Annotated in this window: 93 protein-coding genes, 1 tRNA gene, 1 other RNA gene and 1 riboswitch (2 of these 96 only partly in view); of the genes, 46 read left to right on the top strand and 49 right to left on the bottom strand. The window is 58.6% G+C overall.

The features are described from left to right. The 5 genes in view from ENTCL_RS01295 to acpT are tightly spaced (at most 2 nt apart) and all read left to right on the top strand, a layout consistent with a single transcriptional unit that may run on beyond the window. A protein-coding gene (locus ENTCL_RS01295) for a beta-ketoacyl-[acyl-carrier-protein] synthase family protein (RefSeq protein ID WP_013364315.1) crosses the window boundary here: on the top strand, positions 1 to 133 show its 3' portion. 1,037 nt of this gene lie to the left of the window's left edge; only the last 133 of its 1,170 coding nucleotides appear in the window; the start codon falls outside the window, past its left edge; the stop codon is at positions 131 to 133. After that, positions 130 to 606, top strand: coding sequence for a hotdog family protein (locus ENTCL_RS01290; protein ID WP_013364314.1), 477 nt, complete (start codon positions 130 to 132; stop codon positions 604 to 606). The genes ENTCL_RS01295 and ENTCL_RS01290 overlap by 4 nt, the downstream gene beginning before the upstream one ends. Further along, a complete protein-coding gene (locus tag ENTCL_RS01285) occupies positions 603 to 1,334 on the top strand; it encodes a 3-ketoacyl-ACP reductase FabG2 (RefSeq protein WP_013364313.1) in 732 nt (243 codons plus the stop codon). Before ENTCL_RS01290 ends, ENTCL_RS01285 begins: the two co-directional genes overlap by 4 nt. After that, positions 1,331 to 2,560: a beta-ketoacyl-ACP synthase gene (locus ENTCL_RS01280; protein WP_013364312.1), complete on the top strand. Its 1,230-nt coding sequence runs from the start codon at positions 1,331 to 1,333 to the stop codon at positions 2,558 to 2,560. Before ENTCL_RS01285 ends, ENTCL_RS01280 begins: the two co-directional genes overlap by 4 nt. 2 nt (positions 2,561 to 2,562) lie before the next feature. Next, the gene (gene acpT / locus ENTCL_RS01275; RefSeq protein ID WP_013364311.1) at positions 2,563 to 3,153 is read left to right on the top strand and encodes a 4'-phosphopantetheinyl transferase AcpT; all 591 of its coding nucleotides are present in this window, start codon (positions 2,563 to 2,565) and stop codon (positions 3,151 to 3,153) included. Here the strand turns inward: acpT and arnF are convergent. The 7 genes from arnF to arnB are packed head-to-tail and all read right to left on the bottom strand — an operon-like array spanning position 3,104 to position 10,497. Continuing rightward, positions 3,104 to 3,505, bottom strand: a complete 402-nt coding sequence (gene arnF / locus ENTCL_RS01270; RefSeq protein WP_013364310.1) for a 4-amino-4-deoxy-L-arabinose-phosphoundecaprenol flippase subunit ArnF — start codon at positions 3,503 to 3,505, stop codon at positions 3,104 to 3,106. The genes acpT and arnF overlap by 50 nt on opposite strands. Beyond that, complete coding sequence (arnE, locus tag ENTCL_RS01265; protein ID WP_013364309.1) at positions 3,505 to 3,843, bottom strand: 4-amino-4-deoxy-L-arabinose-phosphoundecaprenol flippase subunit ArnE; 339 nt, start codon at positions 3,841 to 3,843, stop codon at positions 3,505 to 3,507. The genes arnF and arnE overlap by 1 nt, the downstream gene beginning before the upstream one ends. Continuing rightward, positions 3,840 to 5,495, bottom strand: a complete 1,656-nt coding sequence (gene arnT, locus ENTCL_RS01260) for a lipid IV(A) 4-amino-4-deoxy-L-arabinosyltransferase (protein WP_013364308.1) — start codon at positions 5,493 to 5,495, stop codon at positions 3,840 to 3,842. The genes arnE and arnT overlap by 4 nt, the downstream gene beginning before the upstream one ends. Before the next feature lie 5 nt (positions 5,496 to 5,500). Beyond that, positions 5,501 to 6,394, bottom strand: a complete 894-nt coding sequence (gene arnD / locus ENTCL_RS01255) for a 4-deoxy-4-formamido-L-arabinose-phosphoundecaprenol deformylase (protein ID WP_044612049.1) — start codon at positions 6,392 to 6,394, stop codon at positions 5,501 to 5,503. Next, complete coding sequence (gene arnA / locus ENTCL_RS01250; RefSeq protein ID WP_013364306.1) at positions 6,394 to 8,376, bottom strand: bifunctional UDP-4-amino-4-deoxy-L-arabinose formyltransferase/UDP-glucuronic acid oxidase ArnA; 1,983 nt, start codon at positions 8,374 to 8,376, stop codon at positions 6,394 to 6,396. Before arnA ends, arnD begins: the two co-directional genes overlap by 1 nt. Then, positions 8,373 to 9,356: an undecaprenyl-phosphate 4-deoxy-4-formamido-L-arabinose transferase gene (arnC, locus tag ENTCL_RS01245; RefSeq protein WP_013364305.1), complete on the bottom strand. Its 984-nt coding sequence runs from the start codon at positions 9,354 to 9,356 to the stop codon at positions 8,373 to 8,375. Before arnC ends, arnA begins: the two co-directional genes overlap by 4 nt. Position 9,357: 1 nt before the next feature. Continuing rightward, positions 9,358 to 10,497, bottom strand: a complete 1,140-nt coding sequence (arnB, locus tag ENTCL_RS01240) for a UDP-4-amino-4-deoxy-L-arabinose aminotransferase (RefSeq protein WP_013364304.1) — start codon at positions 10,495 to 10,497, stop codon at positions 9,358 to 9,360. A gap of 565 nt (positions 10,498 to 11,062) precedes the next feature. Further along, a riboswitch (M-box (ykoK) riboswitch) is annotated at positions 11,063 to 11,246 on the top strand. 56 nt (positions 11,247 to 11,302) lie between these two features. Between arnB and ENTCL_RS01235 the strand changes: the two genes are divergently transcribed. Next, on the top strand, positions 11,303 to 12,316 hold the full coding sequence (locus tag ENTCL_RS01235) for a magnesium transporter (protein WP_013364303.1): 1,014 nt from the start codon (positions 11,303 to 11,305) through the stop codon (positions 12,314 to 12,316). Positions 12,317 to 12,367: 51 nt separating this feature from the next. Here ENTCL_RS01235 and ENTCL_RS01230 read toward each other — a convergent pair whose 3' ends face one another. Beyond that, positions 12,368 to 13,804 (bottom strand): glycosyltransferase family 39 protein, encoded by a 1,437-nt coding sequence (locus tag ENTCL_RS01230; protein ID WP_013364302.1) that lies wholly within the window; start codon positions 13,802 to 13,804, stop codon positions 12,368 to 12,370. Between the two features lie 121 nt (positions 13,805 to 13,925). Next, on the bottom strand, positions 13,926 to 15,287 hold the full coding sequence (gene lysC, locus ENTCL_RS01225; protein ID WP_013364301.1) for a lysine-sensitive aspartokinase 3: 1,362 nt from the start codon (positions 15,285 to 15,287) through the stop codon (positions 13,926 to 13,928). Between the two features lie 636 nt (positions 15,288 to 15,923). Here lysC and ENTCL_RS01220 point away from each other — a divergent pair. Continuing rightward, positions 15,924 to 17,309, top strand: coding sequence for a diaminobutyrate--2-oxoglutarate transaminase (locus ENTCL_RS01220; protein WP_044611865.1), 1,386 nt, complete (start codon positions 15,924 to 15,926; stop codon positions 17,307 to 17,309). A gap of 17 nt (positions 17,310 to 17,326) precedes the next feature. After that, entirely contained in the window at positions 17,327 to 18,790 is a 1,464-nt protein-coding gene (locus tag ENTCL_RS01215) for a pyridoxal phosphate-dependent decarboxylase family protein (RefSeq protein ID WP_013364299.1), read from the top strand. A 57-nt stretch (positions 18,791 to 18,847) separates the two neighbouring features. Here the strand turns inward: ENTCL_RS01215 and ENTCL_RS01210 are convergent, their stop codons facing one another. Next, on the bottom strand, positions 18,848 to 20,044 hold the full coding sequence (locus tag ENTCL_RS01210) for a BaiN/RdsA family NAD(P)/FAD-dependent oxidoreductase (RefSeq protein ID WP_013364298.1): 1,197 nt from the start codon (positions 20,042 to 20,044) through the stop codon (positions 18,848 to 18,850). Positions 20,045 to 20,273: 229 nt separating this feature from the next. On the opposite strand from ENTCL_RS01210, the gene pitA reads away from it, so the two are divergent. Further along, positions 20,274 to 21,770 (top strand): inorganic phosphate transporter PitA, encoded by a 1,497-nt coding sequence (gene pitA / locus ENTCL_RS01205; protein WP_013364297.1) that lies wholly within the window; start codon positions 20,274 to 20,276, stop codon positions 21,768 to 21,770. A 51-nt stretch (positions 21,771 to 21,821) separates the two neighbouring features. Here the strand turns inward: pitA and uspB are convergent, their stop codons facing one another. Next, entirely contained in the window at positions 21,822 to 22,157 is a 336-nt protein-coding gene (uspB, locus tag ENTCL_RS01200) for a universal stress protein UspB (protein ID WP_013364296.1), read from the bottom strand. A gap of 375 nt (positions 22,158 to 22,532) precedes the next feature. Between uspB and uspA the strand changes: the two genes are divergently transcribed. Further along, positions 22,533 to 22,970 (top strand): universal stress protein UspA, encoded by a 438-nt coding sequence (uspA, locus tag ENTCL_RS01195; protein ID WP_013364295.1) that lies wholly within the window; start codon positions 22,533 to 22,535, stop codon positions 22,968 to 22,970. Between the two features lie 252 nt (positions 22,971 to 23,222). After that, positions 23,223 to 24,695: a dipeptide/tripeptide permease DtpB gene (gene dtpB, locus ENTCL_RS01190; protein ID WP_013364294.1), complete on the top strand. Its 1,473-nt coding sequence runs from the start codon at positions 23,223 to 23,225 to the stop codon at positions 24,693 to 24,695. 41 nt (positions 24,696 to 24,736) lie between these two features. Here dtpB and rsmJ read toward each other — a convergent pair whose 3' ends face one another. The 3 genes from rsmJ to ENTCL_RS01175 form a co-directional block, all read right to left on the bottom strand. Then, entirely contained in the window at positions 24,737 to 25,489 is a 753-nt protein-coding gene (rsmJ, locus tag ENTCL_RS01185) for a 16S rRNA (guanine(1516)-N(2))-methyltransferase RsmJ (protein WP_013364293.1), read from the bottom strand. An 8-nt stretch (positions 25,490 to 25,497) separates the two neighbouring features. Beyond that, positions 25,498 to 27,540, bottom strand: coding sequence for an oligopeptidase A (gene prlC / locus ENTCL_RS01180; protein ID WP_013364292.1), 2,043 nt, complete (start codon positions 27,538 to 27,540; stop codon positions 25,498 to 25,500). Between the two features lie 87 nt (positions 27,541 to 27,627). Further along, a complete protein-coding gene (locus ENTCL_RS01175) occupies positions 27,628 to 28,899 on the bottom strand; it encodes an acid phosphatase (protein ID WP_013364291.1) in 1,272 nt (423 codons plus the stop codon). A 187-nt stretch (positions 28,900 to 29,086) separates the two neighbouring features. On the opposite strand from ENTCL_RS01175, the gene ENTCL_RS01170 reads away from it, so the two are divergent. From ENTCL_RS01170 to ENTCL_RS01160, 3 genes are all read left to right on the top strand, one after another. Continuing rightward, entirely contained in the window at positions 29,087 to 29,929 is an 843-nt protein-coding gene (locus ENTCL_RS01170) for a 23S rRNA (adenine(2030)-N(6))-methyltransferase RlmJ (protein WP_013364290.1), read from the top strand. A 71-nt stretch (positions 29,930 to 30,000) separates the two neighbouring features. Beyond that, the gene (gene gorA, locus ENTCL_RS01165) at positions 30,001 to 31,353 is read left to right on the top strand and encodes a glutathione-disulfide reductase (protein WP_013364289.1); all 1,353 of its coding nucleotides are present in this window, start codon (positions 30,001 to 30,003) and stop codon (positions 31,351 to 31,353) included. Between the two features lie 192 nt (positions 31,354 to 31,545). Then, complete coding sequence (locus tag ENTCL_RS01160; protein ID WP_013364288.1) at positions 31,546 to 31,791, top strand: hypothetical protein; 246 nt, start codon at positions 31,546 to 31,548, stop codon at positions 31,789 to 31,791. Positions 31,792 to 31,847: 56 nt separating this feature from the next. On the opposite strand, the gene ENTCL_RS01155 is transcribed toward ENTCL_RS01160, so the two are convergent. Then, a complete protein-coding gene (locus ENTCL_RS01155; RefSeq protein ID WP_013364287.1) occupies positions 31,848 to 32,480 on the bottom strand; it encodes a hypothetical protein in 633 nt (210 codons plus the stop codon). Between the two features lie 685 nt (positions 32,481 to 33,165). Here ENTCL_RS01155 and ENTCL_RS01150 point away from each other — a divergent pair. From ENTCL_RS01150 to ENTCL_RS01130, 5 genes are all read left to right on the top strand, one after another. Next, entirely contained in the window at positions 33,166 to 33,723 is a 558-nt protein-coding gene (locus ENTCL_RS01150; protein ID WP_013364286.1) for a fimbrial protein, read from the top strand. Between the two features lie 78 nt (positions 33,724 to 33,801). Next, a complete protein-coding gene (locus ENTCL_RS01145; protein ID WP_013364285.1) occupies positions 33,802 to 34,512 on the top strand; it encodes a fimbrial biogenesis chaperone in 711 nt (236 codons plus the stop codon). A 29-nt stretch (positions 34,513 to 34,541) separates the two neighbouring features. Continuing rightward, on the top strand, positions 34,542 to 37,058 hold the full coding sequence (locus ENTCL_RS01140; protein ID WP_013364284.1) for a fimbria/pilus outer membrane usher protein: 2,517 nt from the start codon (positions 34,542 to 34,544) through the stop codon (positions 37,056 to 37,058). Positions 37,059 to 37,086: 28 nt separating this feature from the next. Continuing rightward, on the top strand, positions 37,087 to 38,424 hold the full coding sequence (locus ENTCL_RS01135; RefSeq protein WP_013364283.1) for a fimbrial protein: 1,338 nt from the start codon (positions 37,087 to 37,089) through the stop codon (positions 38,422 to 38,424). Next, entirely contained in the window at positions 38,421 to 39,149 is a 729-nt protein-coding gene (locus ENTCL_RS01130) for a fimbrial biogenesis chaperone (protein ID WP_013364282.1), read from the top strand. Before ENTCL_RS01135 ends, ENTCL_RS01130 begins: the two co-directional genes overlap by 4 nt. 20 nt (positions 39,150 to 39,169) lie before the next feature. Here ENTCL_RS01130 and ENTCL_RS01125 read toward each other — a convergent pair whose 3' ends face one another. The 3 genes from ENTCL_RS01125 to ENTCL_RS01115 all read right to left on the bottom strand — a co-directional run bounded on the left by ENTCL_RS01125 (position 39,170) and on the right by ENTCL_RS01115 (position 43,032). After that, positions 39,170 to 40,255, bottom strand: a complete 1,086-nt coding sequence (locus tag ENTCL_RS01125; RefSeq protein ID WP_044612047.1) for a serine hydrolase domain-containing protein — start codon at positions 40,253 to 40,255, stop codon at positions 39,170 to 39,172. A 221-nt stretch (positions 40,256 to 40,476) separates the two neighbouring features. Beyond that, complete coding sequence (locus tag ENTCL_RS01120; RefSeq protein WP_013364280.1) at positions 40,477 to 42,063, bottom strand: STY4199 family HEPN domain-containing protein; 1,587 nt, start codon at positions 42,061 to 42,063, stop codon at positions 40,477 to 40,479. Between the two features lie 210 nt (positions 42,064 to 42,273). After that, complete coding sequence (locus tag ENTCL_RS01115; protein ID WP_013364279.1) at positions 42,274 to 43,032, bottom strand: SDR family NAD(P)-dependent oxidoreductase; 759 nt, start codon at positions 43,030 to 43,032, stop codon at positions 42,274 to 42,276. Positions 43,033 to 43,150: 118 nt separating this feature from the next. On the opposite strand from ENTCL_RS01115, the gene ENTCL_RS01110 reads away from it, so the two are divergent. The 3 genes from ENTCL_RS01110 (at position 43,151) to ENTCL_RS01100 (ending at position 46,656) form a co-directional block, all read left to right on the top strand. Further along, the gene (locus ENTCL_RS01110; protein WP_013364278.1) at positions 43,151 to 44,050 is read left to right on the top strand and encodes a LysR family transcriptional regulator; all 900 of its coding nucleotides are present in this window, start codon (positions 43,151 to 43,153) and stop codon (positions 44,048 to 44,050) included. A gap of 85 nt (positions 44,051 to 44,135) precedes the next feature. Then, entirely contained in the window at positions 44,136 to 45,071 is a 936-nt protein-coding gene (gene yhjD / locus ENTCL_RS01105; protein WP_013364277.1) for an inner membrane protein YhjD, read from the top strand. Positions 45,072 to 45,333: 262 nt separating this feature from the next. Further along, positions 45,334 to 46,656: an MFS transporter gene (locus ENTCL_RS01100; RefSeq protein WP_013364276.1), complete on the top strand. Its 1,323-nt coding sequence runs from the start codon at positions 45,334 to 45,336 to the stop codon at positions 46,654 to 46,656. A gap of 46 nt (positions 46,657 to 46,702) precedes the next feature. On the opposite strand, the gene pdeH is transcribed toward ENTCL_RS01100, so the two are convergent. Further along, positions 46,703 to 47,476, bottom strand: a complete 774-nt coding sequence (pdeH, locus tag ENTCL_RS01095; protein WP_013364275.1) for a cyclic-guanylate-specific phosphodiesterase — start codon at positions 47,474 to 47,476, stop codon at positions 46,703 to 46,705. A 236-nt stretch (positions 47,477 to 47,712) separates the two neighbouring features. On the opposite strand from pdeH, the gene kdgK reads away from it, so the two are divergent. Beyond that, entirely contained in the window at positions 47,713 to 48,642 is a 930-nt protein-coding gene (gene kdgK / locus ENTCL_RS01090; RefSeq protein ID WP_013364274.1) for a 2-dehydro-3-deoxygluconokinase, read from the top strand. 49 nt (positions 48,643 to 48,691) lie between these two features. Here kdgK and ENTCL_RS01085 read toward each other — a convergent pair whose 3' ends face one another. The 9 genes from ENTCL_RS01085 to bcsR all read right to left on the bottom strand — a co-directional run bounded on the left by ENTCL_RS01085 (position 48,692) and on the right by bcsR (position 64,438). Beyond that, positions 48,692 to 50,182, bottom strand: a complete 1,491-nt coding sequence (locus ENTCL_RS01085) for a M16 family metallopeptidase (protein WP_013364273.1) — start codon at positions 50,180 to 50,182, stop codon at positions 48,692 to 48,694. 186 nt (positions 50,183 to 50,368) lie between these two features. After that, positions 50,369 to 51,655 carry a dicarboxylate/amino acid:cation symporter gene (locus tag ENTCL_RS01080; protein WP_013364272.1) on the bottom strand — a complete coding sequence of 429 codons (1,287 nt, stop codon included), beginning with the start codon at positions 51,653 to 51,655 and terminating at the stop codon, positions 50,369 to 50,371. A 142-nt stretch (positions 51,656 to 51,797) separates the two neighbouring features. Further along, positions 51,798 to 53,804, bottom strand: a complete 2,007-nt coding sequence (gene hmsP / locus ENTCL_RS01075) for a biofilm formation regulator HmsP (protein ID WP_044611863.1) — start codon at positions 53,802 to 53,804, stop codon at positions 51,798 to 51,800. A 168-nt stretch (positions 53,805 to 53,972) separates the two neighbouring features. Further along, positions 53,973 to 57,467 carry a cellulose synthase complex outer membrane protein BcsC gene (bcsC, locus tag ENTCL_RS01070; protein WP_013364270.1) on the bottom strand — a complete coding sequence of 1,165 codons (3,495 nt, stop codon included), beginning with the start codon at positions 57,465 to 57,467 and terminating at the stop codon, positions 53,973 to 53,975. Next, positions 57,449 to 58,558: a cellulose synthase complex periplasmic endoglucanase BcsZ gene (bcsZ, locus tag ENTCL_RS01065; RefSeq protein ID WP_013364269.1), complete on the bottom strand. Its 1,110-nt coding sequence runs from the start codon at positions 58,556 to 58,558 to the stop codon at positions 57,449 to 57,451. Before bcsZ ends, bcsC begins: the two co-directional genes overlap by 19 nt. Positions 58,559 to 58,561: 3 nt before the next feature. Further along, on the bottom strand, positions 58,562 to 60,868 hold the full coding sequence (gene bcsB / locus ENTCL_RS01060) for a cellulose biosynthesis cyclic di-GMP-binding regulatory protein BcsB (protein WP_013364268.1): 2,307 nt from the start codon (positions 60,866 to 60,868) through the stop codon (positions 58,562 to 58,564). A gap of 10 nt (positions 60,869 to 60,878) precedes the next feature. Next, positions 60,879 to 63,497 (bottom strand): UDP-forming cellulose synthase catalytic subunit, encoded by a 2,619-nt coding sequence (bcsA, locus tag ENTCL_RS01055; protein ID WP_013364267.1) that lies wholly within the window; start codon positions 63,495 to 63,497, stop codon positions 60,879 to 60,881. Then, entirely contained in the window at positions 63,494 to 64,240 is a 747-nt protein-coding gene (bcsQ, locus tag ENTCL_RS01050) for a cellulose biosynthesis protein BcsQ (protein ID WP_013364266.1), read from the bottom strand. Before bcsQ ends, bcsA begins: the two co-directional genes overlap by 4 nt. Beyond that, on the bottom strand, positions 64,241 to 64,438 hold the full coding sequence (gene bcsR, locus ENTCL_RS01045) for a cellulose biosynthesis protein BcsR (protein WP_013364265.1): 198 nt from the start codon (positions 64,436 to 64,438) through the stop codon (positions 64,241 to 64,243). Positions 64,439 to 64,653: 215 nt separating this feature from the next. On the opposite strand from bcsR, the gene bcsE reads away from it, so the two are divergent. Genes bcsE through bcsG form a run of 3 tightly spaced genes read left to right on the top strand, consistent with a single transcriptional unit; the run spans position 64,654 to position 68,079 of the window. Further along, positions 64,654 to 66,213, top strand: coding sequence for a cellulose biosynthesis c-di-GMP-binding protein BcsE (bcsE, locus tag ENTCL_RS01040; RefSeq protein ID WP_071841371.1), 1,560 nt, complete (start codon positions 64,654 to 64,656; stop codon positions 66,211 to 66,213). Then, the gene (bcsF, locus tag ENTCL_RS01035; protein WP_013364263.1) at positions 66,210 to 66,407 is read left to right on the top strand and encodes a cellulose biosynthesis protein BcsF; all 198 of its coding nucleotides are present in this window, start codon (positions 66,210 to 66,212) and stop codon (positions 66,405 to 66,407) included. The genes bcsE and bcsF overlap by 4 nt, the downstream gene beginning before the upstream one ends. After that, positions 66,400 to 68,079, top strand: a complete 1,680-nt coding sequence (gene bcsG / locus ENTCL_RS01030) for a cellulose biosynthesis protein BcsG (RefSeq protein WP_013364262.1) — start codon at positions 66,400 to 66,402, stop codon at positions 68,077 to 68,079. The genes bcsF and bcsG overlap by 8 nt, the downstream gene beginning before the upstream one ends. Before the next feature lie 75 nt (positions 68,080 to 68,154). Here bcsG and dppF read toward each other — a convergent pair whose 3' ends face one another. The 10 genes from dppF to ENTCL_RS00985 form a co-directional block, all read right to left on the bottom strand. Beyond that, on the bottom strand, positions 68,155 to 69,168 hold the full coding sequence (dppF, locus tag ENTCL_RS01025) for a dipeptide ABC transporter ATP-binding subunit DppF (protein ID WP_013364261.1): 1,014 nt from the start codon (positions 69,166 to 69,168) through the stop codon (positions 68,155 to 68,157). Further along, positions 69,165 to 70,148 (bottom strand): dipeptide ABC transporter ATP-binding protein, encoded by a 984-nt coding sequence (dppD, locus tag ENTCL_RS01020; RefSeq protein ID WP_013364260.1) that lies wholly within the window; start codon positions 70,146 to 70,148, stop codon positions 69,165 to 69,167. The genes dppF and dppD overlap by 4 nt, the downstream gene beginning before the upstream one ends. A gap of 10 nt (positions 70,149 to 70,158) precedes the next feature. Next, positions 70,159 to 71,058: a dipeptide ABC transporter permease DppC gene (gene dppC, locus ENTCL_RS01015; protein ID WP_013364259.1), complete on the bottom strand. Its 900-nt coding sequence runs from the start codon at positions 71,056 to 71,058 to the stop codon at positions 70,159 to 70,161. Positions 71,059 to 71,067: 9 nt separating this feature from the next. Further along, on the bottom strand, positions 71,068 to 72,087 hold the full coding sequence (gene dppB / locus ENTCL_RS01010; RefSeq protein ID WP_013364258.1) for a dipeptide ABC transporter permease DppB: 1,020 nt from the start codon (positions 72,085 to 72,087) through the stop codon (positions 71,068 to 71,070). A gap of 105 nt (positions 72,088 to 72,192) precedes the next feature. After that, on the bottom strand, positions 72,193 to 73,800 hold the full coding sequence (dppA, locus tag ENTCL_RS01005) for a dipeptide ABC transporter periplasmic-binding protein DppA (protein WP_013364257.1): 1,608 nt from the start codon (positions 73,798 to 73,800) through the stop codon (positions 72,193 to 72,195). A 646-nt stretch (positions 73,801 to 74,446) separates the two neighbouring features. Continuing rightward, positions 74,447 to 74,579, bottom strand: a non-coding RNA gene (locus ENTCL_RS22510) — RtT sRNA. A 35-nt stretch (positions 74,580 to 74,614) separates the two neighbouring features. Further along, positions 74,615 to 74,691: transfer RNA gene (locus ENTCL_RS01000), tRNA-Pro, on the bottom strand. A gap of 90 nt (positions 74,692 to 74,781) precedes the next feature. Next, positions 74,782 to 76,461: a kdo(2)-lipid A phosphoethanolamine 7''-transferase gene (gene eptB, locus ENTCL_RS00995; RefSeq protein WP_013364255.1), complete on the bottom strand. Its 1,680-nt coding sequence runs from the start codon at positions 76,459 to 76,461 to the stop codon at positions 74,782 to 74,784. Between the two features lie 229 nt (positions 76,462 to 76,690). Next, on the bottom strand, positions 76,691 to 77,893 hold the full coding sequence (locus ENTCL_RS00990) for an L-lactate MFS transporter (RefSeq protein ID WP_013364254.1): 1,203 nt from the start codon (positions 77,891 to 77,893) through the stop codon (positions 76,691 to 76,693). 232 nt (positions 77,894 to 78,125) lie between these two features. Beyond that, positions 78,126 to 78,833: a hypothetical protein gene (locus tag ENTCL_RS00985; RefSeq protein ID WP_013364253.1), complete on the bottom strand. Its 708-nt coding sequence runs from the start codon at positions 78,831 to 78,833 to the stop codon at positions 78,126 to 78,128. Positions 78,834 to 78,980: 147 nt separating this feature from the next. On the opposite strand from ENTCL_RS00985, the gene tag reads away from it, so the two are divergent. Both tag and ENTCL_RS00975 read left to right on the top strand, forming a co-directional pair. Continuing rightward, the gene (gene tag, locus ENTCL_RS00980) at positions 78,981 to 79,562 is read left to right on the top strand and encodes a DNA-3-methyladenine glycosylase I (protein ID WP_013364252.1); all 582 of its coding nucleotides are present in this window, start codon (positions 78,981 to 78,983) and stop codon (positions 79,560 to 79,562) included. Continuing rightward, the gene (locus ENTCL_RS00975) at positions 79,540 to 79,980 is read left to right on the top strand and encodes an N-acetyltransferase (protein WP_013364251.1); all 441 of its coding nucleotides are present in this window, start codon (positions 79,540 to 79,542) and stop codon (positions 79,978 to 79,980) included. Before tag ends, ENTCL_RS00975 begins: the two co-directional genes overlap by 23 nt. Here ENTCL_RS00975 and ENTCL_RS00970 read toward each other — a convergent pair. After that, positions 79,949 to 82,282: a molybdopterin guanine dinucleotide-containing S/N-oxide reductase gene (locus tag ENTCL_RS00970; RefSeq protein WP_013364250.1), complete on the bottom strand. Its 2,334-nt coding sequence runs from the start codon at positions 82,280 to 82,282 to the stop codon at positions 79,949 to 79,951. The genes ENTCL_RS00975 and ENTCL_RS00970 overlap by 32 nt on opposite strands. A 173-nt stretch (positions 82,283 to 82,455) precedes the next feature. Between ENTCL_RS00970 and ENTCL_RS00965 the strand changes: the two genes are divergently transcribed. The 6 genes from ENTCL_RS00965 (at position 82,456) to ghrB (ending at position 88,420) form a co-directional block, all read left to right on the top strand. Further along, positions 82,456 to 83,118 (top strand): OmpA family lipoprotein, encoded by a 663-nt coding sequence (locus ENTCL_RS00965; RefSeq protein WP_013364249.1) that lies wholly within the window; start codon positions 82,456 to 82,458, stop codon positions 83,116 to 83,118. A 97-nt stretch (positions 83,119 to 83,215) separates the two neighbouring features. Beyond that, positions 83,216 to 84,232, top strand: coding sequence for a LacI family DNA-binding transcriptional regulator (locus ENTCL_RS00960; RefSeq protein WP_013364248.1), 1,017 nt, complete (start codon positions 83,216 to 83,218; stop codon positions 84,230 to 84,232). A gap of 110 nt (positions 84,233 to 84,342) precedes the next feature. Beyond that, complete coding sequence (locus tag ENTCL_RS00955; protein WP_013364247.1) at positions 84,343 to 85,089, top strand: sugar phosphate isomerase/epimerase family protein; 747 nt, start codon at positions 84,343 to 84,345, stop codon at positions 85,087 to 85,089. Between the two features lie 3 nt (positions 85,090 to 85,092). Continuing rightward, a complete protein-coding gene (locus ENTCL_RS00950) occupies positions 85,093 to 86,034 on the top strand; it encodes a sugar kinase (RefSeq protein ID WP_013364246.1) in 942 nt (313 codons plus the stop codon). A 109-nt stretch (positions 86,035 to 86,143) separates the two neighbouring features. Beyond that, the gene (locus tag ENTCL_RS00945) at positions 86,144 to 87,424 is read left to right on the top strand and encodes an MFS transporter (RefSeq protein WP_013364245.1); all 1,281 of its coding nucleotides are present in this window, start codon (positions 86,144 to 86,146) and stop codon (positions 87,422 to 87,424) included. 24 nt (positions 87,425 to 87,448) lie between these two features. Beyond that, positions 87,449 to 88,420, top strand: coding sequence for a glyoxylate/hydroxypyruvate reductase GhrB (gene ghrB, locus ENTCL_RS00940; protein WP_013364244.1), 972 nt, complete (start codon positions 87,449 to 87,451; stop codon positions 88,418 to 88,420). 54 nt (positions 88,421 to 88,474) lie between these two features. Here the strand turns inward: ghrB and ENTCL_RS00935 are convergent, their stop codons facing one another. After that, entirely contained in the window at positions 88,475 to 89,185 is a 711-nt protein-coding gene (locus tag ENTCL_RS00935) for a DUF3053 domain-containing protein (protein WP_013364243.1), read from the bottom strand. 347 nt (positions 89,186 to 89,532) lie between these two features. Between ENTCL_RS00935 and ENTCL_RS00930 the strand changes: the two genes are divergently transcribed. Then, the gene (locus tag ENTCL_RS00930) at positions 89,533 to 89,823 is read left to right on the top strand and encodes an HTH-type transcriptional regulator (RefSeq protein WP_013364242.1); all 291 of its coding nucleotides are present in this window, start codon (positions 89,533 to 89,535) and stop codon (positions 89,821 to 89,823) included. A 42-nt stretch (positions 89,824 to 89,865) separates the two neighbouring features. On the opposite strand, the gene ENTCL_RS00925 is transcribed toward ENTCL_RS00930, so the two are convergent. The 4 genes from ENTCL_RS00925 to ENTCL_RS00910 form a co-directional block, all read right to left on the bottom strand. Further along, on the bottom strand, positions 89,866 to 91,485 hold the full coding sequence (locus tag ENTCL_RS00925; protein WP_013364241.1) for an ABC-F family ATP-binding cassette domain-containing protein: 1,620 nt from the start codon (positions 91,483 to 91,485) through the stop codon (positions 89,866 to 89,868). A 280-nt stretch (positions 91,486 to 91,765) separates the two neighbouring features. Next, the gene (glyS, locus tag ENTCL_RS00920) at positions 91,766 to 93,835 is read right to left on the bottom strand and encodes a glycine--tRNA ligase subunit beta (RefSeq protein ID WP_013364240.1); all 2,070 of its coding nucleotides are present in this window, start codon (positions 93,833 to 93,835) and stop codon (positions 91,766 to 91,768) included. A 9-nt stretch (positions 93,836 to 93,844) separates the two neighbouring features. Continuing rightward, entirely contained in the window at positions 93,845 to 94,756 is a 912-nt protein-coding gene (glyQ, locus tag ENTCL_RS00915; protein WP_013364239.1) for a glycine--tRNA ligase subunit alpha, read from the bottom strand. A gap of 137 nt (positions 94,757 to 94,893) precedes the next feature. Next, positions 94,894 to 95,196 (bottom strand): YsaB family lipoprotein, encoded by a 303-nt coding sequence (locus ENTCL_RS00910; RefSeq protein WP_013364238.1) that lies wholly within the window; start codon positions 95,194 to 95,196, stop codon positions 94,894 to 94,896. A gap of 186 nt (positions 95,197 to 95,382) precedes the next feature. Here ENTCL_RS00910 and ENTCL_RS00905 point away from each other — a divergent pair, with 186 nt between their 5' ends. Further along, a complete protein-coding gene (locus ENTCL_RS00905) occupies positions 95,383 to 96,378 on the top strand; it encodes an acyltransferase (protein ID WP_013364237.1) in 996 nt (331 codons plus the stop codon). Positions 96,379 to 96,643: 265 nt separating this feature from the next. Then, positions 96,644 to 96,751, top strand: coding sequence for a type I toxin-antitoxin system toxin Ldr family protein (locus ENTCL_RS23405; RefSeq protein WP_013364236.1), 108 nt, complete (start codon positions 96,644 to 96,646; stop codon positions 96,749 to 96,751). Between the two features lie 84 nt (positions 96,752 to 96,835). Here ENTCL_RS23405 and xylB read toward each other — a convergent pair whose 3' ends face one another. After that, entirely contained in the window at positions 96,836 to 98,290 is a 1,455-nt protein-coding gene (gene xylB, locus ENTCL_RS00895) for a xylulokinase (RefSeq protein WP_013364235.1), read from the bottom strand. A 50-nt stretch (positions 98,291 to 98,340) separates the two neighbouring features. Continuing rightward, complete coding sequence (xylA, locus tag ENTCL_RS00890; protein ID WP_013364234.1) at positions 98,341 to 99,663, bottom strand: xylose isomerase; 1,323 nt, start codon at positions 99,661 to 99,663, stop codon at positions 98,341 to 98,343. 338 nt (positions 99,664 to 100,001) lie between these two features. On the opposite strand from xylA, the gene xylF reads away from it, so the two are divergent. The 4 genes from xylF to xylR are packed head-to-tail and all read left to right on the top strand — an operon-like array spanning position 100,002 to position 104,992. Continuing rightward, complete coding sequence (gene xylF, locus ENTCL_RS00885; protein WP_013364233.1) at positions 100,002 to 100,997, top strand: D-xylose ABC transporter substrate-binding protein; 996 nt, start codon at positions 100,002 to 100,004, stop codon at positions 100,995 to 100,997. Positions 100,998 to 101,052: 55 nt separating this feature from the next. Beyond that, entirely contained in the window at positions 101,053 to 102,594 is a 1,542-nt protein-coding gene (locus ENTCL_RS00880) for a xylose ABC transporter ATP-binding protein (protein WP_013364232.1), read from the top strand. Continuing rightward, positions 102,572 to 103,753 carry a xylose ABC transporter permease XylH gene (xylH, locus tag ENTCL_RS00875; protein ID WP_013364231.1) on the top strand — a complete coding sequence of 394 codons (1,182 nt, stop codon included), beginning with the start codon at positions 102,572 to 102,574 and terminating at the stop codon, positions 103,751 to 103,753. Before ENTCL_RS00880 ends, xylH begins: the two co-directional genes overlap by 23 nt. A 60-nt stretch (positions 103,754 to 103,813) precedes the next feature. After that, entirely contained in the window at positions 103,814 to 104,992 is a 1,179-nt protein-coding gene (gene xylR / locus ENTCL_RS00870) for a D-xylose utilization transcriptional activator XylR (RefSeq protein ID WP_013364230.1), read from the top strand. Positions 104,993 to 105,026: 34 nt separating this feature from the next. Here xylR and ENTCL_RS00865 read toward each other — a convergent pair whose 3' ends face one another. Next, complete coding sequence (locus tag ENTCL_RS00865; RefSeq protein ID WP_013364229.1) at positions 105,027 to 106,361, bottom strand: IS4 family transposase; 1,335 nt, start codon at positions 106,359 to 106,361, stop codon at positions 105,027 to 105,029. A 119-nt stretch (positions 106,362 to 106,480) separates the two neighbouring features. After that, complete coding sequence (locus ENTCL_RS00860) at positions 106,481 to 107,305, bottom strand: protein bax (RefSeq protein ID WP_013364228.1); 825 nt, start codon at positions 107,303 to 107,305, stop codon at positions 106,481 to 106,483. Between the two features lie 314 nt (positions 107,306 to 107,619). Here ENTCL_RS00860 and ENTCL_RS00855 point away from each other — a divergent pair, with 314 nt between their 5' ends. Beyond that, positions 107,620 to 109,656: an alpha-amylase gene (locus ENTCL_RS00855; RefSeq protein ID WP_013364227.1), complete on the top strand. Its 2,037-nt coding sequence runs from the start codon at positions 107,620 to 107,622 to the stop codon at positions 109,654 to 109,656. 151 nt (positions 109,657 to 109,807) lie between these two features. Next, complete coding sequence (avtA, locus tag ENTCL_RS00850; RefSeq protein WP_013364226.1) at positions 109,808 to 111,067, top strand: valine--pyruvate transaminase; 1,260 nt, start codon at positions 109,808 to 109,810, stop codon at positions 111,065 to 111,067. A 24-nt stretch (positions 111,068 to 111,091) separates the two neighbouring features. Here avtA and yiaJ read toward each other — a convergent pair whose 3' ends face one another. Then, on the bottom strand, positions 111,092 to 111,907 hold the full coding sequence (yiaJ, locus tag ENTCL_RS00845; protein ID WP_013364225.1) for an IclR family transcriptional regulator YiaJ: 816 nt from the start codon (positions 111,905 to 111,907) through the stop codon (positions 111,092 to 111,094). 221 nt (positions 111,908 to 112,128) lie between these two features. Here yiaJ and ENTCL_RS00840 point away from each other — a divergent pair, with 221 nt between their 5' ends. The 3 genes in view from ENTCL_RS00840 to ENTCL_RS00830 are tightly spaced (at most 24 nt apart) and all read left to right on the top strand, a layout consistent with a single transcriptional unit that may run on beyond the window. Next, complete coding sequence (locus ENTCL_RS00840; protein WP_013364224.1) at positions 112,129 to 113,649, top strand: sugar ABC transporter ATP-binding protein; 1,521 nt, start codon at positions 112,129 to 112,131, stop codon at positions 113,647 to 113,649. A 13-nt stretch (positions 113,650 to 113,662) separates the two neighbouring features. Then, positions 113,663 to 114,733, top strand: a complete 1,071-nt coding sequence (locus tag ENTCL_RS00835; protein ID WP_013364223.1) for an ABC transporter permease — start codon at positions 113,663 to 113,665, stop codon at positions 114,731 to 114,733. Positions 114,734 to 114,757: 24 nt separating this feature from the next. Next, on the top strand, positions 114,758 to 115,343 hold the 5' portion of the coding sequence (locus tag ENTCL_RS00830; protein WP_013364222.1) for an ABC transporter substrate-binding protein. The gene runs 524 nt beyond the window's last position; only the first 586 of its 1,110 coding nucleotides appear in the window; it begins with the start codon at positions 114,758 to 114,760; the stop codon falls past the right edge of the window.

Genomic DNA, 115,343 nt, shown 5'->3' with positions numbered 1-115,343 from the left:
GCCGTATGACGACACCCTGCCCGCGTGCGGTATTTTGCGCGCCGCGCAGCCGCTGACGCGCCCGACCATCCTCTCCAGCTCGTTCGCCTTCGGCGGCAATAATGCCGCTATCCTGTTAGGGAGAAACACATGACGCCGTTCCTTTCCCCTGACCACTATCTGCCGCACGATGCGCCGATGCTGCTGCTTGAGCAGGTCATTGAGGTCGGCGACGCCTGGGCGCATTGTCGGGTTACCGTCGGTCCCGACGGCGTTCTGGCGCCGTTTCTGGACGGCGAAGGCAACCTGCCGGGCTGGTACGCGCTGGAGCTTATCGCCCAGACCGTTGGCGTGTGGTCCGGCTGGCATCGCCTGCATAATGGCGATTGCGCGTCATCGCTCGGCATGGTGCTGGGCGCAAGGGATTTACGCTGCAGCGCCGGGCATTTTGCCGCAGGCGCCATATTAGATATCACCGTTCAGTGCTTAATACAGGACTCGCGTTTAGCCAGCTTTGACGGCGCGATCGCCTGCGCGGGCGCCACGCTCGCCCACGGACGAGTGACCACTTTCCAGCCCACAGAGGCTGAGCTTACAACGTTGTTTCAACAGGGAATATCAACATGAACCGTTCTGTTCTGGTTACTGGGGCCAGTAAGGGCATTGGGCGCGCCATCGCGCGTCAGCTGGCCGCCGATGGTTTTACCCTCGGCGTGCATTACCATCACGACGAGGCGGGCGCGCGCGAAACGCTGCAGCTCATCGAGCATGCGGGCGGCACCGGGCGCCTGCTGCAGTTCGACGTCGGCAACCGCGAGCAGTGCCGCGCCGTCCTGGAGGCCGACATGGCACAGCACGGCGCCTGGTACGGTATCGTCAGCAACGCGGGGATTACCCGCGACGGCGCCTTTCCGGCGCTCAGCGATGACGACTGGGACCGCGTCATCCATACCAACCTCGACAGCTTCTATAACGTCATCCACCCCTGCATTATGCCGATGATCGGCGCGCGCAAGGGTGGACGCATCGTGACGCTCTCCTCCGTTTCCGGGGTGATGGGCAACCGCGGCCAGGTTAACTACAGCGCCGCCAAAGCGGGGATTATCGGCGCCACCAAAGCGCTGGCGATTGAGCTGGCGAAGCGCAAAATCACCGTCAACTGTATTGCGCCTGGACTGATTGATACCGGGATGATCGCCATGGAAGAGGCCGCGCTGACCGAGGCCATGAGCATGATCCCGATGAAGCGCATGGGCCAGGCGGAAGAGGTCGCCGGGCTTGCCAGCTATCTGATGTCCGACATCGCAGGCTATGTCACCCGCCAGGTTATCTCCATCAACGGGGGGATGCTATGAACCGTCGCGTGGTGATAACCGGCATGGGCGGCGTAACCGCTTTTGGCAATAGCTGGCAGAGCGTCTCGCAGCGGCTTCGCGACTACCGCAATGCGGTGCGTAAAATGCCGGAATGGCAGGAGTACGACGGGCTGCACACGCTGCTCGGCGCGCCGATTGATGATTTCACCCTCCCCGCCCACTACACCCGCAAGCGCATCCGGGCGATGGGCCGCGTTTCGCAGCTCTCCACTCGCGCTACCGAGCTGGCGCTGGAACAGGCGGGGCTTATCGATGACCCGGTGCTGACCAACGGCGAAACGGGGATTGCCTACGGTTCGTCGACCGGCAGCACTGGGCCGGTGAGCGAGTTCGCCACCATGCTGACGGAAAAGCACACCAATAACATCACCGGCACGACCTACGTGCAGATGATGCCGCACACCACGGCGGTCAACACCGGGCTGTTCTTCGGCCTGCGCGGCCGCGTTATCCCGACCTCCAGCGCCTGCACCTCCGGCAGCCAGGCGATCGGTTATGCCTTTGAGGCTATCCGCCACGGCTACCAGACGGTGATGGTCGCCGGCGGCGCAGAGGAGATCTGTCCGTCGGAAGCGGCGGTCTTCGATACGCTGTTCGCCACCAGCCAGCGCAACGACGCCCCCGAGGTGACCCCCTCGCCGTTTGACGCCAGCCGCGACGGTCTGGTGATCGGCGAAGGCGCCGGGACGCTTATCCTTGAAGAGCTTGAGCACGCCAAAGCGCGCGGCGCGACCATCTTCGGGGAGATAATCAGCTTCGCCACCAACTGCGACGCCGCGCATATCACCCAGCCGCAGCGGGAAACCATGCAGGTTTGCATGGAGCAATCGCTGCGCCAGGCCGGGCTTTCGGCGCAGGATATCGGCTATATTTCCGCCCACGGCACCGCCACCGATCGCGGCGATATCGCGGAGAGCCTCGCCACCGCCGCCGTTTTCGGCAACCGGACGCCCGTCTCCTCGCTGAAGAGCTATTTTGGCCACACGCTGGGCGCCTGCGGCGCGCTGGAGGCATGGATGAGCCTGCAGATGATGCGTGAGGGATGGTTCGCGCCGACGATAAACCTGCGCCAGCCTGACGAACAATGTGGCGATTTGGACTACATTATGGGAGAGTTACGCGCAGTTGATTGCGAGTTTTTGCAAAGCAACAATTTTGCCTTTGGCGGGATCAATACCTCGATTGTCATTAAGCGTTGGGAGTAACGATGTATCGGCTGTTTCTCGGGAAAATTTCGACGCTCTGCGTCGCCGATCTGCCCCCGGCGCTGTCCGGGCTGGCGCCGGAAGGCGTGCGCCGTAACGCGTGGCTGGCAGGCCGGGCGCTGCTGTGCCATGCCGTCTCGCCGCTGCCGGAGATTTTTTATAGCGATCAGGGGAAACCTGATTTTGCCGAGGAGATGCCGCTGTGGTTCAACCTCAGCCACAGTGGCGACGATATCGCCCTGCTGCTGAGCGACGAAGGCCCGGTCGGGTGCGATATCGAAGCTATTCGTCCGCGCCCGCACTGGCAGCAGCTGGCCAACGTCGTTTTCACCGCCAACGAGCACGACGAAATTGAGCGCGAGCAGCAGGAGCAACGGCTGGCGGTGTTCTGGCGGATCTGGACAAGAAAAGAGGCCATCGTGAAGCAGCGCGGCGGCAGCGCCTGGCAGATCGTCAGCATCGACAGCACCGCGCCGCTGCATCTGCACGTCAGCGACTACCAGACCGCCGAACTCAGCCTTGCGGTCTGTACGCCGACGCCGTTTAGCGTTTCACATTCGCTGATTGAGGTTGTGCACGGCCTGACGGCATAAAAATCACCATCACGCCGGCCATGATGATAAGCACCCCGGCGAGCCCTCGCCATGAGAAGGCGTCGTTCTGCAGCCACAGCGCCGTGGCCCACACGGTGATATAGCTCAGGCTCAGCAGCGCGTAGGCTTTCGCCAGCGGCAGCCGTTTTAAGGCAAAGAACCAGCAGACCATCGACGCCAGGTAGCCGCACAGCCCGAGAAACAGCGCAAGGGTTCCGGCCTGGCCGTGCAGCAGATGCATCAGCAGCGCCCACAGATCCGCCACCGGCGGCAGCTGCAGCATCGCCGATCGCAGGGTCAACTGCGCGGCGCTGGTTAGCGCAACGCTCAACAGCGCCCAGATAAAGCCCATCAGTAGCTTCCTCCGAGAACCATAATACCGACAATAATCATCCCAACGCCTGCCCAGTGATGGACCGAGACCGGCTCACGCCAGATATAGCGCGCCGCCAGCGTCACCCAGACGAAGTTCAGGCTCAGCATCGGATAGGCAATGCCCACCGGCACGCGCTGTAATACCACCAGCCACAGCGCCATGCCGCTGCCCAGCGCCAGCAGCGCCAGCCCGAGCCACACGGCGATATGCTGACCACGCCGCCCGGATTTCGCCGGGCGGGTGGCCTGCTTCTGGCAGAGCTGCCCAATACAGCTCAGCAGGCTCGCCAGCAGCAGGGAGAGGACCGTTATCATTGCGGCAGATACTGCACAAAGGCCATACGGCTCAGCGTGTAGACGTTGTCAGGCTTCGGTAACCCCAGATCTTCAAGCTTCTGCCCTTTCTTCAGCTGCAGAACCAAAGAGACCGGGCCTTCAGAGCGATGCGCCGCCAGCCAGGTTTCGAAGTCGCCTTTTGGCAGAAAACGATCTTTCGCATCAGGATAGTCCAGACCGTATTCCAGCTCGCCGTGCTCGCTGAACATGATGATATCGCTGCGCTTAAGCTCCCACGCCAGTCCGGCGGCGATGCCCACGCTGTTCGACATCACGTAACGGCTCGGGGCCAGCTGTTCGCTCACAATATCGGTGATGAACTGCGGCTGCTTGCTGTCGATAACCCGATCGGGAATGGCGAAACCGACCAGCAACGCCAGCGCCAGCGGGCAGCAGGCGGCCAGCGTCCAGCGCTTCACGCCGTCGCGGATAGAGAGCCACCCCACCAGCGCCCAGGCGCCAAACGCCACCGCCGCCAGCAGGCACTTATACAGCTCGATGTTGCTCCACACCGGTTTGGACAGGAAGCCCCACGGCGACACCACCAGCACCGCCACCAGGCCAATCAGGCCAAAGCCGATGTTGATATAGCCGTTTACGCGCAGCGCCTTCGCCCCGCGTTCAACCGCCGCCAGCGCGTAGCGCGCCATCAGGATTGCCAGCGGCGCAAAGCACGGCAGGATATAGGTCGGCAGCTTGCCTTTGGCGATGCTGAAGAACAGGAACGGCATCACCACCCACCCGAGCAGGTAAAATGCGCCGTGCTCGGAGCCGCGCCCCTTCCAGCCGGTTTTCAGCGCGCCCGGCAGCAGCGCCAGCCACGGCAGGCTGCCGGCAATCAGGAACGGGATGTAGTACCAGAACGGTGCCTTATGCTGGGCGTCGCTCTGGGCGAAACGCTGGATATGCTCCACCCAGAAGAAGTAGCGCCAGAAATCCGGTTCGCGCTGAGCAATAGCCAGCCCCCACGGCAGCACCGTGAGCACGCAGACCACCACCGCCAGCCAGCCGTACAGCAGCACCTCTTTCCAGCGTTTTTGCATGATGACCCACGGCAGGACGCCGATAACCGGGACTGCCAGCGCGAGGAAGCCTTTGGTCATCACCCCCATGCCGCAGGCGATGCCGAGCAGGACATAGCCGCCAATCTTACCGCTGCGGGTTTGCGCCTGAGACGCGCTCCAGAAGCTGCACATCGCCAGCATCAGCCACATCGCGATCATCGGGTCGAGCACCGCGTAAGAACCGATGCCGTACACCAGGAATGCGGTCAGGAAAATCACCGCGGAGAGCACCGCCGTGCGCTTGTCCTGCCAGATTTTCCAGGCTAACCACGCCACCATCGCGGCGGTGCAGGCGGTGGCGAAGACCACGCCAAAGCGCACGCCGAAGTTGTCATGCCCGAATAGCCACTGCCCGATGCTGTTGATCCAGTATCCGGCAATCGGTTTTTCAAAATAACGCAATCCGAGGAAATGCGGCACAATCCAGTCGCCAGTGGCCAGCATTTCGCGGCTGATTTCCGCGTATCGGGTCTCATCCGGCTGCCATAGCAAGCGAGAATTTAATGGAACCAGGTAATAGAGCGCGTATAAAAACAGCAGAGAAGCGCTAAAACGTAAGGATTTCATAGACCTTAGCCCAACAGTTGTTCCTGTCCAAGCCAGCCTTCACGGCCAGCCAGTTCGCCACGCACCACTTTGCCGACAGGCAGGGTGCTGAAATCTTCAGGGAGCAGCTGACTAAGCGGGCAAAACGTAATGCCTTCGCGAGCCGCCTGGCTCAGCAGGGCATCAAACTGATCCGCGCCGATAATCCCTTCTACTTCCGCATGGATCGTGTAGACCGGCACACCGTTATCTTTATGAATACAATCAATCAGATAATCGTTGAAATCCTCTACACTGACTTTATTGCCTACGACTTCATCCCAGGTTGGTAAGGTCACCGGGATCTGTACGGTGCCCGTCACACCCTCGCCAAGCTTCGGCAGGAATGGACGCGTACCGCGACAGTCGCTGTTGTACAGGAAACCGAAGCGCTCTTTCGCCTTCACGACGCGCTGATCGGCGCGCCAGCCCGCTACCGCCGAGCAGGTAACGCCGCTGCCGGTAATGGTTTCCAGCGCCTGCAAACCGCGCTCAATTTCCTTTTCCAGCTGCGCCTGATCCCACACGCCGCTCCACATCTGCCAGCGGTGATGATCCCAGGCATGCAGACCGACTTCATGCACCTTCGCCGTATTGCGAATAATATCGGCGTTGGCAAAGCCAATGTTTCTGCCGGGCCAAGCGGTGCCGGCCAGCAGAATATCCCAACCGTAGAGCGATGCCGCGCGCGAGCGCAGCATCTTCCACAGGAACTTCGGCTTGATAAGGCGCCAGAGATGGCGCCCCATGTTGTCCGGTCCGACGCTGAAAAAAAAGCTGGCCTGAATGTCGTGCCGGCGAAGGGTCTCCAGCAGGCGCGGAACGCCTTCGCGGGTGCCGCGAAAGGTGTCCACATCAACGCGTAAGCCAACTTTTCTCATCATTTAGCGCTATCCGACAGCTCAACGGTGCGCAGGAAGAAGTCCAGCGTTTCTTCAACGGTCTGCTGCATTTCAACAGTCGGTTCCCAGTCGAGGCAGCGTTTAGCGTTGCGAATGCTCGGCTTACGGTGCTCAACGTCCTGGTAGCCTTTACCGTAGTAGTCGCTGCTTTCCACTTCGCGGAAACCGGCGAACGGCGGGAAGTTGTTGCGCAGCGGATGACGCTCGAAGCATTCCAGCAGCATTTCAGCCAGCTCTTTGATGCTCGCTTCGTTGTCCGGGTTACCGATGTTGATGATCTGCCCGTCGCAGCGGCCGTCTTTGTTCTCGATGATGCGGAACAGCGCTTCGATACCGTCAGAGATATCGGTGAAGCAGCGCTTCTGCTTGCCGCCTTCGATGAGCTTGATCGGCGAACCTTCAACCAGGTTGAGGATAAGCTGGGTGATCGCACGGGAGCTGCCGATACGCGCGGCGTTGAGGTTGTCCAGACGCGGCCCCATCCAGTTAAACGGACGGAACAGGGTGAACTTCAGGTCCGCTTTGTCGCCATAGGCCCAAATTACGCGGTCCATCAGCTGTTTGGACACCGAGTAGATCCAGCGCTGCTTGTTGATCGGCCCAACGACCAGGTTCGAGGTGTCTTCATCGAAGCTGTTGTCGGTGCACATGCCGTACACTTCAGAGGTGGACGGGAAAATGATGCGCTTGTTGTACTTCACGCAGTCGCGGATGATTTTCAGGTTTTCTTCGAAATCCAGCTCAAACACGCGCAGCGGGTTGCGGGTATATTCGATTGGGGTCGCGATCGCCACCAGCGGCAGAACGACGTCACATTTCTTGATGTGATACTCGATCCACTCGGAGTGAATGCTGATATCCCCTTCCACGAAATGGAAGCGCGGGCTGTTGAGGAAACGGCTGATGGCGTCAGAGCCGATATCCAGACCGTAGATTTCGTAGTTGTCGTCGGCCAGCAGGCGTTCGGTCAGGTGGTTGCCGATAAAGCCGTTTACGCCGAGAATCAGCACGCGGGTGCGACGCTTAACCGCCACGAACGGGCGGCTGCTCAGCAGCGCGCCGCCAACCAGGCCCAGCGCCTGCGCCAGCTGAGCGCCCTGCATGTAGACGCCGTTTTCGCTCTGGCCGGTCACGATTTCCAGCGCGCCTTTGCCGCAGGCAATCGTCAGCGGCGCAACGGACAGCACGGTCCCCGGTTTCGCCGCGGCCAGGTCATGGCGCACGCGGGATTTCCAGACGATAAACTTGTTGGTGCCTACGAAACCAAACGCGCCCGGCCACGGATCGCTCACCGCGCGAACCAGGTTGTGCAGCTGCTCGGCGGATTTTTCCCACTCCAGACGACCGTCTTCCGGCGTGCGGCGGCCGACGTAAGTGGCCTGGCTGTCGTCCTGAGCGGTTTCTTTGGTCTTACCGTCGCGGATCGCCGGCAGCGCGTCGCGCAGCACGGTCTGCGCCGCGGCGCACAGCTTACGATGCAGGGTCATCGCCACATCGTTATCGTCGATAGCGACCACTTCCTGCGCCACGATGTTGCCCGCGTCGGCGCGGTTCACCATCCGGTGCAGCGTAACGCCGGTCTCTTTTTCACCGTTCACCAGCACCCAGTTCAGCGGCGCGCGGCCGCGGTATTTCGGCAGCAGGGAGCCGTGCAGGTTGAACGCGCCGTGGCGCGCGGTGCTGAGAACGTCGTCGCTCAGCAGATTACGGTAGTAGAAAGAGAAAATGACGTCCGGCGCCATAGCGCGAATACGATCGACCCACAGCGGGTGGTTAACATCTTCCGGGGCATAAACGGTAATTCCTTGCTCGGCCGCCAGACGCGCTACGGAACCAAAGAAATGGTTCTCGCCGCTGTTGTCCGGGTGAGTAAAGATCGCCGCGATGTCATATCCAGCGTCCAGCAGGGCCTGTATACCTGTGCAGCCCATGTCGTGATAGGCGAATACAACAGCTTTCATGAACGATTTTCCTCTTCAGAAGCCAGGGATTCCTGGCGAACAACACGTTGAATAAAGTAGCGGGGACGGGCACGTACGTCGTTGTAAATACGACCAATATATTCGCCCAGAAGCCCCATACCGACGAACTGCGCGCCGATAAACATAAACAGAATGGCAAACAGCATAAAGACGCCGTCGCCCGCCCACTGGGGGCCGAACGCCAGTCGCAGTACGACCAGCATGATTGAGAAGGCAAAGCCCAGCACGGCGATAACGCTGCCCACAACGCTCAGCAGGCGCAGCGGCGTGGTCGTCAGGCAGGTCACCAGGTCGTACATCAGGTTGATAAGACGCATGAAGCTGTATTTGGAGTCGCCAAACTCACGCTCGGCGTGCATCACCGGGATCTCTACCGCGCGGCGGGCGAAGGTATTCGCCAGAATCGGGATAAAGGTGCTGCGCTCGTGGCAGTTCAGCATCGCTTCCACGATGTGGCGGCGGTAAGCGCGCAGCATGCAGCCGTAGTCGCCCATCGCTTTACCGGTGGTGCGCTGAATCAGGCGGTTGATCATCTTCGACGCGGTTTTACGGAACACACTGTCCTGACGGTTCTGACGCACGGTGCCGACGACGTCGTAGCCTTCATCGGCTTTTTCCACCAGGCGGGGGATCTCTTCCGGCGGGTTTTGCAAGTCGGCGTCGAGGGTAATGATCAGGTCGCCGGTAACGTGGCTGAACCCGGCCATGATCGCCGAATGCTGGCCGTAGTTACGGTTGAGCAGTACGGCCACCACGTGGCTGCCCGGCTCCTCTGCGGCATCGCAGAGCATGCGCGCGGATTCGTCGCTGCTGCCGTCGTCCACCAGCAGGATTTCGTAATCCCGGTTCAGAGTGGCGCACGCGGCGTCGGTGCGGCGAATAAGCTCAGGCAGGCTGTCCTGTTCGTTAAACACCGGAATAACAATCGATACTTTCTCGATCTTAGGAGATTCAAACATATCAACGACCTGCAAGCTTATGGAGTGCGGAAACAACGCGAGTCACATCGTCATCGGTCATGTCCGGGAAAAGCGGTAATGAGCAAATGCGGGCGCTGTTCCACTCAGTGTTGGGCAGATCCAGGTCCGGATAGCGTTCGCGGTAATACTTTTGCGTATGGGCGGCGCGGAAGTGCAGACCGGTGCCAATCCCCTGGGCTTTCAGCTGCTCCATCAGCGCATCGCGGCTGATGCCGCAGCGTTCTTCATCCACGCGGATGATAAACAGATGCCAGGCATGCTGATGCGGCCAGGCCGGCAGCGACAGTGGCTGAAACGGCGTATCCGCCAGCTCTTTCAGGTAGCGCTGCGCGATTTCGCCGCGGCGCTGGTTGGCCTGCGGCAGCTTCTTCAGCTGCACCAGCGCCAGCGCGGCGTTGATGTCTGCGAGGTTGTATTTAAAGCCCGGGGAAATCACCTCCGCCTGCGGCGCGCGGCCGTGCGTCTGGCGATCGTAGGCATCGACGCCCAGACCGTGGAACTTCAGGCTGCGGATGCGGTTCGCCAGCTCGTCGTTATCGGTGACGATAAGCCCGCCTTCGGCGCAGGTCATGTTTTTAATGGCGTGGAACGAGAAAATCGCCGTCCCCTGCCCGCCGACGTGATGGCCTTTGTAGTAAGTGCCCGCCGCATGCGCAGCGTCTTCGATAACCGGAATGCCGTGACGCTCGCCAATGGCGCGGATCGCGTCGATCTGCGCAGGCGCGCCGGCATAGTGCACGGGAATAATCGCTTTCGTGCGCGGGGTGATAGCGGCTTCGATAGCCTCCGGGGTGACCATCAGCGTGTCGCGGTCGATATCGATCATCACCGGTCGGGCGCCCAGCAGCTCGATCATATTGAGGGTGGAAACCCAGGTCAGCGACGGCGAGATAACCTCATCGCCCGGCCCAATATTCAGCGCCATCAGGGTGACATGCATCCCGCCGGTGGCTGAGCTGACTGCTATCGCGTGGCGGTTGCCGGTCAGGGCGCAGAACGCCTCTTCCAGCTGCTGGTTCTTCGGACCGGTGGTAATCCACCCGGACTGCAGCACCTCTTTCAGCGCAGCGAATTCTTCCTCACCCATCGAAGGGCGGGAGAAGGGCAAAAATTCACTCATATTTTTCCTTACCCTGTTTTTTTAGGATCTTATTCCGCAACTATCCTGCGCCCACAGAGTTAAACGAAGTAAAAATAAAATGTCTGGAGGACCTTACTTTTCAAACGAGCTTAACGCAACGCAAATTATCGCAACTAGCTTAGGATAGTCTTAAGAATAAAGAAATACGATGGACCAAAAACACATTTTAGCCCCATTTCAACAAGTTAGCACGCTTAGCTATTCGAGGTACAACCCGGCATACGACGGAAAAACCGCATCTGAAATGCGCCATATGAAAAACCGGCTAATAACCTTAACAAAAGGTCAACGGGAGACAATAAAGCAGTTTTTTATGATGCCATTACTAATATGTCAGTATTTAATTTTGTTTTCATGTTACGAATATCCCTCTTTCACCAGGGATGACAAACGCTGCGCGCTAAAATATGTGACTTAGCTCAACAAAAGAGTCGGTTTCTCCTTATTTTTCCCCGATTTGCCGTGCAGTTTATCAACGATTGATAAACCAACGACCCGGGACGCTCGCCGAAAGCGTCTATCACCCTATACTGGCGGCTCATGTTAACGATCTCGTTATGGCGAGGCTCCTGTACAAATATAAGTTACCGCCCTGATGGTATCGAGAGAGACCACACAGGGAAATACAGGCATCCATCGAATCAAGGTGTTGCCAAGGTAACTTCTGACGGCGTAACCCGCCGTGAGATACGTTGTACAGTGCTAAAACCAGGACGTAGGGATCCGCTTTCGCTATTCCTGTCTTGTTCGCCCCTATGAGATATTTCTATAGGGAAATATATCTATGTCACAGCTCCAGCTATGCGCCGCCCACCAGGCGAACGCCGCGTTTGATGGCGACGCCATCGCCCAGTACATGCGTACCGACTTCATCACCCTGGCCGACCATCTGAGCGTACATGAGGCGCGAGAGACCTTTATCTCTCAGCTACGCACCGACGACATCCCCGGCCACGTATTTGTCGTCGCCGGGGAGAAGCTGCGCGGTATTTTATCAATAAAAAAATTGCTCCAGGAAAGCGACCCGGGGCAGCCCATCCGCTATCTGATGGACGGCAGCCTCTTTCGCGTCAAGCCGGACGACGAGCGCCAGCAGGTCGTCTTACAGCTGGCGGAGCGCGAGCTTGACCTCGTGCCCGTTGTCGAACGCGACGTGCTGGTCGGCTGCCTGATGGAAAAAGAGATAGCCCACCTGCTGGAGGACGACGTTACCGAAGACGTGCAGCGCCAGGGCGCTACGCTGCCGCTGGAAAAGCCCTACCTGGAAACCAGCCCGCTGACGCTGTGGAAAAAGCGTTCGGTCTGGCTGCTGCTGCTGTTTGTGGCGGAAGCCTACACCAGCAGCGTAATTCAGCATTTTGAGGCGTCGCTGGAATCGGCCATCGCGCTGGCCTTCTTCATCCCGCTGCTGATCGGCACCGGCGGCAACAGCGGCACGCAGATAACCTCAACGCTGGTGCGCGCAATGGCGCTGGGAGAAGTGCGGCTGCGCGATATGGGGCGGGTTATCCGCAAAGAGGTGTCGACGTCGCTGCTTATCGCGCTGACGCTCGGTCTTGCGGGCTGCGTACGCGCCTGGATGATGGGTATCGGCGCCGACATTACGCTTATCGTCAGCCTGACGCTGGTGTGCATTACGCTGTGGAGCGCGGTGGTATCGTCGGTCATCCCGATGGTGCTAAAACGCGTGGGGATCGATCCGGCGGTCGTCTCGGCGCCGTTTATCGCCACGCTTATCGACGGCACCGGGCTGATTATCTACTTCAAAATCGCCCAGTACTTCCTCGGGCTGAACTGACCGCCGTCGGTCTGGCCGCTGCGGCGGTCAGACCGACGCGCTGTGCGCCGGCTACGCCTCTGCCGGTTTCACAAAGGCGATACACAGCGGACGAAGCGGCTTCACGCTGTCTTCCTGGAACATCATCTGGCGAACATCGTCGATCCGTAGATCCGGCCAGGGCGTTAACGCTGCGCGAAATGTCTCCTGCTCGCAGGCTGTCCCCAACCGCCCGACCAGCAGCGCCCCCTGCTGCTGAATTTGCGCCTGCGTAATATGCACGTTGTAAACGTTAGGCCGCGCGTCGTTATCCCATGGCGTTATCGTCAGCGGGCGAGACGGCGCATAAAAGGTCAGCCACTGCGACCAGTATTCCCCACCGACGTAGCGCAACGGCGTACCGTAGCGCGCCTGCCACTGCTGGTCCAACAGCTGGCTGAACGGAATGATATTGCTTTTATCCTGGCCCGCGTTCGCCACGTTCCCCCACAGCACGCCGATATACCCCGCCAGCACCAGTCCCGCCGCGCCGAACAGCGAAGCACAGACGCCGCGCGAAAGCTGTTCAGGATGGCGGCTGGCGCAGCTGACCAGCAGCGCGGGCGTCAGGATAAAGAACGGCTGCAGCCACTCCGTGAGGCGGCCGCCCTGATGAAATAAAAACCAGGCGAAAATTATCATCAGGGGCAGCAGATAGACCGCCAGCATGACCCGCAGCGCCCACGACTGCGGGAGCACGAGGCGAATGCCCTGCCGATGCAGGATCCACCACAGAATCAGCAGGGGGTAAAAGACGGTGAAGGCCTTACTGAACAGTTCCGGGTTAAAGCGGTTTTTGATCTGCGAGTCGACCCAGCTAAAGGCGGCGAAATCGTGCTGCCACAGCCAGATAAGGTTGGGCAGAATCAGCAGCAGCCCCAGCAGCAGAGCGGCATAAAACGCGGGCTGTCGGTAGCACGAGCGGATACGCGGCACCGCCAGCGTCGACAAAAAGACAAAGCCGACAAACGCCAGCGTAGAATACTTCGCCATGGCCGCCAGCCCGGCAACGGCGGCGAACGCCAGCCACCAGTTAGCATGACGCGTAATGGCGAGATAAAAGCACAGCATCATCCACGGCCACAGCATCACCAGCAGGTAATTATCGTTGTAGCTGATAATATCGAAGTTGATGAGGCCGGAAAGGTTGAGCGTCAGCAGCGCAAGCCAGGCCAGCCGGTCGCTGCCGCTCAGGGTTCGGGCGAGGACCCAGACGCCCGCCATCCCGACGGCTATCGCCAGAAAATGGCTGGCGTACCAGTACACGCTCAGCGACACGGGCAGCCACAGCGCAGGCCGCATCGCCATCCCTACCAGCCAGGGGTTTTTCGGGGAGCCCCAGTCCGCATTCTGCGCCCAGTTCAGGGCCTCAACGGCATCATAAGGCACCGTCGGATCAAGCAACACGGTGGCAAATGTCCACAACAGCGCATATCCCAGCACCCAGACCGCCACAAAACGACTACTCATTCCATTATCTCTACATTAATCACCACAACACATGTCATTAATATAGGCGGCTACAGGTAAATGCAGGGCAAACCAACCAACGTTGGCACGCCCTGAGCGTTCGCGCTCAGGGCAATCGCCGTTATTCTAACAGGCGGCGGTGTAGCGCTTTGACCGCGCTGTCAGCGGATTCCGCCGGAAGCAGGAAGCAGAGATTGTGGCTGGATGCGCCGTGGCAAATCATACGCACAGCGTGTTGCTCCAGCTCGGCAAAGACCTCCTGGCACACCGCCGTCGCCTGAGCAAGCGCGTTGCCAATCAGCGAAACCAGCGCCAGACCGGTCTCGACCTCAACATGGCAGTGCGACGACAGCTCGGTGAGCAGCGCGGTGGTCAGCGTATCGGCCTCGCCTGAGGTAGAGCTGGTCGAGTCAAGAATCAGCGCAATGCTGGTTTCCGACGTGGTGACCAGATCGAGCGCCATATCGTGGCGTGACAAAATCCCAAAGGTGTCAGCCAGAAAGCGGTGCGCGGGCTGCGCTTTGACGCTGGATAATTTTAACAGCGTCTGCCGACGGCGCACGGCCAGCGCGCGATAGCGCGACGGCTCCAGCACGTCGCGGCAAACCAGCGTTCCGCCCGCTGACGGATTGCCGCTGGCGCCGACAAACACCGGAATATTTTTGCGCATCGCAGGCAGCAGCGTGGCCGGATGGAGCACTTTGGCGCCAAAGGTCGCCATTTCCCGGGCTTCGGAAAACGAGAGGTTATCAATCCGTTTCGCCTGGGCGACGATCCGCGGGTCGGTGGTATAAATCCCGGCGACATCGGTCCAGATATCCACACGTGAGGCGTGCAGCGCCTCCGCCAGCAGGGAGGCGGTGTAATCACTGCCGCCGCGGCCAAGCGTCGTGGTTTGCCCGGTCGCGTCGCTGCCGATGAAGCCCTGCGTCACCACCAGCGCCTGTTCAATGCGCGGGCGTAAACGTTTTTCCGCCAGCTCTGCAATGGCGCTTGTCGCCGGTACCGCGCAGCCAAACGTATCATTGGTGCGAATGACTTTACGGGCATCAAACCACTGCGTTTCTACGTCTTGCTCGCGCAATACTTCGACAAACAGCAGGGAAGACATCAGCTCGCCGTGGCTCACTAACTCATCGCACAGCGCGGCTGAGCAGGAATCAGCCGCCATTTCGGCCAGACGGCTAATGTTGTCGAGCAGACGATCGATCTCCTGACCAATGGCGTCGGGCTGCTTCAGACGTGAAATGATGTTGTATTGCAGGGTACGCAGGGTTTCAATTTTGTCCAGCCGGACAGGGCCTTCCAGACCGGAAGCGAGTTCGACTAACAGATTAGTGACGCCAGCGGAGGCAGACAGTACCACCAGGCGAACGTTTTTATCAGCAAGGACGAGGGTGGCGCTACGGCTCATCGCGTCAAAATCAGCGACGCTGGTGCCGCCAAATTTGGCAACGATGATGTGTGGATAAATGCGAGTCATAACAATCTCATATCAGGGCGCCATACTCATATGGCATGAAAATTTTCATTTCGGCATAAGGGAAGTGCTCTTCACCTTACGAAACGTCCGCCCGCGAACATTTCTGCTTAAAACCCAGGATTCAGCTCCCGTTGTCGATAACCTGTGTTGCCGCTCACGGGTTACCGGGTGTGATGCGCATGAATAGCTAAATAGTGACTTCCTTTTTTCGTTTTGGGATTTTTAAGGCGGGCATAGTAAGTGATTTAATCCGCAGGATCGATATTTTCCTCAACATTTACGATAAGCCAATGGAAAATCTCATTATTTAATGACAAGCTGCTGGCGAAGTTTGCTTTAAATAACCTTCTAATAACATAAGAAAACCGTAAATATTAAAAACTGAGTCTTATCATGACGTTGTACACATTTCAGCCAGCACTCGCCCTGTAACAGTAATTGGTTACAATTCATACGGTTATCTCACCGCACGCAAACATCACTTTGTCATTGATTTTTAAAGAAAATGACATAAAAGCCCACACAAAATAAAAGATTGAGTCCGCTGCTGAAAACGCATATATTAGCCGCGTTTTTTTACCCCCCTTAACCCTTATTCAACCCGGAGTTAAAAGGATTCCAGGTTGTAGGAGAGATATGATGACGGATAAAGTCCGTATTGATTCTTTGACTGCTAATTCATTACCGCAAAGCAATGAGACCTTTTTAGCCAGACAAGCTGAGTTTGAGTCCAACGTCAGAAGCTACCCGCGTAAATTGCCGCTGGCGATCGCTAAAGCGATGGGCGTCTGGATAACCGATGTCGAAGGTAAACAATATCTTGACTGTCTTGCGGGCGCCGGCACCCTGGCGCTGGGCCATAATCATCCTGATGTGATTCAAAGCATCCAAAGCGTCATTACCAGTGGCTTACCGTTACATACGCTTGACCTGACCACGCCGTTAAAAGATGAGTTTTCCGCTTATCTGCTCTCTCTGCTGCCGGGTCAGGGCAAAGAATATTGCCTGCAGTTCACCGGGCCTTCCGGCGCGGACGCCGTTGAAGCGGCGCTGAAGCTGGCGAAAAAAGTGACCGGCCGTTCCGGCGTGATCAGCTTCTCCGGCGGCTATCACGGGATGACGCATGGCGCGCTCTCCGTGACCGGCAACCTGTCGCCGAAAGAAGCGGTTAACGGCATGATGCCGGAAGTGCAGTTTATGCCTTACCCGCACCAGTACCGCTGCCCGCTGGGCATCGGCGGCGAAGCCGGCGTAAAAGCGCTGACCTACTACTTCGAAAACCTGATCAACGACGTGGAAAGCGGCGTGCGTAAACCGGCTGCCGTTATTCTGGAAGCCGTACAGGGCGAAGGCGGCGTGAACCCGGCGCCGGTCGAGTGGCTGCAGCGCATCCGTAAAGTGACCCAAGAACACGGCATTCTGCTGATTCTTGACGAAGTTCAGGCAGGCTTCGCCCGTACCGGCAAGCTGTTCGCCTTCGAACACGCCGGGATCGAGCCGGACATCATCGTGATGTCCAAAGCGGTCGGCGGCGGTTTACCGCTGGCGGTACTGGGCATTAAAAAACAGTTCGACGCCTGGGCGCCGGGTCATCACACCGGTACGTTCCGCGGCAACCAGCTGGCGATGGCGACTGGCCTCACCACGCTTAAGATCCTCAAAGAGGACCGCATTGCCGATAAAGTCGCCGCACAGGGCGAATGGCTGAAAGGCAAACTGGCTGAAATGCAAAAACGTTTCCCGGTGATTGGCCACGTACGCGGCCTGGGCTTAATGATCGGTATTGAAATCGTTAAGCCGCAGGAAGCGCAGGATCACATGGGCTGCTACCCGGCGGACGGCGAGCTGTCCGCGCTGCTGCAGAAAAAATGCTTCGAAGCAGGCCTGATCCTCGAGCGCGGCGGCCGTGGCGGCTGCGTGCTGCGTCTGCTGCCGTCGCTGCTTATCAGCAACGACGAGCTGGAGATTTTCCTCGATAAGTTTGAAAACGCGCTGCTGAGCGCTGGCGTGCAGCCTGTTTAATCGGAGCCAATGAGCGAATGTCTGATTTAAATCCGATCCTGTCCGGCTCCGCGCAGAGTATTGCCGCCTATCAGGAAGCCATTGAACAGAGCACGCAAGCGGTGGTGCAGTGGCTTAAGCAGCCTGAGATGTACCAGGGCAAAACCGTTGCGGAACTGCGCGATCGCATCCAGTTAGCGTTTACCGCAGAGGGCCTGGGCAACCAGGCCGCGATTGAGCGCGCCGTTGAGTATTTCCTCAAAGACAGCCTGTCCGTGCACCATCCGCAGTGCGTGGCGCATCTGCATTGCCCGAGCCTGGTCATTAGCCAGGCCGCGGAAGTGCTGATCAACGCCACCAACCAGAGCATGGATTCCTGGGACCAGAGCCCGTCGGCGACCATCATCGAGATGAAGCTGATTGCGTGGCTGCGCGAGCAGGTAGGCTACCCGGCGGGCGACGCCGGGGTCTTCACCAGCGGCGGTACGCAAAGCAACCTGATGGGCCTGATGCTGGCGCGCGACGCCTTTTTCGCCCGCCAGGGCCACTCCGTTCAGCAGCATGGTCTGACCGGCAACCTCAGCAAAATTAAGGTGTTCTGTTCCGAACACGCGCACTTCTCCGTGCAGAAGAACATGGCGCTGATGGGACTGGGCTATCAGTCCGTCACGCTGGTGAAAACCGATAAATTCTCGCGGATGGATCTTCACGATCTGACGGAGAAGCTGGCGCAGGCGAAAGCCAACGGCGAGCAGGTGATGGCGATTGTCGCCACCGCCGGCACTACCGACGCGGGCGCTATCGATCCGTTAGCCGACATCGCCGCGCTGGCGGCAGAACAGCAGATTTGGGTGCATGTGGATGCGGCCTGGGGCGGCGCATTGCTGCTTTCCGAGAAGTATCGCCACTTCCTGAACGGCCTGGAGCTCGCGGACTCGGTCACCCTCGACTTCCACAAGCAGTTCTTCCAGACCATCAGCTGCGGCGCGTTCCTGCTGAAAGATGCGCGTCACTATCAGCTGATGCGCTATCAGGCGGCGTACCTGAACTCTGATTTCGACGAAGAGCACGGCGTACCGAACCTGGTCTCGAAGTCGCTGCAGACCACCCGCCGTTTCGATGCGCTGAAACTGTGGATGGGCCTCGAAGCGCTGGGTAAAAAGCAGTATGCCGAGATCATTGATAATGGCGTAACGCTGGCGCAGCAGGTGGCGCAGTTTGTGGCTGAACAGCCGCAGCTGGAGCTGGTCATGCAGCCGCAGCTGGCCAGCGTGCTGTTCCGTTTCCGCCCGGAAAACGGCGACAGCGCCGGGATTGCGTTGCTGAACCAGCGTATCGGCGATGCGCTGCTGGCCTCCGGCAGCGCCAACGTTGGCGTAACGGAAGCTGACGGCGTCACCTGCCTGAAGCTGACGCTGCTCAACCCAACGGTCTGCCTGGAAGACGTGAAAGTTCTGCTGGCGAGCGTGACCGCCTGTGGGCAGCAGCTGCAGCGCGCCTGATTGCGACTGGAATGAAAAAAGCCGACAACAGCGATGTTGTCGGCTTTTTTATCTTTGTCATTCCACCTCGGCGATCGCCTGCGCGCACGCCCAGGCGCTCGACCACGCCCACTGGAAGTTATAGCCGCCAAGCCAGCCGGTCACGTCCATCACCTCGCCAATAAAGTACAGCCCCGGCGCCTTACGGGCCTCCATGGTACGCGAGGACAGCTCATTCGTATCCACGCCGCCAAGGGTCACCTCGGCGGTGCGGTAGCCCTCGGTGCCGTTCGGCTGTACGCGCCAGCAGGTTAAAGTCTCGCACAGCTGCTGCTGCGCTTTGCTGTTCAGCTGTTTGAGCTGCACGTCCGGGATCTGCCCAAGCTGCTGCAGGCACTCCACCAGCCGCTTCGGCAGCTGCATCGACAGGGTGTTTTTCAGGCTCTGGTTCGGGTGCGCCGCGCGCTGCTCGTCAAGGAAGGCGTCCAGACTGCAGTCCGGCAGCAGATTAATGGTGACGAACTCGCCGGGCTGCCAGTAGCTGGAGATTTGCAGTACCGCCGGACCGGAAAGCCCGCGGTGGGTAAAGAGCAGGTTTTCACGAAATACGGTATCGTCCTGCGCGGTAATGACCGACGGCACGGAGACGCCGGAGAGCACCTGGAGCTGCTCTAGCAGCGGTTTATGCAGGGTAAACGGCACCAGCCCCGCGCGGGTCGGCAGCACCTTCAGCCCAAACTGTTCAGCTACCTTATAACCAAACGGCGATGCGCCCAGGCCAGGCATCGACAGCCCGCCGCTGGCGATAACCAGCCGTTTTGCCGCCACGGTCTCGCCGTTCAGCTGCAGCGTATAGCCGTCGTCGTCACGCGCCACGCTGAGGATCTCCGTGCGCAGTCGGGTGATGACGCCGCCTTTTTCACATTCGGCCGTCAGCATCGCCACAATTTGCTCGGCGGAATCATCGCAAAAAAGCTGACCGAGGGTTTTCTCATGCCAGGCGATTCCGTACTTACCGACCAGGTCGATAAAGTCCCACTGGGTGTAACGCGCCAGCGCCGACTTACAAAAATGCGGGTTCTGACTGAGATATGCGGCGGGTTCGACATAAAGGTTAGTGAAGTTACAGCGGCCGCCCCCGGACATCAGAATTTTACGCCCCGGTTTTTTGCCGTTATCCAGCAACAATACCCGCGCCCCGGCCTGCCCCGCCTGCGCTGCACAAAACATTCCCGCCGCGCCCGCGCCGACCACAATGGCATCAAACCTTTCCACACACTGTTCCTCTCGTCTTGAATGTCGGGAATTGTAAATTTTCCCCAACGGTACGACCACTGAGAATTTTCCTTTCTCAGGCATTCTATTGAAAGATATAGGATAATTCTTGACGTCCGTTTTCAGAGTCTGAACAAAAATCAATAAAAGTCTATATTTCTCTTTGCCCGCGCTGCATTTGTCCTGGATAATGCGCCGCGTTCATGTCCCCCAAATGGCGTAACGTCCTATGCTACATTTGTTTACTGGTCTGGATTTACATACCGGGCTTTTGTTATTGCTTGCTCTGGGTTTTGTTCTGTTTTATGAGGCCATCAACGGCTTTCATGATACTGCAAACGCAGTCGCAACCGTCATCTACACCCGCGCGATGCGTTCGCAAGTGGCGGTGGTTATGGCGGCGCTGTTCAACTTCTTTGGCGTGCTGTTAGGCGGCCTGAGCGTGGCCTATGCCATTGTGCATATGCTGCCGACGGACCTTCTACTGAACATGGGCTCTGCGCATGGTCTCGCCATGGTCTTTTCGATGCTGCTGGCAGCGATTATCTGGAACCTCGGAACCTGGTACTTCGGCCTTCCGGCATCCAGCTCGCACACCCTGATCGGCGCCATCATCGGTATTGGTTTAACCAATGCGCTGATGACCGGCACCTCCGTGGTTGATGCGCTGAATATCCCGAAGGTTCTCGGTATATTCGCCTCGCTCATCGTCTCGCCAATCGTCGGCCTGGTGATTGCGGGCGGTCTGATTTTCCTTCTGCGTCGTTACTGGAACGGGACCAAAAAACGTGCCCGCATTCACCTGACGCCTGCAGAACGTGAAAAGCAGGACGGCAAGAGAAAGCCCCCGTTCTGGACGCGTATCGCCCTGATTCTGTCCGCTATCGGCGTGTCATTCTCTCACGGCGCTAACGATGGGCAGAAAGGTATCGGCCTGGTCATGCTGGTGCTCATCGGCGTGGCGCCGGCAGGCTTCGTGGTCAATATGAACGCGACCGGTTACGAAATCACCCGTACCCGTGATGCCGTGAACAATGTCGAAACGTACTTCCAGCAGCACCCGGACCTGCTCAAGCTGGCCACCGGCGTCGAGCAGATCCAGCCGTCCGCCACGCCGGGCGTTGCGACGCAGACCGAGTTCCATTGCCACCCGTCCAACACCATCAACGCGCTTGATCGCGCGAAAGGGATGCTGGCGAACGTCGAGAGCTACGATAAGCTGTCCGTCGAACAGCGCGGCCAGCTGCGCCGCATCATGCTGTGCATCTCCGACACCACCGATAAAGTGGCGAAGCTGCCGGGCGTAAGCGGCGACGATCAGCGCCTGCTGAAGAAGTTTAAAACCGACATGCTGAGCACCATCGAGTATGCGCCAATCTGGATTATCATGGCCGTCGCGCTGGCGCTGGGTATTGGTACGATGATCGGCTGGCGCCGCGTGGCGACCACCATCGGTGAGAAAATCGGTAAAAAAGGCATGACCTACGCGCAGGGGATGTCCGCACAGATGACCGCTGCGGTATCTATCGGCCTGGCAAGCTACACCGGTATGCCGGTCTCCACCACCCACGTTCTCTCCTCCTCGGTCGCGGGGACGATGATCGTCGACGGTGGCGGTCTGCAGCGCAGAACCGTGACCAACATTCTGATGGCCTGGGTCTTTACCCTGCCCGCCGCGATTGTGCTTTCAGGCCTCCTGTACTGGATTGCGCTGAAAATCATCTAAGCGAGCAAAGCGAAAAACGACGGGTCAGGAAACTGGCCCGTTTTTTTTTGCTTAATGCCAAATCATTAAGCCTATCAGGCTGACAACCACCAGCCCGCACAATGCGCTGGTCAGAATAAACTGGCGGCGCACACGCTCGCAGCGGCGAATAAACTCATCGTCATGATGATCGCGATAACGCTGCGCGTAGATGTACCATACCAGGCGCATCTGTTTACCGGGTTGACCATGGGAAGTAAAAAAACCTCCGCCATCTACGTACTGATAGAGCAAGGGATCGCAACCACGCAGCACGACTAACAGGGCACGCAATGATGAGAAGTAGCGCGCCATATTCACTACACACACGACACATAAGGCCCAAAACAGCGCGACAGTGCTTACCATACCTCCTCCCCGGCGACCCACCCACGGAGACACCTCCGGGGCTACCGCTCCCCCGATAACCAACAGACAGTTCAGTCAAAGAGTGAGAACCCGATCACAATAACGCTTTCGATCGGTTCATTAAATAGTGTAGGAGATCCGTTAATTTTTTTGCCACAAGGTTAACCGTTATCAATAGCCGAAACGAAAAAATTTGTTTAACTAATTGGTGATCAAGGTACATTGACGTAACTTGTGGGTCGTTTTAAGGTTGAATTGTCTACAATGATACCTTAACGCATTTGAGTTGCATGAAGGCGACGAGCGCAGCCAACGCCCATGCAGCTCGAAGTATGACGGGTATAGTCATTAACCACTTAAGGAAGGAGTAACACTATGGCTTACAAACACATTCTTATCGCGGTAGACCTCTCACCAGAAAGCAAAGTGCTGGTGGACAAAGCCGTTTCTATGGCTCGCCCCTATAACGCGAAAGTTTCCCTGATTCATGTCGATGTGAACTACTCCGATCTCTACACCGGTTTAATTGACGTAAATCTGGGCGACATGCAAAAACGCATTTCCGAAGAAACCCACCACGCGCTGACCGAGCTGTCTACCAACGCGGGCTATCCCATCACCGAAACCCTGAGCGGCAGCGGCGATTTGGGTCAGGTGCTGGTTGACGCAATTAAAAAATATGACATGGACCTGGTCGTCTGCGGCCATCATCAGGATTTCTGGAGCAAGCTGATGTCTTCCGCGCGCCAGCTTATCAACACCGTTCACGTCGACATGCTGATCGTTCCGCTGCGCGACGAAGAAGAAGATTAATCCTCCTCCCTGTCGGTACCGCTTAACGCCCGCATTTGCGGGCGTTTTCGTTTTTATGGCCTGCTCACAGATACAATATTTTGATGGTTTGAAAACAATTAGTGTGATCAGCCAGTTGTTTCGCCACCAACCAATCGAATAATCTACACTCGAAATTTATAACAGCATTGTATTTCAATAATGACACCTTCTTCGCACATTTTTACGCGAGTGCGCATACTTTTTTGGGCTGGCTAATAAGGACGATAAAACATGAACACATCTCCCTCCGCGGGTTTACTGCAGCAGCCGCGGCCGTTCTTTATGATTTTCTTTGTCGAGCTATGGGAACGGTTCGGCTATTACGGCGTTCAGGGCATCCTGGCGGTCTTTTTCGTCAAGCAGCTGGGCTTCTCCCAGGAGCAGGCGTTTATCACCTTCGGCGCCTTCGCCGCGCTGGTCTATGGCCTGATCTCCCTCGGGGGCTTCGTCGGCGACCATCTGCTCGGCACTAAAAGAACGCTGGTGCTCGGCGCCATTGTGCTCGCGTTCGGCTATTTCATGACCGGTCTTTCGCTGCTCAAGCCCGATCTGATTTTCCTGGCGCTCGGCACCATTGCGGTGGGCAACGGGCTGTTTAAGGCCAACCCGGCAAGCCTGCTCTCCAAATGCTACCCGCCGAAAGACCCGCGTCTCGACGGCGCGTTTACCCTGTTTTATATGTCCATCAATATCGGTTCGCTGCTGTCGCTGTCGCTGGCGCCGGTGATTGCCGATAAGTTTGGCTATGCGGTGACCTATAACCTGTGCGGCGCCGGGCTTATCGTCGCCCTGCTGGTCTATTTTGCCTGCCGCGGCATGGTGAAGGACATTGGTTCCGACCCGGACCACCGGCCGCTGAACGTCAAAAACCTGCTGATGGTGCTGGCCGGTACGGTGGTGGCGGTATTTATCTGCGCCTGGCTGATGCACAACGTCAAAGTGGCCAACCTGGTGCTGATCGTCCTCTCCATCGTGGTGACGATTTTCTTCTTCCGCGAAGCGTTCCGCCTCGATAACACCGGGCGCAACAAGATGATCGTCGCGTTTATTCTGATGATCGAAGCGGTGCTGTTTTACATCCTGTACGCGCAGATGCCCACCTCGCTGAACTTCTTCGCCATCAACAACGTGCACCACGACATTCTCGGTATCACCATTAACCCGGTCAGCTTCCAGGCCCTGAACCCGTTCTGGGTGGTGGTCGCAAGCCCGGTGCTGGCGGCTATCTACACGCGTCTTGGCAACCGCGGCAAAGACCTGTCGATGCCGATGAAATTCACCCTCGGCATGTTTTTATGCTCGCTCGGCTTTCTGACCGCCGCCGCGGCAGGGCTGTGGTTTGCCGACCCGCAGGGGCTGACGTCGCCATGGTTTATCGTGCTGGTGTACCTGTTCCAGAGTCTGGGCGAGCTGCTGATTAGCGCCCTGGGGCTGGCGATGGTCGCCGCGCTGGTGCCGCAGCGCCTGATGGGCTTTATTCTCGGGATGTGGTTCCTGACCCAGGCCGCCGCATTCCTGCTCGGCGGCTATGTCGCCACCTTCACGGCGGTGCCGGAAAACGTTACCGACCCGCTGCAGACGCTGCCGATTTATACCAACGTGTTCAGCAAAATCGGCCTGGTGACGCTTGCCGTCACGGTGGTGATGGCGATTCTGGTGCCGTGGCTCAACCGGATGATTAATACTCCGGCGACCAACCGGTAGCGAATCCTCCAAGATCTCCTCTCCCGGCCGGGAGAGGAGCGTTACTCCGCCGTCCCCGCATAAATATCAAACCGATGCCCTTTGGTCACTACCGCGTTTACCGTCGCGACGTCCGCCAGCGGCGGCGCATAGTCCGGCCGTTTCACCACCACGCGCTTAACGGCCAGCTTACGGGCGGGCTCCAGCAGGCCATCCGCGTCGAGGTCCGGCCCCACCAGCGACTGAAACACCCGCATCTCTTTTTTCACCAGCGCGCTTTTCTGCTTATGGGGAAACATCGGGTCGAGGTACACCACCTGCGGGCGCGGGGTAATGTCGGTGAGCGCGGTCAGGCTGGAGGCATGGATCAGCTGCAGGCGCTCCCGCAGCCATGCGCCGATTTCCGGGTCGGCATAGCCGCGACGCAGCCCGTCGTCGAGCAGCGCCGCGACGACCGGATTTCGCTCCAGCATGCGCACGCAACAGCCGACGGACGCCAGCACAAACGCATCGCGTCCAAGCCCGGCGGTGGCGTCCACCACGTCGGGCAGATAGCTGCCCTTAATGCCGACCGCCTTCGCCACCGCTTCGCCGCGGCCGCCGCCGAATTTACGTCGGTGCGCCATTGCGCCGCCGACGAAATCGACAAAGATGCCGCCAAGCTTTGGTTCATCGCGCTTACGCAGCTCAAGGTGCTCTGGCGTCATCACCAGCGCCATCGGATTGTCATCGTCCTGGATAAGGCCCCAGCGGGCGGCAAGAACAGATAAGGCGCCGTCTCCGGCGCCTGTTTCATCAACTAAGCAAATCTTCACGCAGGATCTCAGCCTTTAATTCCGTAGTGCTCAAGCATCGCATCCAGCTGCGGCTCGCGGCCGCGGAAGCGCTTGAACAGCGTCATCGGCTCTTCGGAACCGCCGCGGCTCAGAATGTTGTCGAGGAACGACTGCCCGGTCGTGCGGTTGAAGATCCCCTCCTCTTCAAAGCGGGAGAAGGCGTCCGCCGCCAGCACGTCGGCCCACAGGTAGCTGTAGTAACCCGCCGCATAGCCGCCGGCGAAGATGTGGCTGAAGGCGTGCGGGAAACGGCCCCAGGACGGCCCCGGCACCACGGCGACCTGCTTTTTAATCTCGGCCAGCGTATCGAGGATTTTCGCGCCCTGCGCCGGGTTGTACTGCGCATGCAGACGGAAGTCGAACAGGCCGAACTCCAGCTGGCGCAGGATAAACATCGCCGCCTGGTAGTTCTTCGCCGCCAGCATTTTATCCAGCAGCGCTTTCGGCAGCGGCTCGCCGGTTTCATAGTGGCCGGAGATAAACGCCAGCGCGTCCGGCTCCCAGCACCAGTTTTCCATAAACTGGCTCGGCAGCTCGACGGCATCCCACGGCACCCCGCTGATACCGGAAACGCCGGCGGTCTCCACGCGGGTCAGCATATGGTGCAAACCGTGGCCGAACTCGTGGAACAGGGTGATCACTTCATCATGAGTAAACAGCGCCGGTTTGCCGTTGACCGGGCGGTTGAAGTTACAGGTCAGATAGGCGACCGGCTTTTGCAGCGTGCCGTTGGCTTTACGCATCTGGCCGACGCAGTCGTCCATCCACGCGCCGCCGCGCTTGTTTTCACGCGCGTAGAGATCCAGATAGAAGCTGCCGCGCAGCGCGTTGCTTTCGTCGTACAGCTCGAAGAAGCGGACCTCCGGGTGCCAGACGTCAACGTCGGTGCGCTCTTTAGCCGTAATGCCATAAATGCGCTTAACGACCTCGAACAGGCCGTTAACGGCTTTGTTCTCCGGGAAATAGGGGCGCAGCTGTTCGTCGCTGATGCTGTACAGATGCTGTTTCTGCTTTTCGCTGTACCAGGCGATATCCCACGGCTGCAGCTCGTCAACGCCAAACTCGGCTTTCGCATAAGCGCGCAGTTGGGCCAGCTCTTTTTCGCCCTGCGGACGGGCGCGTTTCGCCAGGTCGGTCAGGAAGTCCAGCACCTGCTGCGGGTTTTCCGCCATTTTGGTCGCCAGCGATTTAAACGCGTAGCTTTCAAAGCCCAGCAGCTGCGCCAGCTCGTGGCGCAGCGCGAGGATCTCTTCCATCACCGGACTGTTGTCCCACTTCCCGGCGTTCGGCCCCTGGTCGGACGCGCGGGTGGTATAGGCGCGGTACATCTCTTCCCGCAGTTGCCCATTCTCGCAGTAGGTCATGACCGGCAGATAGCTTGGTATATCGAGCGTCAGCAGCCAGCCTTCCTGCTCTTTCGCCTCGGCCTGCGCTTTGGCGGCCGCCAGCGCGCTTTCCGGCATCCCGGCCAGCGCAGATTCGTCGGTAATCAGCTTCGTCCAGCCCATGGTGGCGTCGAGAACGTTATTGCTGTACTGGTTGCCAAGCTCGGACAGGCGCGCGGCGATTTCGCCATAGCGCTTCTGCTTCTCTTTCGGCAGGCCAATACCGGACAGCTCAAAATCGCGCAGCGCATTATCTACGGCTTTCTTCTGCGCCAGGTTCAGCGCGGCATAGTTGTCGCCGTCGCGCAGGTCGCGGTAAGCGTTGTACAGGCCTTCGTGTTGCCCAACCCAGGTGCTGTATTCGGACAGCAGCGGCAGCGTCTGCTCATAGGCTTCGCGCAGCTCAGGGCTGTTTTTTACCGAGTTGAGGTGGCTTACCGGAGAAAAAATTCGCCCCAGGACATCGTCAACTTCCGCCAGCGGCTGGCACAGCGTCTCCCAGCTGTACGGCGCCCCCTGCTCCACGACCTGCTCCACCACGGTGCGGCAGTCGTCCAGCGCTTTGGTCACGGCAGGCACGACATGCTCCGGCTTGATGGCGGAGAAAGGCGGCAACTCAAAAGGCGTCAGTAATGGATTGGTCATAAGCGCGTCCTGTTGAAAAGAATGAATCAGGCGCGTATTCCAGCGCCTGTCAGATGAGATGTAGCATGGGGGTAAGTGTAGAGGATTTCAATGGGCTTGCTTTGCCGCCGCATACGCCGCAGCAAGATCCAGACGCTGCCAGAACTGCTGTTCCGGCGTCGTTCCGGAGAGCGGATACCCCGCCGGAATCGCGGTTTTCACCATCAGCGCGCGGCGCTGGGCGGCGGAAAGCTGCGGCAGGGCGCTCTCCAGCAGCGCCTCGGCGCCTGCCGGCACGACAAGCGTCGCGCGCTCCCCTTTCTGCTGCGGCAGGCCGTAGGTCATGGTGAAGCGGTATAGCGTCTGCATCGCCGGGTCGCGGTACGGATCGTTTTTCCCGTCGGTTTTCGCACACTGGGCCAGCGCCATGCCGCACTCTTTTTCCAGCGCGCTGCGCAGCTGATCGCGGGCTTCGTTAAACAGCGCGCGGTATTTCGCATCGTTCAGATAGTGCGCCACGTTGCTCTGCGCCACCATCCGCGACCCCATCACGTCCAGCGGGTAATGTACGCCGAGCACAAGCCGCGAATAGCCGTAGCGCGCCCCGCGCGTCACCAGCGCCTCATAGCGCTCCGGCAGCATCTGGGCCATCAGCAGCGCGTCGGTGTAGCCGGTATTAGCGTGTCCGCTCGGGAACGAACCGCCGTCGGCGGTGTACGGCGTCTGGTCTTTCGCTACCGTGTCGTCAGGCACCAGGTGGATGGTATTGCCGCTGACGAGGAACGGGCGGGGGTTGTTGAAATGCTTCTTCGCCGCCCCCGTACTGACCTCGCTGGCTTTAATCAGCGCCGCCGCTTTGCCGATTTCGCCCTTGTCATAGGCGGTGATAAACGCCTTGCCAAGGCGCGGCCCCAGCGCGTCGCTGAGGAAATAGAGGTAGCTTATCCCTTCGGCATCCGCCAGCGCCTGCTGGCGCGTTGCCGCCGTCGCGTCGCGGTTGATGGCGGTGACGGTCGCCAGGTTCGCCGCCAGCACCGGCGACGGCTGCGCGGTGAACGCCGAGAGGAGCGAGATCCCCGCCTGCTGTCGGGCTTTGCTCTGGAAATCATACCCTCGCGCCTTCAGCCACGCGGTATCCGCAAGCGTCGCGGACTGCGTCGAATGCCCCAGCTGCTCGCGGCTCAGCGTCGGCGAATCGCCTTTCAGCGCATTGCGCAGCGCCGCCAGCGACTGGCTTTCCAGCGCATCATACGACGCGCTGGGGGAGGCGGGCGTCACGCTGGCGGCAATGGCCGCCGCGGCGTTCAGCGACACCTCTTTTGCCAGCGACGGGAACGCAAAAACGAACGATACCGCTAACAACGTAAGACGTTTTTTCATTTTTTATTCCTTTTATTCAATTGATTACCTTGCTTTTTACCGACGCTAGCGCGGGTAATTGACCGTTTTATGACACCGTTATGTTTAGCAACGCTTTTCCTTCATCACGACGGGCGCCGCGCATCAGCGGTAATCCATCGCAATCTGCGGTAAACTGTCGGCATCGTTTTTAATTTCGGAACTCCTGATGCTCAGTTATCGCCACAGCTTTCACGCCGGCAACCATGCCGACGTCCTCAAACACACCGTCCAGAGCCTGATCATTGAAGCGCTGAAAGAGAAAGATAAGCCATTTCTCTATCTCGACACCCATGCGGGCGCCGGACGCTATCAGCTGAGCGGTGAGCACGCGGAGCGTACCGGCGAATATCTGGAAGGTATCGCCCGCGTCTGGCAGCAGGACGACCTGCCCGCCGAGCTTGAGCCTTACATCAGCGTAGTCCAGCATTTCAACCGCAGCGGCCAGCTGCGCTATTACCCGGGTTCGCCGCTGATTGCCCGTCAGCTGCTGCGCGAGCAGGACAGCCTGCAGCTGACCGAGCTGCACCCGAGCGACTTCCCGCTGCTGAAATCCGAGTTTCAGAAGGATGCGCGCGCCCGCGTGGAAAAAGCGGACGGCTACCAGCAGCTGAAAGCTAAACTGCCGCCGGTTTCGCGACGCGGGCTGATCCTTATCGATCCGCCCTACGAGATCAAAACCGACTACCAGGCGGTAGTCTCCGGCATCAATGAAGGCTATAAGCGCTTTGCGACCGGCACCTATGCGCTGTGGTACCCGGTGGTGCTGCGCGCGCAGATCAAGCGCATGATCAAAGATCTTGAGGCTACCGGTATTCGTAAAATCCTGCAGATTGAGCTGGCGGTGCGTCCGGACAGCGATCAGCGCGGTATGACCGCATCGGGCATGATCGTCATTAACCCGCCCTGGAAGCTGGAAGCGCAGATGAACAGCGTGCTGCCGTGGCTGCATAAAACGCTGGTCCCGTCCGGCATCGGCCACACTTCCGTTAGCTGGATAGTGCCTGAGTAATCGCAGCCATCGGTGGAACCTTTTAATACCCGGTATACAATCGCGGCAATCAACGATCAAGGATACAAGCTATGACTAAGCATTATGACTACATCGCTATCGGCGGCGGCAGCGGCGGTATCGCCTCCATCAACCGCGCGGCTATGTACGGCCAGAAGTGTGCGCTGATTGAAGCGAAGGAACTGGGCGGCACCTGCGTTAACGTCGGCTGCGTGCCGAAAAAAGTGATGTGGCACGCGGCGCAAATCCGCGAAGCGATTCATCTGTACGGCCCGGACTATGGCTTTGACACCACCATCAATCACTTTGACTGGGAGCGTCTGATTGCCAGCCGTAGCGCCTACATCGACCGTATCCATACCTCGTATGACAACGTGCTGGGTAAAAATAAGGTGGATGTCATCCACGGTTTCGCCCGTTTCGTCGATGCGAAAACCGTCGAAGTGAACGGCGAAATCATTACCGCCGACCACATCCTGATCGCCACCGGCGGCCGTCCGAGCCACCCGAACATTCCGGGTGCGGAATACGGTATTGATTCCGATGGCTTCTTCGCGCTGCCGGCGCTGCCGAAGCGCGTGGCGATCGTCGGCGCAGGCTACATCGCGGTTGAGCTGGCGGGCGTGATTAACGGCCTGGGCGCGCAGGCGCATCTGTTCGTGCGTAAACACGCGCCGCTGCGCAGCTTTGACCCGCTCATTATCGAAACGCTGGTTGAAGTGATGAACGCTGAAGGCCCGCAGCTGCACACGCACGCCGTGCCGAAAGCGGTAGTGAAGAACGCCGACGGCAGCCTGACCCTTGAGCTGGAAGATGGCCGCAGCCAGACCGTTGACTGCCTGATCTGGGCGATTGGCCGCGAACCAGCCAACGACAACGTCAACCTGGCGGTAACCGGCGTTAAAACCAACGACAAAGGCTATATCGTCGTCGACAAATTCCAGAACACCAGCGTTCCGGGGATCTACGCGGTGGGCGATAACACCGGCGCCGTTGAGCTGACCCCGGTCGCCGTGGCGGCGGGCCGCCGTCTGTCCGAGCGCCTGTTTAACAATAAGCCGGAAGAGCACCTGGACTACAGCAACATCCCGACCGTAGTCTTCAGTCACCCGCCTATCGGCACCGTGGGCTTAACCGAACCACAGGCGCGCGAGCAGTACGGCGACGAGGCGGTAAAAGTCTATAAATCCGCGTTTACCGCCATGTATACCGCCGTAACCTCTCACCGCCAGCCGTGCCGCATGAAGCTGGTCTGCGTGGGTCCGGAAGAGAAAATTGTCGGCATCCACGGCATCGGCTTCGGCATGGATGAAATGCTGCAGGGCTTCGCGGTCGCGCTGAAGATGGGTGCCACCAAGAAGGACTTCGACAACACCGTTGCGATTCACCCGACGGCGGCGGAAGAGTTCGTGACCATGCGCTAAGGCATTAGCCTGCACTTCCCTGAAGCCCCGCGCCTGCGCGGGGCTTTTTTTATCCGCTATATTTAAAAGTAAACAAAATAGCCGGGTCATACACACCAATTGCACCGACGTGCCTTCCAGCGACACGTAACAATATCGTCGGAGCCTGACAGGTTCTTACATTATGTCTTTATCTTTATCAGGTTGTTTACTATGAACAAAATTATTTTTTCTCTGGTCACCGCCGCGCTGCTGATGCCGGCCCTATCCGCCCATGCGACCTATCAGGGCGAACAGCGCCAGGATGCGCGTAACGTCCGTCAGGAAACCCGTACGCAGGGACGTGAAGAAAAACGTGATTGCGTGGCCAGCAATAACAAGAGCAACGCGCAGTGCCGCCACGACAAACGTCAAAACCGCCAGACCGGTCGGCAGAATGCCCGTGATGTGAAGTGGTAGCGGAGGTTATTCGGGCGCCTGATGCTGCAAGACTCTCGCGCCCGGAATGTTACTTGTCAGATAAACAGGCTATGCAGCCTTGCGCCCATCTTTGATTCGCCCCTGAGCTTGGTAACATAGACCGACTTAACGTTCGCCCCTATTTTCGTCGCGACTTTTTTGGGGGTTTCGCCGTGGTACAGATGGGATAAAAGCGCATACTCTTTATCCGTCAGTTTCTTTATTCCTTTTGCTGGTCTCAGCACTCGCCCCATAAATGCGGCTCTCGATTTACTGGAGACCACCTGATGATCATCATTATAAAAAATAATTGCACTAATAACCGTATCGGCACGATCATGATAAAACCAGTAGTGCGCAATAGGCTCCATAACCTTATCTGTAAGTAAAATCAGGCGTGCGCCTTTAAAAGTATCCAGCCAACTATCGGTGAGAAACAAACCCAAGTTATGATAGTTAAAATCAATAAAAACAACGGGTTGCTTTATTAACCTCTCTTTGCTATCAAATAATATCTCCTGCATTCCATCAATAAGATATTGATTCTCCTGTGGCCAAATATAATATTCAACTCCGATGCAGTCATCGACTTTCTTATCTTTAAACAGGCATGCATTTTTACAACCTAAACACTTAGCATTAAGAATGCTATCACAAGAGCTGCGTTCATACGGCTTCTCTTTACACATACCCACCCCTGAAACTTAACTTTTCACAAATATAACAGATTTATTTAATATATTTATACAGATGACTTAACATATACATAGGATTATGCTACCAACTGTGCAGAGCCAGGCATAAAATGTATGAGATGTAATCCGGACCAGGTATTTCTCAGCACCAGCAGATGTTAAAACAAGGAGGGAACTCAACGCAGAAAAATACCACTTAGTGAAAAATATAAATTTATTCCATCGCCTGCTTATTAGAAAGACTATAGAAGTACCACCTGCAACTTTTGATTATAGATGCTAGTCATTCACTTGCAATCTAAAATCAGCGAGCCAGAACACATTATGGATAAAAATATAATTACACAAGTTATTTATTAGCTTCATGAATGATTCCTCTTGCTCATGCCATCCATTCGCTATCATCGCTTGTTTCACTCAGCATCATAAAATTATATTGGCCGGTGGATAAAACCCCACCATAATTCCGTTTTTACTCTATCCTTCCTATTCATTTGTTATATATTCCTGGCGCCATGAATTATGTTCTTCGTTGCGATCCGACTTCGCCAGTGCTAGTTTTATTTCAGAAGCGAATCATTATGTAACTATCCATTAATTACTAATTATCACGAGATAATATGATTCACCTCTGAATAGAAAACAATGCCATGCGTCTTATTCAAAAAGGATACAACAGATGACTAGCTCTATGAGAAATATATGCCTTCTCATCGCCGCGGGTGTAATTTCATCTTCAGCTTTTGCAGCGCCAACCGTTACCTTTCAGGGGGAGGTTACCGACCAGACATGCTCTGTCACGATTAACGGACAATCAAACTCCATTGTGATGCTGCCAACCGTAGCAATGACCGACTTCGGCGCCACGCTGGCGAATGGGCAAGTCGCCGGATTGACGCCATTTACCGTTTCTCTCACCGGCTGTACCGCCAGCGGCTCTCCACAAAATATTAGTACAAAATTCCTGGGCTATAACGTTGATGCTACCTCTGGCGTGATGGGGAACCGCGCGGCCACCAACGCGGCGAGCGGCTTCGGTATCCAGCTGACCGACAGTGGCACTGGGGGAAGCCCAGTGATGCTCAATGGGCCAACGAATGTCGCGGGTCTGGTGCTGCCTGCCGGAGCGACGTCCACCAGCTATGACTTCGGCGCCCAGTACTACGTTATCGATTCCAGTACGGCAGCGCCAGGCGCGGTAACCGCAGTCGCCGAGTATACCGTCAGTTATTTCTAATGCCCGATATTAAGGCTGTAGCGTCTACAGCCTTATATCTGTACCAGCCATTCCTGGAATATAAAAAGAGGACGTAATATGCGTGTTTTTCCTCTACTTGCGCTACTCCTGTCACTCCTTACTGGCAATATCGCTTATGCCAGCGTAGTGATGACTGGCACACGTGTTATATTCCCGGAAAACACCAGGGAAAAAACTGTCCAATTAAAGAATATGGACAGCACACCATATATCGTACAACTACAACTTGAGGGCGGCGAGTCTGCCACAGGCGATTTATCGCAATTTGTTATTACGCCGCAGATTTTCAGAATGGAACCTAATGCAGGTCAATCAATACGCATCATCAATTCGGGCGGTATCCATCTTCCTCAAGACCGTGAATCACTTTTTTATCTTAGTTTCACCCAATTACCGGCAATGAATAAAAACGACGCCAGCACGAATAAGTTAGTTATTGCGATTACTAACAAAGTGAAGGTGTTCTATCGACCGAAATCAATAGCTGGCGATCTGGACGTCACGCTTATCGCTAATGGGCTAAAACTGCAATCCACCAGCAACGGCATTCAAATAACCAACCCTGACAGTCATTATTTATCCGTTCGCCATGCCAGCTTAATCATCAATAACAAAGAGATGATGCTGGCGACTAATACCATGATCGCGCCAGGAGCCACCACATCCTGGACGGCCGCAGCCCTTCCCGGCAGCCTGAAAGGCGCTCGCCTGCGTCTGGTGCTGGTCAATGATTTCGGCGTTGATGTGAGAGTAGAACGCAGGTTCTGAAAAGCGTCAAATAAAATGGAATTAGCGGTATGTATAATAATAAGAATGTTGTTTTATTTTCTTTTGTCATCATAAACCTGATGTCTTTGCCTGCGATCGCTGGCGAAAGCGATGCGCCGCAGGCCTCTTCTTCTGAAACCTATTATTTCGATCCTGCTCTGTTCCGCGGCGGACGTTTTAGCCAGGCTACCTTGTCCCGGCTGGCTCAAGCCGATGCCATTGCACCTGGCAGATACAAAGTCGATATCTATATTAACGGTCGCTTTATTGCCAGCGACGATATTACCTTTATCGCCGATACCCGCAATACGGTGCAACCCTGCCTGACGCATGAGCAACTGAACAAAAGCGGCATCAGCGAGCCAGAATCCGCAAAAACATCCGATTGCGTACCGTTTAACGCCATATTCAAAGGCGCCAGCAGCCGTTTCGATCTTTCGCAATTACGCTTAAATCTCAGCATTCCGCAAAACATGATGCAGAACCTTCCCCGCGGCTATGTTCCTCCGGATACTTTAGACACGGGCAGCACGCTCGGTTTTATAAACTATATCAGCAATATATATCATGTCTCCTACTCAGGCGGGAGTAGCAACCAGGACTCTGCCTGGCTCTCGCTGAACGGGGGGCTCAATATCGGCTCGTGGCAATATCGGGAACTGTCGACGCTGAGCTGGTCCCATGAAAACGGCAGCAGCTGGAACAATATTCGCAGCTATCTCCAGCGCCCGCTGCCGTCAATACAAAGTCAACTGGCCATGGGCCAACTGATCACCACCGGGCGATTTTTCTCGGGGCTGAACTACAACGGCGTGGCGCTAGCGACCGATGACCGTATGTTACCCGACTCCATGCGCGGCTATGCCCCTATCATTCGCGGGCTGGCGACCAGCAACTCCGTTGTTTCCGTCACCCAAAACGGCAACGAAATTTACCAGACCACCGTCGCCCCAGGCACATTTGAAATAAAGGACCTCTACCCCACCAGTTACAGCGGCGATTTACAGGTAAAAGTCACTGGCGCCGACGGCTCCGTCAATACCTTCAGCGTCCCCTTCTCGGCGGTTCCTGACTCTATCCGGCCGGGACTTTCTCGCTACCAGGTCGCACTCGGGCGCACGCGCGATAGCGGCGATAATTCACTCTTCGGCGATATCACCTGGCAACATGGCGTGACCAACGCTATCACCGCCAACAGCGGTTTACGCATGGCGGACGGCTATCAGGCGCTAATGTTCGGCGGCGTATATGGCAGCTTTTTAGGCGCGCTGGGTCTGGATTTAACCTGGTCGCAGGCGAAAATGCCGGAGGGGCAGGATACCAGCGGCTGGATGGCGCACCTGTCCTACAGTAAAACGTTCCAGCCCACCAATACAACGGTCTCACTTGCCAACTACCGTTATTCCGCCAGCGGTTATCGGGATCTCAGCGACGTGCTAGGGATGCGGGAAGCAGCGCGCAGCGGCGACAGCTGGCAATCGTCAACGTGGATGCAGAGTTCGCGCTTTGACCTTTCGCTCAACCAAAGCATTCAGGAGTATGGCAACTTATTCATCACCGGCTCCCTGCAAAATTACCGGGATAGCCGCGGCCATGATACCCAACTGCAGTTTGGCTACAGCAACAGCTTCCGTAACGGCATCAGCGTTAACCTGACTATCGCTAAACAGCGTACCGCCGGTGAGTATGGTTCCGAAGGAGCGAAAGAGACCATAACGTCGGTCTCTTTCTCCATTCCGTTCGGCGGCGGAACTTACCACGCCTCGACCATCAGCGCCGCCTGGACGCATACCACCTCGTCCGGCGATCAGTACCAGACGACCGCCTCAGGGATTGCCGACAAGGATCAAACGCTCAGCTATAACCTGAGCGCGCTGCGCGACCAGACCGGGCACCAGAATACCTTCAGCGCCGGCGTGCAACAACGTCTGCCGGATATGAACCTCGGCCTGAACGCTTCCAGCGGCAACGGTTACTGGCAGGCTTCAGCCAACGCGCAGGGCGCACTGGCGGTACATTCCGGCGGCGTGACGTTCGGACCTTACCTTGGGGATACCTTTGCGCTGGTCGAGGCAAAAGGCGCGGAAGGGGCGAAAGTGTATAACTCACAGCAAACTACCATCGACAGCCGCGGCTATGCGCTGATCCCGGCGGTAACCCCCTACCGCTTCAATCGCATCATCCTTGATCCTCAGGGCATGGATGAAAGCGCTGAGCTGATTGATAGCGAAAAAGAAGTCGCGCCGGTGGCCGGTGCGGCCGTCAAAGTCGTCTTTACGACCCGCAGCGGCATGCCTTTGCTCATTACAGCCCGACAGGCAGACAGCAGCAGCGTCCCGCTTGGCGCAGAGGTGCTCGACGAAAGCGGTTCGGTCATTGGCATGGCCGGACAAGGGGGACAAATCTACGTTCGCGCAGAACGTGCGAAAGGGGCGCTGACCGTACGATGGGGGGATGCTTCAGGCGATCGCTGCACGCTCCGCTACAACGTGGAAAACCAGTCGCAGCACCAGCCGCTTATCAAGCTGGCCGCCGTCTGCCGGTAACGATACCTGAAGAAATAAGAGGTAGATTATGAAAAAGCGCGTTCCGATATTCAGGATTTTAGTGCTGTGGGCGGCAATATTGTTTCTCCCTTCCGCCGCCCGGGCAAGCTGTACGCTTTCCGGCATCACCAACGCCGGTGACGCCCAGACGGCACTGATTCCGTTTGGGAAAATCAACCTGACGGATACCTATCTGCAGCCGGTCGGCACGCTGTTGGCAAGCATCGTGGTACCGCCGACCAACTACACGACGAACAGCGCCACGGCCTCATCCGTGCTCTGGACGTGCGATGCCACCGATTTACCCAACATCTATTTTTTGGTCGCGACCAACGGTGACGATCGCGTAGGCGGCTATTATGATTTAGGCGCTACGGACGGAATCACCGGCGCGTATGCGACCTGGTTCGGCTATACCGGGCTGAAGTTGACCATGTCGGGCGTCACCCTCACCCGCTACTGGCAAAAAGTGCCCGTCACGACCTACGCCACGTCGGGGAGTAAAATCCAGATTCGCCTGCAGGACGTGCCGCCGCTGCTGGCGGAGCTTTATCGCGTCAGTACCTTACCCGGCACCTCGGCGGGCTCATCTTACTGCGGCAACAATAATACCAACGGCAACGGTATCGGGCTTGCCAGCACGACAGGGCGGAACTACACCTGCACCCAACCCAACGCCTACATCCAGCTTTCTGGCAGCAGCAGCGTCTCCTTTTCTTTCGGCCATGACGCTATCGGCGCAGACTCGAACACATCGTATAATTTTTGGGGCGCCAACAACGGCTTCGGCTATGGTATGCGTACAGCAAATACGCTGTATCAAACCGCGACCTGCGTGGCCAGAAACGCCACCCCGGTTGTCATGTTTCCCACCGCATCCGCCCCGCAACTGATGGCGGGAGGAAGCGTGAATGCCTCTTTCTCCGTCCAGGTGGAATGCAGCAATACCGCCGTTTCCGGAACCTCAACGAACCAGACAGCGATTGGTTTCCAGGTCTCCAGCGGCGCTTTTTCGGCCGCACAAACGCTGGGGCTGGTGAATGCCAGCGGCGGGGTCACTATGCTGGTTTCCGATAACTATGGCACAACCAACATGGCCGCAGGCGTCGGCATCACGCTGCAAAACAGCCTGGGTACGTCGATGATATTTGTCGGCCAGCCCGGCACCGTCTCGCTCACAACGGCGGGAGGTAACGCCGCCGGATGGTATCCCGTGCTGGATGGCGCCTCGCCCACAGGCAGCGTTACCTCTGGCTACACGCAGTATCAGCAGCTGTACACCGCCACACTCAAACGGATTGCCGGGCAGACCGTCACCCCGGGCAAAGTGTATGCAACCGCGTATGTCCTGGTGAAAATGCAATGAAAATACGACAACTGATGGTGCTGGCGCTCTCTTGCCTTTGCCAGCCGGGCTGGGCCGGGCTAATGGCGTCCGGCACGCGGGTGATTTACCAGGAAGGTACCCCCGGACAAACCCTGATGCTGGCGAATACCAACGTCTGGCCGGTCATCGTGCAGAGCTGGGTCGACAACGGTGAGGGCGATCCGCAAAACACAACGGCACCTTTCGTCATTGTGCCAGCCGTGTTCCGACTTGATGCCAGCGCCAGACAGGGTATTCGAATTATCTATAACCAGTCGCCGCTACCGAAAGACCGGGAGTCGGTTTTTTGGCTGAATTTATACGAAATCCCGCCGCAATCGGTCACCCAACCAACGTCACCGCGGCTGGCGTTAACCATGAACACACAGATGAAAGTGTTTTATCGCCCTGCTGGCTTACCGGCTTCGCCCGACGCCCTGCTGGGAAAACTGACGTTTCGCCTGATCAACGACGATCGCCAGTGGTTTCTAGAGTGCCGCAACCCTACACCGTTTCATATCTCCTTTACCGCGTTGTCGCTGGAACGCAGTGGCCATACATGGGAGGCGGAGTCGCAGGTGGATATGATGGCCTCTCCTTATGCGACACATCGATTCCGCCTGCAGGGACAAACGCCGCCGGACGCAACGAGCACCGTACATTACCGGTATATTGACGATTATGGTTCGGTAAACAGCCGGGATGCCCGCCTTAGCGCAGATTGACGACAGCGCGCTAGCAAAGACTACTGCTGATGCCGCAGGATCGCGTGCCCGATGTAGTTGCTCCAGTTAAAGCTGTTTTGCAGCACCACCACGGCGTTCTGCTGCGCTTTATCAAAGCCGATATAGCTGGAGTACCCGCCGATGTATCCCACCTGATAAGTAATTTTCTGCGTACCGTAGGTATCGGTAATCCAGGCGATATTCGCCGCCTCTCTCTGGCGGGGATAATAGTTCACATCGACGTCGCTAAACGCCTTATCCAGCGCGGCGCTGCGCGTTGGCGAGAAGTGTGCGCGAGCGTATTCGATCAAATCCCGGGCGTTACCGTACAGATTGGCGGCGCCAGCCATGTTATTGGTGAAGCGCCAGTCCGGCGTCAACGCGCCGCGAGTCTTAAATTTCGGCTGGTCGCCAGCATGCCCCAGCGCACGCCAGGGAAACGCTCGCAGCGTCTGCGGTTCAAAGCTGATATTTTTCAGCGCCAGGGGCTGGAATAACAGGCGCGACGCCAGCGTCTCAACGGACTCGCCGGTCTGGTATTTCAGGATATAGCCGAGAATGGCATAACCGAGGTTAGAGTACTGCGGCTCCCGCCGGGACGGCGCGTTGAAATCCCGGAGATAGTCCAGCACGCTATCGTCATCCAGGTCGTGATAAAAGTTCTCGCCATCGCTCAGATAGGACAACAAATGTTCGAGCGACAGTATGCTCATCGGCTGGCGCGGCAGGCCGGAGGTGTGGGTCACCAGCTGCTGCAGCGTTATCTTTTTCGCATCATCGCTGAGCGGCGTCCCCGGCGGCAGCAGCGTTTGCAGGGTGTCATCCCAGCGCAGCCGCCCGTCATTGACCAGCAGCGTGAACACCTCCGCGGTAACGCCTTTGCTTAGCGACCCCAGCGCAAACAGCGTATCCGGGGTGATGGGATAGCGATTGTTAGCATCGGTCACGCCGTAGCAGTGAAACTCCGCCGGGCCGTTGTGACGAATCACCGCCACGACCATGCCGCTGACCTGCTGGCTTTGCATATAGCGGGTGACAAAGGCATCCACCGAAAACCGTTTGCCGTTCTGCGCCACCTGGCTTATCTCGCCGGAGGGGACGCTCATTTGCGAGAGCGTACCGGAACACCCGGCAGCCAGCATCGACGCCATCAGAACGGGGAATAACGGCCTGTTCACACTATACCTTCCTGCTGCGCGCGACCGCGGATGACGGGATGAAAAAGAGGGCCAAACCATAACGATATTCATACCGCATTGCAAAGTGAAAGATCCGAAATCGCCGTCTTCCCCCCTCCCCTGAGACCCGCGCCGCGAGTCCGCAACCGTTAGCGAATCACCTCGTAAATCGCGGACTGCACGGACAGCGCTTTTTGGTTCTGCGCGTCAGGCTGCGCCTCGGCCCGCCGTTGCGCCTGCGCAACGCTGATACGCTGGCGCTCAACAACCGCAGGGGTCGTACAAAACGCCTTCAGGTACGACCGGCGAACCGCCGTCATCGATTCGCCGTTGTTCATCGAGTGGCTCAGGGTATTGATAAACCGGCGACACGGTTTTGGCTCATCCATTTGCAGCTTGTAGCGCAGCAGCAGCTCCAGCACCTCGTCATATTTTGCCGACTGCGCCTGCTCGGTCCAGGCCAGCTGCCAGGTCATGCCGCCCTGCATAAACAGCGACGTGACGTTGGTATCGTTGCGATCGATTGCGGCGCGCAGGCTATTGACGTCCCAGCTGATACCGAGGTTCGCCAGCTTTTCGCGCGGCGACGGCAGCTCGCGCTCCGGCGCGTCGGGCGACTCGCGAAACCCGACGTTTGCCTGATTCCGCGGCGCCGGATCGCTGAACAGCCAGATCCCGCCAAACGCCATCGCCAGCACAAACACGCCGACAACGCCCCATAGCACGCTGGAAATCAGCTGATCCCTGTCCTCCGGGCTGCGCTTTTCCCGCCGCTGCGGCGGCTCAATGCTCTCGCGCACCGCCAGGCTGTCGCCGCCGAGCGCGCTGTCTTTCGCTCGCGCCGTCTCCCAGAACTGGCCGAGCTCGCTGCTGTCAACCGCCATAAACGACGCCGGATTAACGCTGGTGCGCCCCTGCTCAAACGCCCGCTGGACGGGTCCGGTTATCTGCTGCTGATAGTTACCCAGCAGCGCCATTTCGGCAGCGGTCAGCGGACGTCCGGCGATAATGGCGTTACGCATCGCCCGGCAGTCATCCAGAAAGGCATGCAGCGTCACGCGCTGTTCGGCCAGAAACGTCAGCGATGCCGCAGAGTTGAATATCGATGAGTAGTAGCGGGCAAAGGCTTTTTTATCGACAACCAGCAGCGACAGGTCGCTAAAACGCATGCCGGACAGCACGTCTCCCGCCTCGCTGTTGGCAAGCCAGCGACGCACGCTGCTGGCGCCGAACTGCAGCTTAAGATCGTTATGCAGGCGGGTCGTGTCCGGCTGCGCCTGGCTAATCAGGCCCTTTAGCGTCAGCGAGATAGCGCGCATCTGCCGCTGGGCCTGCTCCTGGCGGTCGCCGCCCTCTTCACCGAGGGTAGAGGAATATTTCAGCAGCGGCTGCCGGTGGCGGACAGACTCAAGCGCCACCACAAAACGCAGAGCGGCAATCCGCTGGTTGTCGCTTATCGGCTGGCCGCGATCGTAAACCGGCACCACCTGCTGAAGGTGGCGAAGCTGAAGGGTAAAATCGCTGAGCTCGGCGTCATTGAGGTTCAGGCGCCGGGCGACGTTCCCCCAGCCGCCCAGGTTCAGGCGCGCCTGCTCAAGCTGTTCGAGAAACCAGCGCGGGTCTTTTGCTTCTGCGCTATGCACGTTCAACAGCAGCAGAATCTCTACCGCTGCCTGGCGAATGATGCCAAGACAGTGTTCAAACTGCTCAATGGGTTGATGCGGCACTGCATGCATCCCGAGGTTCCTTTCATCAGCCAGGCCCATTTTTAGGGCAAATTTATGTTTTTTTTATTCTTTTAGAGGGTTACTCGCTGAGCTTACCGCAGGGAAAGCGCGCGCCATCGGGATAAAAGAGAGGGAAAAGCGGGGGATAACACAGGATAGCGTCCGCACGCCCTCACCCGCTGCGCGAAAACAGAGAGCGAGGGCGGAACGCGGCGTGTTTTACAGGAACATTCCGCCGGAAACCTCGATGCGCTGGGCGTTCATCCAGCCCAGATCGTCGCTGAGCAGCGCGGCGATCGCCCCGCCGATGTCGTCCGGCAGCCCGGCGCGCCCCAGCGCGGTTTGCGAGGCGACATAGCGATTCAGCTCCTCGTTATCGCGCAGGCGCCCGCCGCCAAAATCCGTTTCGATAGCGCCAGGCGCGATAATATTCACCGAAATCCCGCGGGCGCCCAGCTCCTTCGCCTGATAGCGGGTCAGCACCTCCATCGCCCCTTTCATTGAGGCATAAGCGGCATAGCCCGGCAGCGCGAAGCGCGCCAGCCCGCTGGAGACGTTGAGGATGCGGCCGCCGTTTTTCATTAACGGCAGCAGACGCTGGGTCAGGAAAAACGGGCCTTTAAAGTGGATATTCAGCAGCTCATCGAATACCGCCTCGCTGGTGTCGGCAAACGCGCCGTACAGCCCCACGCCGGCATTGTTCACTAAATAATCAAAGGTGTCGCACTGCCAGAGGGAGCGAAGCTGCTGCTGTACCTGAAGCGCAAAGGCGTCAAATTGGGAGATATCAGCAACATTCAGCTGTAATGCCGTCGCTTTCACGCCAAGTTGTTCAATTTCGCGCACCACATTCAGCGCGTCCTGCTGGTTGCTGTTATAGGTCAGAACACTGTGAATTCCTTTCGCCGCCAGCTTCAGCGCCGCATTTTTTCCTAATCCACGGCTGCCGCCGGTAATCAAAGCAATACGTTGTGTCATAACTCACCTCATCTCGGGGATGTGAACGTTGAGAAAGAGCTTATTAGGTGATAAATAATCAATAAAGATGCTGAATTACGCTTCACTGTTTCAATTTGAACAACAACACGAGCTATCTATGGATAAAATTCACGCAATGCAGTTGTTCATTCGCGTGGCGGAGCTGGAGAGTTTTTCACGCGCCGCGGACACGCTGGGACTTCCTAAAGGTAGCGTATCGCGCCAGATTCAGGCGCTGGAAAACCACCTCGGCATCCGCCTGCTCCACCGCACCACGCGCCGCGTCCAGCTCACCCAGGACGGTATGGTGTACTACGAGCGGGCAAAAGATTTGCTCAGCAACCTCGATGAACTGGACGGCATGTTTCAGCACGATCCTTCAAGCATCAGCGGCCGGCTGCGGGTGGACATGCCGGTCGCGGTGGCGAAAAATCTGGTTATCCCTAAGCTACCCGCCTTTTTGCAGCAGTATCCCGGCATTGAGCTGGAGCTGAGCAGCAGCGACCGGCTGGTCGACGTGATCCGCGAGGGGTTTGACTGCGTGGTGCGGGTCGGCGCGCTGAAGGATTCGGGTCTGGTCGCCCGACAGCTGGGCAAGCTGACCATCATCAACTGCGCAAGCCAGGGCTATCTGGCGCGCTTTGGCTACCCCGAGCGCCCGGACGATCTCGCCGGACATGCGCTGATCCACTACTCGGCGAACATCGGCGTGCGCCCGCAGGGGTTCGAAATGAAGGTGGATAACGCCGTCCGGTGGGTTAAAACCGGCGGCGTGCTGACGGTTAACAGCACCGAAACCTATCAGGCCGCATGCCTTGCCGGGCTGGGCATTATTCAGGCGCCGCGCATCGGCGTACGCGACGCGCTGCGCAGCGGCCAGCTGGTCGAAATCCTGCCGCAGTACCGCGCCGAGCCGATGCCGGTATCGCTTATCTATCCGCACCGTCGCAACCTCTCCCGCCGCGTGCACCTGTTTATGGAGTGGCTGACCGGGTTGCTAAAAGGCTATGTGGACTAAGGCATCGCGAGTTTTCGCCGATTATCGACGCCTTTAAGCTATAATTTTGCTTACATCTCGCTGTAAAAGAAGGAAATCGTCGCTGATGACGCCGAAAGTCAACAATGCGCTAAAGAAAGCCGCCGGGACGGCGCAAAAGGCACAGCGCCAGCCCGTCATCGCCCACCTGCTGCGCGCAACGGAGCGTTTTAACGATCGTCTGGGGAATCAGTTTGGCGCTGCCATTACCTATTTCTCGTTTTTGTCCATGATCCCTATCCTGATGGTCTCCTTTGCCGCCGCCGGTTTTGTGCTGGCGTCGCACCCGACCCTGCTGCAGGACATCTTCGATAAAATCCTGATGAACGTCAGCGATCCCACCCTCGCCGCGACGCTCAAAAGCACCATCAACACCGCGGTGCAGCAGCGTACGACGGTCGGCATCGTGGGGCTGCTTATCGCGCTCTACTCCGGCATCAACTGGATGGGCAACCTGCGGGAAGCGATCCGCGCCCAGTCCCGCGACGTCTGGGAACGGACGCCGCAGGACCGGGAGAAAATCTGGGTCCGCTATTTCCGCGATTTTGTCTCGCTTATCGGCCTGCTGCTTGCGCTGATCGTCACGCTGTCGATAACCTCCATCTCCGGCGCCGCGCAGCAGACGATTATCTCCGCCCTCTACCTCGACAGCATCGAATGGCTGAAGCCCGCCTGGCGGCTGATTGGCCTGGCGATTTCGATATTCGCCAACTATCTGCTGTTTTTCTGGATCTTCTGGCGGCTGCCGCGCCAGCGTCCGCGCAAAAAGGCGCTGATCCGCGGCACCTTTATTGCCGCGATCGGCTTTGAGGCGATCAAAATGATCATGACCTGGACGCTGCCGACGCTGGTGAAATCCCCGTCAGGCGCGGCGTTCGGTTCGGTGCTGGGGCTGATGGCGTTCTTCTATTTCTTTGCCCGGCTGACGCTGTTTTGCGCCGCATGGATAGCGACCGCCGACTATAAAGACGACCCGCAAATGCCGGGAAAAACCCAGCCCTGAACGGGCTGGCGGCCTGAAATATCAGTCCGTGCCGAATGATTAGCAGATAAATCCAGTTAGTAACTTTTATTTAACTGAAAACTGGATTTATCTGCTGTTTATAAATTTATGTGAAGCATTTCATAGAAGCGAAATTGCTGGTCTGAAAATTATCCGCTTTTTGGCTGTTTTTTATCCACACCACCCTCTTGTTACACATTGAAATATCACTTTTGCTGTGCGTAATATGACCCTTCGTTCGCCTGAAAAATAAGAAAATAGTATGCAAGCAACCGCCACAACGCTCGATAACGAACCCTCCATCGCCCCGGTAAACTCGCGTAATAAGGTGGTCGTCGCCTCGCTTATCGGTACCGCTATCGAGTTCTTCGACTTCTATATTTACGCAACCGCCGCGGTTATTGTCTTTCCGCATATCTTCTTCCCACAGGGCGACCCGGCGGCGGCGACCCTGCAGTCGCTGGCCACCTTCGCTATCGCCTTTGTCGCCCGCCCGATAGGCTCGGCGCTGTTCGGCCATTTCGGCGACCGCGTCGGACGTAAGGTGACGCTGGTCGCGTCGCTGCTGACGATGGGCATCTCGACGGTGCTTATCGGCCTGCTGCCCGGCTATGAAACCATCGGCATTCTGGCGCCAATGCTGCTGGCGCTAGCGCGCTTTGGTCAAGGTCTGGGCCTTGGCGGCGAATGGGGAGGCGCTGCGCTGCTGGCGACCGAAAACGCCCCTGCGAAGAAGCGCGCGCTGTACGGCTCGTTCCCGCAGCTTGGCGCGCCCATCGGCTTCTTCTTCGCTAACGGCACCTTCCTGCTGCTCTCCTGGCTGCTGACCGACGAGCAGTTTATGAGCTGGGGCTGGCGCGTGCCGTTTATCTTCTCGGCCGTGCTGGTCATTATCGGGCTCTATGTGCGCGTTTCCCTGCACGAAACGCCGGTCTTCGCCAAAGTGGCGGCGGCGAAAAAGCAGGTCAAAATCCCGCTCGGCACCCTGCTGAGCAAGCACCTGCGCGTCACCCTCCTCGGCACCTTCATCATGCTGGCGACCTATACGCTGTTCTACATCATGACCGTCTACTCCATGACCTACAGCACCGCCGCGGTGCCGCACGGCCTGGGGCTGCCGCGAAATGAAGTGCTGTGGATGCTGATGATGGCGGTGATTGGCTTTGGCGTGATGGTGCCGGTTGCTGGCCTGCTGGCCGACCGTTTTGGCCGTCGTAAGAGCATGATCGCTATCACCACGCTCATCATTCTGTTCGGGCTGTTTGTGTTTCAGCCGCTGCTGGGCTCCGGTCATCCGGCGCTTATCATGGCGTATCTGCTGATCGGCCTGAGCCTGATGGGGCTGACGTTCGGCCCGATGGGCGCGCTGCTGCCGGAGCTGTTCCCGACGGAAGTGCGCTATACCGGCGCGTCATTCTCGTACAACGTCTCGTCGATTCTGGGCGCGTCGGTTGCGCCCTATATTGCGGCGTGGCTGCAGGGAAACTGGGGCCTGGCGTATGTCGGCTACTATCTGGCCAGTATGGCGGTGCTGACGCTGATTGCGCTGGTGCTGACCCACGAAACGCGGCATCAGTCGCTGTAATCCGCCTGAGACCCTCACCCTGGCGCAGCGGCGCGGCATGAGGGTTTCAGACCAGCTTCAGCATCACGTTTTCAAGCGTCGCAAGCGGAACCGGGCGCGACAGGAAATAGCCCTGCGCCGCAAAGGCCGGGGACTGCTGAACGTCGCGCCACTCTTCCAGCGTCTCAACGCCTTCGACAATCACGCCCTGGCAATAGCGGTTCATCAGCTGCAGCAGCAGGATAAAGAGATTGCGCCCCTCCGGGGTTTTCCGCAGCATGATGAACAGATCGCGCGCGACTTTGATGTAGTCGTAATGCACCTCGCTCAGGGCGGAAAAGTTCGCCATCCCGGTACCGAAGTCATCCAGCCACAGCGGACCAAACTCGCAGATAGAGGCGATGGTGGAGTCCTGCGGCAGGCGCACATGCTCGACCAGCTCAAAGCGCAGCCAGGGCGTTGCCCTGATTTGCGCCAGCAGCTGCGGCTCCTGGCGCATCGCCATCAGCGTCGGGCCGTCCACGTTCACCGAGGCCAGAACGTCATTGTCTTCGAAGAAGCGCTGCTTTTCATTCAGCGCCGCCAGCTGCTCTTTTATCACATCAATACGCTGGCGAACCGCAACCTCCGAGAAGTAGCGATCGGGAGCGATCCGCTGGCCCGGGCGCTCGGGATGGGTAACCACCGTTAGCACCTCGATGGCCATCAGGCGACCGTCGGTTTTGTAGATCGGCTGGTAAGTATAAGCACGCTCACACTCCAGCCAGTAGCACCGCTCCTGCAGGCTTTCGAGACCTGGGTCGGGAATGCTTAGCTGTTGGATAACCTGCTTTAACTTCATCTCAGCTGTCCTGTTGAAAGGGATAAATCCGTCGAAACTCGTCATTGGGTTATCGGCGGCGGCATTGAGAACTTTATGTTCAACGCGGCCATTTTCCGTATCCGCGGCGGGAGAAAATGGAAGGAATACGCGTTAGCTCAAAAAAAATAATGGAACGCCGTTTTAATATGGTTGACCATAAAATTCTCGCAGCGCACACTAGCGCTACTTTTTGCATCAGAACCGGGTTGAAGACTATGTCCAGGAAAATTGCCGTGATCGGCGAATGCATGATTGAGCTGTCTGAAAAAGGGGCGGCGGTAAACCGTGGGTTCGGCGGAGATACACTCAACACCTCCGTGTACATCGCCCGCCAGGTCGACCCTGCCGCGCTGCACGTGGACTATGTGACCGCACTGGGCACCGACAGCTTCAGCCAGCAGATGCTTGACGCCTGGCAGGGCGAACGCGTCGGCACCGAACTGATTCAGCGTATGGAAAACCGCCTGCCGGGGCTCTACTACATCGAAACTGACGATACCGGCGAGCGCACCTTCTACTACTGGCGCAACGAAGCGGCGGCAAAATTCTGGCTGGAGAGCGAGCAGTCCGCCGCGATTTGCGAAACGCTGGCCACCTTTGACTACCTGTATCTCAGCGGAATAAGCCTCGCGATCCTCAGCCCTACCAGCCGCGACAAGCTGCTGTCCTTGCTGCGCGAATGCCGCGCCAACGGCGGCAAGGTGATTTTCGATAACAACTACCGTCCGCGCCTGTGGGCCAGCCGCGAAGAGACGCAGCAGGTGTACCAGCAGATGCTGCAGTGCACCGATATCGCCTTCCTGACGCTGGATGACGAAGATGCGCTGTGGGGAGAAAAACCGGTCGATGACGTTATTGCCCGCACCCAGGCGGCTGGCGTGACGGAAGTGGTGATTAAGCGCGGCGCCGACGCCTGCCTGGTGGCAATTGCCGGCGAAGCGGTGATTGAGGTGCCCGCAGTGAAGCTGCCGAAAGAGAAAGTGGTGGATACCACGGCGGCAGGCGACTCCTTCAGCGCCGGTTATCTGGCGGTACGCCTGACCGGCGGCGATGCCGCATCCGCCGCGGCGCGCGGCCATCTGACCGCGAGTACGGTGATTCAGTATCGCGGCGCGATTATCCCGCGCGAGGCGATGCCGCGTTAAGCAACGCAGGCCCTCTTCCTTACGGGAGAGGGCCTGGCGCTAAGGGGAGTTACTGCGCTGGCGGCGTATCCGTGACGTTCTGGTGCGCATCATCGCTGACGGCGGGCGCCGCGGCGGCGGATTGCACCATCAGCTTGTCCCAGATTGCCTGCAGATCCTTCATGTTATATTCCGGTTCCCCTTTCGGCTGCTGCAGCACCAGCGCCATTTCCTGCGACAGCTGCTGGCGCAGATCCTGGTTGAGCTGCTCAAGGGTTAACGAACTGAGGAACTCCTGGCGCAGCTTCTGGTACTGCTCCGGCGCGATATCCACCACCTGATTTTGCAGCGCACGAAGACGCTGGCTGATCAGAATATCGGTATTGGTGCGCGCATAGGTGGCAAACAGCTTCTGCAGCTCCCGATCCTTCTGCGCAATCAGCGCATTAAACTCTTCTTCCGGCAGACCCGCACTGCGAACCTTCGCCAGCTCGCGGGTGACCAGCCCCAGGTTGTTTTCCAGCTTCTCGGTTGGAGAATCGACGTTGATGGCGCACTGCGCGCGCAGGTACAGCACGCGGCAGTCAAAGCCGATGCCGATATCCTTCACATTGTTCTTGCTCAGGTTCTGCTGTACGTGCCAGAACAGCGCCTCGCGCGCGAGGTCGGCGCGCCAGTAGCGCTGCAGCGCGGCGGAATCACGGATTGGCGTCCACGGGCCGTCCCACATAATGGAGAGCCGGTCCTGGCGCACCGCATCGGTCATGATGCTGACGGCCTGCGGTGGTAGCGGCGCCAGCGCGGGCACCGCCGCAGGCGTTTCGCGTTTGCCCTTCAGCTCGCCGAAGATTTTATTGATTTGCTCAGCCACGCTGCGGCTGTCGACGTTGCCCACGACGAGAAGCGTCATGGCGTCAGGGGTATACCATTTGTCGTAGAACGCTTTCAGCTGCTCCACATCGACCGGCTGCTTCAGCGGTTCCGCCGGATCGTGCCCCAGCATGGTCGACCCTTTCAGACGATAGCGCCACCAGCCCTCTTTCGGGTCCAGGGGCCAGGTCGCCACCATATCTGCGCCGCCCAGCGCATGCTTAACCGCTTCCGGAGTGATGGTCAGCTTGCCGTTGGCGTCGGCAAGCCAGGTCAGCGCCTCTTTCAGCAGGTCATTGCGGCTGTTCGGCAGGCTGAGGTTAAACTGGGTGAAATCATAGGAGACAACGGCGGGCGGCATCGGGTGCTGAGGGTCGATCCCCTGCTGCCACAGCGATCGCGCCTGCATGGTCGGTAAACTGCCGCTCTGCGTTAACGCAAGGCGGGGAATAAAGTGGCTGTAGCCGCTCTGGCGCGCGCTTTCGCTCAGGGCGCCGATGTTGATTTGAAGGCGGATCTCAACACGATCGCTGGGACGCTGAGGCGTTGTCAGCACCTGCCACTGGAGACCGTTCGCCAGTGTTCCCTGTTGCCATGCCGGGTCTGGCTGGAGCGCTTCTGCCTGCGCGTAGCCAGCCGCCGCCATAATCAGCAAACCGCCAGCAACGAGTCGAATTTTTGTGCCCTGCATGTGAACCCCTGATCAACAATCCTGGTTATAAAAACAACTCACTATCAAAATGATGAGTTAAATACGTCGTTTAGACCGTACAAACGGCAAAAAGTCACACGTTTGTCGAAAAATAACGTCAATTATGCGCAGGAGCCCGCAGTCCATCAAGGGACTGCGGGCAGATTACAGAGGTAAGTGGCGGAATTAAGAGGATAATCCGTGCGGTTTTTCACTCGGAGTACGATTATTCAGCACATCGTCCAGCTTTTTGCTGTCCAGCTCTTTCACCCATTTTGCGACGACCACCGTCGCAACGCCGTTGCCCACCAGGTTGGTCAGCGCGCGCGCTTCCGACATAAAGCGGTCAATACCGAGGATCAGCGCAAGGCCAGCCACCGGCAGATGTCCGACGGCGGAAATGGTCGCCGCCAGCACGATAAAGCCGCTACCGGTCACGCCCGCCGCCCCTTTAGAGGAGAGCAGCAGCACCACCAGCAGGGTTATCTGGTGAAAGATATCCATATGGCTGTTCGTCGCCTGCGCGATAAACACCGCCGCCATAGTCAGGTATATCGACGTCCCGTCAAGGTTGAACGAGTAGCCGGTCGGAATGACCAGGCCGACCACCGACTTGCGGCAGCCCAGCTTTTCCATCTTATCGAGCATGCGCGGCAGCGCGGACTCGGAAGAGGAGGTCCCCAGCACGATCAGCAGCTCTTCTTTGATGTAGCGGATAAATTTGAAAATGCTGAAGCCCGTCACGCGGGCGATTGAGCCCAGCACCAGCACCACAAACAGAATACAGGTGATGTAGAAGCAGATAATCAGCTGCCCCAGCTGCACCAGCGTGCCTACGCCGTATTTGCCGATGGTGAAAGCCATCGCGCCGAACGCGCCGATCGGCGCCAGACGCATCACCATGTTGATGATGCCGAAAATCACCTGCGAGAAGCTTTCGATCACGTTAAAAATCAGCTGCCCTTTACTGCCAAGGCGATGCAGAGCGAAGCCAAACAGTACGGCAAACATCAGCACCTGCAGGATATTGCCGCTGGCAAACGCGCCGATCACGCTTGAAGGGATAATATCCAGCAAGAATGCGACCACGCCCTGGTCTTTCGCCTGCTCGGCATAGACCGCGACGGCGTGCGCATCCAGGGTCGCCGGATCGACGTTCATCCCGGCGCCTGGCTGTACCAGGTTGACGATGATAAGGCCGATAATCAGCGCCAGCGTACTGACCACTTCGAAATACAACAGCGCAACCGCTCCGGTACGCCCCACGGCCTTCATGCTTTCCATACCCGCGATGCCGGTGACGACGGTACAGAAAATGACCGGTGCAATAATCATTTTAATGAGCTTAACGAAGGCATCGCCAAACGGTTTCATTTGCGCGCCCAACTCCGGGTAGAAGTGGCCGAGCAGAATACCGACGGCGATAGCTGTTAAGACCTGGAAATAGAGGCTTTTAAACAGAGAGGTTTTCATAGGATGTCCTTAAGGTAAAACCACAGGCCATGTAGGGTTTTTCAGCCTGCGGCTTTAAAATAACATCCACGAAACACTACAGAAACATTCAATTACAGAAATGTTAAAAAATTTGAGCTGACTCGCACAAGCGCGTAACGAATTACACGTTTTCATCCTCTCCCGCCAGGCTGAGGTACTTTTGCTCAAAGGTTTCCAGCGGCACGGCGCGGGCAAACAGGAACCCCTGGGCGCAGTCGACGCCCGCCGCCTTCAGCCAGTCGTACTGCGACTGCGTCTCCACGCCCTCCGCCACAATGCTGAGGCTGAGGCTGCGCGCCAGCTGGATTATTGCAGCCACCATGCTGGCGTCCTCCGGCAGGGACTCCACAAAGACCCGGTCAATCTTCAGAATATCCACCGGCAGCGATTTCATATGCTGCAGCTGACGCAGCCCGGCATAGCCCATCCCAAAGTCATCCAGCGCTATCTGTACCCCGGCATTGCGCAGCGGGCGCAGAATGGCGACTGCGGCCTTCGGGTCGTCAATACGGCGGCTCTCGGTCACCTCCAGCACCAGCGTGTTCGGGGCGATACGGTAACGGTTCATCAGCTCCAGCATGTCCGACACCATGTTTTCATGCAGCAGCTGCAAAGCGGAAAGGTTGACCGACAGCGGCAGCATTATGCCGCGGCTCTGCCACGCCGCCAGCAGACGGCAGGACTCCTCCAGCACCCAGTAGCCCACGGTCACCATCAGGCCGCAGTTTTCAATCCTGTCGATAAGGTCGCAGGGCAGCGCCCAGCTACCGTCCGGCTGCCGCTGGCGTAACAGCACCTCAGCGCTGCAGACTTCACCGGTGGCGATATTGACCTGCGGCTGCAGCCACAGGGCGAACTGATGGTTATCCAGCGCCAGCAGGATATCGTTCTCTTCCGTCAATCGACGCTGCGCTTTCTCCATCTCTTCCGGGTCAAAAAACTCTATCTGATTCTTACCCTTGCGCCGCGCGGTAAAGGCCGCCGAAAAGGCCCGGCGATACAGCTGTTCGGCGCTGAGTTCGCCGTGGAACATGGCGATACCGACGCTGGCGCTGGGTCGCAGCTGAATGCCCTGGAGCGGCAAACGCTCATTAATGATAGTGAGCACTTGCTTACCTAATGTGATCGCCTGCCAGGACTCGGTGACGCCTTTGGCCAGAATGGCAAAATCGTAGCCGCTGGCCTGCGCCAGCATCATTTGCGGAGAAATCACCCCACGCAGCTTCTCCACCAGGGTCAGCAGCAGCATCTCGCGCTGCGTCTCCTTCAGCACGCCTGCCGTGTCCTGCAGCGTTTCGCAGGCGATAACCATCAGCGCCGTCGACTCCTTACGGGCGACGGCCTGGTCCAGCATCGCCAGCAGGAAGGCCTTGTTCGGTAGCTCAGACACCGGATAACGGGTCGCGTGGCTGCCTGCCTCTTCGTGCTGGCGCAGCAGGTACTGCTGGTTCCGGTTGTAGCTGCGCACCAGCATGCCAATCTCATCGTCATGATGCAGACGCGGCAGCGCCAGCTGATGGCCGACGCGGTCCATCGGCATGACGTCGTTAATCTCGCGGGCAATCGCGCGCAGCGGGCGCACCACGAGCCGGTTGATGCACCAGGTGATCGCCACGGTGAGCATCAGCACCAAAAGTAAGTAAGCAGTCACTAACGTTGCAAGCGCGCTCATCACAAACTGATACATGCGATACGAGTCGGACTGCAGCAGCAGGTAGGCAATAGGCTGCGGGTTGGCCGGACGCTCCAGCGAATAAATCGGCAGCGAAATCTGCACCGGCAGCTCAAAAATGCGGGTCACCATCACCGGAACGGGCCGCTCCGGAATAAAGCGAATACGCAGCGCCTGGAACTGATTCGGCAGCACCACGTCGGCGCGGCTGGCGACGCCGGCAGGCTGAATGCGGCCCAGAATCGCCTCCGCGTCCGGGATATCGCCTTTGAGGATCGCCGCAGACAGCGGCTCGCGCACCGAACGGGCGATGCTTTCCAGCTGCGTCGCGGTGGTAAAGCGGCTCTGCTGCACGAAGTGAAACAGCAGAATGAAGCAAAAAATAAAGGCAAACACCATGGTGACGCCTGCCACCATAGCCATCTGTTTAATTGTGAGTGAGCGGCTTACGCGCAATGTAACTCTCCCCAGAGTAAAACCTCGCCCTGCGGCACATCACGGAACGAGCCCAGGCAGCTTTACGCCGGGTAGCATAGTCAGACCCGGCGTAAAGTGATTAGCGGCACATTATACGTCAAGAGAGCGCATACGGAGACAGGAGATCGCGTATTTAGGGCTATTCTGTTACCAGTCCGCATAAGGGATGAGCGGCCGCGGCGGCATATCCAGATCTCCCTGCCAGCCTGCGGCGGAATAACGGATATAGAGCAGCGCATGGCTCGGGGTATAATCCTTCGCCTGCTGAATGTCGATTGCCGTTCCGATAAACCAGTTTGAGGTCAGACGGCGTTCTATCAGCGCGCGGGCGGTGTAGCCAAACCCGCTGCTGCTGCTGGCATTTTCAAACTCGTTGCTGGCCTCATCGCGATATTGCGCCGGCACCAGATTGAGCAGCGGATATTTCGCCTGCCTGCTGGTGTGCGACTGCGACCACGATACCGACCCGCCAAGCTCCCACGACCAGTTTTCCGTCCGCTGCCGCCAGTAGACCGGCACGGCGAACGACAAATACTGCTGAGGGCTGTAATAGCCGCCCTGACCGAGGGTGTAGCCGCTCAGATCCTTATCGTAGTGCCAGATCATATTATTGAGGCCGACGGTGACGCGGCGGTTATTTTCGTTAATGATCTTGTAGTAATAACCGGCCATCCAGCGCACGCGCCAGTTGTCCTCCACGTTTTGACCGGTCAGCGAGTCCGCGCTCAGGGACGCCCAGACGCCGTTGGCAGCCCCCTTGTCATAGCTCAGGCTGATGCCGCCGCCGTCGGCCCGCACGCCGCCCCAGGTCGTGCCGGAGTGGCCGTCGTTATCGTTGTCCGTCTGCCCGCCAAACGCCAGCAGAGAGCTGGAGATCGGTCGACGGTGGCCCTCGACGGTATAGCCCAACGGTCCGAGGCTGTTGCTGTAGCTCAGGCCGCCCACAACATCCACCACGTTGAAGCCAATCGGCGTGGTGCCGATGTCCATATTCCAGGTATTGTTATACCAGCCCACCGCGACGCTTGCGCCGTTATCGCTCTGGTTTTTACTGCCGCCGAAGCAGGTCGCCAGATCGCAGGTGCCCCAGCTCGGCGAATAGCCGCCATTGCTTTTGGTGGAGAAGCTGCCGGCGTTCATGTTCACATAGTCGGTACGGAAAAACATCCGCCCGTCCGACAGCGGCGCATCCACCTGCAGCATGGTGGTATGCGCTTTCAGATCGGAATAGCCGCCCGTGCCGCTGGAGCCCCAGTAGTCATGCTCAAGCGTGACGTTCACGTCCTGCTGGCGATACAGGTCGGCGGCATCGCTGCGTACGCCGCGTTTAAGCCAGTCATCCTGCTCGTCATTGCGGGTAAGACGCGTAAAGGTGTCGTTATCCTGCGGCCGCGTCGGGGTTATCCTGGTCGCCACCATCGCGTCCTTATAGCTGTCCAGTCCCTGCTGTGGATTACCGTTTTTCGCCTGCAGGCGGGCGCTATCGCGCAGCACCATCGCGCTTTCCATTGACGGCGGCTGCGCTTTCGCCTGCGGCGCGATAGCGCTGAAAATCTGCTCCGCCTGCGCGGTATCGCCAAGCGCCGCATACACCAGCGCGATGCGCCGCTGCATATTGATTGAACGCGGCGCGTCAGGGGTGGGCGCTTTCAGCTTCGCCAGCTGTTCCCGCGCGGTGGTCGAATTGCCGTCTTCGCTGTACACCTCCGCAAGCCCAAGATGCGCATCGTCGTTACCGGCGTCTTTCGCCAGCACGGCGTTATATTCGCTGATGGCGGTTTGCGTATCGCCGCGCTGCTGCGCCCAGTCGGCGAGCGTCAGGTCGTAGCGCGTGGACGGCGGCTGCTGTTTGAGCAGCGCGATAGCCTGCGCCTCGTGGCCGCTGTCGTGCAGCAGGTTCGCCTGCTGTAGTACCTGTCCTGCCTGCAGGCGATCGGCCAGCTCCTGGATATTGCTGTTCCACTGGCTGCGCGGCAGCGCGTTGAGGTGCGACAGCGCCGCCAGATCCTGATTGTTGCCAGACAAATACAGCGCGTAAGCGTAAACCTGGTCCGGATCACCGGATTTCTTGCGCGCCAGAGCAAGCATCAGGTTATCCGCTTCCGTCCGCTGTCCGGCCGCCGACAGATCTTTCGCCAGCCGGTAGGTAACCCAGACGCTGTCCGGATCAAGCGCCAGGCGACGGCGCTGAACGTCAGCCGCCTGCGCCCAGCGCCCCTGGTTCTCCAGCGCTTCCGCCTGCTGAGACAGGCGCTCATTGGTCAGACTGCGCTCAATATCATCGATACTGCGCCGCTGGCTGGCCGACAGGCTGTTGATAAACGCGGTGGCCTTCTCCGGCGACTGCGCCCGATAAACGTTCGCCAGCCCGCGTACGGCGTTGCTATTGCCACGATCCATACGCAGCGCCTGGGTATAGTAGCGCTCGGCGGTCGCGTTATCCTTGCGCGCGGCGGCCACATCGCCCAGCCCCAGCACGGCATAGCTGTCGGTATTGTCCACCCGCTGCGCCTGGCTGTAGTAACGCTGGGCCTGATCCGGGTTGTTGGCCTTCAGGGCCTCGTCGCCCTGCTTTATCAGCAGCCAGTAGCGGTTGGTTTTCAGCAGGCTGTCCCATTTGCTGCGGTTAGGGCTCTGCGGGTCCATGGCGATGGCTTTTTCAAACTGGGCGACGGCGCGGGCGCGATCGCCGCGCTGCGAGTAGGCCTGCCCCAGCGCGCCGACGGCTTCGCTGTCGTTGTGGTTGCTGTTGACCGCCTGCTGCAGTTCCGACACGGCTTTTCCGCCCTGCCCGGCGTCAACGGCGGCCAGCCCTTCGGCCTTAGCCCGAAAGCCCGGGTCGGCCAGCTGTTTTTGCTGGCTCGCCAGCAGCCCGCGCGCCTCATTCGACACCTCGCCCTCGGTAAACACGGTCAAAAAGCGCTGCAGCGACTGCACGCTGGCCTGGCTTACCGGCTGGTTTTTAATTTGATCGTACCAGATGTCCGCCGCCGTGTTGCGCCCGCCGCCAGAGCGCGACATCTGTTCAAGCACCGCAAATCCTTCGTCGCGCCGGTTATCGGCAAACAGCATTTTCGCCAGCGTCGCCTGCAGCTGGGTGTTGCCCGGCATCCGCACGTTAATTTTCTTCAGTTGGTTAATCGCGTCGTTGTGGCGCGCCGGCAGACGGGCGACCGCGCTCCAGTACTCAACGGCCAAATCGCCGTCCGGCGGCTGGCCGGCAAAAATCTTGTCATACAGCGCTACCCCTTCCGGCACATGCCCGGCCGCGACCTGTAGACGCGCCTGCTGCAGCGCCTGGCGGCCGTCTTCTGTCGACAGCTGCATATCGCTTTGCGAGGCGCGATACGCATCGGAATCCGGCGCCAGCTGTTTTAAGCGATCCAGCTGCTTTTGCGCCCCGGCTTTGTCGCCCTGGCGCAGCAGATAACGCAAACGCGCTGCTATCACCTGCGGATCGTTCGGCGCAATAAGCTCCAGGCGATACAGCGACTGACGCACCAGATCGTCACGCTTGCTGGCCTCGCCGAGCCTGACCTGCTCCAGCAGTTGCTGTTGTGCGGAAGGCGTCGCGGCCCAGGCGGCTGGCAACAGCGTCAGGCCGAGCGAGAGGCTGAGTAGACTTACTGTGAACTTGCGCATTCCTGGCCCCAGTCTGGTTGTAATTCACCGCGAGCGGTGAAACGATAACGGCGCTGATCCCATCCTTGCCCGAAAAGGGTCAGAACATAATTGTAATAGGCGTTCGCGCCGGGGAAGTTATCCGCAACGCGCTGACGCTGAACGGCCTGCGCGTCGCGATCCTGCAAAAAGGGCAGCAGCGCGGCGGAAAAGCCGACCGGCCCGTTGCCGGTCGCATTCCCGGTCGCAACGTCCACTTTCTCCGGCGGCAGCCCGTCCCGGACCGTCTGCGCGGACATGGCGTTGAATTTGGCCAGCAGGCGGGATTTTTGCGGGTCGTCGTTATGCAGCATGCCGACCCACAGATACACGCGGATAGCGTCGTAGCTGCCTACCAGCCCTTTATCCTGTTTCAGCTGCCAGCCGCCCTTTTTGTCATAGCGCACCCAGTCCGGCGCAAACCCTTTTGGCGCGGTTTTCAGCAGCAGGCGCAGGTTGGTTTGCTGTATCGCCGGCCACGGCGCGCCGGCGCGCGCGAAGTAGCGGGCGAGCTGCGGCGGCAGGTAGCTGGGGTTCAGACGCCAGCCCTTATCGTCGGCGAAGCCCACCTTGCCCGGCAGCAGCACCGCGCCCAGTTTGGGGATCGTGACGACCTCCTCCGCAGCGATACGCGCCAGCAGCGCTTTGCCGGTATCGCTGTACTGCGGCATCTTCCACAGCCGCCCAGCTTCCATCAGCGACCAGGCAATCCACAAATCCGCATCCGATGCGGAGTTGCTGTCAATAACCGTCCAGCGGTCGGCCTCTTTTTGGCCCCATAGCCATGCGGGAATATGGGCGTGCAAATCGCCTGCCGCGAGGTTGTTTTGCGTCCAGTCAAGCAGAGTAGCGAACGCTGCGCGGTCGTTAGCGACCAGCGCGAAGAACAGCGCATAGCTCTGTCCTTCGGAGGTGGTGATTTTCCGCGGGTCGCTCGGGTCGATAACTCTCCCGCCGTCGCTGATATAGTCGGTTTTAAACTGCTCCCACGCGGGCCAGCTGCAGGCGGCATGCGCCTGCAACGTGACCAGCATCAGTAGCGCCAGTCCTGCCCGGCGTACAACGTTCATCATGATTTACTCGTCATCGGGATCCAGGCGACGACGGCTGATGATGCGCAGCAGACGCCACAGCACCCACGCCAGCAGCACCACGCTGATTGCCGCCAGAATCGCGAGCAGGATCGGGTGATTAGAGAGCGCAAACCAGACGCGTTCGAACCAGGGCAGATGGCCTACGTAGTACACATCGCCCACGCGCAGGCTGTTTACGCCGGACTCACGGATAACCGAAACAGAACCGAACATCACCGCGCGCTTGCCGCTGTCTCTGAGCGCATCATTCAGCAGCTCAGAACCGCGCGAGCTGTCGGCCATCAGCGCAATCACGCTACGCTCATCGTTATACGGCGACTGAAAGCCAATCACCGCCGCCATCGGGCCGGAGGACGACACGGTGGTTTTGGTGTCCGGCTGACGATCGTTCTCATCGACGTTAACCGTCGGCAAATCATTATGGCGCGCCGGAGTTTTCACCCAGCTTTTGGTCGCTTCCACCAGCATATCTATCTTGCTGTCGTCCTTCAGCGCCGGCGGAATGGTGCCGATCATCATGATATCGACATCCTTATTCGCCACCTGGCCGATGTCGTTCACCAGGGTCATATTCACCGCCGGGAAGCCGGTCTGGCCGCCGATGGTGCCGACAGTTTCCAGCAGTGTATTCATCTGATCCTGGGTCGGCGCGCCCGGCATCACAATGGCGGAGTCCGAGAGGTCGGCCATCCGGCTGAACGGGAAGCCCGCGTTGGCGAACGCGCGCAGGTCCGGCATCGCCAGGAAGTGGTAGTAGTTGGAGAAGTCGATCGTCGAGTCGTCGGCAATCACCACATGATTCTGTATCGGCTGGAAGGTGATACAGTTTTCGACGGTTCCGCCCGGCATCGGGTTGGTGTACTGGAAGTCAAAGCGCAGCTGGTTTGCCGCCCCCAGACGCAGCGCCGGAATCGACACATCGGTCTTTCCGTCCAGCAGCCCCTGCACCACCGGCAGACGCAGCAGCAGGCTGTTGATCTCCTGGGTGCTGCTCAGGCTGTAGGACTGCAGGAACTGGTTGTTCAGGTTGATATCCATGCGCGAGCTGTCTTTTAACGGCGGCATGGTGTAACGGTATTTCAGATCCATATCGATACCGTTGCTGCGCAGCAGGTACAGATCCGGCGGTAAATTGATTGTCAGGTTAATCGGATACGGTTCGAGACCGCTCGACTGCAGCTGCTGCTCGTAGGTTTTCAGCTCGCCGAAGGTCACCGGCCTGTCAGTGTGGATCCAGTTCGGCGCATCGTAAGGCTTACGCGCCAGCAGAGGCTTAACCTCATCGACGGTCACGCTGCTGCCGCGGAACAGAATGCTGCCCTGGGCTATCCCCTTCGCCGCCTGCAGCAAATCGTCGTCATTACGGCCAAACACCACCAACAGCTTCACGTACGGCTTGTCCGGATGGTTGATCATGGTGATGGTGGGCGCGTTGACCTGCGGGTAATCGCGCAGGAAGTCCGGGCGCTTATCGTTGGTGGCGAAGACTATCGCATTGCTCTCCGGCAAGGCGTTGTACAGCACCGGGAAAGTCTGGCCGCGCCAGCCCGCCAGGGAGCCAAACCACGAAGCCACAATTGCCGCCGCCTTCTGCTGCGGGAGATCCGGCGTACCGGCAAACACCATCGGCAGCGTCATCGGACGGTTGTCGCGGGAGTCAAAAAACGGCACCGGGAAATAAGACAGATCGTTTTGCACGTTGAGCGTTTGCAGCGTCATCGTGAGCGAGCTGTCGCGCCCGATGTCCATCCACAGGGTGTTGCTGGCCGGGTTTTCGCACACATCTCGATAGTGGCCGACAAACTCCAGCCGCACGTTGTTGAGATCGCTGATGTACAGCGGGTCAATCGGCATCTGGGCAGCGACTTTTTTCCCCAGTTGCTCTTTGGTCACCGGCAGCACGCCCATCAGCTCATCGTTGAGATAGACCTTCAGCTGCGACTGCACAGGAATCAGCGACGGCGACGGGGTGTACACCAGGTTCAGCATCGCTTTCGATGCCACCTCATCGCTGCGCATACCGAACTGCACCCGCCCCGTCGGACTTACCCCGCGCAGCGCCATGCTGCCCGGCGCCGGAGCAATCTGGGCAAAACTCAGCTTAACGTCACGCGACGGGGTATTTTCCACGACGACGGGTGCCGCCATTGCCGCATTGCCGCTTGCCGGATCGGCTGCGACAGGCGTTGCTGGCGCCGAATCAGACGTGGGTTCGGCCCAGGTACTCACCGGGAGTAAACATCCCATTCCTACTGCCGCTGCGCAAATCCAGGAAAGTTTTCTTTTCATCGTGTAATCATCATTGTTGAGCGATAACCGGTTCCGAAAGCGTCTCTTTCACCGTGCGTTCCGGGCGGCGGGGAATAAACGACACCACCCAGCTGATCAGCGCGATAAGCGACCGGAAAATGTATTTCACTGAAGAAGGAGCAAACTCGGCAAGATGACGGTATCCCCGGAACCCCAGTTTCAGAATGTCCAGCAGGCTTTCCAGCGGCTTGTCTTCCGGAAAGCTGTCCTGCCACAGCGCCCAGGTATCGGCGCGGGCGAACGTACACTGCACAAAATTGATATGCTGGCGAGTAGAGAGCGGCAGCAGCTGCAGACCGATCTCACTGCCGGACACGCGCATGACCTTCGTCGGGAACGCATACTCCTGCTGCCCGCGTTTGAGCAACAGCTGTACGTTTTGCCCCTCAAGCACCTGCGCCTGACCGTTAATTCTGACGCCCACGCCGCCGTCGGAGAAATCATGCAGCGTGCAGGAGAACAGATGGCCGTCCTCACGGGCGATCGCCGCCGGCATCGACATTTCGACGCGGTGGGAGCGGCGCACCTGCTTGCTTTCGACCGACACCGCCACCGCCCCGCCGAGGATAATCAGGTTATAGAACACCCACAGCAGGCTGACCCACACCGTCAGAACCTCATTCTCCGGGCCGTAGAAGTGACGCCAGATGCCGACCGCTACCCCCAGCAGGTTGAGCAGCACCAGGTAGAGATAGGGCTTAGAGATAACCCAGTCCACGTACTCTTCCTTGACCAGACCGCCCTTCGCCGTGACGTTAAACTTGCCGATTTTCGGGTTGATCAGCGCCACCATGGTCGGCGGCGCGATATACCAGGCCAGCACGGTTTCGTAGATTTCACTCCAGAAAGAGTGGCGGTATTTCCCCTGAATTCGCGAGTTGGTGAGGCTTGCGTGGATCATATGCGGCAGCACGAACAGCGCAATCATCAGCGCCGGGGCGTAGATGATGTACGCATGAAACAGCAGGAACGCCAGCGGCGCGGTCAGGAAAACCAGCCGCGGCACCCCGGACAAAAAGTGCAGCATGGCGTTGGCGTAGCAGATCCGCTGAGGCAGCTTCAGCCCTTTGCCGAACAGCGGGTTATCGGTACGGAAAATTTGCACCATCCCGCGCGCCCAGCGGATGCGCTGGCCAATGTGCGCCGACAGGCTTTCCGTCGCCAGCCCTGCCGCCTGCGGGATGCGCATATAGGCCGAGGTGTAGCCCAGCCGGTGCAGGCGCAGCGACGTGTGGGCGTCTTCGGTGACCGTTTCTACGGCGATACCGCCAATCCGGTCCAGCGGCTCACGGCGGATAACCGCGCAGGAGCCGCAGAAAAAGGTCGCATCCCACATGTCGTTTCCGTCCTGCACCAGGCCGTAGAACAACGTGCCTTCGTTCGGCGTTTTGCGAAAACGCCCCAGGTTGCGCTCAAACGGGTCCGGCGAGAAGAAGTGGTGCGGCGTCTGCATGACCGCCAGCTTTTCGTCCTTGCGGAACCAGCCCATGGTCATTTGCAGGAAAGAGCGCGTCGGGACGTGGTCGCAGTCGAAAATGGCGACAAACTCGCCTTTCGCCATCTTCAGCGCGTTGTTGATGTTGCCCGCCTTAGCGTGCTCATGCGAGGTACGGGCGATATATTCCACCCCAACGTCTTTGGCGAACTGCCGGAACTCCTCACGACCGCCGTCATCGAGGATCCAGATAGTCAGTTTGTCCTTCGGCCAGTCGATACCAAGAGAGGCGTAAATGGTGTTTTTCACCACGTTCAGATCTTCGTTATAGGTCGGGACGAAGATATCGACGGTCGGCCAGTCGGACATTTTCTCCGGCAGCGGCACCGGATGACGGTTCAGCGGCCAGATAATCTGAAAATAGCCGAACACCAGTACAATCCAGGCATAGGTTTCGGCAAACAGCAGGATAAGCCCGAAAGTGAGGCTCAGCGGATCGTTCCAGTTCAGCGTCGAGGTGTAGCGCCACCAGATATAGCGGCACGAAACCGTCAGCGAGAGCACGATAAGCATCAGCGACGGGAAACGTCCCGGGATACGCCGCACCATCAGCGCAACGCCCCAAAGCAGCAGCAGGAAGACGAACTGCGACAGCGGGTTAAACGGCTGGGTAATGCAGACCAGCGCCAGCACCAGCGAAAAGAACACCACCACGCCGAGGATAATTTTGCGCAGCCTCGGGCTCAGGTGCGCCAGCTCTTTTTTGTGGTCGAGGTGACCGGTTTTATGCGTGAACCTGTCCGGCAGCGTCTCCATCCACTGATGATATCGACCGCGCAGCCCTTCCAGCGCCGCCAGGGCGCGCCAGTCCGTTTTCTGCTTCTCCACCGGCGGACGGCTGGTCAACAGCCACAGGCTCTGCAGCAGATAGCGGATCGGGTCGAGAGGACGAGGACGATGGGGATTGATATGCGGAAAATACGTCGCATGGTGGTCGCGAATGCGCTGCCAGCGCGGATTCTCGAGAGGAAAGACGATCCAGGCAAGCGCCGCCCACAGGCAGCCCAGCGTCGCGCCGAGGCGGGTCGCGCGGTGGCGACGGTAATCCTGATAGCGCCGCCGCAGGCTGGCTGCGGCCTCTGGAGCGAGCAGCAGGGCGCTAAGGCGAATCATGATGGTTTCCCCGCCTGCGCGTAGTGCAGCAGACACCAGTTCGCCAGGGTGACCATTTCCTCTGCGGACAATGCATCGCCGCGGTACTCGCCGACCGGCTGCTTCGCCGCCAGGCACTCCGCCATCGCTTCATCCCGGTGGATCACCAGCGGCAGAATCTGCGTCTGGCTTTCCAGCCAGACGCGGTACAGGTCGTCCTGCACCTGGCTGCCGATGCGCAGATCGTTTATCAGCACGCGTCCGTTCGCGGGCATCACCTGCTGATGCAGGCGGATATGGCAGTTGGCATCGGGCCTGACCACCGTCAGCACGTGGTGACAGGCCGCAATCAGCGACTGCGTCCATGGCGTAAACCCGTGCGGAATGTCGAGCAGGATCCATTGATAGTGGTTCAGATGCTGCAGGGTCGTCACGATTCCGGTGAGCTTGTGGAGTACTGACGCCATCTCGTCAGAATGGACATGTAAACGTTCGGCGGGCGTCAGCTGGCCGAAGGGCAAAAAATCGATCTGCGACGTGTAGCGCATCCCCGCGCTGCGCCAGTCGCCGCCGTCGATAAGCGCCCGCGCCCAGCCGCCGCGATGGTGCAACGCGTCATTAAAAAACAGGCGCAGTAAATTATCCGGACAGGCATCGACGATAATGACCGACTCGCCAAGCGTTTGTAATGCCCAGCCGAGCGCCGCGGCTACCGATGTCGTACCCACTCCCCCACGCAGTCCCTGTAGTCCAAGAATGGTCATTTACGCTCCCTGCTGTTGTTCGGCAAATTCAGCCAACAGGGGCCAGCGTTTTAACGCCGCGGCCAACTGCTCGCGTTGGGAAATATCGGTGTAATCTATTTCAGGCAACAAAAATGCCCGGCTTAGCGCCAAAAAATCATTCTGGAAAGTATAGCCCAGCGCGGAATCTGACGATGTCCGGAGTTCATTCTCAGACATTTTAATTACCCTTCATCGGATATATTCAGGAAGCGAATCATGAAGACTTATTTCGCATCAAAAAATAATACATTTGCTTTTTTCGCTACACTGTCTTCAACACATAAGATTCGTTTACATGCTAAATCTGTTAATCTTTAATTTCAATGTTAGGTTTAATCTGGCGCTTTTGCTAGTAAACTGACAGATAGCCAAATTAGCGCATGAGGGACACAGTGAACCCTGTATTCTCAATTGGAATCCAGTCTTTATGGGACGAGGTGAGCCATATGCCCACAGGCGGCGTATGGTGGATGAACGTTGAACGGCGAGAAGATGCGGAGAGTCTATTAAACCAGACGATCGCCGCACAATCCGCCGATGCCAAAGTCGCGGCGATCACCATGGGAGAAATACCAAATAAAATCATAAGATTACACGAATCCCATGGACCTAAAAAAATACGTCTTTTCGCCATGCCGAAAAGCGAAAATGGTCTATACTCGCTGTACCGTGATTTGCTCTGTTCCATTGAGCCAAGTGATTATTTATTTATCCTGATGTGTGCTGACAACGCCTGGAAAAATATTCCAGGAGATCGTTTGCGCACATGGTTGAATAACGCCAGCCGCTGGACCAATTACTATCACTGCTCGCTGCTCATTCTCAATCCAGGAAACAATACGGATGCTCAGCTGTCGCTGTTACTCGGCGAACATCGCTCGCTCTCTGGTTTAGCAAGCCTGCGTTACCAGGGCGATAATCACCTTTTTGACATTGCCTTCTGGGGCAATGAAAAAGGCCTCAGCGCCCGCCAGCAGCTGCAGGTTAACTACACCGACGGCGTCTGGAAGCTGGCTGAAAAAGAAGAAACCAATATTCAGCCACGCAGCGATGAAAAAGTCGTGCTGAGCAATAAAAACGTGCTGGAGGGCGCGCCGGCGCTCTCTGAATATTGGTCGCTGTTCGACAGCAACGATGCGATTTTTAATGCCTCGCGCACCGCGCAGGCCGCGACGGTTATTTTTGCGGTAGAGCAAACCAGCCAGATTGAACAGCTGGCCCGCTTTATTCACACGCTGCGCCGCCAGCGCGGCACCGCGCTGAAGATAGTGGTGCGCGAAATGGTGGCCAGCCTGCGCGCAACCGACGAGCGCCTGCTGCTCGGCTGCGGCGCAAACCTGGTGGTGCCCTGGAACGCCCCGCTCTCCCGCTGCCTGACGCTGGTGGAAAGCGTGCAAAAACAGCAGTTCCACCGCCACGTTCCCGATGAAATAAACACCCTTCTGGCGCTGACCCAGCCGCTCAAGCTGCGCGGCTACCAGAAATGGGATGTGTTCTGCGCCGCCGTACACGATATTATGAACAATCCCCTGTTGCCTGCAGACAACAAAGGGGTGATGGTCGCGCTACGGCCGGTGCCCGGGCTGCGGGTTGAGCAGGCGCTTACGCTGTGCCGACCCAACCGCTTCGGCGATATTATGACGATCGGCAACAACCGGCTGGTGCTGTTTTTGACCTTCTGCCGCGTCAATGACCTCGATACCGCACTCAACCATATTTTCCCGCTGCCGACCGGCGATATATTCTCCAATCGAATGATTTGGTTTGAAGATAAGCAGATCACGGCGGAAATTGTCGAAATGCAGGCCGTCACCGCCGAGCGCTGGACAACGCCGCTGCCGTTCACCATTGGCAGAAGCGAGGTCATGAACGCGGCCCATGACGGGCGAAGCTGGCGCCGGATCCCCGAGCCGCATCGTCTTGCCGATACCAAAAGGGGGGAAAAGGCATGATGTCGATTAGCGATATTATTCAGCTGGTTGTGCTGTGCGCCCTGATCTTTTTTCCCCTGGGCTTTATGGCGCGCCACTACTGGCGCCGTATTAAAACCACCATCAGACTGATGTTTTTCAAGCCCCGTTACACCAGGCCAATGGGCACACTGCGTCGGCCAGCTATCGTCAAGGCAAAGCAAAAAGATGACTAATTCTTCTAAAACCACCGCCCCGCCGCCGTCGGGCTGGCAATACTGGCGCGGCCTTTCCGGCTGGAACTTCTATTTTCTGGTGAAGTTCGGCCTGCTGTGGGCGGGATACCTGAATTTTCACGCCATGCAGAACCTGGTCTTTATGGCGTTCCTGCTGCTGCCGCTGCCGAACCGCAGGCTCCATCAGTGGCGCCACTGGATTGCCATTCCCGTTGGTTTTGCGCTGTTCTGGCACGATACCTGGCTGCCCGGTCCGGAAAGCATTATGAGCCAGGGCTCGCAGGTGGCGGGCTTCAGCTTTGATTACGTGGTGGACCTTGTCACCCGCTTCATCAACTGGCAGATGGTCGGCGCTTTCTTTGTGCTGCTGGTCGCCTGGCTGTTCTTGTCGCAGTGGCTGCGCGTTACCGTATTTGTGGTCGGCATTATGATCTGGCTGAACGCGATTACCCTGATCGGCCCCAGCTTTTCGCTCTTCCCTGCCGGGCAAGCGACCGGCACCGTGACCACCACGGGCGGCACCGCTGCCGCTACGGTAGCCACGGCGGATGCCAAACCGGTGGTTGGCGACATGCCGGCGCAGACCGCGCCGCCGACGTCGGCCAACCTGAACGCCTGGCTTTCCAGCTTCTATGCCGCCGAAGAGAAACGCAAAACGACCTTCCCGGGCGCACTACCTGAAGACGCTCAGCCGTTCGAGCTGCTGGTTATCAATATCTGTTCGCTGTCGTGGGATGATATTGAAACCGCGGGCCTGATGCAGCATGCCCTGCTGCAGCATTTTGATATCGTCTTCAAGAATTTCAACTCGGCGACCTCCTACAGCGGCCCGGCGGCCATCCGCCTGCTGCGCGCAAGCTGCGGCCAGCCGTCGCACACCAACCTCTACTCGCCGGCCGGAAAGGACTGCTATCTGTTCGATAACCTGGCGAACCTGGGCTTTAAGTCCCAGCTGATGCTTGGTCATAACGGGCAGTTCGGCGATTTCCTCAAAGAGGTGCGCAACTACGGCGATTTGCAAAGCCCGCTGATGGATCAGACCGGTATCCCGGTCACCCTGCTCGGCTTCGACGGCTCGCCGGTGTATGACGATCTGGCGATGCTGAACCGCTGGCTCGACAACGAGAAGAAAGAGGACGGCGCCCGTACCGCCACCTTCTACAACACGCTGCCGCTGCACGACGGCAACCATTTCCCGGGACAGAGCAAAACCGCCGATTATAAAATGCGGGCACAAAAGATGTTTGACGAGCTGGACCAGTTCTTTACCGAACTGGAAAAATCGGGTCGTAAGGTAATGGTGGTTATTGTGCCGGAACACGGTGGCGCGATTCACGGCGATAAGATGCAGGTATCCGGCCTGCGCGATATCCCAAGCCCGTCGATTACCAACGTACCTGCTGCGATTAAGTTCTTCGGCATGAAGGCGCCGCATCAGGGCGCGGCGGTTGAAATCGCACAGCCGAGCAGCTATCTCGCCATTTCCGAACTGGTCGCGCGCGCGGTCGACGGCAAAATGTTTACCGAAGACAGCGTCAACTGGCAGCAGTACACCAGCGGCCTGCCGCAAACGGCGCCGGTCTCTGAGAACTCCAATGCGGTGGTGATTCAGTACCAGGGCAAACCGTACGTGCGGCTGAACGGCGGCGAATGGGTGCCTTACCCGCAGTAATGCCCGTGCAGCACCCCCGAAAAAAAACCGGAGCCTGAACTCCGGTTTTTGCTTTTTGCTATTCGCTGTTTGCTATCAGGAAAGCGGCTTTTCGCCGTTTTCGTCCTGGTCGACGGCGAAGCATGCCACCAGCTGGCCGCCGTAGTCCTTGAGCTGCGGCTGCAGCTGCGTGCAGGGGCCGAAGCGGCGGCGGCAGCGGGCGTTGAACGCGCAGCCCGGCGGCGGGTTGAGCGGGCTTGGCAGCTCCCCGGTCAGCTTGATGCGCTCGCGGCGGTCGTCCGGGTTCAGGCGCGGCGTCGCCGACAGCAGCGCCTGGGTATACGGATGGCGCGGGTTATTGAAGATCTGATCTTTGGTCCCTTTCTCCACGCAGCGCCCCAGGTACATCACCATCACTTCATCAGCAATGTGCTCTACCACCGACAGGTCATGAGAGATAAAGACATACGACAGGCCCATATCCTGCTGTAAATCCATCATCAGGTTCAGCACCTGCGCACGCACCGAAACGTCAAGCGCCGACACCGGCTCGTCCGCAATGACCACGTCAGGGTCCAGCATCAGGCCGCGGGCAATGGCGATACGCTGGCGCTGGCCGCCGGAGAACATGTGCGGATAGCGGTCGTAATGCTCGGTTTTCAGGCCGACTTTCGCCATCATCGCCAGCGCTTTCTCCCGGCGCTGCTCTTTGTTCAGGCCGGTGTTAATCTGCAGCGGCTCTTCCAGAATTTGTCCCACTTTTTTACGCGGGTTCAGCGAGCCATACGGGTTCTGAAAGACTATCTGAATCTTCTGACGGCGCAGCTTCTGCGCCTGCGGGTCGTGCTTGAGCAGATCCTGCCCCTGCCAGTAAAGCTCGCCGCCGGTCGGTGTTTCAATCATCGTCAGCAGGCGTCCCAGCGTGGATTTCCCGCAGCCGGACTCGCCCACTACCGCCAGCGTTTTACCCCGCTCAAGCGTGAAGGAAACGCCGTCCAGCGCTTTGACCAGGCGCTCCGGGGCGAAGATCCCCTTTTTCACCGGGTAGTATTTTTTCAGGTCGATAGCCTTCAGCAGCGGCTGCTGCGAGGTGGCCTCGTGCGTACTCATAGGGTCGGCCTCCCGGCATCATCAAGGGGGTAATGGCATTTGGACTGACGCTCGCCGTCGATGGCGTTCAGGCCCGGTTCTTCACTGCGGCATTTATCCGTGGCATACGGGCAGCGCGGATTCAGCAGACAGCCGTTCGGGCGGTCATATTTCCCCGGCACGACGCCCGGCAGCGAGGCCAGACGCGCTTTATCCTGCGCAAACTCCGGCAGCGCGCGCAGCAGCGCCTGGGTGTAGGGGTGACGCGGCGCGCGGAAGATATCCTTCGCATCGCCGGTCTCCACCACCTGGCCCGCATACATCACGATGATTTTGTGCGCCGCTTCCGCAACCAGCGCCAGATCGTGGGTGATCAGCACCAGCGCCATGTTTTCTTTCTGCTGAAGCTCCAGCAGCAGCTCGATGATCTGCGCCTGGATGGTAACGTCCAGCGCCGTCGTCGGCTCATCGGCAATCAGCAGCTTCGGACGGCAGGCGATCGCCATGGCGATCATCACGCGCTGGCTCATCCCGCCGGAGAGCTGGTGCGGATAGACGTCCAGACGCGACGCCGGGTCGGGAATCCCCACCTGATTGAGCAGATCGATCGCGCGCTGGCGACGGGTCTTTTTGTTACCGCCCTGATGCACCTTAATCGCTTCCATAATCTGGAAACCGACGGTGTAGCAGGGGTTCAGGCTGGTCATCGGGTCCTGGAAAATCATCGCCACTTCCGCGCCCACCAGCTGGCGACGCTCTTTTTCGGAAATGCGCTTCAGGTCCCGGCCGTTGAACTCCAGTTTTTCCGCCATCACGCGGCCCGGGTAGTCAATCAGCCCCATGATCGCCAGCGAGCTCACGGATTTACCGGAACCAGACTCCCCAACGATGCCCACGACTTCGCCCTGCTTCACGCTGTAGCTGATGCGGTCCACGGCGCGAAACGGTGTGCCTTCGTCGCCGAAGTGCACCGACAATTTATCTACATTTAATAACGCCATCTCGTGCCTCTTACTGCTTCAGTTTGGGATCCAGCGCGTCACGCAGACCGTCGCCCATCAGGTTAAATGCCAGCACCGTCAGCAGGATCGCCAGACCCGGGAAGGTCACGACCCACCAGGCGCTCTGCGCGAACTGCAACACGTCGGAGAGCATAGTGCCCCACTCCGGTGTCGGCGGCTGCGCACCCATGCCAAGGAAGCCAAGAGCGGCCATATCGAGAATGGCGTTAGAGAAACCGAGCGACGCCTGAACAATCAGCGGCGCCAGGCAGTTCGGGAAAATATTGACGAACATCTGGCGTATCGCGCCCGCGCCCGCCACGCGAGAGGCGGTGACGTAATCGCGGTTAACCTCCACCAGCACCGCCGCGCGCGTCAGACGCACATAGTGAGGCAGCGCCACGAAGGTCAGCGCAAGGGCGGCGTTGCCTATCGACGGGCCGAAAATCGCCACCAGCACCAGCGCCAGCAGCAGGCTCGGCAGGGCCAGCATGATATCGACGATACGCATGATAATGTTGTCGACGATGCCGCCGAAGTAGCCCGCCACCAGACCGAGGACAATCCCCAGCACCAGCGACAGCACCACCACCAGGCAGCCCACCAGCAGCGACAGGCGCGCGCCGTACATCAGGCGCGACAGGACATCGCGGCCCACATCGTCGGTCCCCAGCAGATGCGCCAGGCTACCGCCTTGCTGCCAGAATGGCGGAACCAGCAGGGAATCGCGGAACTGATCCGCCGGGTTATAGGGCGCCAGCCAGTTGGCGAAGATGGCGATAATCATTACCACCACCACATACGCCAGGCCGATAACCGCCCCTTTGTTACGCTTAAAATAGTGCCAGAACTCCTGCAGCGGGGTCATGGGCACCGGTGCAGCAACTTTAGTTTCAGTGACTTGTGACATGATGGCCCCTTACTTCTTATGACGAATACGCGGGTTCACCACGCCGTACAGCAGGTCGACCAGCAGGTTAACGAGAATAATCATCGTCGCGACCAGCAGCACCCCGCCCTGCACCACCGGATAATCACGGCGCTGCAGCGCATCAATCAGCCAGCGCCCAAGGCCCGGCCAGGAAAAGATGGTTTCGGTCAGGATCGCGCCCGCCAGCAGCGTGCCCACCTGCAAACCGATGACGGTCACTACGGGCAGCATGGCGTTACGCAGCGCGTGGATAATGATGACGCGCATGCGGGTCAGGCCTTTTGCGCGGGCGGTGCGGATGTAATCTTCCCCCAGCACTTCCAGCATCGCCGAACGGGTCATACGCACGATCACCGCCAGCGGGATCGTACCGAGCACCACGGCAGGCAGCACCATGTGCGCGATCGCATCGATAAAATCACCCGGCTGGCCCCAAATGGCAGTGTCAATCAGCATAAAACCGGTTAACGGCAGGGTATCGTCGAGGAACACCGAATCGCTGATACGTCCGGACACCGGCGCAAGGTTGAGCTGCACCGACACCAGCATAATAAGCATCATGCCCCACCAAAAAATAGGCATCGAGTAACCCGTCAGGGCCAGGCCTACCGCGGTATGATCGAAAACCGAGCCGCGCTTGACCGCAGCCAGCACGCCGACGGGAATCCCCACCGCAACGGCAAAAATCATGGCGCAAACGCCGAGCTCAAGCGTCGCTTTAAAACGCGGTACGAACTCGTCCCACACCGGCAGGCGGCTTTTGAGCGAAATGCCTAAATCGCCATGGAGCACGCCCCAGATATAATGGAGGTACTGCTGCCACAACGGTTTATCCAGGCCTAAGGCGGCCAGGAGCTGCGCGTGGCGCTCAGGGGAGATACCACGCTCACCCGCCATGATCATCACCGGATCGCCGGGGATCATATGAACAAAGGCAAAGGTGAGGAGGGTGATACCGATAAAGGTTGGGATGACTAATCCCAGACGTCGGAGGATGAACTGCAACATAACCCGTATTCTCTCTAATGACGCATAGCCTGGCGACACTGCGTCTGTATTGCTCACAAATGTAAATGCCCTCTCCCCGCGGGGAGAGGGGGAACACATTGGTTATTATTCGACAGACACGTTTTCGAAGTGGTGCTTACCTAACGGGTCAACCACATAGCCTTTGACCTCTTTACGCACCGGCTCGTATACGGTGGAGTGAGCGATGATCAGCGCCGGAGCCTGGTCGTGCATCACTACCTGAGCCTGTTTGTACAGTTCAATACGCTTGTTGTGGTCGTCGGTCGCACGTGCCGGCTGAATCAGGTCTTCAAACGGCTTGTAGCACCAGCGAGAGTAGTTAGAGCCGTCTTTCGCCGCCGCGCAGCTGAACAGGGTCGCGAAGAAGTTATCCGGATCCCCGTTGTCGCCGGTCCAGCCCATCATCACGCTCTGGTGCTCGCCCGCTTTCGCACGCTTGAGGTACTCGCCCCACTCGTAGGTCACGATGTTGGCCTTCACGCCCACTTTCGCCCAGTCGGCCTGAATCATCTCAGCCATACGGCGAGCGTTCGGGTTGTATGGACGCTGTACCGGCATCGCCCACAGGTCGATGGTGAAGCCGTCCGCATGGCCCGCTTCTTTCAGCAGCGCTTTGGCTTTTTCCGGATCGTAGGTGTAGTCCTTAACGTCGTCGTTATAGCCCCACATGGTTGGCGGGATCAGGTTCTTCGCGGCAACGCCTGCGCCCTGATAAACGGCTTTGATGATCGCCTCTTTGTTCACCGCGTAGGTCAGCGCCTGGCGAACTTTAACGTCATCCAGAGGCTTTTTCTCGGTGTTGAAAGAGAGATAACCCACGTTCAGACCCGCCTGAGACATCAGGTTGATGTTTTTATCTTCCTTCATGCGCGCAATGTCAGCCGGGTTCGGGTACGGCATGACCTGGCATTCGTTTTTCTGCAGCTTGGCATAGCGTACAGACGCATCCGGCGTAATGGAGAACACCAGGCGGTCGATCTGCGGCTTAGTGCCCCAGTAGCCCGGGAACGCTTTGTACAGAATGCGGGAATCTTTCTGGTACTGCAGCAGCTGGAACGGACCGGTACCGATTGGGTTCAGGTCAACTTTCTCCGGCGTACCGGCTTTCAGCATGTTGTCAGCATATTCTTTCGACAGAATGGACGCGAAGTCCATCGCCAGATCCGCCAGGAACGGGGACTCCGGACGCGTCAGCACGAACTGAACGGTATTGTCGTCCACTTTCTTCACTTCGCTGATCAGATCCGGCAGGCCCATGCCTTCAAAGTATTCGTAGCTGCCGCCAGAAACTTTGTGGTACGGGTTTTTGTCGTTTTTCTGACGATCGAAGGAGAACACGATATCGTCCGCGTTCATATCGCGAGTCGGTTTAAAATCTTTATTGTCCTGCCACTTCACGCCTTTGCGCAGGTGGAAGGTATAGGTTTTGCCGTCCGGGCTGACATCCCACTTCTCAGCAAGCCCAGGGACGATTTCAGTGGTGCCGGTTTTGAATTCCACCAGACGGTTATAGATTGGCACCGAGCTGGCGTCATAGGTAGTACCAGAGGTAAAAAGCTGTGGGTTAAAGCCTTCCGGCGAGCCTTCAGAACAGTAAACCAGGGTTTTTGCCTGTACGCTTGCCGCAACAGTCATAGCCACCAGGCTAAGACCAAGCTTCAGCATCCCTGACTTTTTCAAGGAAATACTCATTATTCTGCTCCAAATGTGATGTTTGTATGTTGTGTTTTTCCGCCAGCCTTTATTTGTTTTTTACCCGGTCTGGTCGGGAGCGCCCGAAGGCAATGTGGGGACAGGAGATTCCTTTCACTGAAGTGACTGAGTTGCAGTGCGGATTCATCCTGAATTGCCCCTCACGCATTACAATCTGTCAACAGAATGTGCAAACGTCAATACAGGTAACCGTGATTTCCACCAACGGTGAGAATTGGTAAACAAAGATTAAAAAAACTTCAGGCCGCTATTTTCAGCAGGGAAAATTGTGCTACGCGCGCAACAGCAGCACAATCATCTCAATACTTTGGCTCAACCAGTGATTAACAATTGTGCTAAATGACAAAAAATTCTTGCGGGATGGCGATAATCTGAGCGGTTAATAGCGTGAACGTTAAAACGCACAGGGGAAAATGCTGAGCTTATCTATAAGCAACGCAAAAAAAGGGCTAACTAAATATAAAAAAATACAATGGAATATGTCACAAAATGGTTAACTGATGGTGGGAAGTCGGGCGAAGAGCGATTTTTGTGACTTTGGCGGGCGCAGCGCTTCTTCACTTGCCCCTGGAGTCGCCAGGCTCTGAATGCAAAAAACCCGCTCAGAGAGCGGGCTTTTCGAATTTGGTCGGTGATAGAGGATAACTCACCACTGCGTGGCTCGCCCTGCGGGCCGTTGCTAGCGCAACGTTCTCTCGCTTCGCTCGAGTCGAACCTCCTGCCCCCGGAGGCTCTCATCCTCATAAAACTCCGGATGCAAAAAAGCCTGCTCATTGAGCAGGCTTTTCGAATTTGGTCGGTGATAGAGGATTCGAACCTCCGACCCCTTCGTCCCGAACGAAGTGCGCTACCAGGCTGCGCCAATCACCGAATGCGGGGCGCATCTTACTGCTGAGACACTGCCCCGTCAATCCCTTTTCTCAAAAAGGGATTTGATCGGCGAGAAACTCGCCATTCACCCTACTTTTTCCGCTCCGGGACATGGCACCAGTTGTTGTTCTCGTTAATGCCGCCGTCCGGAGAAGTATATCCCAGGCAGCCCATAATCGTATCGTACAGCTCCACGTGGCGCTTCGGCTGCTTCATCGCCGCCTGCTGCTTGAGCCAGGCAAAAGACTGCGCGTGCGCCGGGTCCTGCAGATATTTATCCGACATCCATACCAGCATCGGTACGCGGAACTGTTCCGGCGGCGCCATCTTGCGCGGCGTCCCGTGCAGATGCTGACGCTCGTTGATCGACTCGCCGTGATCGGCCGCATAGAAGACAATCGCTTTCTTATCCCGCACCAGATCCAGTACATCGGAAATAAAGGCGTCGATATAGGTGATGGAGTTATCAAAGGAGTTGATCATCTCCTCCTTCGTGCATTTATCATCCACCCCGGTACACTCCGGCTTCCACTGCGCAAAGCTGCGCGGGTAGCGCTGGGTGTAGTTAAAGTGCGACCCTTTGGTGTGCAGAATAATCACCTGCTTGCCATCGGGATTAACGCTCAGCGACTGCTTCATCTCATCGACCAGCAGCATATCATCGACGCTCTTCCCGCGGTTGCGCGGCTCGGCGGCTATCTGCTCACGGTAGGCGATGTTGTTCGCCATGGTGTTGCTGTAGAACCAGATTTCGCTCTGCATCGCGTACAGCGCGCCGGTAAAGCCCAGCTGGTGCAGCACCGCAAAAACGTTTTGCTCTTTCAGCGTCCGCTGCGGGTTATCATCCACGCCGCCCTGACGCACAAACATGCAGCGCAGAGACAGCTTGGTCGCGGTGTCGCAGGAGTAGCCGCGAAACGCCACCAGGTTTTTCTCTTTGGCCAGCCGCGGCGTGGTGTCGCGATCGTAGCCGAGGATCCCCATGTGATCCCAACGCGTCGTTTCACCGATGATGAATACCACCAGGGTATCGTCCAGCCCCTTCGGCGCAACATAGGTAAACGTCTTCGCCGGGTTGATCAACGATTTGTTATCCGATGACTCATCCACCTGCGCCCAGGCGTAAAGGCCCAACGCGGAGATCCAGTTCGACGGCAGGTAGGAGTTCGCTATCACGCCGCCATAGCTGGGCATATCGACTCTGGAGGTTCGTTCCACCTGTTTTTGCCGCTGCTCAAGCAGCCGAATCGGCCCCCACACCAGCAAACCGACCATCGCCAGCGCGACCACATTTTTCAGGCGCTGTCCCGGGGTGCGCATTTGCCGCAGCAGCGTATTTTCCCCCCGATTGCACCAGATGCCGATAAGCGGAATGACGCTCACCACCGCCAGCCAGACGACAAAGCGCCATCCCACCACCTCTTTTGACAGATCGATATCCGTGGTCATCACTGAGGCGACAATGCCGTAGCCGATCACCACGTTCAGGAAGGTCATGTAGTAGCTGGCGCCCGCTGAAATGAGCACCAGCAGCGTCGCCAGCACCCGCCAGACGCGACGCCCCAGCAGGGACAACAGGCGAAGTAAGAAGAAGGTCAGGAGGACCGTTCCGGCAAGTTCAATCACCGCCGCAATGCCTTTCCAGGCGGTAAAGGCATGCGCATATCCGTCAAAACGGCGAATATAAACCGCACAGTTCATAAACAAGCCGATGTAAACAGCCAGCAAAAAGCACAGCTTTTGCTGGGTCATCGATTTCACATATTTCATTGCAAGCAACCCTGGTAAAAGGGATATAAAAAAAACCAGCCAATGGTTAAAAGACCATGGCAGGCTAAATGATGCGTAAATGACCTTTAATCAGAAAGGTCTACAAGCGCGATAAGTAGACCACAGGGGATGGGAAAAGTAGCGGCACGAAATGTGATAGAAGCACGTATTTACAAAAATACGTGCCCCGAACGAGATGATTTACTGCGCAAATGTCTCGATCGTCGTATCAGGCATGCGCCTGCTGAAGCACAACGCGCTGCGGTTGACGAATAGTGGTAGACAGCGCCAGAGAGAGGATCAACAGCGCAAAGATGACGCAGAAAGTGACATAAAAGCCGCCGAACAGCGAGGCGATAATCGAGCCGCAAATGCTGCCAATGCCGAAGCCCAAATAAATCACGCCATAGTTTTTCGCCAGATTGTTCAGGCCGAAGAATTCGCTCACCAGCGACGGGAATACCGTAATCGTACCGCCGAAGTTAAAGGCGACACAGGCAATCGCCGCGAAGAAGCCCAGCGCATTAAGCGGTGCGAACAGCAGCGCCGCCATGCCGATCAGTGAAATCACCTGACCAAGGGTAATGACGCGAATACGGGCGATTTTATCGGAGAGAATACCCAGCACCAGACGGCCGCTCAGGTTAGCGATGGAAATCACGGTCACCGCGTTGGCCGCCGTCATAGCATCAAGATGCACCATCCCCTGGGCGATATCCTTCGCCACGCCGATCACGTACAGACCGCTCATGCACGCCGTCAGGAACATCACGGCCAGCATCCAGTACTGCGGTTTACGCATGGACTGCGCCAGCGTGTAGTCGTTTTCCACCACGCCGTTGACCGTTTTCACCGCCTGGTTCGGCGCATCGGTCATCAGCATGGCGCCGAACACGATCATCACCAGAACGATGGCGCCCCAGATCATGAAGGTGCTTTCCAGACCCACGCTCGCCAGCAGCTGGCTGTCGATAAACTTAAAGCCCAGGCTGCCGAGGCCGTAGGCGCCAATGGAGAAGGCGGAGATAAGCCCCTTACGCTCCGGGAACCACTTCACGCAGTTCGACAGCGTCAGCAGATAGCCCGCTCCGTCCGCCAGACCCACCAGCACGCCCGCACTCAGCCACAGCATCATCAGGCTGTTGGCATGCGACGTCAGGAAAAAGCCGATGCCGAGCAGAATGCCGGAGGCTATCGTCACGCGCTTCACGCCGAAACGCTCCTGCAGCTTACCGGCCACCGACGACGACAGCGCCAGGCCAAGGCTCAACAGGCCAAACGAGAAAGCGACCTGGCTTACCGGCGCGTCCAGTTTTTCCGACAGCGCGCCGTTGAACAGGCTCCAGGTGTAAACCGAACCCAGCGCGAATTGCGTAATGATGGTGCCGATAAGCGTAAGCCAGCGGGTAGATTGACGGGTTGCAGCGTTCATAGCAGATGTGCCTTTATGAAATTAACTGCTGCTCACGATAGCGAAGTGTGGTTTCCCGCAGGGCAAAAAAGGCATGAAATGCAGCCAGTACGGAATGAAATGCACTGAGGCGGGAATGAATGACATGGACAGCCCAGGCGGCGGAATAAAGTTAGCGCTCACTATCGACACGAAATGCGTCAAGTGTGTACTTCAAACGTAAACACAATGTTTCATTGATGCAAAAGAGAGGCTAAAAGCGGGCATTAATCCCCATAATATAGAGCGTGTTCTCGCCGGTCATCATATTGTCAGACTGCGACACCGTGGCGTAGGCCGCCAAGTGTTGGTTCAGCAGAATATCGGCCCCCAGCGTGACGTCGTACCAGCTGCCGTCCTGCGTTGAGGTGGGAACGCGGTTAAGTCCCGACTGCAGCTTCCATTGGTTTTCGCCAAACTGCTGGTTATAGCTGATTTGCGCCCACGGGTGGACCCCCCATAGCGGTACGGCGTCCACGCGCCAGCCGAGGGTGCTGACGCTGGCGTGCCACATCGGGTCGGTTAACGCCGTCGTTCCGCCGCTGTCGCCAAAATCATTCCAGATAGCGGTCGCTGAACCGTCATAGTGCCAGCTGGCGATCGGGCCGGTGGTTAAGGTGTCAGTGACGGGAAAATTCACGCCCACGCTCCAGGTGCGGACGGTGCTGAGCGGGGTATCATCGGGGTAGTTCGTGACGACGCCGGGCTGCATTTGCGAGGCGCTGATGCGCTCGGCCAGAATATCATCGTAACGCGGTTGGTGATCGCTATCCCAGCGATAACTTTCCGCCGTATTACTTTGACCATCAGTAACGGTATATTCCTGTTGCCAGGCCCATGAAGATGTAGCGCATGACATCCATAAAATCGCCGAGCCTGCGCAAAGCCGGCCCTGCAAGCCAGTGCATTTCTTGATTATCATTATTGCGACTCCAGAGAGCGCCAGACCCGTCAATGTTGTTATGATTTTTACGGCATTGCTTTACATAATAACTATTGTCGCTTTCTATCTACCGTCAAGCCAGGTGGCGCATTTTCTTATCATTATCAGTAAAGTTGGGAGAATCAGATGGAACGTTGCGGTTGGGTGAGTCAGGATCCGCTCTACATTGCGTATCACGATAATGAATGGGGCGTGCCCCAGCACGATAAGCAAAAGCTGTTCGAGATGATCTGTCTTGAAGGGCAGCAGGCGGGTCTGTCCTGGATAACCGTGCTGAAAAAGCGCGAGAACTATCGTAACGCCTTCCACCAGTTCGACCCGCGGAAAGTCGCGGCGATGGAGGAAGCCGACGTGGAGCGGCTGGTGCAGGACGCCGGGATAATCCGCCATCGCGGTAAAATTCAGGCCATCATCAACAACGCCCGCGCCTTTCTGGCGATGGAAGCCAACGGCGAAGCGTTTGCCGACTTTGTCTGGTCATTTGTCGACCACCGGCCCCAGCTGACCAACGCTGCCAGCCTGGCGGAGATTCCCACCACCACCCCGGCCTCCGACGCCCTGTCGAAGGCCCTGAAAAAACGCGGCTTTAAGTTTGTCGGCTCCACCATTTGCTACTCCTTCATGCAGGCCTGCGGGCTGGTGAATGACCACATTACGGGGTGTTTCTGCCATCCGGGAGGCCATGATGATCCACAAATGGCAAAGTAACGATACCGCCCCGCTGCTGAAGCTGTGGATGGACAGCACCATCTTTGCGCACCCCTTTATTGAGGAGCTGTACTGGCGCGAAAGCGAAGCCATTGTGCGGGATGTCTACCTGCCCGCGGCGCAAACCTGGGTCTGGGAAAGCGAAGGGGAAATTAAGGGCTTTATCAGCATCCTGGAATCCCGGTTCGTCGGCGCGCTGTTTGTCGCGCCGGACGCCCTGGGTCAGGGGATAGGCCGGGCGCTGCTGAACTACGCCCGGCAGTTTTATCCGGTTCTCAGCCTGGAGGTGTACCAGAAAAACAGCCGGGCGGTGAACTTCTACCATGCGCAGGGTTTTCGTATCGAAGACAGCGCATGGCAGGAAGAAACCGGCCAGCCGACCTGGATTATGCACTGGCAGGCGGATCAAACGCCGTAAGCGTCAACGACGGCCCACGGTATTTCTCCAGCCGCACCAGCGCCGTATTCCCGGCGCAGCCGTTCCCCAGCCGTGAGCTGGGGAGATCTTTGGTCAACACGTTGACCGCGCCGTTTTTGCAGATTCCACCGGCCTGCGGGTCGAGGTCCGGCCATGCGCCTTCATGCAGGCAAATCACCCCCGGGCGAATCCCGTCGCTGACGACCGCGCCGGCCAGCACCTGCCCGCGCGAGTTCCAGACCCGCACCAGGTCGCCATCGGCGATGTCGCGCGCCCGCGCGTCGTCCGGATGCAGCGTCAGCGGTTCGCAACCGGCCACCGCGTACCGCTCGCGCAGCGACGTAAAGTTAAGCTGGCTGTGCAGGCGATGCGCCGGATGGGCGGAAAGCAGCTGCAGCTGATCCGCCCGGGCGTTGCCGTGCCACTCGTCCGGCGCCAGCCACGTCGGGTGGCCCGGGCAGTCGGCATAGCCATATCCGGCGATACGCCGGGAATAAATCTCAATTTTGCCGCTATCGGTTTTCAGCGGGTTGGCCTGCGGGTCGGCGCGAAACGCGGCGAAGCGGACGAACCGCGCGTTCTGTTCGCTCTGCGGCATCTCGATCAGCTGGTTGGCCTGCCAGAATTCACGAAACGGCGGCAGCGTCACCTGCTGGCTGGCGCCGCGCTGCCCGGCAATCTGGTAGAACGTCTCCAGCCACTGCAGGTCGTTTTTGCCCTCGGTGAAACGCTCACGCCCGCCCGCCTCCCAGCGCTCGCTGAGCTCGGCAAACACCTCGAAGTCGTCGCGGGCCTCATCGCGCGGGGCCACCACCCGCTTCATCGGCACCAGATGCTGGTTGCTGTAATCGCCGGTCATGGTCAAATCATTACGTTCAAACGACGTGGTGGCGGGCAGGACGATATCCGCGTGGCGCGCCGCCGCCGTCCAGAAGCATTCGGAAATCACGATAAGCTCCGGCTTCTGCCAGGCGCGGATCAGGCGGTTGGTGTCCTGGTGATGTGTGAAGTTCGCGCCGCCGGCCCACCAGATAAAGCGGATATCCGGGAAATGGCGGTCCATCCCATTATGCTGGTACGGCGCGCCCGGGTTTTCCAGCGCTTCCACAATGCGCGCCACCGGGATTTTGTCCACCGCATCCACACCGCCCGCCACGCTGCCCTGCATGGACGCCAGCACCGCCGCGCGGCGCGTCGGGTTGCCGCCGTTGGCAAAGTGATAGGAGAGGCCAAAACCGCCGCCCGGGGTGCCGATTTGTCCCAGCATGGCGGCAAGCGTCACCAGCATCCAGTGCTTTTGCTCGCCAAACTGCTGGCGCTGCATGCCCCAGCCGGTCATCAGCATGGTCGTATTTTCATGGAACAATTGCGCCAGTTCGCGGATTTTGTCCGCACTTACGCCGCAGATACCGGCCGCCCACTCGGCGGTTTTCGCCACCCCGTCGCGCTCGCCGGTGAGATAGCGGGCGAACTCGTCATAGCCGGTGGTGCAATGCTGCAAAAACGCGCTGTCGTGCCATCCGTGCTCCACCAGGGTATGGGCGATGCCCAGCATCAGCGCCACGTCGGTGCCCATATGCGGCGCGATCCACTCCATGGCATCGCCGAAGAAATCCACCGTCTCCGATCGCATCGGATCGATGCAGATCAGCCGCTTACCGCTTTTGCGCAGCCTGTCGAACCAGACAATGCCCTGTTCATCCGAGGCGTTCCAGGCGATTTTCAGGGTATTCAGCGGGTTGGCGCTCCACAGCACCACCACATCGGTATGTTCCAGCACCAGCGGCCAGCTGGTCTGCTGCTGGTAGACCTCATTGCTGCCGACCACGTAAGGCATGATCGCCTGCGCCGCGCCGGTGGAGTAATCCCCCAGGTGCCCGGTATACCCGCCCGCCAGGCTCATATAGCGCTGCAGGAGCGTCGCCGCCTTGTGCAGCACGCCGTTTGAGCGCCAGCCGTAGGAGCCCGCGAAAACAGAGGCAGGCCCATACGTGGCGCGAATGCGCTGATGCTGGGTGTGGATAAGATCCAGCGCCTGCTCCCAGCTGACGCGGACAAACTCATCCTGGCCGCGCACGCCCTGCGGCGCATCAGGCGAGGCCAGATAGCCTTTGCGCACCATCGGATAACGCACCCGCGTTTTGCTGTGCACCTGCTCGCGCACCACGCTTTGCAGCGAATTCTCAAACGTTCCGGGCAGCGCCCCGCGTGAGGCGAGGACGTTCTCGCCATCGGTATCGACCAGCATCGGCCCCCAGTGGGCCGCCGTCAGAATGGTGTTCGTTGCAGGTGAACTCGCCAAGGTACGCTCCTGAACTGCGCATGCAGGTGGTTGTGACGACGGCGATTTTTTCATCACCGTTCAATAATGTTTACAAAAATATGCGTTGTTTCTGGAATTTTCTACGCATCAGGACGTCATAATCAACCGCCAACATCGCTGTGGCAAAGAATAAAAAGGATTAAGGAAAGAAGATGAAAAAACGCGTACTCATGATTGCCGCTATGGTCAGCGGCGCGCTGGTTATTTCAGGTTGTACGACTAACCCCTACACTGGCGAACGCGAAGCAGGTAAATCCGGTATCGGCGCAGGACTTGGCGCGCTCGCAGGCGCAGGCATCGGCGCGCTCTCCTCCTCGAAGAAGGACCGTGGCAAAGGCGCGCTGATTGGCGCAGCGGCTGGCGCGGCCGTCGGCGGCGGCATCGGTTATTACATGGACGTGCAGGAAGCCAAACTGCGGCAGAAAATGCAGGGAACCGGCGTCAGCGTGACGCGTAGCGGTGACAACATCATCCTCAATATGCCGAACAACGTCACCTTCGACAGCAGCAGCGCGAACCTGAAACCCGCTGGCGCTAACACCCTGACCGGCGTGGCGATGGTGCTGAAAGAGTATGAGAAAACCGCGGTGAACGTGGTCGGTTACACCGACAGCACCGGCAGCAAAGACCTGAATATGCGCCTGTCCCAGCAGCGCGCCGACAGCGTCGCCAGCTCCCTGATAACCCAGGGCGTTGCCGCTAACCGCATCCGCACCACCGGCATGGGCCAGGCGAACCCCATCGCCAGCAACAGCACGGCAGAAGGCAAAGCGCAGAACCGCCGCGTAGAGATAACCTTAAGCCCGCTGCAGTAACCCTTCGGCCCGGCGGCGTATCGCCCGCCGGGCAAACTACTTGATTAGCCAGATTTTCGCGCTAAGGTGTTCACACATTCAGGCGAAGGAAGTAGTTATGGCGATCAAGGCGCGGGCCACCATCAGCGATGTCGCGAAAGCGGCAAAAGCAGGTAAAACCAGCATTTCACGGTATCTGAACGGCGAAAAGCATCTGCTTTCCGACGCCATGCTGGCGCGCATCGAAAAGGCGATCGCTGAGCTCGACTACCGCCCCAGCCTGATGGCGCAGGGTCTTAAGCACGGCCGCACCCGGCTGATTGGCCTGATCATCGCCGATATCACCAACCCCTATTCCGTCGACGTGCTGAGCGGCATTGAAGCCGCCTGTCGCGAGCAGGGGTTTACCCCGCTGGTCTGTAACACCAACAACGAAGTCGATCAGGAGCAGCACTACCTCGACCTGCTGCGCAGCTACCAGGTGGAAGGGATCGTGGTCAACGCCGTGGGCATGCATGAAGAGGGGTTAAGCCGCCTGCAGCAGTCGGCGCTGCCGATGGTGCTTATCGACCGAAAAATTCCCGATTTCGCCTGCGACGTGGTCGGGCTGGATAATGCCCAGGCGGCGACCACCGCTACCGAGCACCTTGTCGAACAGGGATTTGAAGCCCTGCTGTTCCTCAGCGAGCCCCTTGGCACCGTCAATACCCGTCGCGAGCGGCTGCAGGCGTTTCGCGCCACCCTCGCCCGCCATCCGGGCGTAATGGCGGAAAACGCCGAGGTGCCGCTTAACGACTGCGCGCGCATCGACAGCGCGCTGCGTGAGTTCCATACCCGCCATCGCGGCATGCGCAAAGCGGTGATTTCCGCCAACGGCGCGCTCACCCTGCAGGTGGCTCGCGCCCTTAAACGCCTTGGCCTGCACTGGGGCAGCGATATCGGACTATTGGGCTTCGACGAGCTGGAATGGGCGGAGCTCGCTGGCGTGGGCATCACCACCCTCAAACAGCCGACGTGGCAAATAGGCCATACCGCCGTCGAGCAGGTGGTGCGCCGCATTGAGGGCAACCGCGAGCCGTTTTGCGAACAGGTGTTCTCCGGAGAGCTCATCGTCAGAGGATCCACCAGCCGCTAATTCCCTTCGTGATGGCGATCATAAATCAGACGCGTCGGTCTTTTCTTTGGAACCGGTTCCATCTAGCGTAATACAGAGACACCTGTTTCGTATTGCTGGGGAGCTGCCGGATGGCAAGAAAAATTATTGTGGTCACTGCCGCCTACGGTCACGACCGTATCCGCACACTGGGCGGTCAGTCCGCCGTACTGCCGCTTGTCGCGGCCTCGGGCGCCGATGGCGTCGAAATTCGCCGCGAGCTGTTCGGCCCGGACGAGCTCAGCCGTCTGGCCACGCTTGCCGGCGAGATTGAGCGCCTCGGGCTGCTGGCCTGCTACTCTGCGCCGGAGCCGCTGTTTGACCCTGACGGCAAACTTAATGCCCGGCTGCCCGCGCTGCTGCAGGAAGCCTGCACGCTGAACGCCCTGTGGCTGAAGCTCTCGCTCGGACACTTTGGCGATAGCGCCGCGCTGGAGCCGCTGCGCGCGATTCTGGCACAAAGCGGTACGGCGCTGGTGATTGAAAACGATCAAACCGCCTGCGGACAGCTGGCGCCGATGCGCCGCTTCCAGGCCGCCGTGCAGGGGCTGAACCTGCCGGTCACCCTGACTTTCGACATGGGCAACTGGCTGTGGGTCGACGAGTCGCCGGAAGAGGCCGCCAGCCTGCTGGCGCCGACGGTCAGCTATATTCACGTCAAAGCCGCGCAGCCCCACGCCGACCGCTGGCACGCGGTGCCGCCAGACGATGCCCCGCGCTGGCGGGCGCTGCTCAACCAGCTGCCTGCCGACGCGCCGCGCGGCATTGAGTTTCCGCTGGAAGGTCAGGATCTGACCGCCGTCACCCGCCATTACGTCACCCTGTTACGCGAGGAGTAAACCATGACCCGGCAACTGGACGTTATCACCATCGGCGAAGCCATGGCCATGTTTGTCGCGCAGCAGGGCGGCGCGCTAAGCCAGGTCGATCGCTTTATCAAACGCGTGGCGGGCGCAGAGCTGAACGTCGCCACCGGCCTTGCCCGCCTGGGGCTGAACGTCGGCTGGGTCAGCCGCGTCGGCGACGACAGCTTCGGACATTTTGTCCTCGAGACGCTGCGCCGCGAAGGGATTGATGCCGCAGGCGTCACGCTGGACGATCGTTACCCGACCGGCTTTCAGCTGAAATCGAAAGTCGAAAATGGAACCGATCCCATTGTGGAGTATTTCCGCAAAGGCTCCGCCGCCAGCCATCTGTCGACCGCCGATTTTCATAGCGATTACTTCGCCCGCGCGCGCCATCTGCACCTCAGCGGAGTCGCCGCCGCGCTGTCTGCCGGCTCGTATGCCCTGCTTGAACAGGCGGCGTGCGCCATGAAGGCCCAGGGAAAAACGCTGTCGTTTGACCCGAACCTGCGTCCGGTGCTGTGGCGCAGCGAAGCCGAAATGGTGGAAAAACTTAACCATCTCGCCGTGCAGGCGGACTGGGTGCTGCCCGGCATCGGCGAAGGCATCATTCTGACCGGCCAGCGAACCCCGGAAGGGATCGCCGATTTTTACCTGCATCGCGGCGTGAAGGTGGTGATGATTAAAACCGGTGCCGACGGCGCATGGTTCAAATGCGCCAGCGGCGAACGGGGCACCGTCGCGGCGGCTAAAGTCGACAACGTCGTGGATACGGTCGGCGCAGGCGATGGCTTCGCCGTCGGCGCGATCAGCGCGCTGCTGGAAGGGAAAACCGTCGAACAGGCGGTGCGTCGCGGCAACCGTATCGGCTCGCTGGCAATCCAGGTGCAGGGCGACAGCGAAGGCTTGCCCACCCGGGAAACGCTGGGCGAGTACTGATTTCCCCCTCACGCTTTCGCCGCGAGGCGAGCGTGAGGAACACACAACAACACGCTACCCTGTACCCTACATACAGCGGCGGCATCTCCTCAACTACAGAGGCCCGACTATGACCAGTACAACAAACGCAACCAAACGCTGGTGGTACATCATGCCTGTCGTGTTTATCACGTACAGCCTGGCGTATCTCGATCGCGCGAACTTCAGCTTCGCCTCCGCCGCCGGTATTAACGACGATCTCGGCATCACTAAAGGGGTCTCGTCCCTGCTCGGCGCGCTGTTTTTCCTCGGCTACTTCTTCTTCCAGATCCCCGGCGCCGTATACGCCGAGCGCCGCAGCGTGCGCAAGCTCATCTTTGTCTGCCTGATCCTGTGGGGCGGCTGCGCCTCGCTGACCGGCGTGGTGACCAACATTCCGATGCTGGCGGCGATCCGCTTTATCCTCGGCGTGGTGGAGGCGGCGGTAATGCCCGCGATGCTTATCTATATCAGCAACTGGTTTACTAAATCGGAGCGTTCGCGCGCCAACACCTTTTTGATCCTCGGCAACCCGGTGACCGTACTGTGGATGTCGGTGGTGTCCGGCTACCTGATTCAGGCCTTCGGCTGGCGGGAAATGTTTATCCTCGAAGGGATCCCAGCCGTCATTTGGGCGTTCTGCTGGTGGGTGCTGGCCAAGGACAAACCGACGCAGGTAGGCTGGCTGTCAGAGAGCGAAAAATCCGCTCTGCAGGCGCAGCTTGACCGCGAGCAGCAGGGAATAAAAGCGGTGCGCAACTACAGCGAGGCGTTCCGCTCCCGCAACGTGGTGCTGCTGTGCATGCAGTATTTTGCCTGGAGCATCGGGGTGTACGGCTTTGTGCTGTGGCTGCCGTCAATCATCCGCAGCGGTGGGGAAAACCTCGGCATGGTGGAAGTGGGCTGGCTCTCATCTGTGCCTTACCTGGCGGCGACTATCGCCATGATCCTCGCCTCCTGGGCTTCTGACAAGCTGCAAAACCGCAAGCTGTTCGTCTGGCCGCTGCTGCTGATTGCCGGGCTTGCTTTCATCGGCTCCTGGGCCGTTGGCGCCAACCACTTCTGGGTTTCCTACACGCTGCTGGTGATCGCCGGCGCGGCAATGTACGCCCCGTACGGTCCCTTCTTCGCGATTGTGCCGGAGATGCTGCCGCGCAACGTGGCTGGCGGCGCCATGGCGCTTATCAACAGCATGGGGGCGCTGGGTTCGTTCTTCGGCTCCTGGTTTGTCGGCTACCTCAACGGCGCGACCGGCAGCCCGTCAGCGTCCTATATTTTCATGGGGGTGGCGCTCTTCGCCGCCGTGTGGCTTACTTTGATTGTTAAGCCTGCTAATAATCAACAGGTTCCCGTTGGCGCGCGTCACGCCTGAATCCTTTTTTTACGGAGATACGTAATGAAGCCGTCCGTTATCCTCTACAAAACGCTGCCCGACGACCTGCAGCAGCGCCTGGAGGCGCACTTCACGGTGACGCAGGTGAAAAACCTGCATCCCGACACCGTGCAGCAGCATGCCGGTGCCTTCGCCAGCGCCGTGGGCCTGTTGGGGTCAAGCGAGAAAGTGGATGCCGCCCTGCTGGCGAAAATGCCCGCGCTACGCGCCGCATCGACCGTTTCCGTCGGCTATGACAACTTCGACGTCGAGGCCCTTAATGCGCGGCGGGTACTGCTGATGCACACCCCCGCCGCGCTGACGGAAACCGTCGCCGATACGGTGATGGCGCTGGTGCTGAGCACCGCCCGCCGTGTGGTGGAGGTAGCAGAGCGGGTGAAGGCCGGAGAGTGGAAACGGAGCATTGATGCGGACTGGTTCGGCACCGACGTGCACCATAAAACGCTGGGTATCGTCGGGATGGGGCGTATCGGCATGGCGCTGGCCCAGCGCGCCCGCTTCGGTTTTAACATGCCGATTCTGTACAACGCCCGCCGTCAGCATAAAGAAGCGGAAGAACGCTTCCAGGCGCGCTATTGCGACCTCGATACGCTGCTGCGGGAAGCCGATTTCGTCTGCCTGATCCTGCCGTTAACCGAGGAGACGCGCCACCTGTTCGGCGACGCGCAGTTTAAGCAGATGAAGCCGTCCGCTATTTTCATCAATGCGGGACGCGGACCGGTGGTCGACGAGCAGGCGCTGATTGCCGCGCTGCGCAGCGGTGAAATCCATGCGGCCGGTCTCGACGTGTTTGAACATGAGCCGCTGGCGGTCGACTCACCGCTGCTGACGATGCCCAACGTCGTCGCTCTGCCGCATATCGGCTCGGCAACGCACGAAACGCGCTACAGCATGGCCGCCACGGCGGTCGATAACCTGATTGCTGCGCTTAACGGTAAGCCGGAGAAAAACTGCGTGAACCCGCAGGTGATGTGAATTTTCGAGGTTCGGATACGCCGGGTGAACATCAGTCTCACCCGGCGTTAGCCGTTAGCGCGTGGCGTTGACCGTCGCGGTCCAGGCCTGAGTAAAGGCCTGATGCTGAGAGGCCAGCGGCCCAATCAGCGTGTTGTACTGGCTTGCCTGCTGAGAGGTCGGGAACTGAATGCCGTTCGCCACAAAGCTTACCTGCGTGCCCTGCTGCGCCACATAGTCGCCCACCTGCACCAGTTGCTGCGTGAAGATCTGCGCCGCCGGGATCAGCGGCTGCAGCGCGTTCGCCGGCGCCGTCACCACTTTGCCGTACACCTGATCGAAGACCGGCTTCAGATCGTCAGCCTGCTTCAGCGCAGAATGCGCCGCATCGGCCTGCATTTTCGCGTTTTCCAGCTGCTGGCTCAGTACGCCCAGCGCGCCATTAGCCTGACGCAGCGGTTCGCGCTGGGTCATGTAATCCTGCGGTACGCGGATGGCGTTCACGCTGTCGACGACCGGACGCAGACCGGCGTCCATCGCCTGGTTAACCTGCTGTGAATAGCCGTAAATCACGGCGTAATCGGAGACAAACGGACCAAACTGCTTTTTCTGATCGGCCGTCAGCGTCGGCAGTCGCTCGCCGCTGCGCATCACCGTATTCTGCAGGAAGTCGATAAACGCTTTGCGCTGATCGCCTTCTTTATCAAAACACCCACTCAGGCCAACCACCATTAATAACGCCGCAACAGGCGCAAACCAGCGAGAGCAGGACTTTCCTGTCGCCATTTTATTACTCCTTTCAGCCAAAAAAGCGCAAACTGACACATACGTGCCTGACGCTGACAAGGATAGTCCAGGAGCGCCTCGCAAGATACCCCTTACTGCATTCTTCCGGCGGAAAAAACGCCTGCCCAGGCGCCGCTGCGCTGATATCGATTTACAAAAAAAAATAAAGACGCCGTTGGCGATGTGGAATCAACGAATTACTGCCGGGCGCCAAAAAGCCGAATCGAGTCAGATCGGCCGATCGCACGAATAATCCCTTTTGCCGTCCGCCCTCACCTATTTTAATGACTATTCTTAATGAGCTCTTAGAAATTCACGTTCCGCAGTGTGAGCCAGAGGAGTTCTCAATGGAATATAAAGATCCGATGTCAGAACTTTTGAGTAGTCTTGAATCTATTGTTTTTAAAGACGTTACAAAGACAGCAACCCTGATCCCAAAGTCCTCAGCCATCAGTGAGTTTGAGCAATTACGTAAAGGCACAGGTCTGAAGATTGATGATTTTGCCAGAGCCATGGGCGTTAGCGTGGCGATGGTTCAGGAGTGGGAATCACGGAGGGAGAAGCCGTCAGCCACCGAATTGAAGTTGATGCGCCTGATTCAGGCCAACCCCATGCTTAGCAAACAGTTGATGGAATAAGTGTATTTTGTTTACCCCCCGCCTTCGCGGGGGGTTTTGGTTTTATAACGCCGCACAGCGCCAGCCCGCCTCATGCCACACCAGCTCATGCGTCAGCTTCAGCCCGCGTAAAAACGCCTCATCATGCGACACCACCAGCATCGCGCCGGGAAATTCCGCCAGCGCCGCCTCAATGGCCTGCGTCGAGGCGAGATCCAGATGGTTGGTCGGCTCATCGAGCAGCAGCAGCTGTACGGCCTCGCGCCGCCAGAGCACGCAGGCCAGCGCCGCCTTCAGACGCTCCCCGCCGCTCAGCGCCGCCAGCGGCAGCCTCACTTTATCCGCCCCCAGCTGCAGCTGCGCCAGACGGCTGCGCGCAACGCCCTCCTCCAGCGGCGTGTCGCCGAGGCTGAGGTGCGCCATCACGGACAGCGACAGATCCAGCTGCGACAGATGCTGGTCGAGGCAGGCGGTGTTTACCGGTACCGCGCAGGAGCCAGATACCGCCGCCTCTTCGCCGAGAATCACCTTCAGCAGCGTCGATTTTCCGCAGCCGTTCGGCCCGCGCAGCGCCACGCGCATCGGTCCCGTCATCCGCCAGTCAAACGGAGCAAGATTCACATGCGGCAGCACCAGTTGTTCCAGCACCAGCGTCTGTTTTCCCTCCGCGACATGGCTGCCGGGTAGCGTAAAAATCACCGGATTGTCTTCCTCAACGCGCTCCCGCGCCTTATTGACCGCGGCGCTAAGCGCATCGTGTTGTTCCCGGTGCTGTTTGCCCCATGCGCCAATACGCTCTTTGGCCGCCGTTTTGTACTTCACCCGCTCAAACGAGGCGATATTAAGCGTATCTACCGTGCGCAGGGTCTTTGCCGAGCGCCGCTGGCTGGCGTCATGCTCTTTTTGCATCCGCGCGCGGGCGCGTTTGCGCTCCGTTGCCGCATGCTCCAGCGCCGCGCGGGCCGCCTGCTGTTCGGAGTCCCGCTGACGCTGGTAGTCATCATAATTGCCGCCGTAGCTGCGCAGCCCGGCGGGGGAGAGCTCCAGAATACGCGGCATGAGCGCCAGCAGCTCGCGGTCGTGGGTGGCGACCAGCGCGCCGCCCCGCCAACGGGAGAGCATGTCGTACAGCCACGTTCGCCCCTGGCGGTCAAGATGGTTGGTCGGCTCATCGAGCAATAAAAATCCGCCGCTGGTGGTGAAGGCGGCGCACAGCAGTGCTTTCACCCGCTCGCCGCCGCTGAGCGAGGCGGCGGCAAGCGTCGGCTCAAAGGCCGGCAGACCGGCCCCGACAAAAGCCTCGTTCAGCCGTTCCGGTAGATCCCAGAATTCCTCCAGCCGTTCGAGATCGTCGGGCCGGAAATCGCCGCTGTCGATGCGCAGGCGGGCGGCAAAAATCTCGCCATAGCCGAGCCATTCGGCCAGGGTCGTCTTCGCCGCCGCATCGTGCTGCTGAGCGACCAGCACCCGTGAGGTGAAATATTCAATATGTCCGGCGGCGGGCGCGTCACGCCCCGCCAGCAGATGCAATAACCGCGTTTTCCCGCTGCCGTTTCGCCCGACGAGACCGCACAGCGACGGCTCCAGCGATAAACTCAGCGGACCAAAAAGGGTATCGCCCGTCGCAAACTGACAGGTGACCTGATGCAGGATAAAAGAAGGGGATTGCGCACAATGAGCCATAAGCACTCCTGAATGAAATCAACACAGCCCCTGCCGACGCGTTCGCGTTTAGCAAGGCTCGAAATTCATCAGTCGTGTTTGTTCATTTTCAGCGTGTGCTCCAGAAATGACGAGGAGGTCGTCGGGGCACAGGATAACGGCACTCATCGCCAGTGACAAGATGAAAATTTCGTCAGCAGACGACCGTTGATCAAACGTCAACGGTGACGGCACGCCGGATTTCCCGCTGCGCAGGCATAAAAAAACCCGCAGGAGCGCGGGTTTTTCAGTGGGATGCGGCTTACTGCAGCAGCGAAATATCCGCCACCTGCAGGAAGAGCTCGCGCAGTTTCTCAAGCATGGACAGGCGGTTGATGCGCAGCTCTTTGTCATCAACCATCACCATCACCTTCTCGAAAAAGGCATCGACCGGCTCGCGCAGCTCCGCCAGCTCAACCAGCGCTTCCTGGTAACGCCCTTGTGCAAAATAAGGCTCCAGCTTATCGCGCAGCACAACAATCTGGAGCGCCAGCGCCACTTCTTCCGGATCTTTCAGCGTGGCGGCGTTAACACGCTCATTCAGCACTTCATCCGATTTCGCCAGAATGTTGGAAACACGCTTGTTCGCTGCCGCCAGCGCAGACGCTGCGTCCAGCGTACGGAAGTAGGTCACCGCCTTCATACGGGCGTCGAAATCCGCCGGACGGGTCGGACGACGCGCCAGCACCGCCTGAATGGTGTCGACCGCGTAGCCTTCGTCCTGATACCAGGCGCGGAAGCGGCCCAGCATAAAGTCGATCACGTCATCGACGACGCTGGCGTTTGTCAGCTTCTCGCCGTACAGACGCACCGCTTCTTCGGTCAGGCTCTGCAGATCCAGAGAAAGGTTCTTCTCAACGATGATGCGCAGCACGCCGAGCGCGGCACGACGCAGCGCAAACGGGTCTTTGTCGCCTTTCGGATGCTGGCCGATACCGAAGATACCCGCCAGGGTGTCCATCTTGTCGGCGATCGCCACCGCGCAGGCCACGAGGTTAGACGGCAGCTCATCGCCGGCAAAACGCGGCTGATACTGTTCGTTCAGCGCCACGGCCACATCTTCCGCTTCGCCATCGTGACGCGCGTAATGCATGCCCATGATGCCCTGGGTGTCGGTGAATTCGAACACCATGTTGGTCATCAGGTCGCATTTGGAGAGCAGGCCCGCGCGGGTCGCATGGTTAACGTCCGCGCCGATCTGGCGGGCAATCCAGCCGGAAAGCGCTTCGATGCGATCGGTTTTGTCGCGCAGCGTACCCAGCTGCTGCTGGAACAGCACGGTGTCCAGGCGCGGCAGATGATCTTCCAGACGCTTTTTGCGGTCGGTATTAAAGAAGAACTCGGCATCCGCCAGACGCGGGCGCACGACTTTCTCGTTACCGGAGATAATCTGCTGCGGATCTTTCGACACGATGTTGGCGACGAAAATGAAGTTCGGCAGCAGCTTGCCCGCCGCGTCGTAGACCGGGAAATACTTCTGGTCGCCCTTCATGGTGTACACCAGCGCTTCCGCTGGCACCTTGAGGAATTTCTCTTCGAACTTCGCGGTCAGCACCACCGGCCACTCCACCAGCGACGTCACCTCTTCCAGCAGGCTTTCGCTCAGGTCGGCGTTGCCGCCAATCTTGCGCGCCGCCGCTTCGGCATCGGCTTTGATCGTGGCTTTACGCTGCTCGTAGTCGGCGATCACTTTGCCGCGCTCCAGCAGGATTTGCGGGTACTGATCGGCATGGTCGATGGTGAATTCCGGCTCGCCCATAAAGCGATGGCCGCGAATCACGCGATCGGAGGCAATGCCAAGGATAGTCGCCGGAATGACCTCGCTGCCGAGCAGCATCGTCACGGTATGCACCGGACGCACAAAATGCACGTCAGAGGCGCCCCAGCGCATCAGTTTCGGAATCGGCAGCTTCGCCAGCGCGGTCGCCACCATATTCGGCAGCAGCGCCTGCGCGCTCTCGCCCTTCACGTGGGCGCGGTACAGCAGCCATTCGCCTTTGTCGGTGGTCAGACGCTCGGCCTGGTCTACGGTGATACCGCAGCCGCGCGCCCAGCCTTCCGCCGCTTTGCTCGGGTGGCCGCTGGCGTCAAACGCCTGGGCGACCGCCGGGCCGCGTTTCTCGACTTCACGATCCGGCTGGGATTCGGCCAGCGCGGCGACTTTCAGCGCCAGACGGCGCGGCGCGGCGAACCACTCAACGCCGCCGTGCGCAAGACCGGCGCTATCGAGTTCCGCAGTAACGTTGGCAGCGAAGGACTCGGCCAGGCTGCGCAGGGCTTTTGGTGGCAGCTCTTCAGTGCCGATTTCCACCAGGAAAGTTTTCTCAGACATGGCCGCCTCTTAGTTATCTCTGTTGCACATCGGGAAGCCGAGGGCTTCACGGGAAGCGTAGTAAGCTTCTGCCACTGCTTTGGTCAGCGTACGAATGCGCAGAATATAGCGCTGGCGTTCGGTAACGGAGATGGCTTTACGCGCATCCAGCAGGTTGAAGCTATGGGCGGCCTTAAGAATACGCTCGTAGGCAGGCAGCGGCAGCGGAGTTTCCAGCGCCAGCAGCTGTTGGGCTTCTTTTTCATACTGCTCGAAGCAGGTGAACAGGAAGTCAACGTCCGCGTATTCGAAGTTGTAAGTGGACTGCTCCACTTCGTTCTGATGGAACACGTCGCCGTAGGTGGTTTTACCCAGCGGGCCGTCGCTCCAGACCAGGTCGTAAACACTGTCTACGCCCTGAATGTACATAGCCAGGCGCTCCAGACCGTAGGTGATCTCGCCGGTCACCGGCTTGCACTCCAGTCCGCCGACCTGCTGGAAGTAGGTGAACTGCGTCACTTCCATCCCGTTCAACCACACTTCCCAGCCCAGACCCCAGGCACCCAGCGTCGGGTTCTCCCAGTTATCTTCCACGAAACGGATGTCGTGGATGGTCGGGTCCATGCCCAGCTCTTTCAGGGAACCGAGATACAGCTCCTGAATGTTGTCCGGCGACGGTTTGATAACCACCTGGAACTGATAGTAGTGCTGTAAACGGTTCGGGTTTTCGCCGTAGCGACCATCGGTCGGACGACGGGAAGGCTGCACATAAGCCGTCGCCATCGGCTCCGGCCCCAGCGCGCGCAGGCAGGTCATGGGGTGAGAGGTACCCGCGCCGACTTCCATGTCCAATGGTTGAACAATGGTGCAGCCCTGGCGAGCCCAGTAATCCTGTAAGGTCAGGATCAAGCCCTGGAAGGTCCTGGTATCAAACTTTTGCATATTATTTCGTGCTGGATACGTGTGGATTTAAAGGAAGCATTGAGTATACCCGCTGGCTGCGAGATATACAGTATGAAAGGGGCTTGTTTAAAGAAAATTGGGGAAAGCCGCGCCTTCCCCGGCCCGGAAACGGCGTTTTAGCGCATCGAAAGGTGCAAAAATTGACCGTCGGGGTCGAAAGAGCAGACAAAGCCCTCATTGCGCGCCGTAAAGCCGCGAAGTTCATAGCCGCCCTGGAACTGCTCAAAGCCGGTCATGTCGATTTTCTGCGCGCCGGTATTATAGCGGTGCGCGGCGTTCTGCTTGCACAGCTGCTCCATGTTGAGCGACCGCTGCGGATCGGCTTTTGCCCGCTGCGCTTTCTGTTCCGGCGGCGGAGGAGAACTGCATCCGGCCAGCAGCGCTAACAGCAGCACCGGCGTGAAATACTTCATCATCATTTTTTATTACCGCCGTGTTAATTGGCTGTTATTGTAATTCTTTAGCATTGCGTGCTGTCGAAGCTGCATTGTGCGTACCTCTTTGCCCGCAGACAAGCCGAAAAAGGCAAACTCGGAAAATTCCAAAGGCACATCTGAAATCACGGACAGCCACACCGGCTTTAAGACAACACCATTGAGGAATTGATGCAGGGAAAGATACACTGGATAACGAATTTGCGCGGAATCGCCTGTTTAATGGTCGTGATGATCCACACGACCACCTGGGCGGTCACCCATGCGCAAAGCGTCGGGATGGTGAACTGGGACATCGCCAACCTGCTTAACTCCGCCTCGCGCGTCAGCGTGCCGCTGTTCTTCATGATCTCCGGCTACCTGTTCTTCGGCGAACGCAGCGCCCAGCCGCGCCACTTATTGCGCATCGGCCTGTGCCTGCTGTTTTACAGCGCCGTCGCCCTGCTGTATATCCTGCTGTTCACCCGCATCAACATTGAGCTGTCGCTGAAAAACCTGCTGCAAAAGCCGGTGTTCTACCATTTATGGTTTTTCTTCGCGATTTTCGTGATTTACCTGCTCTCGCCGCTGATTCAGGTAAAAAGCGTGAGCGGCAAAATGCTGCTGGCGCTAACCGTCGTGCTCGGGGTGGTGGCGAACCCCAACACCGTGGCGCAAAAAGTCGGGAGCGTTGAATGGCTGCCGGTGAATCTGTATATCGACGGCGATACCTTCTACTACGTGCTGTACGGCCTGCTCGGGCGGGCGCTCGGCATGATGGATACCGACAAAAAGCCGCTGACGCTGCTGTGCGCAGCGCTGTTTGCCGTCTCGGTGTGGGTGATTTCGCGCGGTACGCTGCACGAGCTGCAGTGGCGGGGAAACTTCGGCGATACCTGGTATCTTTACTGCGGCCCGATGGTATTTATCTGCGCCGTCACGCTGCTGACGCTGGTGAAAAACACCCTCAACCAGCGGGCGCTGCCGGGGCTTGACCTCATCTCCCGGCATTCGCTGGGTATCTACGGCTTTCATGCGCTGATCATCAACGCGCTGCGTTCCGGCGGCATCGAGCTTCCCCGCTGGCCGCTGCTTAATATTCTGTGGATTTTCGCCGCCACGCTCACCGCCAGCCTGCTGCTGTCAGTGCTGGTGCAGCGCGTCGATCGTCGAAGGCTGGTGAGTTAGCAGCGAAGGTTGGTTTCGGACATTCTGCCGTAAATCGCGCTGGTGCGGTTGGCGGCTGATGTTCAGACTTTGTAAGATGCCCGTCAACCTCAGGTACTGAGGGAGGCGCAGCGTTGCGGGGGTCATACCTGGCGACGCAGTCGTCGGATAGAGAAAACCCCCGAACGCTGTTTGGTATTTACCAGGCAACATAACGGGGGCTAACCTTTGTCCAGACAACAACAGGATAGCCACGAACGGTTGCCATTGCAACTGGACAGCTATCATGACGCTTGCACAGTTTGGCATCGCTTTCTGGCACGATATTGCCGCGCCGACCGTCGCGGCTATTATCGCCAGCCTGATCGTTGGCTGGCTCGAAAGCAGAAGGTAATGCTCGGGTGGGCGTCACCGCTGCCGTAATGGCAACAAGCGCCCGAACAGGCCGCAGGAGTAACATCCTGCGGCCTTTTTCGCCTCAGGACATCAGCGGCGCCAGCTGCTGGTACAATCTGCGGAACGTCTCTCGGCGCGGCGCATAGTGGGCGGTTCGCGCCGGGTCGGGACGGTGCGACTGCTCAAGCGGCAGCTGCGTCAGCAGGTCGGCAAACGGTTTGCCTGGATGCAGGGCCAGCTGCGCCAGCCGTGCAGCGCCCAGCGCCGGGCCAACGTCGCCGCCGGTGCGGTAGTCGAGCGTCAGACCGCTTATATCCGCCAGCATTTGCCGCCACCAGGCGCTGCGCGCGCCGCCGCCGATAAGGGTAATGCTTGCGGGGTTCACGCCGCAGGCATGCACCACATCCATACCATCCGCCAGCGCAAAGCCGACGCCTTCCAGCACCGCCAGCGCCAGCTCGGCCGGGCCGTGCTGATGCGTCAGGCCGAAAAAGACGCCTTTGGCGTTAGGGTTGTTGTGCGGCGTGCGCTCGCCGGAAAGATAGGGCAGGAACCACACCGGATCGGCGTGGCTATCCGCCGTTTGCGCGGCGGCCAGCAGCGCAGGCACATCGCCCAGGCCGGTCAGCTTCGCCGCCCAGTCAAGGCAGGAGGCGGCGCTGAGCATCACCGACATCAGGTGCCAGCGTCCGGGCAGCGCGTGGCAAAAGCTGTGCACCGCACTCTCCGGCTTGCTGAGAAAACCCTCACTGACGGCAAAATAGACCCCCGACGTCCCCAGCGACAGCATCGCCTGTCCGGCATCGGACATCCCCACGCCGACGGCGCCCGCCGCGTTGTCGCCGCCGCCCGCCACCACTGGAACAGCGGACATCTGCCAGGCCTGCGCCACCTCAGGCAGCAGGGTGCCAGTGATAGCGCAGCCCTCAAACAGCGCCGGCATGTTATCGCGGCTAAGCCCGCATGCCGCCAGCATGTCGTCGCTCCAGTCGCGCTTCGCCACGTCCATCCACAGCGTCCCCGCCGCATCGGACATATCGCTGGCAAAAACGCCGGTCATACGCAGACGCAAATAATCTTTTGGCAGCAGCACCTTGTCGACCTGACGGAACACCTCGGGCTCATGGCGCTGCACCCACAGCAGTTTCGGCGCGGTGAAGCCCGGCATCATCAGATTGCCGGTTATCTCCCGTGAACGCGGCACCGCCGCTTCCAGCAGCGCGCACTCCTCAGCGCAGCGCCCATCGTTCCATAAAATCGCCGGGCGCAGGACGCGCTGCCGTTTATCCAGCAGCGTGGCGCCATGCATCTGCCCGGCGATGCCTAACGCCCTGACCTCGCGCAGCGAATGCTGCGCCGCCAGCGCCCTGATGGCGGTATCCGTGGCCTGCCACCACTGCTCGGGATCCTGCTCGGACCACAGCGGATGCGGGCGCGAAACGGCTAACTTTTCGCTCTGCGAGGCAATCACTTCGCCCTGTTCGCCCACGAGGATAACCTTTACCCCGGAGGTGCCCAGATCGATCCCGATATACATAGCGACGACTCCTTAACGTCGCGCCGCGGTTTTCGCGGCGCGGTGGCGATTTACTTGTCGAACAGGTAATGATTGACCAGGTTTTCCAGCAGCTCCTGATGACCGCTGTGGTGCTGCGGCGCCAGGCTATGCTGTTCAGCGTACTTCGCAATCTCAGCCAGCGACATCTGGCCTTTGAGAATTTGCTGCCCAAGCTCACCATTCCAGCCCGCATAGCGGCGCGCCACGCGTTTATCCAGCTCGCCGTCTTCAATCATCCGCGCCGCCACCTTCAGCGCCAGCGCCATCGTGTCCATCGCGCCAATATGGCCGTAGAACAGATCGTATTTATCGGTGCTCTGGCGACGGACCTTGGCGTCGAAGTTCAGCCCGCCGGTGGTGAACCCGCCCGCTTTGATGATTTCATACATCACCAGCGCGTTTTCTTCTACGCTGTTCGGGAACTGGTCGGTATCCCAGCCGAGCTGCGCGTCGCCGCGGTTGGCATCCACCGAACCAAACACGCCCAGCGCAATCGCCGAGGCGATTTCATGATGGAACGAGTGGCCGGCGAGCGTCGCGTGGTTCGCTTCGATGTTCACTTTGATCTCTTTTTCCAGGCCGAACTGCTTCAGGAAGCCGTACACGGTGGCGACGTCATAGTCGTACTGGTGCTTGGTCGGCTCCTGCGGCTTCGGCTCAATCAACAGCGTACCGCGAAAACCAATCTTGTGCTTATGCTCGACCACCATCTGCATGAAGCGGCCAATCTGCTCGCGTTCCTGGCGCAGGTCGGTATTCAGCAGCGTTTCATACCCTTCGCGGCCGCCCCACAGCACGTAGTTTTCCCCGCCCAGCTGATGGGTGGCGTTCATGGCGGTCACCACCTGGGCCGCCGCCCAGCTGAAGACTTCCGGGTCCGGGTTGGTGGCCGCACCGGCGCCATAGCGCGGGTTGGTAAAGCAGTTCGCGGTGCCCCACAGCAGCTTCACGCCGCTTTGCTGCTGTTTTTCCGCCAGCACATCAACCATCTGCGCAATGTTATTCAGATACTCTTTCAGCGTGGCGCCTTCCGGCGAAACGTCGACGTCATGGAAGCAGTAGTACGGCACGTTCAGCTTGTGAAAGAACTCAAAGGCCACGTCGGCTTTACGCTTCGCCAGGGCAATCGCCTCGCCGGGCTGCTGCCACGGGCGATCGAATGACCCCACGCCGAACATATCCGCTCCGTTCCAGCAGAAGGTGTGCCAGTAGCAGGCGGCAAAACGCAGGTGATCCTCCATGCGCTTGCCAAGCACCAGTTCATCCGGGTTGTAGTGGCGAAACGCCAGCGGATTTTGCGTTTTCGGGCCTTCATAACGAACACGTTCGAGTTGATCGAAATAAGCTTGCATATTGAACTCCATTATCAGGACGCGGCAAATATCAGATTGTGCAGTAATACTGTGTGCGGATTTCCCTACGCTCAATTACGTTATTTCACACTGCGATTAAGAGAATCCACAAACGTGCGCTGACTCGCAAAATATTGTCCTGTGGCCGCGCGCTGCAGGGTATTAAAATCAGATCGCGGTCATAAATCGTGAAATAAACCAAATATCATAACCAGAAGATAAAAATCTGTAATTGCCAGATTCATCTCGCATGTTAAAAATTTGCTGCGTATACGTCGTGCCAGTTTCTTTTATCGCTCATCTCAACCCTCGATAACCCTACAAAAGGCATTAAGACTATGAAGATAAAGAACCTTTGCCTCACCCTTTGCGCCTCGTCGCTTCTGTTAACCAGCATGGCGGGCATCGCCAAAGAAGTCAAAATCGGCATGGCCATCGATGACCTGCGCCTCGAGCGCTGGCAGAAAGACCGCGATATTTTTGTCAATAAAGCCGAATCGTTAGGCGCAAAAGTATTTGTACAATCGGCTAATGGCAACGAAGAAACACAGATGTCGCAGATTGAAAATATGATCAACCGCGGCGTCGACGTGCTCGTTATTATTCCTTATAACGGCCAGGTATTAAGTAACGTAATTAAAGAGGCCAAACAGGAAGGCATTAAAGTCCTGGCCTATGACCGCATGATTAATAACGCGGATATTGATTTTTATATCTCTTTTGATAACGAAAAAGTCGGTGAAATGCAGGCCCAGAGCCTGGTGAATAAGGTGCCGACGGGCAACTACTTCCTGATGGGCGGCTCGCCGGTGGATAACAACGCCAAAATGTTCCGCGCCGGGCAGATGAAAGTCTTAAAACCGTATATCGACAGCGGCAAAATTAAGGTGGTTGGCGACCAGTGGGCCGACGGCTGGTTACCGGAAAACGCGCTGAAGATTATGGAAAACGCGCTTACGGCGAACAATAACAAAATCGATGCGGTAGTGGCTTCGAACGACGCCACCGCAGGCGGCGCCATTCAGGCGCTGAGCGCGCAGGGGCTGGCGGGCAAAGTGGCGATTTCCGGTCAGGACGCCGACCTGGCAGGCGTGAAGCGCATCATGCAGGGCACGCAGACCATGACGGTCTATAAACCGATTACCCAGCTGGCGACCACGGCGGCGGAAATCGCCGTTGAGCTCGGCAACGGCCAGCAGCCAAAGTCTGACGCCACGCTCAACAACGGCCTGAAAGAGGTGCCCGCCCGCCTGCTGACGCCGATTGAAGTGAATAAGAGCAACATCGACGAGACCGTTATCAAAGACGGTTTCCACAAGAAGAGCGATCTGTAATTGCTGATGCCCCCATCCGGGGGCATCACGGTGTTCCGAAAGATGTGGAGCATGTATGCCTTATCTACTTGAAATGAAGAGCATTACCAAAGCCTTCGGGGCGGTAAAAGCTGTCGATAACGTCAGCCTGCGCCTGAATGCGGGCGAAGTGGTGTCGCTGTGCGGCGAAAATGGCTCCGGGAAATCCACGCTGATGAAGGTGCTGTGCGGCATATACCCGCACGGTACCTTCGACGGCGACATCGTGTTTGCCGGCGAGCCGCTGCGGGCGACCCATATTCGCGATACCGAACGTAAGGGTATCGCCATCATCCACCAGGAGCTGGCGCTGGTTAAGCACTTAACCGTGCTGGAAAATATCTTTCTCGGGGCGGAAATCACCCGTCACGGGGTGCTCGACTACGACCAGATGACCCTGCGCTGTGAGAAGCTGCTGGCGCAGGTCAGCCTGGCGATTTCCCCCAACACCCGCGTCGGCGACCTCGGTCTCGGCCAGCAGCAGCTGGTTGAAATCGCCAAGGCCCTGAACAAGCAGGTGCGTCTGCTGATCCTCGATGAGCCCACAGCCTCGCTGACCGAGCAGGAGACGGCGGTGCTGCTGAATATTATTCGCGACCTGCAGCGCCACGGCATCGCCTGCATTTACATCTCGCACAAGCTCAACGAGGTCAAAGCCATTTCCGATACCATCTGCGTGATTCGCGACGGTCAGCATATCGGCACCCGCGACGCCAGCGGCATGAGCGAAGACGACATCATTACTATGATGGTTGGCCGCGAGCTGACCGCGCTGTACCCCAACGAGCCGCACGAGCACGGCGGGGAGATCCTGCGGGTCGAACATCTGACGGCCTGGCATCCGGTGAACCGACACATTAAGCGGGTTAACGACGTTTCCTTCACCCTCAAACGCGGCGAGATCCTCGGCATCGCGGGGCTGGTCGGCGCCGGGCGAACCGAAGCGGTGCAGTGCCTGTTCGGCGTCTGGCGCGGGCGCTGGGAGGGACAAGTTTTCATCGACGGCATGCCGGTGAAAATCACCAACTGCCAGCAGGCCATCGCCCACGGTATCGCGATGGTGCCGGAAGACCGCAAAAAAGACGGTATCGTCCCGGTGATGGCGGTGGGGAAAAACATCACGCTGGCGGCGCTGGACCAGTTTACCGGCCCGCTCAGCAGCCTGAACGACGCCGCGGAACAGCACTGTATTTTGCAGTCCATCCAGCGCCTTAAGGTCAAAACCTCGTCGCAGGCGCTGGCGATTGGCCGCCTGAGCGGCGGCAACCAGCAAAAGGCCATTCTCGCCCGCTGTCTGCTGCTCAACCCGCGCATTCTGATCCTCGACGAGCCGACGCGCGGTATTGATATCGGCGCGAAATACGAAATCTACAAACTGATTAATCAACTGGTGCAGCAGGGCATCGCGGTGATCGTCATCTCTTCCGAACTTCCGGAAGTGCTTGGCCTGAGCGACCGCGTGCTGGTGATGCACGAAGGTAAACTGAAAGCCAACCTGGTCAACGACAATCTGACCCAAGAGCAGGTGATGGAAGCCGCATTGAGGAGCGAACGTCATGTCGAAAAATACGCCGTCTGAACTGAAGTTCAACGCGCAGGCCCCCGCCGCCTTCGCCGGGCTTAAACACCTTAACCTTCAGGTTTTCGTGATGATTGCCGCCATTATCGCAATCATGCTGTTCTTCACCTGGACCACCGACGGCGCTTACCTGAGCGCGCGCAACGTCTCCAACCTGCTGCGCCAGACCGCCATCACCGGCATTCTGGCCGTCGGCATGGTGTTTGTTATCGTCTCGGCAGAAATCGACCTGTCGGTCGGGTCGATGATGGGCCTGCTCGGCGGCGTAGCGGCGATTTTTGACGTCTGGTTCGGCTGGCCGTTGCCGCTGACGGTCATCGTGACGCTGGCGCTGGGCCTGGTGTTAGGGGCATGGAACGGATGGTGGGTCGCCTATCGTAAGGTGCCGTCGTTTATCGTCACCCTCGCGGGCATGCTGGCGTTTCGCGGCATCCTCATCGGCATCACCAACGGTACAACGGTATCGCCGACCAGCGCCGCCATGTCTCAGATTGGCCAGAGCTATTTACCGGACGGCGTCGGCTTTATCCTCGGCGTGCTGGGGCTGATGCTGTTCGTCGCCTGGCAGTGGCGCGGGCGGATGCGCCGCCAGGCGCTGGGGCTTGAGACGCCCGCCCCAACGGGCGTGGTGGGCCGTCAGTCGTTAACCGCGGTCATCGTGCTGGGCGCCATCTGGATGCTCAACGACTACCGCGGCGTACCAACGCCGGTGCTGCTGCTCGCGCTGCTGCTGCTCGGCGGCATGTTTATGGCCACCCGCACCGCCTTTGGCCGTCGAATCTACGCCATCGGCGGCAACCTTGAGGCCGCGCGCCTGTCGGGGATCAACGTCGAACGCACCAAGCTCGCCGTCTTCGCGATCAACGGCCTGATGGTGGCGATCGCCGGGCTCATCCTGAGCTCGCGCCTTGGCGCTGGCTCGCCGTCGGCGGGGAACATCGCCGAGCTGGACGCCATCGCCGCCTGCGTGATCGGCGGCACCAGCCTGGCAGGCGGGGTCGGCAGCGTCGCCGGCGCGGTGATGGGCGCATTTATTATGGCCTCGCTGGATAACGGCATGGGCATGATGGACGTACCGACCTTCTGGCAGTACATCGTCAAAGGCGCCATTTTGCTGCTGGCTGTCTGGATGGACTCCGCCACAAAACGGCGAGCCTGATCGCGACAACAGGGTTCAGGATGGCGATACTGCACTATCGCCATCCTCAGGAAAAATGCCATGTTTGAGAAGCGTCACCGCATCACGCTGCTGTTTAACGCCAACAAAGCCTATGACCGTCAGGTGGTGGAAGGCGTGGGGGAGTACCTGCAGGCGTCGCAGTCGGAATGGGATATCTTCATTGAAGAGGATTTTCGCGCCCGAATCGAGAACATTAAAGAGTGGCTCGGGGATGGCGTCATTGCTGACTATGACGACCCCGAAATTGAAGCGCTGCTGGCTGACGTGAAGGTGCCTATCATCGGCGTCGGCGGTTCCTACCATCGCCCGGAGCAGTATCCCGCGGTCCACTATATCGCCACCGACAACGCCGCGCTGGTCGAAAGCGCGTTCCTGCATCTCAAGGAGAAAGGCGTGCACCGTTTTGCGTTCTACGGGCTGCCGGTCTCCAGCGGCAAGCGCTGGGCCGTGGAGCGCGAGCACGCGTTTTGCCAGCTGGTCGCCAGGGAGAAATACCGCGGCGTCGTCTATCAGGGGCTGGAAACCGCGCCGGAAAACTGGCAGCACGCGCAAAACCGCCTTGCCGACTGGCTGCAAACGCTGCCGCCGCAGACCGGCATTATCGCCGTCACCGACGCCCGCGCCCGCCATATCCTGCAGGCCTGCGAGCATCTGCATATTCCGGTGCCGGAAAAGCTGTGCGTCATCGGGATCGATAACGAAGAGCTGACGCGCTACCTGTCCCGCGTGGCGCTCTCCTCCGTCGCGCAGGGCACGCGGCAGATGGGCTATCAGGCGGCGAAACTGCTGCACCGCCTGCTGGATGATGAGCCGCTGCCGCTCCAGCGCCTGCTGGTGCCGCCGGTGCGCGTGGTGGAGCGCCGTTCGACCGACTACCGCTCGCTGGACGACCCGGCGGTGATTCAGGCCATGCACTACATCCGCAACAACGCCTGTAAGGGCATCAAAGTGGAGCAGGTGCTGGACGCCGTCGGCATCTCGCGTTCGAATCTGGAAAAGCGCTTTAAGGAAGAGGTGGGAGAAACCATCCACGCGGTGATCCACAGCGAAAAGCTGGAGAAAGCGCGCAGCCTGCTGGTTTCCACGTCGCTGGCGATTAACGAAATCTCGCAGATGTGCGGCTACCCGTCGCTGCAGTATTTCTATTCGGTGTTCAAAAAAGAGTACGACACCACGCCCAGGGAGTACCGGGAACGCTTCGGGGAAGCCCTGCTCTAAAAACAAAAACGCCTTCCGATGGAAGTAATGCCAGTCAGTTAAGCGACTGACTGGCTGTTTTTCTCCAGGTTTTACTGTATTTCTGGGGCCTTTCTTTTACTGTTCGCGGGAAGGCTCTTTCCCTTCTTATCGGTAATTTCACCAACTGTCCCATGCTTTCAAGATCACGCATCAGCTCCGGGATACGACCTGGCGAAGCGCCCTGCAGAGTCATCAGCATTCGCATCACCATTCCACATGATTCTGAGAAGCTTAGCTGATTCGGCCAGTATCCCTTCAGGCTTCCCGCCATTTTAATCATCTGATATCTCACAAGATTATAGGCCAGTAACACTCCCCAGAGCTCCTGTTCTACAAGCTCTGGCTTTTTACTTCTCAGCGTCAGTCTGCTCAGTTGCATCGTCTGTTTTATCTCCCTGTAACCCAGTTCGATTTCCCACCGATGGCCGTACAGGTCTGCCATCTCACCGCCCGGGAAGCGCATTGCATCCGTCATTGACGTCAGCAGATGGCAGACTTTTCCTTTACGAGTGAACGTCAGCAGTCGCGCTGTTATTTCTTCACCCAGCTCCGGCCATTTTTTCCGTGCCTGCGGGCTGGTTTTCAGCGTGACCAGGTGATCGCCTTTACCCAGCTTTCTCTCCTCTTCATACTGTGCTCCCTTTTTCAGCGGGATCATCCAGTGCCGGTGTTCTCCCGCCAGGCTCCAGGCGTTCAGCAGACCCAGCGAGTAATAACCTTTATCCATCAAAGTCAGTGTGTTATCACCTGTCTGAGATATCAGCTGCTCTGCGAGTGCATTTTCGCTCTCTTTCATTGTGCCAAAGGCTGCAGCCGTGAGCAGATGGCTGGTCAGCTCCATCTGGCAGACCATTTTTACCTGCGGATAGAGTCCCGGTTTTCCGCCGTGTGTCTGACGCGGGAAGGCTGTATCATTTTCCGGCGTATCCTGTGTTCGCCAGACCACGCCATCCACGGCCAGCAGCGTCAGGCCGCACCAGTGTGGATGTGCCGTGGCTCCATGCCAGAGTTGTGCGGTTTGGGTGAATACACGGCGAACGGCCTCACTCCCCAGACGCTGGCGGGCCTGAATAACGGCACTGGGGGCGACGAAAGGACGGTCGCCCGGCAGCATGATATCCAGGCGATTAACAATCTGGTGAAGAGGCTCCTTACGCTCAAGCGCCATACCGACAATACACCAGACCATCATTTCCAGCGGCAGGCGGCGCTTGCGCAGGGTGACTGTGCCGGACTCAGCAAGGCAACGTGAGATAAGTTCAGGGTCGAGATAATCCCCTAAAGAAGTCAGTGGGTTACGCAAAGAATCGTAACGGGAAACAAGATCAAGAGCCTGTCCAATGTGCATAAAAAAATCCGGAAACGGGTGAGCATTTCCGGATTCTTACACAGCCACTGGATCGGTCAACCGATCCTTAACTGATCGGCATTACTTCCGATGGAAGGCGTTTTTCAGCGCGCTGGCGATTACATATGCGCCGCAATCAGACGCTGGTTATCCTGATACATACTGAACAGGTAGTTGTTGTAGCTCGACCCGCGCGTTGAATAGCCTTTCAGCTTGTGAATCATCGTGCTGGCGGTCACTTCCTGATCCGTCTTACGCAGCTGCGCGCGGGACTTGCGGAAGGACGCGTAGGCCGGATGGGTATTCAGGTTCACCACGTAGGCTTCGACCGACTCCTTTACAGAAGAGAAGTGCGAATATCCTTTGACCTTGCCCGGACCGTTCTGGCAGCTGCTTTTACCGCATTTCATACCAAAAAGGTTGTTGTTGGTACGCGCCAGTTTGGAGGTGCCCCAGCCGCTTTCTGCTGCGGCCATGGTCGCCACCATGCTGCCAGGGATGATATCCACGCGCTCAAGCAGCGAGTTCCACGGAATTTTACGCGTGTTTCCGGACCAGCTGATCTTATAGCGCTGGGTGATATCCTTCATACGCGCGCGCTCGGTCGGCGACCAGCGGGCATCGTACTGTTTTGACACAAGCCAGTTACGATCGGCGGTAATCGCCGCATTCTGGCTGGTAATATAAGGCATCACTGTCCGGAGAAACGCTTTTTTCCTTGGTGTTCCGGAAGGGTATTGTCGCAAATCAGGAAGTGGACTGCTCTTTACACTATTGCGAGAATACTCTTGTTTACTGCTCACCTTGATACTACTTGTCTTTGTTACCGGGGCTTTATGACTCGATGTTGTCGTGTGCGTCTTTGCCAGCACCTCACCTGAAAATACGCAGGTAAGTAACATGAGTATCGTAGCCCCATATCGTCGAATGGGAGTCGATATCATTAGATCTCCTGGTCGGATGTATACGTTCCAACACTTTAATTAATCTCAAAACTGAGAGCTGAATCTCATATTGTATCAAAAATAGCCCGTTGGCGCACCCAAAGAAATAGTCCAATTCCGAAACTATGTCACGCCTAAATTGCATGTTTCAGCGTAAGCCACTGTAATTACTGGGATGACGGTCACATTTTCTGTGCGTCGCGGGCGGCAATCTCTCCTCCCCCGCTATCCTCCCCACTGCATCCCCGCGATGGAGGAGCTTTTTTGCACAGAATGCTGGCAAACTGCGCAAAAAGCAACCACAGGTGCTCGGGATGAAACGCGCGGCTTTTGCCACCCTCATGCTGCCAGCAATGGCGCTTGCCTCATGGACGTCCTCCGGCTTTCCGGACTTCTCTCCCGCGGGGACAGGTCAATTCATCAGCCAAAAATCGCTGACGAAGGGTACTCGCCCTTTGACAATAAATTTTGACCAGCAGTGCTGGCAGCCGACGTCGGCCATTAAACTCAATGAGATGCTGTCGCTGGAGCCCTGTCGCGGCGAGCCGCCGCAGTGGCGTATTTTTCGCGACGGCGACTATCAGCTGAAAATCGACACCCGCTCGGGTACGCCAACGCTGCTGCTGAGCGTCGCCAGCACCGGGGACAGCGCGCCGCAGACGGTAGCGCGCCAGTGCCCGCGCTGGGACGGAAAACCGCTCACCGTCGCACTGGGGCGAACCTTCCCGGAAGGCAGCCTGGTGCGGGATTTTTACAGCGGGCGCACCGCCCGGGTGCAGGATGGCAACATCACGCTGCAGCCAGCCGCCAACAGCAACGGCCTGCTGCTGCTTGAGCAGGCCGATGTCTCCGGTCCCGCCCCTTTTAGCTGGCATAACGCCACGGTGTACTTCGTACTGACCGACCGCTACGTCAACGGCAACCCGGACAACGACACCGCTTATGGCCGCCACAAAGACGGCATGCAGGAGATTGGCACCTTCCACGGCGGCGACCTGCAGGGGCTGGCCAGCCGGCTCGACTACCTGCAGCAGCTGGGCGTCAACGCACTGTGGATAAGCTCGCCGCTGGAACAAATTCACGGTTGGGTTGGCGGCGGCAGCAACGGCGATTTTCCCCACTATGCCTATCACGGCTATTACCCGATGGACTGGACGCGCCTTGACGCCAATATGGGAACCGAGGCCGATCTGCGCCACCTGGTCGACGAAGCGCACAGACGCGGCATCCGCATCCTGTTCGACGTCGTCATGAACCACACCGGCTACGCCACCCTTGCCGATATGCAGCAGTACCGGTTCGGCGCGCTGTATCTGCAGGGCGACGAGCTGAAAAAGACGCTGGGCGAGCGCTGGGGAGACTGGCGGCCCGGCCCGGGGCAAACCTGGCACAGCTTTAATGATTACATCAACTTCAGTGATAAAGCCGCCTGGGATACATGGTGGGGTAAAGCCTGGATCCGCACCGATATCGGCGATTACGACAGCCCAGGCTTTGACGATCTCACGATGTCGCTGGCGTTTTTACCGGATCTGAAAACTGAATCCACTATCCCTTCCGGCCTGCCGGCGTTTTATCAGCACAAACCGGACACCCGCGCCACCGCCATCGCGGGCTATACGCCACGCGATTATCTGACCCACTGGCTCAGCCATTGGGTTCGGGAATACGGTATCGACGGTTTTCGCATTGATACCGCCAAACACGTCGAACAGGCGGCCTGGCAACAGCTAAAAACCCAGGCCAGCGCCGCGCTGACAGAGTGGAAAAAAGAAAACCCCGGAAAATCCCCGGACGACGGCGCCTTCTGGATGACCGGCGAAGCCTGGGGGCACGGGGTGATGCAAAGCGAGTACTATCGCCACGGCTTCGACGCGATGATCAATTTTGATTACCAGGAGCAGGCGGCAAAAGCCGTCGCGTGCTTTGCGGATATCGACGCCACCTGGCAGCAGATGGCGGAAAAGCTGCAGTCGTTCAACGTCCTGAGCTATCTCTCCTCGCACGACACGCGTCTGTTCCGTGAAGGCGGCAGCGAGGCGGCGGAGCTGCTGCTACTGGCGCCGGGCGCGGTACAGATCTTCTACGGCGATGAGTCCGCCCGTCCGTTTGGTCCCACCGGCTCCGACCCGCTGCAGGGCACGCGCTCGGACATGAACTGGCATGACGTTACCGGCAGCGCGGCCGCACGCGTCGCGCACTGGCAGACGCTGGGGCAGTTTCGCGCCCGCCACCCGGCCATTGGCGCGGGCAGGCAAACCACGCTTTCGCTGCCTCAGGGCTACGGCTTCGTACGCGAGACCGCCGACGATAAGGTGATGGTGGTATGGGCAGGAAAACCGCAGCCCTGAACAACAGCCGCAACCGGCTGGCATGAAACGCCAGCCGGCCTTTTATAAGCAGAATAAATGACCGAAAAGGCGTTCCCCCTTCGATTTGCACCACGCTGGCCACGGGGTTATGGTTAGCCACTTCATCAGTAAGACCAACAGAACACCTGCTATGACATTTTCACTTTTCGGCGACAAATTCACCCGTCATTCCGGGATTACCCGTCTGATGGAAGACCTTAACGACGGCCTGCGCACTCCTGGCGCCATTATGCTCGGCGGCGGCAATCCCGCGCAGATCCCGCAGATGAACGATTACTTCCGGCAGCTGCTGGCAGAGATGCTGGAAAGTGGCAAAGTCACTGACGCGCTGTGCAATTACGATGGCCCGCAGGGGAAGACGGAACTGCTGGCGGCGCTGGCGCAGATGCTGCGTCAGGAACTGGGCTGGGATATTGAGCCACAGAATATTGCGCTAACAAACGGCAGTCAGAGCGCATTTTTCTACTTATTCAATCTGTTCGCCGGACGGCGCGCCGACGGCACCACCCGTAAGGTGCTGTTTCCGCTGGCGCCGGAATACATTGGCTACGCGGATTCCGGGCTGGAAGAGGATCTGTTCGTCTCCGCCCGCCCCAATATCGAGCTGCTGCCTGAAGGCCAGTTTAAATACCACGTCGACTTTGAGCACCTGCGGGTGACGGATGAGACCGGGATGATCTGCGTTTCCCGCCCGACCAACCCGACCGGCAACGTGATCACCGACGATGAGCTGATGAAGCTCGACGCGCTGGCGAACCAGCACGGCATTCCGCTGGTTATCGATAACGCCTACGGCGTGCCCTTCCCGGGCATTATCTTTAGCGAAGCGCGCCCGCTGTGGAACCCGAATATTGTGCTGTGCATGAGCCTGTCCAAGCTTGGCCTGCCGGGCAGCCGCTGCGGGATAATTATCGCCAATGAGAAAATCATCAGCGCCATCAGCAATATGAACGGCATTATCAGCCTTGCGCCTGGCGGCATTGGCCCGGCGATGATGTGCGAAATGATTAAGCGCAACGACCTGCTGCGCCTGTCGGAAACGGTCATCAAACCGTTTTATTATCAGCGGGTGCAGGAAACCATTGCCATTATCCGCCGCTATCTGCCGCAGGAGCGTTGCCTGATCCATAAGCCGGAAGGGGCAATCTTCCTGTGGCTATGGTTTAAAGACCTACCCATCACCACCGAACTGCTCTACCAGCGGCTGAAAAAGCGCGGCGTGCTGATGGTGCCAGGCGACTACTTCTTCCCGGGGCTGGATAAACCCTGGCCGCACACCCATCAGTGCATGCGCATGAACTATGTCCCTGATCCTGAAAAGATTGAGGCAGGCGTCAAAATACTGGCGGAAGAAATCGAAATCGCCTGGAACGTCAATAATCTGCCGTAGCCCCGCCCCGCACTCACCGTGCGCTTAACCGCGCACGGTAAACCCCAGCTCCCGCGAAATCGCATTCGCCGTATCGCAAAGCGGCTTCAGCAGGTTCTTCTCGCCCACCTGCTTGAGACGCGAGGTGGAAAGCGAAATCGAAATCGCGTACGGCACGCGGCCGTGAATATCGAAAACCGGAACGGCGATGCACGAGACGCCCAGCTCGTTCTCTTCCCTATCCATCGCCATATTGCGCTCACGAATTTGCGCCAGCTCGTCGTGCATCGCAGGCAGCCCGGTGATGGTGTTGCGGGTCAGCGGCTGAATCTCATCCGCATGGCTCTGCCAGTAGGCCTGCACATAGTCCTGATGACCGAACGCCAGGTACAGCTTGCCCATCGCCGAACAGTACAGCGGCATATGCTGGCCGATATAGGCGCGAGTGCGCAGCATCCCGGTGGTCGGCTCCAGCTTATAAATCAGAATAGCGTGATCGTCTTCGCGGCTGGAAAAGTTCACGGTCTCTCCCGTCGCCAGGTTCAGCGCCTCAAGATGCGGCGCCGCCACGTGAATGATATTGAGCGATGACAGTGCCTTCTGCCCGACGGCAATAAATTTGGTGGTCAGGCGGTAGCTTCCCGCCGCGGGCGCAGGGGTCACATACCCGCAGGACTGTAGCCCCTGCAGCAGACGGTGGACGGTGCTTTTGTTCAGCCCGGCCAGCCCGGAAAGGTGCGCCAGCGGACAGCCGTTAGGATAATTGCTGAGAATTTCAATCAGCATCAGGCCGCGGAACAAGCTCTGGCTACCGGCAGGCCGCTCTTTGTCCTGCGTCATCTCACTCTCTTTTACGCTCATCGAGCCTCTCTCCTTTTCATCGCGCTCTGATGGTAGCGCAAAGTGTGTTTCAGTTCACGATCTGGACAGAAAAATCACAATGCATTGATTTTAATAGATTTCAAAAAAATCGTCAGCCGTTGCTTTGTCAAAAATTGATCGCTATATTTGAAATCAGATTTCGTATAGTGAAATTTAGAGCTTATGTAATGTTCTCACAACAGCGTTGAGAGGTCATGCGAATGGCGGAACCCGCAGTCGAAACTCCGGTATTGTCACTGCGCCACATCGTGAAGCGATTTGGCGGCAACCTGGCGGTCAATAACGTCAGCCTGGATATTTTTCCCGGTAAGGTAGTTGCGCTGCTGGGGGAAAATGGCGCCGGTAAGTCCACGCTCATCAAGGTGCTGGCCGGCGTCTACTCGCGCGACGGCGGCGAAATCCTCTTTCGCGGCCAGCCGATCGACTCTGCCTCCGCGCTGCATAAAGGCAGCGACAGGCCCGTCGCCTTTATCCACCAGGACCTCGGTCTTGTCGAGTGGATGACGGTCGCGGAAAACATGGCGATGATAATGGGTTTCCCCCGCCGCTTCGGCCTGATTGACTGGCAGGCCACCCGCCGCCAGGCGCAAAAAGCGCTGGAAGATATCGGCATTTTCCTCGACCCGGACGACCGCGTTTTTGACCTGTCGCGCACCGAAAAATCCCTGCTTGCAATCGCCCGCGCGGTGGCGGTGGATGCCGCCGTACTGGTGCTCGATGAGCCCACCGCCTCGCTGCCCGCCGACGATGTGCGTCATCTGTTCCGCGTGATGAACATACTGCGCGAAAAGCAGGTCGGCATGATTTATATCACCCACCGGCTGGACGAAGTCATGGAAATGGCCGACGCCGTCTGCGCCATGCGCGACGGCAGTTACGCCGGGGGCGGGGACATCGCCAACTTCACCCTGCGCGGGCTGGTCGAACTTATCGTCGGCGAATCTCTGAATCACGGACAGCGTCATCCGCTGCCGGACGCCAGCGCCCCGGTACAGCTGGCGCTTGATAACGTCCGCGTCGGCGATACCGGCCCGGTGTCGTTTACGCTGCGGGCGGGAGAGATGGTCGCGCTGGCCGGGCTGCGCGGCGCGGGCCAGGAAGAGATCGGTCGCCTGCTGTTCGCCTGTCGGCACGCCTCCGGCGGCGATATCCGCCTGTGCGGAACCCCTTTTCAGGCGCGCACGCCGGGGGAGGCGATGTCGGCAGGCGTATCGTTTGTCGCCGGGGATCGCCTGCATGAAAGCCTGGTGCCCGGCATGACGGTGCGGGAAAACCTGTACCTCAACCCCTGCAAGCAGGGCCATTCCCCGTTTTCACGCTACGACGAAACCTGCGAAGCGCCCCGCAGCTGGGAGCAGGTTCGCCAGTTCGACGTGCGACCGGCGCAAATCAACATTGAGATCGGCGCGCTGTCCGGCGGCAACCAGCAAAAAGTGGTGATGGCGCGCTGGCTGTCGCTGAACGCCCCGCTGCTCATTCTCGAAGATCCGTCCGCAGGGGTGGACGTCGGCGCACGGGCGGAAATTTACGCCCTGCTGAACCAGGCGCTGGAGAACGGCACCGCCATCCTCGTGATATCCAACGATCTGGAAGAGGTCGCGCATATCTGCAACCGGGCGCTGGTCTTCAATCGCGGACGCATCGTCGGCGAGCTGCGCAATCAGGACGTCACCTTCGCCCGGCTGCTGGAGCTGGCGTCCGGCGACGGCACAACCCATTAAGTCGGAGTTTGCTATGGCTAAAACATCCATGAAGTCGACAGCGCTGGAATCGCGGGTTTCGCTGCAGGAACACGGTATCGCCGCCTGGCTTGGTCAATACGCTACCCGCTACGGCCTGCCGCTGATATGCGTGCTGCTGGTTATTGTATTCTCCCTGACGACCCCCTCTTTCGCCTCCATGCTGACGCTGCAGGCGATCCTCGACAGCAAATCGAAAATCGCCCTGCTGGCGCTGGCGGCCACCGTTCCAATGATTGTCGGCAAAATCGACCTCAACGTCGGTTTTGGCATCGTGCTGTGGCACATTCTGGCTATCACGCTGCAGGTGGAGTACGGCTTCTCCTGGCCCGTCGCGGTGCTCATCGTACTGGCGCTGTCGGCGCTGTACGGGCTGCTGAACGGCATCCTGGTCGCGCTGGCGGATATCGACAGCTTTGTCGCCACGCTGGGCTCGGGCACCGTGCTGTACGCCATCGCCCTGTGGCACTCCGGCGGTCGGCAAATCGTCGGCGATCTGCCCGACGCCTTTATCGCGCTGCACCACACCGAGGTCTTCGGTATTCCCGTCGTGGCGTTTTACGTGCTGGCCGCCGCCGTGGCGCTGTGGATTGTCACCGAGCACACCCCCATTGGCCGCTGCATGTACGCCGTCGGCGGCAACCCGGTCGCCGCCGCGCTGAACGGCATTGCCGTCAACCGCTACACCATCGGCGCGTTTATCGCCTCCAGTACGCTGACCGGCTTTACCGGGGTGATCATCGCCGCAGAGCAGGGCGTCGGCCAGGCAAGCGTCGGCATGGACTACCTGCTGCCCGCGCTGGTCGGCGCGTTTCTCGGCAGCACCACGATCCGTCCGGGGCGGGTTAACGTCTGGGGGACCGTGGTCGGGATCGCGGTGCTGGCTATCGGCATCGCCGGTATCCAGCAGTTTGGCGGCGCGTTCTGGGTGGAACCGCTGTTCAACGGCATCACCCTGCTGCTGTCGATCACCCTCGCGGGCTACGCTCAGCGCCGCCGCGCGCTGAATAAAAAAATGGTGCAACGGCCGCAGTCGCCGTCGCCCAACGCCTCTGTCACCCCCTAATGCAACCGCGCAAGGATATGAAAAATGTACAATAAAATGGTTTGTTCTTTCTTCGCCGCCGGACTGTTGCTGGCAAGCGGCTTGAGCCAGGCCGATGATACCTTTGTTCAGCAGGCGAAAACCGCCATTGAGAAAGCGACCGCGCCGGTAACGGTGTGGGATGGGCCAACCCAGGGACCCGCATTACAACCTAATAAGAAAATTATCTTTATTGCCTCCGACATGAAAAACGGCGGCGTGCTCGGCGTGAAGCAGGGGCTGGAAGAGGCGGCGAAAGCCGCAGGCTGGTCGCTGGACGTGCTGGACGGCGCGGGGTCGGTCAAGGATCAGCTGGCGGCGCTGAACCAGGCCATCGCCCGCAAGCCTGACGGCATCGTCATCGGCGGCTGGAACCCCAACGTGGCGAAAATCCCGCTGAAGAAGGCGGTCAAAGAGGGCATTGTGCTGACCGCCTGGCACGCCGTACCGCAGCCGGGGCCGGTCCCGGCGTACAACATCTTCTATAACGTCACTTCGGACTCCAACGACGTCTCCCGCATGGCGGCGCTGTACGCGGTGGCAAAATCCAACGGTACGGCCAAAGTGCTGATTTTTACCGATTCTCTCTACC

This window comes from [Enterobacter] lignolyticus SCF1 (assembly GCF_000164865.1).
GTDB lineage: Bacteria > Pseudomonadota > Gammaproteobacteria > Enterobacterales > Enterobacteriaceae > Enterobacter_B > Enterobacter_B lignolyticus.
This window is presented reverse-complemented; position numbering and strand designations above follow the sequence as displayed.

What these genes read in the sequence shown, in the direction of transcription:
- ENTCL_RS01290 (WP_013364314.1), top strand. Translation starts at nt 130, where the DNA reads ATGACGCCGTTCCTTTCCCCTGACCACTATCTGCCGCACGATGCGCCG.
- ENTCL_RS01285 (WP_013364313.1), top strand. Translation starts at nt 603, where the DNA reads ATGAACCGTTCTGTTCTGGTTACTGGGGCCAGTAAGGGCATTGGGCGC.
- ENTCL_RS01280 (WP_013364312.1), top strand. Translation starts at nt 1,331, where the DNA reads ATGAACCGTCGCGTGGTGATAACCGGCATGGGCGGCGTAACCGCTTTT.
- acpT (WP_013364311.1), top strand. Translation starts at nt 2,563, where the DNA reads ATGTATCGGCTGTTTCTCGGGAAAATTTCGACGCTCTGCGTCGCCGAT.
- arnF (WP_013364310.1), bottom strand. Translation starts at nt 3,505, where the DNA reads ATGGGCTTTATCTGGGCGCTGTTGAGCGTTGCGCTAACCAGCGCCGCG.
- arnE (WP_013364309.1), bottom strand. Translation starts at nt 3,843, where the DNA reads ATGATAACGGTCCTCTCCCTGCTGCTGGCGAGCCTGCTGAGCTGTATT.
- arnT (WP_013364308.1), bottom strand. Translation starts at nt 5,495, where the DNA reads ATGAAATCCTTACGTTTTAGCGCTTCTCTGCTGTTTTTATACGCGCTC.
- arnD (WP_044612049.1), bottom strand. Translation starts at nt 6,394, where the DNA reads ATGAGAAAAGTTGGCTTACGCGTTGATGTGGACACCTTTCGCGGCACC.
- arnA (WP_013364306.1), bottom strand. Translation starts at nt 8,376, where the DNA reads ATGAAAGCTGTTGTATTCGCCTATCACGACATGGGCTGCACAGGTATA.
- arnC (WP_013364305.1), bottom strand. Translation starts at nt 9,356, where the DNA reads ATGTTTGAATCTCCTAAGATCGAGAAAGTATCGATTGTTATTCCGGTG.
- arnB (WP_013364304.1), bottom strand. Translation starts at nt 10,497, where the DNA reads ATGAGTGAATTTTTGCCCTTCTCCCGCCCTTCGATGGGTGAGGAAGAA.
- ENTCL_RS01235 (WP_013364303.1), top strand. Translation starts at nt 11,303, where the DNA reads ATGTCACAGCTCCAGCTATGCGCCGCCCACCAGGCGAACGCCGCGTTT.
- ENTCL_RS01230 (WP_013364302.1), bottom strand. Translation starts at nt 13,804, where the DNA reads ATGAGTAGTCGTTTTGTGGCGGTCTGGGTGCTGGGATATGCGCTGTTG.
- lysC (WP_013364301.1), bottom strand. Translation starts at nt 15,287, where the DNA reads ATGACTCGCATTTATCCACACATCATCGTTGCCAAATTTGGCGGCACC.
- ENTCL_RS01220 (WP_044611865.1), top strand. Translation starts at nt 15,924, where the DNA reads ATGATGACGGATAAAGTCCGTATTGATTCTTTGACTGCTAATTCATTA.
- ENTCL_RS01215 (WP_013364299.1), top strand. Translation starts at nt 17,327, where the DNA reads ATGTCTGATTTAAATCCGATCCTGTCCGGCTCCGCGCAGAGTATTGCC.
- pitA (WP_013364297.1), top strand. Translation starts at nt 20,274, where the DNA reads ATGCTACATTTGTTTACTGGTCTGGATTTACATACCGGGCTTTTGTTA.
- uspB (WP_013364296.1), bottom strand. Translation starts at nt 22,157, where the DNA reads ATGGTAAGCACTGTCGCGCTGTTTTGGGCCTTATGTGTCGTGTGTGTA.
- uspA (WP_013364295.1), top strand. Translation starts at nt 22,533, where the DNA reads ATGGCTTACAAACACATTCTTATCGCGGTAGACCTCTCACCAGAAAGC.
- dtpB (WP_013364294.1), top strand. Translation starts at nt 23,223, where the DNA reads ATGAACACATCTCCCTCCGCGGGTTTACTGCAGCAGCCGCGGCCGTTC.
- prlC (WP_013364292.1), bottom strand. Translation starts at nt 27,540, where the DNA reads ATGACCAATCCATTACTGACGCCTTTTGAGTTGCCGCCTTTCTCCGCC.
- ENTCL_RS01175 (WP_013364291.1), bottom strand. Translation starts at nt 28,899, where the DNA reads ATGAAAAAACGTCTTACGTTGTTAGCGGTATCGTTCGTTTTTGCGTTC.
- ENTCL_RS01170 (WP_013364290.1), top strand. Translation starts at nt 29,087, where the DNA reads ATGCTCAGTTATCGCCACAGCTTTCACGCCGGCAACCATGCCGACGTC.
- gorA (WP_013364289.1), top strand. Translation starts at nt 30,001, where the DNA reads ATGACTAAGCATTATGACTACATCGCTATCGGCGGCGGCAGCGGCGGT.
- ENTCL_RS01160 (WP_013364288.1), top strand. Translation starts at nt 31,546, where the DNA reads ATGAACAAAATTATTTTTTCTCTGGTCACCGCCGCGCTGCTGATGCCG.
- ENTCL_RS01155 (WP_013364287.1), bottom strand. Translation starts at nt 32,480, where the DNA reads ATGTGTAAAGAGAAGCCGTATGAACGCAGCTCTTGTGATAGCATTCTT.
- ENTCL_RS01150 (WP_013364286.1), top strand. Translation starts at nt 33,166, where the DNA reads ATGACTAGCTCTATGAGAAATATATGCCTTCTCATCGCCGCGGGTGTA.
- ENTCL_RS01145 (WP_013364285.1), top strand. Translation starts at nt 33,802, where the DNA reads ATGCGTGTTTTTCCTCTACTTGCGCTACTCCTGTCACTCCTTACTGGC.
- ENTCL_RS01140 (WP_013364284.1), top strand. Translation starts at nt 34,542, where the DNA reads ATGTATAATAATAAGAATGTTGTTTTATTTTCTTTTGTCATCATAAAC.
- ENTCL_RS01135 (WP_013364283.1), top strand. Translation starts at nt 37,087, where the DNA reads ATGAAAAAGCGCGTTCCGATATTCAGGATTTTAGTGCTGTGGGCGGCA.
- ENTCL_RS01130 (WP_013364282.1), top strand. Translation starts at nt 38,421, where the DNA reads ATGAAAATACGACAACTGATGGTGCTGGCGCTCTCTTGCCTTTGCCAG.
- ENTCL_RS01125 (WP_044612047.1), bottom strand. Translation starts at nt 40,255, where the DNA reads ATGAGCGTCCCCTCCGGCGAGATAAGCCAGGTGGCGCAGAACGGCAAA.
- ENTCL_RS01120 (WP_013364280.1), bottom strand. Translation starts at nt 42,063, where the DNA reads ATGCATGCAGTGCCGCATCAACCCATTGAGCAGTTTGAACACTGTCTT.
- ENTCL_RS01115 (WP_013364279.1), bottom strand. Translation starts at nt 43,032, where the DNA reads ATGACACAACGTATTGCTTTGATTACCGGCGGCAGCCGTGGATTAGGA.
- ENTCL_RS01110 (WP_013364278.1), top strand. Translation starts at nt 43,151, where the DNA reads ATGGATAAAATTCACGCAATGCAGTTGTTCATTCGCGTGGCGGAGCTG.
- yhjD (WP_013364277.1), top strand. Translation starts at nt 44,136, where the DNA reads ATGACGCCGAAAGTCAACAATGCGCTAAAGAAAGCCGCCGGGACGGCG.
- ENTCL_RS01100 (WP_013364276.1), top strand. Translation starts at nt 45,334, where the DNA reads ATGCAAGCAACCGCCACAACGCTCGATAACGAACCCTCCATCGCCCCG.
- pdeH (WP_013364275.1), bottom strand. Translation starts at nt 47,476, where the DNA reads ATGAAGTTAAAGCAGGTTATCCAACAGCTAAGCATTCCCGACCCAGGT.
- kdgK (WP_013364274.1), top strand. Translation starts at nt 47,713, where the DNA reads ATGTCCAGGAAAATTGCCGTGATCGGCGAATGCATGATTGAGCTGTCT.
- ENTCL_RS01085 (WP_013364273.1), bottom strand. Translation starts at nt 50,182, where the DNA reads ATGCAGGGCACAAAAATTCGACTCGTTGCTGGCGGTTTGCTGATTATG.
- ENTCL_RS01080 (WP_013364272.1), bottom strand. Translation starts at nt 51,655, where the DNA reads ATGAAAACCTCTCTGTTTAAAAGCCTCTATTTCCAGGTCTTAACAGCT.
- bcsC (WP_013364270.1), bottom strand. Translation starts at nt 57,467, where the DNA reads ATGCGCAAGTTCACAGTAAGTCTACTCAGCCTCTCGCTCGGCCTGACG.
- bcsZ (WP_013364269.1), bottom strand. Translation starts at nt 58,558, where the DNA reads ATGATGAACGTTGTACGCCGGGCAGGACTGGCGCTACTGATGCTGGTC.
- bcsB (WP_013364268.1), bottom strand. Translation starts at nt 60,868, where the DNA reads ATGAAAAGAAAACTTTCCTGGATTTGCGCAGCGGCAGTAGGAATGGGA.
- bcsA (WP_013364267.1), bottom strand. Translation starts at nt 63,497, where the DNA reads ATGATTCGCCTTAGCGCCCTGCTGCTCGCTCCAGAGGCCGCAGCCAGC.
- bcsQ (WP_013364266.1), bottom strand. Translation starts at nt 64,240, where the DNA reads ATGACCATTCTTGGACTACAGGGACTGCGTGGGGGAGTGGGTACGACA.
- bcsR (WP_013364265.1), bottom strand. Translation starts at nt 64,438, where the DNA reads ATGTCTGAGAATGAACTCCGGACATCGTCAGATTCCGCGCTGGGCTAT.
- bcsF (WP_013364263.1), top strand. Translation starts at nt 66,210, where the DNA reads ATGATGTCGATTAGCGATATTATTCAGCTGGTTGTGCTGTGCGCCCTG.
- bcsG (WP_013364262.1), top strand. Translation starts at nt 66,400, where the DNA reads ATGACTAATTCTTCTAAAACCACCGCCCCGCCGCCGTCGGGCTGGCAA.
- dppF (WP_013364261.1), bottom strand. Translation starts at nt 69,168, where the DNA reads ATGAGTACGCACGAGGCCACCTCGCAGCAGCCGCTGCTGAAGGCTATC.
- dppD (WP_013364260.1), bottom strand. Translation starts at nt 70,148, where the DNA reads ATGGCGTTATTAAATGTAGATAAATTGTCGGTGCACTTCGGCGACGAA.
- dppC (WP_013364259.1), bottom strand. Translation starts at nt 71,058, where the DNA reads ATGTCACAAGTCACTGAAACTAAAGTTGCTGCACCGGTGCCCATGACC.
- dppB (WP_013364258.1), bottom strand. Translation starts at nt 72,087, where the DNA reads ATGTTGCAGTTCATCCTCCGACGTCTGGGATTAGTCATCCCAACCTTT.
- dppA (WP_013364257.1), bottom strand. Translation starts at nt 73,800, where the DNA reads ATGAGTATTTCCTTGAAAAAGTCAGGGATGCTGAAGCTTGGTCTTAGC.
- eptB (WP_013364255.1), bottom strand. Translation starts at nt 76,461, where the DNA reads ATGAAATATGTGAAATCGATGACCCAGCAAAAGCTGTGCTTTTTGCTG.
- ENTCL_RS00990 (WP_013364254.1), bottom strand. Translation starts at nt 77,893, where the DNA reads ATGAACGCTGCAACCCGTCAATCTACCCGCTGGCTTACGCTTATCGGC.
- ENTCL_RS00985 (WP_013364253.1), bottom strand. Translation starts at nt 78,833, where the DNA reads ATGATAATCAAGAAATGCACTGGCTTGCAGGGCCGGCTTTGCGCAGGC.
- tag (WP_013364252.1), top strand. Translation starts at nt 78,981, where the DNA reads ATGGAACGTTGCGGTTGGGTGAGTCAGGATCCGCTCTACATTGCGTAT.
- ENTCL_RS00975 (WP_013364251.1), top strand. Translation starts at nt 79,540, where the DNA reads ATGATCCACAAATGGCAAAGTAACGATACCGCCCCGCTGCTGAAGCTG.
- ENTCL_RS00965 (WP_013364249.1), top strand. Translation starts at nt 82,456, where the DNA reads ATGAAAAAACGCGTACTCATGATTGCCGCTATGGTCAGCGGCGCGCTG.
- ENTCL_RS00960 (WP_013364248.1), top strand. Translation starts at nt 83,216, where the DNA reads ATGGCGATCAAGGCGCGGGCCACCATCAGCGATGTCGCGAAAGCGGCA.
- ENTCL_RS00955 (WP_013364247.1), top strand. Translation starts at nt 84,343, where the DNA reads ATGGCAAGAAAAATTATTGTGGTCACTGCCGCCTACGGTCACGACCGT.
- ENTCL_RS00950 (WP_013364246.1), top strand. Translation starts at nt 85,093, where the DNA reads ATGACCCGGCAACTGGACGTTATCACCATCGGCGAAGCCATGGCCATG.
- ENTCL_RS00945 (WP_013364245.1), top strand. Translation starts at nt 86,144, where the DNA reads ATGACCAGTACAACAAACGCAACCAAACGCTGGTGGTACATCATGCCT.
- ghrB (WP_013364244.1), top strand. Translation starts at nt 87,449, where the DNA reads ATGAAGCCGTCCGTTATCCTCTACAAAACGCTGCCCGACGACCTGCAG.
- ENTCL_RS00935 (WP_013364243.1), bottom strand. Translation starts at nt 89,185, where the DNA reads ATGGCGACAGGAAAGTCCTGCTCTCGCTGGTTTGCGCCTGTTGCGGCG.
- ENTCL_RS00930 (WP_013364242.1), top strand. Translation starts at nt 89,533, where the DNA reads ATGGAATATAAAGATCCGATGTCAGAACTTTTGAGTAGTCTTGAATCT.
- ENTCL_RS00925 (WP_013364241.1), bottom strand. Translation starts at nt 91,485, where the DNA reads ATGGCTCATTGTGCGCAATCCCCTTCTTTTATCCTGCATCAGGTCACC.
- glyS (WP_013364240.1), bottom strand. Translation starts at nt 93,835, where the DNA reads ATGTCTGAGAAAACTTTCCTGGTGGAAATCGGCACTGAAGAGCTGCCA.
- glyQ (WP_013364239.1), bottom strand. Translation starts at nt 94,756, where the DNA reads ATGCAAAAGTTTGATACCAGGACCTTCCAGGGCTTGATCCTGACCTTA.
- ENTCL_RS00910 (WP_013364238.1), bottom strand. Translation starts at nt 95,196, where the DNA reads ATGATGATGAAGTATTTCACGCCGGTGCTGCTGTTAGCGCTGCTGGCC.
- ENTCL_RS00905 (WP_013364237.1), top strand. Translation starts at nt 95,383, where the DNA reads ATGCAGGGAAAGATACACTGGATAACGAATTTGCGCGGAATCGCCTGT.
- ENTCL_RS23405 (WP_013364236.1), top strand. Translation starts at nt 96,644, where the DNA reads ATGACGCTTGCACAGTTTGGCATCGCTTTCTGGCACGATATTGCCGCG.
- xylB (WP_013364235.1), bottom strand. Translation starts at nt 98,290, where the DNA reads ATGTATATCGGGATCGATCTGGGCACCTCCGGGGTAAAGGTTATCCTC.
- xylA (WP_013364234.1), bottom strand. Translation starts at nt 99,663, where the DNA reads ATGCAAGCTTATTTCGATCAACTCGAACGTGTTCGTTATGAAGGCCCG.
- xylF (WP_013364233.1), top strand. Translation starts at nt 100,002, where the DNA reads ATGAAGATAAAGAACCTTTGCCTCACCCTTTGCGCCTCGTCGCTTCTG.
- ENTCL_RS00880 (WP_013364232.1), top strand. Translation starts at nt 101,053, where the DNA reads ATGCCTTATCTACTTGAAATGAAGAGCATTACCAAAGCCTTCGGGGCG.
- xylH (WP_013364231.1), top strand. Translation starts at nt 102,572, where the DNA reads ATGTCGAAAAATACGCCGTCTGAACTGAAGTTCAACGCGCAGGCCCCC.
- xylR (WP_013364230.1), top strand. Translation starts at nt 103,814, where the DNA reads ATGTTTGAGAAGCGTCACCGCATCACGCTGCTGTTTAACGCCAACAAA.
- ENTCL_RS00865 (WP_013364229.1), bottom strand. Translation starts at nt 106,361, where the DNA reads ATGCACATTGGACAGGCTCTTGATCTTGTTTCCCGTTACGATTCTTTG.
- ENTCL_RS00860 (WP_013364228.1), bottom strand. Translation starts at nt 107,305, where the DNA reads ATGATATCGACTCCCATTCGACGATATGGGGCTACGATACTCATGTTA.
- ENTCL_RS00855 (WP_013364227.1), top strand. Translation starts at nt 107,620, where the DNA reads ATGAAACGCGCGGCTTTTGCCACCCTCATGCTGCCAGCAATGGCGCTT.
- avtA (WP_013364226.1), top strand. Translation starts at nt 109,808, where the DNA reads ATGACATTTTCACTTTTCGGCGACAAATTCACCCGTCATTCCGGGATT.
- yiaJ (WP_013364225.1), bottom strand. Translation starts at nt 111,907, where the DNA reads ATGAGCGTAAAAGAGAGTGAGATGACGCAGGACAAAGAGCGGCCTGCC.
- ENTCL_RS00840 (WP_013364224.1), top strand. Translation starts at nt 112,129, where the DNA reads ATGGCGGAACCCGCAGTCGAAACTCCGGTATTGTCACTGCGCCACATC.
- ENTCL_RS00835 (WP_013364223.1), top strand. Translation starts at nt 113,663, where the DNA reads ATGGCTAAAACATCCATGAAGTCGACAGCGCTGGAATCGCGGGTTTCG.